General features: G+C 44.8%; 85 protein-coding genes and 1 tRNA gene (1 of these 86 cut by a window edge). 65 read left to right on the forward strand and 21 right to left on the reverse strand.

Annotated elements, in window-relative coordinates; genetic code table 11:
- The 10 genes from B3N34_RS06605 to B3N34_RS06650 form a co-directional block, all read left to right on the forward strand.
- Window positions 1-1,594: the 3' portion of an acetate--CoA ligase family protein gene (locus tag B3N34_RS06605; RefSeq protein WP_286976029.1), read on the forward strand. The gene continues 509 nt to the left of window position 1, outside the view; only the last 1,594 of its 2,103 coding nucleotides appear in the window; its start codon lies off the left edge, out of view; it ends in the stop codon at window positions 1,592-1,594.
- 6 nt (window positions 1,595-1,600) lie between these two features.
- The gene (gene plsY, locus B3N34_RS06610; RefSeq protein WP_286976034.1) at window positions 1,601-2,194 is read left to right on the forward strand and encodes a glycerol-3-phosphate 1-O-acyltransferase PlsY; all 594 of its coding nucleotides are present in this window, start codon (window positions 1,601-1,603) and stop codon (window positions 2,192-2,194) included.
- Between the two features lie 95 nt (window positions 2,195-2,289).
- Window positions 2,290-2,835, forward strand: a complete 546-nt coding sequence (locus tag B3N34_RS06615; protein ID WP_286976036.1) for a manganese efflux pump MntP family protein — start codon at window positions 2,290-2,292, stop codon at window positions 2,833-2,835.
- Window positions 2,836-2,971: 136 nt separating this feature from the next.
- Window positions 2,972-3,451: a CtsR family transcriptional regulator gene (locus tag B3N34_RS06620; protein ID WP_091460406.1), complete on the forward strand. Its 480-nt coding sequence runs from the start codon at window positions 2,972-2,974 to the stop codon at window positions 3,449-3,451.
- A gap of 12 nt (window positions 3,452-3,463) precedes the next feature.
- Entirely contained in the window at window positions 3,464-4,006 is a 543-nt protein-coding gene (locus B3N34_RS06625; RefSeq protein WP_009200431.1) for a UvrB/UvrC motif-containing protein, read from the forward strand.
- Entirely contained in the window at window positions 3,993-5,051 is a 1,059-nt protein-coding gene (locus B3N34_RS06630; protein WP_286976041.1) for a protein arginine kinase, read from the forward strand. Before B3N34_RS06625 ends, B3N34_RS06630 begins: the two co-directional genes overlap by 14 nt.
- Window positions 5,052-5,072: 21 nt before the next feature.
- Window positions 5,073-7,571, forward strand: a complete 2,499-nt coding sequence (locus B3N34_RS06635) for an ATP-dependent Clp protease ATP-binding subunit (protein WP_286976044.1) — start codon at window positions 5,073-5,075, stop codon at window positions 7,569-7,571.
- A gap of 137 nt (window positions 7,572-7,708) precedes the next feature.
- A complete protein-coding gene (locus B3N34_RS06640) occupies window positions 7,709-8,548 on the forward strand; it encodes an SDH family Clp fold serine proteinase (protein WP_349679699.1) in 840 nt (279 codons plus the stop codon).
- Between the two features lie 262 nt (window positions 8,549-8,810).
- Window positions 8,811-10,322: a Na+/H+ antiporter NhaC gene (gene nhaC, locus B3N34_RS06645; RefSeq protein WP_286976048.1), complete on the forward strand. Its 1,512-nt coding sequence runs from the start codon at window positions 8,811-8,813 to the stop codon at window positions 10,320-10,322.
- A gap of 26 nt (window positions 10,323-10,348) precedes the next feature.
- The gene (locus tag B3N34_RS06650) at window positions 10,349-10,792 is read left to right on the forward strand and encodes a hypothetical protein (protein ID WP_286976053.1); all 444 of its coding nucleotides are present in this window, start codon (window positions 10,349-10,351) and stop codon (window positions 10,790-10,792) included.
- A 60-nt stretch (window positions 10,793-10,852) separates the two neighbouring features.
- Here B3N34_RS06650 and B3N34_RS06655 read toward each other — a convergent pair whose 3' ends face one another.
- Window positions 10,853-11,155, reverse strand: coding sequence for an MTH1187 family thiamine-binding protein (locus tag B3N34_RS06655; RefSeq protein ID WP_286976057.1), 303 nt, complete (start codon window positions 11,153-11,155; stop codon window positions 10,853-10,855).
- 220 nt (window positions 11,156-11,375) lie between these two features.
- Here B3N34_RS06655 and B3N34_RS06660 point away from each other — a divergent pair, with 220 nt between their 5' ends.
- The gene (locus B3N34_RS06660; protein ID WP_286976059.1) at window positions 11,376-11,753 is read left to right on the forward strand and encodes a RidA family protein; all 378 of its coding nucleotides are present in this window, start codon (window positions 11,376-11,378) and stop codon (window positions 11,751-11,753) included.
- A gap of 307 nt (window positions 11,754-12,060) precedes the next feature.
- A complete protein-coding gene (locus tag B3N34_RS06665; protein ID WP_286976062.1) occupies window positions 12,061-12,504 on the forward strand; it encodes a hypothetical protein in 444 nt (147 codons plus the stop codon).
- Between the two features lie 100 nt (window positions 12,505-12,604).
- On the opposite strand, the gene B3N34_RS06670 is transcribed toward B3N34_RS06665, so the two are convergent.
- Both B3N34_RS06670 and B3N34_RS06675 read right to left on the reverse strand, forming a co-directional pair.
- Window positions 12,605-13,636, reverse strand: a complete 1,032-nt coding sequence (locus tag B3N34_RS06670) for an L-serine ammonia-lyase, iron-sulfur-dependent, subunit alpha (protein WP_349679700.1) — start codon at window positions 13,634-13,636, stop codon at window positions 12,605-12,607.
- Window positions 13,540-13,905, reverse strand: coding sequence for a hypothetical protein (locus B3N34_RS06675; protein ID WP_286976065.1), 366 nt, complete (start codon window positions 13,903-13,905; stop codon window positions 13,540-13,542). Before B3N34_RS06675 ends, B3N34_RS06670 begins: the two co-directional genes overlap by 97 nt.
- A gap of 141 nt (window positions 13,906-14,046) precedes the next feature.
- Here B3N34_RS06675 and B3N34_RS06680 point away from each other — a divergent pair, with 141 nt between their 5' ends.
- Window positions 14,047-14,292, forward strand: coding sequence for a thioredoxin family protein (locus B3N34_RS06680; RefSeq protein ID WP_091460387.1), 246 nt, complete (start codon window positions 14,047-14,049; stop codon window positions 14,290-14,292).
- Window positions 14,293-14,393: 101 nt separating this feature from the next.
- On the opposite strand, the gene B3N34_RS06685 is transcribed toward B3N34_RS06680, so the two are convergent.
- From B3N34_RS06685 to B3N34_RS06700, 4 genes are all read right to left on the reverse strand, one after another.
- On the reverse strand, window positions 14,394-15,638 hold the full coding sequence (locus tag B3N34_RS06685) for a Glu/Leu/Phe/Val family dehydrogenase (RefSeq protein WP_286976069.1): 1,245 nt from the start codon (window positions 15,636-15,638) through the stop codon (window positions 14,394-14,396).
- Window positions 15,639-16,014: 376 nt separating this feature from the next.
- Complete coding sequence (locus B3N34_RS06690; RefSeq protein WP_286976071.1) at window positions 16,015-17,577, reverse strand: amidohydrolase; 1,563 nt, start codon at window positions 17,575-17,577, stop codon at window positions 16,015-16,017.
- Window positions 17,578-17,623: 46 nt separating this feature from the next.
- Complete coding sequence (locus B3N34_RS06695; protein ID WP_286976074.1) at window positions 17,624-18,784, reverse strand: permease; 1,161 nt, start codon at window positions 18,782-18,784, stop codon at window positions 17,624-17,626.
- A 39-nt stretch (window positions 18,785-18,823) separates the two neighbouring features.
- Complete coding sequence (locus tag B3N34_RS06700) at window positions 18,824-19,165, reverse strand: ArsR/SmtB family transcription factor (RefSeq protein WP_286976077.1); 342 nt, start codon at window positions 19,163-19,165, stop codon at window positions 18,824-18,826.
- A 190-nt stretch (window positions 19,166-19,355) separates the two neighbouring features.
- Here B3N34_RS06700 and B3N34_RS06705 point away from each other — a divergent pair, with 190 nt between their 5' ends.
- Window positions 19,356-19,847, forward strand: coding sequence for an ECF transporter S component (locus B3N34_RS06705; RefSeq protein ID WP_286976080.1), 492 nt, complete (start codon window positions 19,356-19,358; stop codon window positions 19,845-19,847).
- A gap of 130 nt (window positions 19,848-19,977) precedes the next feature.
- Here the strand turns inward: B3N34_RS06705 and B3N34_RS06710 are convergent, their stop codons facing one another.
- Entirely contained in the window at window positions 19,978-20,538 is a 561-nt protein-coding gene (locus B3N34_RS06710; RefSeq protein ID WP_286976082.1) for a flavodoxin family protein, read from the reverse strand.
- A 156-nt stretch (window positions 20,539-20,694) separates the two neighbouring features.
- Between B3N34_RS06710 and B3N34_RS06715 the strand changes: the two genes are divergently transcribed.
- The 17 genes from B3N34_RS06715 to B3N34_RS06795 all read left to right on the forward strand — a co-directional run bounded on the left by B3N34_RS06715 (window position 20,695) and on the right by B3N34_RS06795 (window position 37,473).
- Entirely contained in the window at window positions 20,695-21,483 is a 789-nt protein-coding gene (locus B3N34_RS06715; protein WP_286976085.1) for a DUF4198 domain-containing protein, read from the forward strand.
- The gene (gene cbiM, locus B3N34_RS06720) at window positions 21,483-22,085 is read left to right on the forward strand and encodes a cobalt transporter CbiM (protein WP_091460375.1); all 603 of its coding nucleotides are present in this window, start codon (window positions 21,483-21,485) and stop codon (window positions 22,083-22,085) included. The genes B3N34_RS06715 and cbiM overlap by 1 nt, the downstream gene beginning before the upstream one ends.
- A complete protein-coding gene (locus tag B3N34_RS06725) occupies window positions 22,082-22,714 on the forward strand; it encodes a hypothetical protein (RefSeq protein WP_286976088.1) in 633 nt (210 codons plus the stop codon). Before cbiM ends, B3N34_RS06725 begins: the two co-directional genes overlap by 4 nt.
- Window positions 22,701-23,417: a cobalt ECF transporter T component CbiQ gene (gene cbiQ / locus B3N34_RS06730; protein ID WP_213698734.1), complete on the forward strand. Its 717-nt coding sequence runs from the start codon at window positions 22,701-22,703 to the stop codon at window positions 23,415-23,417. Before B3N34_RS06725 ends, cbiQ begins: the two co-directional genes overlap by 14 nt.
- Window positions 23,414-24,091, forward strand: coding sequence for an energy-coupling factor ABC transporter ATP-binding protein (locus B3N34_RS06735; RefSeq protein ID WP_286976091.1), 678 nt, complete (start codon window positions 23,414-23,416; stop codon window positions 24,089-24,091). Before cbiQ ends, B3N34_RS06735 begins: the two co-directional genes overlap by 4 nt.
- 312 nt (window positions 24,092-24,403) lie before the next feature.
- Window positions 24,404-24,862: a hypothetical protein gene (locus B3N34_RS06740; RefSeq protein WP_213698736.1), complete on the forward strand. Its 459-nt coding sequence runs from the start codon at window positions 24,404-24,406 to the stop codon at window positions 24,860-24,862.
- Complete coding sequence (gene fsa, locus B3N34_RS06745; RefSeq protein ID WP_286976094.1) at window positions 24,846-25,505, forward strand: fructose-6-phosphate aldolase; 660 nt, start codon at window positions 24,846-24,848, stop codon at window positions 25,503-25,505. Before B3N34_RS06740 ends, fsa begins: the two co-directional genes overlap by 17 nt.
- Window positions 25,495-26,838: a transcription termination factor Rho gene (rho, locus tag B3N34_RS06750; protein WP_286976095.1), complete on the forward strand. Its 1,344-nt coding sequence runs from the start codon at window positions 25,495-25,497 to the stop codon at window positions 26,836-26,838. Before fsa ends, rho begins: the two co-directional genes overlap by 11 nt.
- Before the next feature lie 94 nt (window positions 26,839-26,932).
- The gene (locus B3N34_RS06755) at window positions 26,933-28,357 is read left to right on the forward strand and encodes a peptidoglycan DD-metalloendopeptidase family protein (RefSeq protein WP_286976098.1); all 1,425 of its coding nucleotides are present in this window, start codon (window positions 26,933-26,935) and stop codon (window positions 28,355-28,357) included.
- A 5-nt stretch (window positions 28,358-28,362) separates the two neighbouring features.
- The gene (locus B3N34_RS06760) at window positions 28,363-29,745 is read left to right on the forward strand and encodes a phosphoglucomutase (protein WP_286976100.1); all 1,383 of its coding nucleotides are present in this window, start codon (window positions 28,363-28,365) and stop codon (window positions 29,743-29,745) included.
- Window positions 29,746-29,876: 131 nt separating this feature from the next.
- Window positions 29,877-31,481: a CTP synthase gene (locus B3N34_RS06765; protein ID WP_286976102.1), complete on the forward strand. Its 1,605-nt coding sequence runs from the start codon at window positions 29,877-29,879 to the stop codon at window positions 31,479-31,481.
- A 14-nt stretch (window positions 31,482-31,495) separates the two neighbouring features.
- A complete protein-coding gene (locus B3N34_RS06770; RefSeq protein WP_286976105.1) occupies window positions 31,496-32,536 on the forward strand; it encodes a hypothetical protein in 1,041 nt (346 codons plus the stop codon).
- 67 nt (window positions 32,537-32,603) lie between these two features.
- Complete coding sequence (locus B3N34_RS06775; RefSeq protein WP_213698742.1) at window positions 32,604-33,029, forward strand: hypothetical protein; 426 nt, start codon at window positions 32,604-32,606, stop codon at window positions 33,027-33,029.
- A gap of 30 nt (window positions 33,030-33,059) precedes the next feature.
- Window positions 33,060-34,235 carry a hypothetical protein gene (locus B3N34_RS06780; protein ID WP_286976107.1) on the forward strand — a complete coding sequence of 392 codons (1,176 nt, stop codon included), beginning with the start codon at window positions 33,060-33,062 and terminating at the stop codon, window positions 34,233-34,235.
- Window positions 34,225-34,779, forward strand: coding sequence for a hypothetical protein (locus B3N34_RS06785; RefSeq protein WP_286976109.1), 555 nt, complete (start codon window positions 34,225-34,227; stop codon window positions 34,777-34,779). The genes B3N34_RS06780 and B3N34_RS06785 overlap by 11 nt, the downstream gene beginning before the upstream one ends.
- A 34-nt stretch (window positions 34,780-34,813) precedes the next feature.
- Window positions 34,814-36,526 carry an OstA-like protein gene (locus tag B3N34_RS06790; protein WP_286976111.1) on the forward strand — a complete coding sequence of 571 codons (1,713 nt, stop codon included), beginning with the start codon at window positions 34,814-34,816 and terminating at the stop codon, window positions 36,524-36,526.
- A complete protein-coding gene (locus tag B3N34_RS06795; protein WP_286976113.1) occupies window positions 36,523-37,473 on the forward strand; it encodes a D-alanine--D-alanine ligase family protein in 951 nt (316 codons plus the stop codon). The genes B3N34_RS06790 and B3N34_RS06795 overlap by 4 nt, the downstream gene beginning before the upstream one ends.
- A 62-nt stretch (window positions 37,474-37,535) precedes the next feature.
- Here B3N34_RS06795 and greA read toward each other — a convergent pair whose 3' ends face one another.
- A complete protein-coding gene (gene greA, locus B3N34_RS06800; protein WP_009200465.1) occupies window positions 37,536-38,030 on the reverse strand; it encodes a transcription elongation factor GreA in 495 nt (164 codons plus the stop codon).
- A gap of 772 nt (window positions 38,031-38,802) precedes the next feature.
- Here greA and B3N34_RS06805 point away from each other — a divergent pair.
- Genes B3N34_RS06805 through fusA form a run of 12 tightly spaced genes read left to right on the forward strand, consistent with a single transcriptional unit; the run spans window position 38,803 to window position 53,745 of the window.
- The gene (locus tag B3N34_RS06805; protein ID WP_273001844.1) at window positions 38,803-39,546 is read left to right on the forward strand and encodes a sulfite exporter TauE/SafE family protein; all 744 of its coding nucleotides are present in this window, start codon (window positions 38,803-38,805) and stop codon (window positions 39,544-39,546) included.
- Between the two features lie 57 nt (window positions 39,547-39,603).
- Complete coding sequence (gene miaB, locus B3N34_RS06810; protein ID WP_286976116.1) at window positions 39,604-40,965, forward strand: tRNA (N6-isopentenyl adenosine(37)-C2)-methylthiotransferase MiaB; 1,362 nt, start codon at window positions 39,604-39,606, stop codon at window positions 40,963-40,965.
- The gene (locus B3N34_RS06815; protein ID WP_286976118.1) at window positions 40,943-41,710 is read left to right on the forward strand and encodes a helix-hairpin-helix domain-containing protein; all 768 of its coding nucleotides are present in this window, start codon (window positions 40,943-40,945) and stop codon (window positions 41,708-41,710) included. Before miaB ends, B3N34_RS06815 begins: the two co-directional genes overlap by 23 nt.
- 29 nt (window positions 41,711-41,739) lie before the next feature.
- A complete protein-coding gene (locus tag B3N34_RS06820; protein ID WP_286976119.1) occupies window positions 41,740-43,116 on the forward strand; it encodes a ComEC/Rec2 family competence protein in 1,377 nt (458 codons plus the stop codon).
- 20 nt (window positions 43,117-43,136) lie between these two features.
- Window positions 43,137-43,901, forward strand: coding sequence for a type III pantothenate kinase (locus tag B3N34_RS06825; protein WP_286976121.1), 765 nt, complete (start codon window positions 43,137-43,139; stop codon window positions 43,899-43,901).
- The gene (locus tag B3N34_RS06830) at window positions 43,882-44,871 is read left to right on the forward strand and encodes a tRNA dihydrouridine synthase (RefSeq protein ID WP_286976123.1); all 990 of its coding nucleotides are present in this window, start codon (window positions 43,882-43,884) and stop codon (window positions 44,869-44,871) included. Before B3N34_RS06825 ends, B3N34_RS06830 begins: the two co-directional genes overlap by 20 nt.
- Window positions 44,852-46,363 (forward strand): lysine--tRNA ligase, encoded by a 1,512-nt coding sequence (lysS, locus tag B3N34_RS06835; protein ID WP_286976125.1) that lies wholly within the window; start codon window positions 44,852-44,854, stop codon window positions 46,361-46,363. Before B3N34_RS06830 ends, lysS begins: the two co-directional genes overlap by 20 nt.
- Complete coding sequence (ligA, locus tag B3N34_RS06840; RefSeq protein ID WP_286976126.1) at window positions 46,363-48,387, forward strand: NAD-dependent DNA ligase LigA; 2,025 nt, start codon at window positions 46,363-46,365, stop codon at window positions 48,385-48,387. The genes lysS and ligA overlap by 1 nt, the downstream gene beginning before the upstream one ends.
- A gap of 13 nt (window positions 48,388-48,400) precedes the next feature.
- On the forward strand, window positions 48,401-48,718 hold the full coding sequence (gene gatC, locus B3N34_RS06845; protein WP_286976127.1) for an Asp-tRNA(Asn)/Glu-tRNA(Gln) amidotransferase subunit GatC: 318 nt from the start codon (window positions 48,401-48,403) through the stop codon (window positions 48,716-48,718).
- Window positions 48,708-50,189 carry an Asp-tRNA(Asn)/Glu-tRNA(Gln) amidotransferase subunit GatA gene (gene gatA / locus B3N34_RS06850; RefSeq protein WP_286976128.1) on the forward strand — a complete coding sequence of 494 codons (1,482 nt, stop codon included), beginning with the start codon at window positions 48,708-48,710 and terminating at the stop codon, window positions 50,187-50,189. Before gatC ends, gatA begins: the two co-directional genes overlap by 11 nt.
- Complete coding sequence (gene gatB / locus B3N34_RS06855) at window positions 50,186-51,643, forward strand: Asp-tRNA(Asn)/Glu-tRNA(Gln) amidotransferase subunit GatB (RefSeq protein ID WP_286976130.1); 1,458 nt, start codon at window positions 50,186-50,188, stop codon at window positions 51,641-51,643. The genes gatA and gatB overlap by 4 nt, the downstream gene beginning before the upstream one ends.
- Window positions 51,644-51,660: 17 nt before the next feature.
- A complete protein-coding gene (gene fusA, locus B3N34_RS06860; protein ID WP_286976132.1) occupies window positions 51,661-53,745 on the forward strand; it encodes an elongation factor G in 2,085 nt (694 codons plus the stop codon).
- An 82-nt stretch (window positions 53,746-53,827) separates the two neighbouring features.
- On the opposite strand, the gene B3N34_RS06865 is transcribed toward fusA, so the two are convergent.
- From B3N34_RS06865 to nuoE, 3 genes are read right to left on the reverse strand one after another with little or no spacing between them, the layout of a single operon-like run.
- Entirely contained in the window at window positions 53,828-57,061 is a 3,234-nt protein-coding gene (locus B3N34_RS06865) for an FAD-dependent oxidoreductase (RefSeq protein ID WP_286976134.1), read from the reverse strand.
- A 14-nt stretch (window positions 57,062-57,075) separates the two neighbouring features.
- Window positions 57,076-58,848 carry an NADH-quinone oxidoreductase subunit NuoF gene (gene nuoF / locus B3N34_RS06870; protein ID WP_286976136.1) on the reverse strand — a complete coding sequence of 591 codons (1,773 nt, stop codon included), beginning with the start codon at window positions 58,846-58,848 and terminating at the stop codon, window positions 57,076-57,078.
- Window positions 58,841-59,341, reverse strand: a complete 501-nt coding sequence (nuoE, locus tag B3N34_RS06875; protein WP_286976138.1) for an NADH-quinone oxidoreductase subunit NuoE — start codon at window positions 59,339-59,341, stop codon at window positions 58,841-58,843. The genes nuoF and nuoE overlap by 8 nt, the downstream gene beginning before the upstream one ends.
- A 189-nt stretch (window positions 59,342-59,530) precedes the next feature.
- Here nuoE and B3N34_RS06880 point away from each other — a divergent pair, with 189 nt between their 5' ends.
- Genes B3N34_RS06880 through cdd form a run of 5 tightly spaced genes read left to right on the forward strand, consistent with a single transcriptional unit; the run spans window position 59,531 to window position 63,283 of the window.
- Window positions 59,531-59,776 carry a glutaredoxin family protein gene (locus B3N34_RS06880; protein WP_213698760.1) on the forward strand — a complete coding sequence of 82 codons (246 nt, stop codon included), beginning with the start codon at window positions 59,531-59,533 and terminating at the stop codon, window positions 59,774-59,776.
- A 25-nt stretch (window positions 59,777-59,801) separates the two neighbouring features.
- Complete coding sequence (locus tag B3N34_RS06885) at window positions 59,802-61,178, forward strand: glucose-6-phosphate isomerase (protein WP_286976140.1); 1,377 nt, start codon at window positions 59,802-59,804, stop codon at window positions 61,176-61,178.
- A gap of 36 nt (window positions 61,179-61,214) precedes the next feature.
- Window positions 61,215-61,967, forward strand: coding sequence for an ATP-binding cassette domain-containing protein (locus tag B3N34_RS06890; RefSeq protein WP_213698762.1), 753 nt, complete (start codon window positions 61,215-61,217; stop codon window positions 61,965-61,967).
- Window positions 61,954-62,889 (forward strand): SufB/SufD family protein, encoded by a 936-nt coding sequence (locus tag B3N34_RS06895; RefSeq protein ID WP_286976142.1) that lies wholly within the window; start codon window positions 61,954-61,956, stop codon window positions 62,887-62,889. The genes B3N34_RS06890 and B3N34_RS06895 overlap by 14 nt, the downstream gene beginning before the upstream one ends.
- Before the next feature lie 13 nt (window positions 62,890-62,902).
- Window positions 62,903-63,283 (forward strand): cytidine deaminase, encoded by a 381-nt coding sequence (cdd, locus tag B3N34_RS06900; RefSeq protein WP_286976143.1) that lies wholly within the window; start codon window positions 62,903-62,905, stop codon window positions 63,281-63,283.
- On the opposite strand, the gene B3N34_RS06905 is transcribed toward cdd, so the two are convergent.
- Complete coding sequence (locus tag B3N34_RS06905) at window positions 63,276-63,986, reverse strand: tRNA 2-thiocytidine biosynthesis TtcA family protein (RefSeq protein WP_286976144.1); 711 nt, start codon at window positions 63,984-63,986, stop codon at window positions 63,276-63,278. The two genes, cdd and B3N34_RS06905, sit on opposite strands and share 8 nt — an antisense overlap.
- Before the next feature lie 207 nt (window positions 63,987-64,193).
- Between B3N34_RS06905 and B3N34_RS06910 the strand changes: the two genes are divergently transcribed.
- The 3 genes from B3N34_RS06910 (at window position 64,194) to B3N34_RS06920 (ending at window position 66,544) form a co-directional block, all read left to right on the forward strand.
- Window positions 64,194-64,517, forward strand: a complete 324-nt coding sequence (locus tag B3N34_RS06910) for a LysO family transporter (RefSeq protein ID WP_213698765.1) — start codon at window positions 64,194-64,196, stop codon at window positions 64,515-64,517.
- Entirely contained in the window at window positions 64,514-65,107 is a 594-nt protein-coding gene (locus B3N34_RS06915) for a lysine exporter LysO family protein (RefSeq protein ID WP_286976147.1), read from the forward strand. Before B3N34_RS06910 ends, B3N34_RS06915 begins: the two co-directional genes overlap by 4 nt.
- A gap of 63 nt (window positions 65,108-65,170) precedes the next feature.
- Complete coding sequence (locus tag B3N34_RS06920) at window positions 65,171-66,544, forward strand: sodium:solute symporter family protein (RefSeq protein ID WP_286976149.1); 1,374 nt, start codon at window positions 65,171-65,173, stop codon at window positions 66,542-66,544.
- Between the two features lie 35 nt (window positions 66,545-66,579).
- Here the strand turns inward: B3N34_RS06920 and fliD are convergent, their stop codons facing one another.
- Entirely contained in the window at window positions 66,580-68,049 is a 1,470-nt protein-coding gene (fliD, locus tag B3N34_RS06925; protein WP_286976151.1) for a flagellar filament capping protein FliD, read from the reverse strand.
- Between the two features lie 219 nt (window positions 68,050-68,268).
- On the opposite strand from fliD, the gene B3N34_RS06930 reads away from it, so the two are divergent.
- The 9 genes from B3N34_RS06930 to B3N34_RS06970 all read left to right on the forward strand — a co-directional run bounded on the left by B3N34_RS06930 (window position 68,269) and on the right by B3N34_RS06970 (window position 74,768).
- Window positions 68,269-69,261 (forward strand): glycosyltransferase family 9 protein, encoded by a 993-nt coding sequence (locus tag B3N34_RS06930; RefSeq protein ID WP_273702246.1) that lies wholly within the window; start codon window positions 68,269-68,271, stop codon window positions 69,259-69,261.
- A 14-nt stretch (window positions 69,262-69,275) separates the two neighbouring features.
- Window positions 69,276-69,857 carry a D-sedoheptulose 7-phosphate isomerase gene (gene gmhA, locus B3N34_RS06935; RefSeq protein WP_286976155.1) on the forward strand — a complete coding sequence of 194 codons (582 nt, stop codon included), beginning with the start codon at window positions 69,276-69,278 and terminating at the stop codon, window positions 69,855-69,857.
- Window positions 69,844-70,575: a nucleotidyltransferase family protein gene (locus B3N34_RS06940; RefSeq protein WP_286976156.1), complete on the forward strand. Its 732-nt coding sequence runs from the start codon at window positions 69,844-69,846 to the stop codon at window positions 70,573-70,575. Before gmhA ends, B3N34_RS06940 begins: the two co-directional genes overlap by 14 nt.
- A gap of 12 nt (window positions 70,576-70,587) precedes the next feature.
- Window positions 70,588-71,544 (forward strand): GDP-mannose 4,6-dehydratase, encoded by a 957-nt coding sequence (locus B3N34_RS06945; RefSeq protein ID WP_286976157.1) that lies wholly within the window; start codon window positions 70,588-70,590, stop codon window positions 71,542-71,544.
- A 17-nt stretch (window positions 71,545-71,561) separates the two neighbouring features.
- Window positions 71,562-71,990 (forward strand): hypothetical protein, encoded by a 429-nt coding sequence (locus tag B3N34_RS06950; protein WP_091460302.1) that lies wholly within the window; start codon window positions 71,562-71,564, stop codon window positions 71,988-71,990.
- Between the two features lie 4 nt (window positions 71,991-71,994).
- The gene (locus B3N34_RS06955; protein ID WP_286976160.1) at window positions 71,995-72,579 is read left to right on the forward strand and encodes a D-glycero-alpha-D-manno-heptose-1,7-bisphosphate 7-phosphatase; all 585 of its coding nucleotides are present in this window, start codon (window positions 71,995-71,997) and stop codon (window positions 72,577-72,579) included.
- An 83-nt stretch (window positions 72,580-72,662) separates the two neighbouring features.
- Window positions 72,663-73,727 carry a lysylphosphatidylglycerol synthase transmembrane domain-containing protein gene (locus B3N34_RS06960; RefSeq protein ID WP_286976162.1) on the forward strand — a complete coding sequence of 355 codons (1,065 nt, stop codon included), beginning with the start codon at window positions 72,663-72,665 and terminating at the stop codon, window positions 73,725-73,727.
- On the forward strand, window positions 73,693-74,259 hold the full coding sequence (locus B3N34_RS06965) for a methyltransferase family protein (RefSeq protein WP_286976164.1): 567 nt from the start codon (window positions 73,693-73,695) through the stop codon (window positions 74,257-74,259). The genes B3N34_RS06960 and B3N34_RS06965 overlap by 35 nt, the downstream gene beginning before the upstream one ends.
- A gap of 2 nt (window positions 74,260-74,261) precedes the next feature.
- Window positions 74,262-74,768 (forward strand): methylated-DNA--[protein]-cysteine S-methyltransferase, encoded by a 507-nt coding sequence (locus B3N34_RS06970; RefSeq protein ID WP_286976167.1) that lies wholly within the window; start codon window positions 74,262-74,264, stop codon window positions 74,766-74,768.
- On the opposite strand, the gene B3N34_RS06975 is transcribed toward B3N34_RS06970, so the two are convergent.
- Genes B3N34_RS06975 through B3N34_RS06985 form a run of 3 tightly spaced genes read right to left on the reverse strand, consistent with a single transcriptional unit; the run spans window position 74,745 to window position 77,375 of the window.
- A complete protein-coding gene (locus B3N34_RS06975) occupies window positions 74,745-75,989 on the reverse strand; it encodes an NAD(P)-dependent malic enzyme (protein ID WP_286976169.1) in 1,245 nt (414 codons plus the stop codon). The two genes, B3N34_RS06970 and B3N34_RS06975, sit on opposite strands and share 24 nt — an antisense overlap.
- Complete coding sequence (locus tag B3N34_RS06980) at window positions 75,989-76,813, reverse strand: MBL fold metallo-hydrolase (RefSeq protein WP_286976171.1); 825 nt, start codon at window positions 76,811-76,813, stop codon at window positions 75,989-75,991. The genes B3N34_RS06975 and B3N34_RS06980 overlap by 1 nt, the downstream gene beginning before the upstream one ends.
- Window positions 76,814-76,820: 7 nt before the next feature.
- Window positions 76,821-77,375, reverse strand: coding sequence for a hydrolase (locus tag B3N34_RS06985; RefSeq protein WP_286976174.1), 555 nt, complete (start codon window positions 77,373-77,375; stop codon window positions 76,821-76,823).
- A 139-nt stretch (window positions 77,376-77,514) separates the two neighbouring features.
- Here B3N34_RS06985 and B3N34_RS06990 point away from each other — a divergent pair, with 139 nt between their 5' ends.
- Entirely contained in the window at window positions 77,515-78,150 is a 636-nt protein-coding gene (locus B3N34_RS06990) for a hypothetical protein (RefSeq protein ID WP_286976176.1), read from the forward strand.
- A 53-nt stretch (window positions 78,151-78,203) separates the two neighbouring features.
- On the opposite strand, the gene B3N34_RS06995 is transcribed toward B3N34_RS06990, so the two are convergent.
- The 4 genes from B3N34_RS06995 to B3N34_RS07010 form a co-directional block, all read right to left on the reverse strand.
- The gene (locus B3N34_RS06995; RefSeq protein ID WP_349679701.1) at window positions 78,204-78,782 is read right to left on the reverse strand and encodes a Na+/H+ antiporter NhaC family protein; all 579 of its coding nucleotides are present in this window, start codon (window positions 78,780-78,782) and stop codon (window positions 78,204-78,206) included.
- A gap of 149 nt (window positions 78,783-78,931) precedes the next feature.
- The gene (gene thiS, locus B3N34_RS07000; RefSeq protein ID WP_091460286.1) at window positions 78,932-79,129 is read right to left on the reverse strand and encodes a sulfur carrier protein ThiS; all 198 of its coding nucleotides are present in this window, start codon (window positions 79,127-79,129) and stop codon (window positions 78,932-78,934) included.
- A 4-nt stretch (window positions 79,130-79,133) separates the two neighbouring features.
- Window positions 79,134-81,302 carry an aldehyde ferredoxin oxidoreductase family protein gene (locus tag B3N34_RS07005; protein WP_286976179.1) on the reverse strand — a complete coding sequence of 723 codons (2,169 nt, stop codon included), beginning with the start codon at window positions 81,300-81,302 and terminating at the stop codon, window positions 79,134-79,136.
- Window positions 81,303-81,319: 17 nt separating this feature from the next.
- Window positions 81,320-81,703 (reverse strand): 4Fe-4S binding protein, encoded by a 384-nt coding sequence (locus B3N34_RS07010; protein WP_213698780.1) that lies wholly within the window; start codon window positions 81,701-81,703, stop codon window positions 81,320-81,322.
- A gap of 177 nt (window positions 81,704-81,880) precedes the next feature.
- On the opposite strand from B3N34_RS07010, the gene B3N34_RS07015 reads away from it, so the two are divergent.
- From B3N34_RS07015 to B3N34_RS09850, 4 genes are all read left to right on the forward strand, one after another.
- A complete protein-coding gene (locus tag B3N34_RS07015) occupies window positions 81,881-83,206 on the forward strand; it encodes a pyrimidine-nucleoside phosphorylase (protein ID WP_286976183.1) in 1,326 nt (441 codons plus the stop codon).
- Window positions 83,207-83,294: 88 nt separating this feature from the next.
- Window positions 83,295-83,372, forward strand: a tRNA-Pro gene (locus tag B3N34_RS07020).
- Between the two features lie 449 nt (window positions 83,373-83,821).
- Complete coding sequence (locus B3N34_RS09845) at window positions 83,822-84,505, forward strand: MGH1-like glycoside hydrolase domain-containing protein (protein ID WP_422652828.1); 684 nt, start codon at window positions 83,822-83,824, stop codon at window positions 84,503-84,505.
- A gap of 19 nt (window positions 84,506-84,524) precedes the next feature.
- On the forward strand, window positions 84,525-84,624 hold a 100-nt coding region (locus tag B3N34_RS09850), incomplete at its 3' end, for a hypothetical protein (RefSeq protein WP_414632104.1).

Raw genomic sequence — 84,624 nt, forward strand, 5'->3', positions numbered from 1 at the left:
CGGATTTGCCTCTTTTGCTCTAGGTGCCGACAGTGGTGTAAAGTTTCGCTATGTAGTAACTACTGGCAATCAAGTAGATTTAGATGTAGTTGATTTTGGGCGGTTCATCATTGAAGACAGAGAAGTGAAACTTCTTATCATTTACATGGAAGGTTTGAAAGACGGCTCAAAGTTCCTGGATTTAGTGCAACAAGCCAAAAAGAGGGAAATTCCAATTGCAGTACTGAAAGTTGGCAAGAGCGAGGTGGCTAAAGAGGCAGCGAAAAGTCACACGGCTGCTCTTACGGGTGATAGGGAAGTTTGGGATGCCGTATTTAAGCAATATGGTGTTATAAGCATTTCTGACGTAGAAGATATCATCGATCTGGGAACCATATTTTCATCTCCCAAAAGGGCTACAGGCAAAAAGGTAGCGGTGTTAACTACTTCCGGAGGAGCAGGTATAATCATGACGGATTTGTTGGACGACTATGGCCTGAATGTGCCGGTTTTGGATGAAAACACGCAGGAGAAGATAAAACCCTATATACCCCCCTTCGGCTCCAGCTCAAACCCTATAGACATGACTGCGCAGGTGATAAACGACCCCAAAGGTTTCCCTGGCTGTTTAGATGCGGTGCTCGAATGTCCTGACATAGACATGGTCACCGTCATTATATCCATGATTACCGGTAAATCGGGCGAACAGATGGTCCAGGACCTCATAGCTGCGAGTCAAGGGACCAAAAAACCTATAAATTGTACCTGGCTGATTGATCGTAAACATGGGGAAGTTTTTTTGAAACAGCTTAAAGCTGCAGGTGTACCGTTATTTCAAAGTTTGCGCAGAAGTGCTTTTGCACTGAGCGCACTTGCCAACTGGCATGAAGTTATGTTGAAACCTACGAAGGATATAGAGGTCAGGGGAGAACCATTTTTGTCCAAACTTCCATTAATGATGACGGAATATGACTCAAAGAAATTGTTGGAGCATTGGGGCGTTCCGGTGACAAATGAGAGGCTTTGCTTGTCCTTGGAAGAGGCCATAGAAGCAAGCGAAGAGATTGGGTATCCCGTGGCTTTAAAGGTTATGTCTCCTCAAATTCTTCACAAAACGGAGGCCGGAGTAATTGCCCTAAACTTGCAAAACGAAGAACAAATACGCAATGCCTACGGCAGAATATTGGAAAAGGCCAGGAAATTTAACGCTGAAGCCAACATTGAGGGAGTATTAGTTCAAGAAATGGTCGGTAGCGGTTTGGAATGTATGATAGGTGTCAAAAGAGACCCGATTTTTGGTCCGATTGTCGCCGTCGGTTTGGGAGGAATATATGTCGAAGTGCTGAGAGATGTTTCGTTGCGACGTGCCCCCATCGATGAGAATACCGCTATGGAAATGATAGAGGAACTTAAAGGTTATCCCCTGCTTGCAGGAGCACGTGGTCAAAAACGAAAGGACATAAACGCTTTGGCAAAAGCAGTGAGTTTAATATCGAGAATGGCATGTATAGAAAGTGAGCTAAAAGAATTGGATGCAAATCCGGTTTTTGTACTAGACGAAGGAAAAGGAGTGTTGGTTGCGGATGCTCTAATATTGCGCAAAGAGAAGGAGTGATGTCAGGTGTCGGTGTTTCTGATACTATTGGCCTATTTGCTGGGATCAGCTCCTATGGGATATTTAGTTGTCAAACTAGTAAAGGGCGATGACATCAGGAAGTATGGTTCAGGCAATATAGGAGCTACAAATGTCGGAAGAGTTATGGGTAAAAAGTGGGCAATCGCTGTGGGTATCTTCGACATAACAAAAGGCGGATTAGCCTTACTAATTGCAAGGGTCTTGGGGGTATCTTCTCCGCAATTGCTGTCTCTTTTAGGAGTAGTAGCTGTTTTGGGACACAATTTTCCTGTGTGGTTGAAATTTAAAGGCGGAAAGGGAGTGGCAACTTCCTTCGGCGTTATATTTATGTTTTACCCTCTCGCTTCGATCCTTGGGGGGGTTGTGTGGTATTGCGTGATGAAGGTGAGTCGTTACGTTTCTTTAGCATCTATGATATCCCTTGCTTCAACGCCGATATGGTTGAAGTTGTTTGACGCCGATATTTTTTATATCGTGGCCTCATCCTTTTTGGCGTTCCTTACGATAGTTAGACATCATGCAAATATCAGAAGATTATTGGCAGGGACCGAGCATAAAGTTGGCGAAAGAGCAACTTAAGGTTTTGGAGCGCATGGTTATATAATTCGAAAGGAGTATAATGACCATCTGCTGTTGAAGGGCATTTAAAAGATTGAGAAGGGAGTTTCGCACATTTGCCTATTGTTTACATTATACTAATTGGCCTATCTTTATCGATGGATGCATTTTCGGTATGCTTGAGCGTTGGAGCTTGCCGAAAGGATTGTTATCTTACGGTTGCCCTACGAATGGGGAGTGTGTTCGGTTTTTTTCAGTTTATTATGCCCATCTTTGGATATTTTCTGGGTTACTATATTTTGCGCAAGTTTTCACCCTATGACGAATGGATAGCTTCGGTTGTTCTTATTTGTATCGGTCTTAAAATGCTGAGGGATTCAAAAAGGGAAGAACAATGCAGTCCAAGAGATATTACTAAAGGGCTTGCATTGTTATTTCTTGCGATTGCCACTTCGATCGATGCATTGTCCGTTGGAATTGGTATTGCAGTGGCGAATATTTCTATCATGTTCTTTTCCTCTGTTGTTGGTTTTGTTACTCTATGCATGTGTTTATTGGGAGTATACTTCGGCAGAGCTCTTGGCTTTCTTTTGGGCCGATGGGCTTGTGTTTTTGGCGGTCTTGTAATTTGTCTTGTAGGACTTAAGATGCTATTCTTGTAACGATCGAGATTTCCTCTCTTTAATTCCCCTAAAAAATGTTTGGTATCCCTAAAAATATTCTTGACATATTTTGACCTTCATGCATATAATGAGCATGGTCGCACTAATGCCATAGGCAGGATGGGGGTGCATGGATATGGAAAGCCTCACTGAAAAGATAGAAAAATACATACGAAGCCTGCTTGAGGCTAATTCGGCGGATGAGATTATATTGCGACGCAAGGAGTTGGCAAATGTTTTTGGTTGTGTGCCTAGCCAAATAAACTATGTCTTGCAAAGCAGATTTACGCCTGAAAGAGGTTTTATCGTAGAGAGTCAAAGGGGAGGAAATGGTTACATTAGAATTATACGGGTATGCCTTTCCGGCGTGGAGGACAGGCTCAATCACATTGAAGAGATAGTTGATGGAGTAATGACACCGCAGGAAACAAGGCGTCTTTTGAAAAATTTGGAAGAACGTGAACTGTTGACGCTGAGGGAACGCACCATGTTAGAAGTTATCTTGAGATTTGTCGATGAAGTGTTGGTATCCTTTTTCGATCTACCCGCCTATCGCAGAGATGAAATTAATACTGAACTTGTTAGGCGGGTGCTCAAAAGCCTGGCCATTATATAGGGGGAATTTACAATGATGTGCGAACGATGTCAGGAACGGGAAGCAGAGGTGCATATCAAACAAATAATAAACGGTGAGGTAAAGGAATATCATCTATGCAGAGAATGCGCAGAGACTATGGGCCTGGAGGGTATTGACCTATTCCCTCATTTTAATTTTGATTTGTCATGGGAAAATCTCTTAGGTTCCCTCTTCGAACCCTTCGCTGCCAAAGAATTGCGCAGGCCCGTGAGAACTGAGATTAAATGCCAAGGCTGCGGGTTGGATTATTCGACTTTTCAAAAAACCGGCAAGTTCGGATGTCCAAAATGCTACGAGTCTTTCCGAGATTATATTAAGCCCTTGCTTCGAAAAATCCATGGAGCTGATCGTCATAGGGGGAGTAAGCCTGAGTTGAGTTACATAGAAAAAGATGCTACAGGAGACGAACTGGAACAATTAAAAAAGGAGCTTAAAGAAGCGGTAGAAAAAGAGGAGTACGAACGTGCGGCGAAAATTCGCGATCGTATCCGCGAATTAACATCGAAAGGTGATGGTAGCGATGGCAAAGCGTGACTTGTTAGCACATCCAATTGAGTGGGTAAAGGGGAAAGGAAGCAATTCTAATATAGCTGTTTCCAGCAGAATAAGATTAGCGCGAAATTTAAGTGATTTTCCTTTTACCCATCGATGTGATCATGAAAAATTATATGCCATTGTTGATAAAGTTAAACAAGTGATATTAGATTCAGACCTTTTAAAAGATAGCGATGTTGTAGAAATGGACGCCCTGGATTCCTTATCTAGGTGGGTGTTGGTAGAGAAACACCTTATTAGTCCGCCCTTCGCAGGCGACGGACCTGGCAGGGTGGTAATAGTGGATTCAAAAGGTGTCATATCGATAATGGTCAATGAGGAAGATCATCTTAGGATTCAAGTTATTTTGTCAGGTCTTGAGCTTAACGAGGTGTGGAGAATAGCAAAAAAGGTCGAAATGACGTTCGAAAAGTTGGATTATGCATTCGATTCTGATTTCGGCTATCTGACGGCATGTCCGACGAACGTCGGAACGGGAATGCGTGCCTCGGTAATGGTTCATATACCGGCGCTTGAGATGTCAAAGCAAATCGCTACTTTGATAAATGAATGTAATCGCATTGGCCTTACAGTAAGGGGAACTTATGGGGAAGGAAGCGATGTGCTGGGCTCGTTATATCAGATCTCAAATCAAATTACCTTGGGCCTCGGCGAGGAAGAGCTGATTGATAAGGTAGCTTCTGCTGTACGACAAATTGTTACGGAGGAAGAACGCGCCAGAGCGGTGATGAAGCGTAAATTAGACAGTTCCTTAGATGACAGGCTTTGGAGGGCATTTGGCGTAATGAGATATTGCAGAAACATCAGCACGAGAGAAGCTCTTGAACTGATTTCGCTAATCAAAATGGGCAGTGACATGGAAATAACTCCTAAACTTTCCGTGGAGGATTGGAATAATCTTGTTCTTGGCGTACAACCGAACCATGTTCAGTTGTACGCGGGCAAGGAACTGACGCCGGATGAGAGGGATGTGTACAGGGCAGCCTTTTTGCGGGAACGTCTTAAATGCATAGAACCTAAGTAAGGATAAGAGGGGTGATGTAGAATGTGGCAATTTTTTACGGAGCGAGCAAGAAGGGTGGTCCAATTAGCTCATAGAGAAGCACTGAGGTTGGGTCACGATGTAATAGGTACGGAACATATATTGCTGGGCTTATTGGCCGAAGGCGATGGAGTAGCAGCACATGTGCTGATGTCCTTAGGTATAGATTTAGATGAAGTTCGCAAGAGGGTTGAACAATTGGTTGGCAAAGGACAAGCAAAGGACAAACCGATAGATCTGCCTTTAAGTCCCAGGGCAAAGCGAGTTCTGGACTTGGCTATGAGGGAAGCTCGAAATATGGGTGTCAACTACGTTGGAACAGAACATATCCTCCTGGGATTGTTGGCCGAGGGGGAGGGAATTGCAGCTCAGGTTCTTACCAGCATGGGGTTGGATATGCAAAAGGTGTATCAGGAAGTTGTTCGATATCTCTCCGGAGGGGAGGTAGACCAAATGAGCCAAAGCCAAGGTTTGTCAAGGAAGAAATCTCATACCAAGACTCCGACACTCGACCAATTAGGCATCGATTTAGTTGAGATGGCTCGTCAAGGCGAACTCGATCCCGTTATCGGTCGTGAGCGCGAGATACAGCGGGTAATTCAAATTTTGTCGCGCAGGACTAAAAACAATCCCTGCCTCATTGGTGATCCAGGCGTAGGGAAGACTGCAATTGTCGAAGGATTGGCTCAGAGAATAGCTACAGGTGAGGTCCCGGAAGTTCTTAAAAACAAAAGAATAGTCCAACTCAATATTGGCAATTTGGTAGCGGGAACCAAATACAGAGGTGAATTCGAGGAGCGCATGAGAAAACTGGTCAAGGAGGTTCGCGACTCCAAAGACGTGATCGTCTTCATCGATGAAATTCACACCCTAGTTGGTGCAGGTGGAGCAGAAGGAGCCGTCGACGCTGCCAATATCTTAAAGCCAAGCCTTGCCAAAGGAGAATTTCAAGTAATTGGGGCTACGACTTTGGACGAATACAGAAAATACATCGAAAAAGATGCTGCTTTAGAGAGGAGATTTCAACCTGTTTTTGTGGGTGAGCCCACTATAGAAGACACCATAGAGATCTTAAAGGGTTTGAGAGATAAATATGAGGCGCACCATCGGGTCAAAATAACGGATAAAGCTTTGGAAGCAGCAGCAAGGCTTTCTGCTCGTTACATAAGCGACAGATATTTGCCTGACAAGGCTATCGATCTTATCGACGAAGCTGGTGCGAGGGTGCGACTTTCTACTATGAATCCGCCGGAGTTTATAAAGGAGCTGGAAAAGAAGCTCGAGACGGTGAGAAAGGAGAAGGAAGCAGCAGTAGCGTCTCAAGAATTTGAAAAAGCCGCCGCCTTAAGGGACGAAGAAAGAAAGTTATCAGAGGAACTGGAAGAAAAACGGAAGGAATGGCAGGCTAAGAAGTCTCAAGAAGAACCAATAGTCGACGAGGAAGACATAGCATTGGTGGTTTCAGAATGGACAGGCATTCCCGTAACGCAAATGACGGAAGAAGAAAGCCAACGGCTGCTTCGTATGGAAGAAGAGATTCATAAACGCATTATTGATCAAGAGGAAGCTGTATCCATAGTGGCCAAAGCGATCAGGAGGGCCAGAAGCGGCTTGAAGGATCCCCGGCGACCCATAGGGAGTTTCCTGTTTTTAGGCCCTACTGGCGTTGGCAAAACTGAGCTGAGCAAAGCTTTGGCGGAATTTATGTTCGGAGACGAAAATTCCATGATCCGTCTCGACATGAGCGAATTTATGGAACGCCATGAGGTTTCCAAACTCATAGGTGCACCTCCCGGCTATGTGGGATATGAAGAAGGAGGCAAATTGACCGAGGCTGTCAGAAGGCGTCCCTATGCTGTGGTTCTTTTCGACGAGATAGAAAAGGCTCATCCCGATGTGTTTAATATACTTTTGCAAATTCTGGAGGATGGAAGGTTAACCGATGGACAGGGTCGTGTTGTCGATTTCAAAAACACGGTGATCATTATGACGAGTAATCTCGGAGCGCAGGATTTGATGAAAGGTCCGGCCATTGGGTTTGCTGCCGAATCGGAATATCAGATCGATTTCGAGGCCGCAAAGAAAAATATATTGGATGCGGTAAGAAGGACCTTTAGACCGGAGTTTATAAACAGAATAGACGAAATAGTGGTCTTTAAGCCTTTAGGCGAAAAGGAACTTCTTCAGATTGTAGATATAATGATCGATGACGTAGCTGAAAGACTGGCCGAAAAGGGTATATTCATCGAAGTTAGCGAGGCTGCAAAGGGGTTTTTGTTGAAAAAGGGGTACGAGCCCAAATTTGGCGCGCGACCCCTGCGAAGGACTATACAGCGATATATCGAAGACAGGCTGGCTGACATCTTGCTTGAAGGAAAAATAAAACCGGAAAGCGTAATCAAAGTCGACGTCTCAGAAGACAATATTACTTTTATTCCTGTGGCAAAAGGGAAAAACAACAATAAAAAGAAAGCTGTCTCCAAAGAATCTGCACAATCTTGATACGCGCTAAAAGTGTGAAATATAATTTAAGGCCGCGGATAGTTACTTTTCCGTGGCCTTTTGCTATTATAACCATGAAAGCTGAAAGTTCTTTCAGTTCATCCGATAATAATATTTTATGTTAAGGTGGTGTAATTATGATGTACGGTTTCGATATTTTTTTGTTGCTATTTCTTTTTTTGTTAGTGCTTCCCTCCTTCAGGCAATGGAACCTCGAACGGCTACGACAAGGACAGATCAAGAAAATAGAGCATAAACGCAGAAGTCGAGTCATTACACTAATCCACAGACAGGAATCCATCGGTTTTTTGGGAATGTTCGCAAGAAATTTCATTAGCATCGAGGATTCCGAGGAAGTGCTTAGGGCAATAAAATTAACTCCTAAAGATATGCCGATAGACTTAATAATTCACACGCCCGGAGGCGTTCTCTTGGCAGCCGAACAAATTGCAAAAGCATTGTCTAAACATGATGCCAAGGTTACCGTGTTCGTTCCCCATTATGCTATGTCTGGTGGAACGCTAATTGCCCTTGCTGCGGACGAAATAGTGATGGATGAAAATGCAGTTTTGGGCCCGGTAGATCCTCAAATTGGCCAATACGCAGCTGTTTCCATTCTAAAGGTCCTTGAACAGAAACCAATTTCAGAAGTAGATGACAATACTATCATATTGGCTGATATGTCAAAAAAGGCCATTACACAAACGCGGCGCTTTGTATATGACCTCTTGATAAGCAACGACGTTCCTGAGGAAAAGGCAGAAGAACTCTCCACTGTATTAACCGATGGCAGGTGGACCCATGATTATCCCATTATGTATGAGGAAGCAAAACGATTGGGCCTCAATGTAACGAGTGGAATTCCCGAGGATGTAGCATCTTTGATGCATCTATATCCTCAAGCCGGACAGAGACGCCCCTCCGTTCAATATGTTCCCATGCCTTATCAACGTCCGACATCTAATGGGAAAGAATAATTTTAATATCTGCTGATACTTGGCGAAGTTTCAGAAAACGCGTTAAGTAGTCCTGATATAGAAAGTTTAAGTGGTTATATAATATATGTCGTTCCTATGTCTGCATGATAAAATATATTATAAATGAGACGCACAGCTGTATGTGCGTTCGATAATTATGCAAGCAGTGCAGTCGATAGAAGAGGAGGTGAAGAGGACATATTACCGATGCAATATCATTTTCATGGCAATAATTAAAATATGAGAGGAGGTAGAAATGAGAATGAGCGAAAATGGAAGTTCGACGAGAAAGCCCACTCTTTTTGAAGCTGTTCTGGCTGTTAGCGTAGCTGCTGTCTGCATTGGAACCGGTGTTTTGGTTTTGGGCGTAGATGTGCATATTCCACTGGTGTTCTCTGCTGCCTTTGTGTGTTTGATGGGCCGTTATTTGTTGCATTTTCAATGGAAAGATATGGAAGAGGGCATGTTTCGCGGTATCCTTGCCGGGCTTCAGGCTGTTTTGATATTAATGATAGTGGGAATGATAATTGGCTCATGGATACAGGGCGGCATCGTGCCGACGCTCATATATTATGGTTTGAGCATCCTTTCACCCAGCATATTTTTGCTTGCAACTTTGTTAATCTGTTCTATTGTTTCATTGGCGACGGGCACCTCGTGGGGTACCTCAGGCACTGTAGGTTTGGCCTTGATAGGTATTGCCGCGGGGTTGGGGGTTCCAATGCCGCTGGCGGCCGGCGTAGTTATTTCCGGGGCATACTTTGGCGATAAGATGTCGCCTCTTTCTGACACTACAAATCTGGCTCCCGCAGTTTCGGGGACGACCCTTTTTAGTCACATAAGGGCGATGGTCTCCACAACTTTGCCCACCTACGTAATAGTTGCCATTATTACCGTAGTATTGGGCCTCAGGTTTGCAGGTGGGACTTTGGATGTGACGAGGATAGTTGCTTTTCAAAAGCTACTCGCTGCAGAATTTAACATAAGCATCGTGGGTCTTATTCCCCCTATAGTGGTAGTTTTGCTGGCAGCTTTAAGGTTTCCTGCAATACCAAGTTTATTTGCAGGTGTAGTACTGGGCGGCATAATGATACTTCTTCAAGGCAGCGGACTGGGAACTATGGTCACTGCGATTCATTACGGTTACAGCCCTGCTTTTAGCGCGGAAGTTGCAGGAGCGGAGAGTCTCGATGCCGTAGCGGGCATCCTCGCTGCGCAGGGAGTCAGCGATGTCGCTCCCGAACTTGCTCAAGAAGTGGGAGGGATGCTCAGCGATTTGCTCGAACGCGGCGGACTCGATTCCATGATGTGGACTGTTTCCTTGATATTGTGCGCACTTTCCTTCGGTGGTGTCATGGAGCGTTGCGGAATATTAGAAGTATTGCTGCAGGCCCTCTTGCGCCATGTGAAAAGCGTTACAGGACTGGTTACATCGGTAATAATTTCTTGTATAGTTTCCAACATTTTCTTGGGGGATCAGTATGTTGCAATAGTGCTCCCTGGCAGAATGTTTAAGCCTGCCTTCGATGAAAAAGGGCTTCACCCTAGAATGCTTTCCAGAAGTTTGGAAGATAGCGGCACATTGACATCGGTTTTAGTTCCATGGAATACATGCGGAGCTTATCATACAAGCGTCTTAGGAGTGCCCACGATTCAGTATTTGCCCTACGCTTTTTTTAATTACCTTAACCCGATCGTGGCCATTGCTTTAACAGCTATGGGCAAATCGATATTCTGGCGCAAGGATACGGATGAGGATATCGTAAACGTATAGTAGAATTGTCGACGGAGGTATGACCGATGGAGACCATCATCGAATCACGATCAAGCTATTCGACTCCCATTTGGATGAAATTCATTTTATTTGTTTTTGGGTGTTATTGCATTTTTTCGGCAGTATTAGATTTTTCTTTTTATAAGATAATATTAATCATCGTTTCCTTTTACGGTATTATGTATAAAAAGAAAATCTACATTTCATCTGATGGAATAACAAAAGAAGTATATGGAATACTGGGAATATCCAAAGAATTTCTTCCATGGGAAGATGTAAAAGCAGCTACTTTTGCCTACAAGGGCGATATGGTGATGGTCTTTTTTGAAAGAGGAATCACGGGATGGAAGTTATTGTTTAAGCGTTCCGATGAACCTTTGCTTGAAGAATTAATCAAAAAATATGCTCCGCAGGCGGAAGTTGATTTTTTAGGCAATTATACCAAGGACTCTAAAAAGCAAAAGTTATAAGTTAGGCATATTTCAAATGCCCCGCCAGCTTGGGGGGCATTTGAAATATTTAGTGGGAAGCTAAAGCTTTTCCTCGACGGCTTTAACTTTGCCGTCCATTGTTAATTCTTTACCTCTTCTTTCATCAATTTTAAGACTAGTTGAAACTCTTGACACTCCTTTTTCGAATAAACAATTGTGGGCTGCTTTAGCGGCATTGAGCACCTCATCTAGTTCACCTTCCAAGACAGTGCTCATCGGCGTCAACCTGACTTTCAGATTGAATTTTCTCAAGGTTCTTTCCACCTCGGCTACATAAGAGCTTACACTAGGACTGTTTGTGCCTAAGGGAACCACAATTATCTCGGCGATAACTCTTCCCACCTTTGACACCTCCTTCAGATTGTTTTATTTTCTAAATCCGCTGGATTTTTATTGCTAATGTCTTGGGTCTCTTAAAATATATCATTTTTATCATTTTTGGTAAAAACTTTCAAAAATAGGTGGTCGTAGACGCTGGCGAAATAAGTACTTTAAAGGGGTTTATGAGTTGTGGTAATATGATTTAATCATACGGACTATCTGTCTTAGGGAGGCGATGTAAATGCAATATATTCATAGTGATAAAGCACCTAAAGCAGTTGGGCCCTATTCGCTTGCGGTAAAAGCAAACGGATTTGTCTTCGTTTCGGGGCAACTGCCTCTAGACCCGGAAAGCGGCTTAATTGTAGAAGGTTCTGCAGAGGAGCAGACAGTCAGGGTGTTGCAAAACATTGAGGCAATTCTGGAAAGTGCCGGGTCAGATATATCAAAAGTCGTAAAAACCACAGTTTTTGTAACCGATATTGCCAATTTTCAGGCCATTAACAAGGTGTATTCAGAATTTTTTGGCGATAATAGACCTGCCAGATCTCTCGTCGAAGTGAGCAAACTGCCAAAGGAAAAGGCTCTACTTGAGATAGAAGTGATTGCCTTAGCATAAAAATACCGTATTATCTCAAAAATTATTCTGAAAATTATAAATAATGGAAAAATATAGAATATAATTTTCAAGTTGACAAAACAGCTATAGGTGATTAAACTCTCATTTGCTGGGTGCGGCAATGGAAGACAAAGCCAAATACCGTATCCAAACCCTATCTCCTCCTCAAAAAAAGGGACCCGTTGAGGTCCCTTTTTTATTAAACTTCCATTTATAATTCATTCTGTTTCTGTTAAAATACACGTGCTTGACGCGTAGGCAAGAAGGGAAATATTAGAAATTAATCTACCACAGGGGGGAATATATAATGCAACCCAGAGCAATGCAAATGACATTGGAAGATATGCTTTCTTTGATGATGGCTCGTATAGACAGCGTGGCCATGTCCGAAGAGAGCATGAAGACCAAGTTCGATGTATTGGGTCGAGCCCTTTATAAAAAGGGTATTATAACCGATGACGATATCGTAGATGCGGTCAGAGAGCAGGGAAAGCTCATGAAGGCAATTGGCGCTACTCAAAATGATCTGACCGATGAAGAGGTAAAGGCCATAGCGGAAAATATCCTTCTATGGCTCAAGGGAGACGCCGGTACGATTAAAAAGAGCATGGAGGAATACGAGCAAAAACTTCGTGAGCTAGCTTCTCAGGAAAACAAGAAACCGCGCCTAGATGTGGCATCTCCGGCAATATTATCCGAACTGGATAAAATAACCAAAGGAGGCAAGCCGGGCAACAAATTGATTCTATAAAATAACAAGTATAAACACGAGTTCATGTAAGCTGTCACGCCTATTGGACTCGTGTTTATATTTTATTTTGTTCGGTATGAAGTTATCAAATAAGGAATTGCTATAAAATGTTATTCTGAAGTAGGCTGATTATTATAGTGTCCACATTCTTCATTCCCTTATTGCTCAATTCGGCCATATTGTCTACAGTTTCTTCGAGAGTCTCTCCTATGATGCCCCTCGGGATATCGTGTCCGTTTTTTTCTAAGGCAATCATCGCTGCATTATAGGCTTCATAGGCACCGGTACCTACCTTAAGGGCACAGGTGTCTTTGGCACCGTCACATATCATGCCAATCAAGTTGCTGACGTGAATTTCAATTGCATCCTCCACTTTAGTCATATCTTGAGAAAGAAGGTATGTAATTCCGGCTGCGGCTCCGGCGCCTGCGGCAACGGTGCATCCGCAGATCGGACTTAGCCGCCCAGTTCTGCTTTTTAAGAAACTTGTAGTGAGATGGCTCAAGGTCACGGCTTTGGCAGTTTCTTCCATTGTTTTTTTATAAAAATCTGCCACCAGGTAAACCGGAAGAATCGCTGTTATACCGTGATTTCCGCTTCCGGCGCTGCTCATTACCGGTTTAGAAATTCCTGCCATTCTTGCGTCTGCGGCAGCTGCGGCGTAAGCTTTTATTTTTAGCGGAAGGGCGGAAAGATCGTCGGATTTGATCATCTTGAAAATAGTTTTTCCTACTCCAAGACCATAATCGTTGTCAGGGTCTAGCCCTATATGCGCGACAGCCATATTCATTTTTATTCCTTCGTAAATATACTTTATATCTTCATCATCTATGTCGTTTAATAGAGAAGTCAATTCATTGAATGTCATATTTTTAATAGCATCAAATATGCTTGCTTTTTCCGAATTTTGGATTACGGGGAGTCTTTTGCGTTTTGAAAGTATAAGTTTACCATCCATCATAATCTTTGTAATGTTATCATGCCTATCCTCAATAAAACAAGAACATGTACGTTTGTTGGTTATTATCGTAACTTTTACATATACCCCCTTTTTGCAAAATTTGGAGATACGGTAACAAGGCCTGCTTTGACAAGTTGCATAGCTTTTTCGATGTCGCTTATATCGCAACATTTTAACGCTTCCAGGCCATACTCCGATTTGCCGCAAATAGCCCCTAGCGCTGCTGCCACAGCATTTCCCTTTAAATCCTTGACACCCGGAATGCCTACTGCATAGCCATTCTTGTAAATATTAGGGCTTACATCGACTTCTATTCTTTTGATTTCCTCGGAACCTATTTCTTTTCTTGCCCGGGCTGCGGCCAGCGCTACAGCGCCGGGCTCGGTACAACCAAGCGCAGGCACCACTTCCGTTCGCAAAAAGTCCTTTATTGCAAACAATTCTGTCCCTCCTTTAATAATTGTTATTGCATTCTATCAAATTATCCCTCGAAAATTGTCTTGAAACAAGAATGTTTCTGAAAAGCCATTATGTGTGATATAATTGCCACATACCTCATGAACAAAGGAGTTGATCTTGAATTGAAAATACAAGTTCTTGGCACGGGGTGCCCTAAGTGTAAGAAACTTGCGGATATGGCTGAAAAAGTTGCGCGAGAACTCGGTCTAGATTATGAAGTCGAAAAGGTTACAGATATTAATAAAATAATATCTTTTGGAGTAATGGCTACCCCTGCCTTAGCTGTTGACGGGAAGGTTGTCATTGCAGGTAAAGTTCCGTCGGAAGGGGCGCTGAAGGATACATTTAGAAACTTATCGGGTAATTAGATAACCTCTGAGCATAACTTTAACGAGCCTGCCTAATGATGGAATTTAACGCAGCAGAGGCAGGCTCGTAGAGGCATAGTTGCTATGCATGTAATTATAATTTATGGCCAAATTCCGCGTATGCGCATTGCTTGCGATATTCTTCCAATTGCTGTTACGTATGCAGCTTCGCGCATTTTTATTTTTTTTCTGCCTTTAATTTCCCATATCTCCCGGAATGCCTCGGTTATCCTGTTGTAAAGTTTTTTATCCACGGTCGATTCGTCCCAATATTCCCCCGATCTTCCCTGGACCCACTCGAAGTAGCTAACGATCACTCCGCCGGAATTTGCCAAAACATCGGGAATTATTAAGACTCCATTGTCGGAAAGCATTTTCTCCGCCTGCGGAGTGACAGGGCCGTTTGCCAATTCTAAAATAATCTTGGCCTTTATATCGCTGACGTTTGTCTCGTTTATCATCCCTTCCAAGGCGGCGGGTATTAGGATATCCGCATTACTCGACAATAATTCTTTGTCTGTTATATTCTCGCCCTCCGGAAAATTAGCAACTGTCCTGTTTTTCATTTTATGTTCCTTTAGCTCGCTGGCAGGCAAGCCCTTTGGATTATAAATTCCACCTCTGGTATCCGATACAGCGATAACTTTTATTCCCATCTTTTCTAATAAAAGATGCATATGACTTCCGGCGTTTCCATATCCTTCGATGGCGCAGGAGAGATCTTTATTATTGAAATTTAGTGCTTTTAACGCTTCAGTGAGAACGTATACTCCGCCCTGTGCAGTTGCTTTGCTTCGACCCAAAGAACCGCCCACTTCGACTGGTTTGCCCGTAATGACGGAGGGCTGACTGAAGCCCTTGATCTTTTCGTAGGTATCGGCTATCCATGCCATGATTTGAGGATTGGTATTTACATCGGGAGCGGGGACATCGTAATCTGTGCCTATGAAGCGCGATATTCCCAAGGCATATGCCCTGGTCAACTTTTCCAGCTCGTCAATCGATAGATCTGCAGGTGAGCAATTTATGCCTCCCTTTCCGCCTCCGAAGGGCAGTTGGGCTACAGCGCATTTTATAGTCATCCATCCGGCTAGAGCAATTACCTCATCCCTGTTTACCTGAACATGATAGCGTATTCCGCCTTTATAGGGTCCAAGGGCATTATTGTAGTGACAGCGCCATCCCTTGAAAATCTTTATTGAGCCATCGCTTAAACGAACCGGAAGAGATACCTCTAAAATTTCTCTTGGTTCTTTTAGAATATCGAAATACTCCGGATCAATGTCAATGTATCTTGCGGCATCATCGATTTGTTTTTTTAGCATTTCATATGGATTAAGCTGCATATAAAGATCACTCCTTCATAATGTTATTAAAACAAATAGACATTCCTGCTGCATGATGCGCACATGCATATGTATAACATAAGTGTGACCCATGGGCTGAATTTAATAATCCATGTTTATATAGCACTTTTAATAAAAAGTCAAATATTAAACTAAACGACTATATGAGTTTATGCATTATAAAGCAGAAGATATCTCTTATTAACGATATATGACGCAAAAACAAAAAGAGGTTATTGGAATTTAAATAAGCTTGAAATAGCTCTTTGAGATTATTCCAACAACCTCTTTTTAACTGAGTGGGAGAGGCAATTTTTACTGAGGTTAACATGAGGCAAATATTTTATTATTTATAGGTACCAATTATAAATCGAATCTATCGAACCTCCTTGCCCCCAATGTATGTTTTTTGGACCCTTATATCTTTAATATATCTAGGGTCAGTTTCAAAGGGGTTTTTGTCTAACACTATAAAATCGGCCGGCTTGCCTATTCCCAAATTTCCTATATCGGGGTCTAGCATGATATTGCCTCCTCCTGCAGTATAGCAATAAATGGCGTCTGTTATGTCCAGCGCTTCGTTTGGTGTCGCTGCTGCGAGAGGAATATCCTCATACTTGCCCCTTGTAACTGCAGCATAGACGGTCTCCCAGGGATTAAGTTCTTCAACAGGCGAATCTGTTCCAAATGCAGTCGGTATTCCGTAAGAGAAAATACTTTTAAAGGGGTGTATGAACTCTGCCCTATCTGAGCCTAATCGGTCAATAGCCCACCAGTCCGTGATCACGAAATGCGGTTGGATTGAGGCATACAAGCCTATATCCTTCATGCGTTTAATATGGTCTGGTCTTAAAACGGAAAGGTGCTCGATTCGGTGTCCTCGATCATAAATTTTAGCTTCCTGAAATGTGTCAAGTATCATGTCTATTGTGGCATCGCCTATTCCGTGAACAGCGATCTGTAAATCAGCAGCTTCAGCTGATTTGACCAACTGTAAAAGTTCTTCTTTGCCTATGTTTGGGAATCCCTGCAGGTCAGCCATATCAGAATAGGGCTTGGTAAGCCATGCTGTGCGGGCACCGAGCGACCCGTCGGCGAGTATTTTAATTCCCTGTATCCTTAACATGTCGTCGCCGAAGCACCTCTTTATGCCTAGTTTGTCTAGGGCGGATAAGATATCGGTATTTTCGTACATTTTTTCCCCGGTTTGACATCTTTTTCCTGGCTCTAGATATACCCTGACTCTTGTGGTAATTTCTCCATCATGCCATAGTGACATTAAAGCAGACAGCATCTTTGCGTCACAGCTTACAAACCCAAGACAGGTCAACCCCAGTTTGGAAGCATAAAGAAGGGCATCTTTAAGGATTTTTTTGCACTCGGAAATAGAAAGGCTATCTTTAAATATTTCCCTGACTCGTTGAAATTCACTCTCCACCACTATGCCCGTGGAGGAAGTTATGCCCGTCATCTCTAAGGCTTTTGAATTTAGGACCGCGGCATGAAGACATACCCTTGAGAGAATAACAGGTCTTTCTTTCTCAACGGCATCTAAGTCGTCTTTTGTAGGCCATCTTTTTTCTCTGAAAAGCTCTTGGTCCCAACCATGTCCTAAGATCCACGAAGTTGAAGCCTTTGAAGCGAAATTATTTAGTTTATCTCGAAGATCTTCGATGCTTGCCGTGTTTCTTAAATTCAAAGAGTTAATGTACATTCCAAGTTCATCGATGTGCAAATGAGAATCAATGAAACCGGGTAGGACAATTTTCCCTCCCAAGTCTGCTGTTTCACCTTTCAAAGATTTGGTTTGCTCCGAAATCTCTATGTTTGATCCTGTGGAGGCGATTTTACCATTAACGACCAAAAAGGCTTCAAAATGCCGGCTATTCACGATGTCCCCGTAGGCCTTGCAGTTAACGAATCCAGTAACGTAATTCATGTCTTTAGCTTCCTCCTGTTAATAATAAAGAAGTTATTATCCAAAGCTAAAGATTACCATAAATTATTCCAGCCAGCGTAGAAAGCAGCACTACGAGGATAACGTATGTGACAGTTTTCTTTGTTCCCAGTACTGTTCGTATCACCAGCATATTTGGCAATGATAAAGCCGGGCCTGCCAAAAGAAGGGCAAGTGCCGGTCCCTTACCCATTCCTGCGCCCAAAAGACCCTGCAATATCGGCACTTCCGTTAGCGTGGCAAAATACATGAAGGCTCCAACGATAGACGCGAAAAAGTTAGAAAAGATTGAGTTGCCGCCCACTAGATAAGATACGTATGCACCTGGGATGATACCCTCGTGCCCGGGGCGACCGAGGAGAAAGCCGGCAATCAGGACGCCAGCGAAAAGCAATGGCAATACTTGAAGCGCATATCCCCAAGTGGCGCTATACCATTCGGATCTTTCCTCTGCTGAAAACCATTTTTTAATCACTAGGGCAGTAAAGGAAATGCTGATCATTGCTACTATCCATTTAACGTTATAAAGCTGTGCCCAAAAACCGATATCCGCCTTTGGAGCTGCAAGGTTTGCGAATATCAAAAAGCAAATCATGCCTGCCATAACTGATGCCGATTGCCATAGAGGATGAGATGTACCATCTTCGGCTGGGAAGGCAAAAGCTTCCTGCCTTTTCTCTTCGTCTTTTCTAAATATAATTGACATTGCTAATCCGATGACTACGCTGAAAAGAATGGCTCCAACCGCTCTGGCCAGGCTCATCTCAAAACCCAGTACTCTCGCCGTTAAAATTATGGCCAACACATTGATAGCCGGTCCAGAGTAAAGAAATGTGGAAGCAGGGCCTATTCCAGCTCCTCGGGTATAAATTCCGGCAAATAAGGGAAGAACGGTGCAGGAGCATACGGCTAAAATTGTGCCAGAAACCGCTGCAACGGCATAAGATATGAACTTCTTTGCATGGCTTCCGAGATATTTCATGACGGACTGTTGACTGATGAAAACGGAAATGGCACCCGCTATGAAAAAAGCAGGAACCAGGCAAAGCAGGACGTGTTGTCTGGCATATTCATGAAGCATTGCAAAGGCTTCCGAAGCAGCGACTGTTACTCTGGGCGAATCGGCCGGTATAAAGTAAAAAAAGAGAAATGTAAGAAGAATTAAAGCTAATTTCTTGTTGTCGCTCATAAAAATGCCTCCTAACTAACTAAATATAATATATTTATGTTAAATTTCGCAGTTATCTTGGGAGCACGAACATTTACAGTCAAATTGAATTTTCACCGGATCGTCAAAAATGGCATGCTCTATACACTGAAGCATGGGAACTAAGCAATGCAATTTAAGGCTGTAGTAAATATATAAACCCTCTCGTCTTTGCTCGATAATTTCCAAATCTTTCAGGATGGCCAAATGTTTGCTCACAGTAGTCCTGTCGCAGTTAAATAAACTTGCAATGTCACAGGCACACATCTCCTTTTTTCCCAACAGTTCGATGATTTCGATACGGACTGGATGCCCCATGGCCTTTAACAGCGTCGCCTTTTTGCATTGAGTTTCCATATCCATTATTAACCCTCCTTGATAGATATGTGGCAATATTATCACATATGATGCAAATGCGCAATTTATGTTTAAGCCAGATTAGAATGGTTGGGATCTTTTACTGGTATCACCAGTTACGTCTAAAATGTGGTATAAAATAAATCAGTTGGAAATGATCTTTTTATTTTTCAAATATAGAGGAGGGTGGTAAGAAATGACTTCTTCACAGGGAAGCGCCAAGGAAGTGGCATTGGGTGCTCTTTTTGCGGCAATTGTAGCGGTAGCAACAATAATTCATATTCCCATGCCTGGATATAGGATTTATTTCAATTTTGGCGAAGGCGTTATATATTGTGTTGCTATGTTGATGGGGGCAAAATATGGAGCTATTTGCGGGGGTATCGGAGGAGCTCTTGCCGATATTGTTCTTGGCTATCCCCTATGGGCACCTTTTACTTTCGTGATCAAGGGAATCGAGGGTTTTGTGGTTGGGAGAATGCGGGAGAATCGAAAAAAGGCAGTGATAGCGGGCGCATGCGTAATGATTGCAGGATATACATTGGTTGCAGGTATTTTATATGGATGGAAGGTTGCTCCCATTGAGTTTCTCACCGATTTGGCCCAAACTGGCGTAGGTGCGATAATAGCTCTGGTCATTCTGCCCTATATCGAAGGGCCTATTAGAAAGCTTCTTGGAAGACAGTAGGAGATATTCCCTAAAATCTGGGCTGTTCCGTAGAAAATTCTTGTGGATTAATGTTTCTTTCGAATAACAAGATAACTGCGTACGTTAGCGTTTGCGTACGCAGTTATCTTGTTTGAATCAGCAGATTATACTAACTAGCTTTGCCGACGGATGCTCCCAATTCTTTGGCTTGATCTAACCAATTTCCTTCTTCTATATCTCCAATATCGTAAACATTGTGGGCACATATTTTACCTGCCAACTTGAGTCCTAAAAGGGATGCGGATCTGTCGAAGGATTCCAAAACTGCGTCAAAAACGTCTTCGCGTTCGTCTCCGGCCGTGACTAATAATACGCTTTGCTTGCCCTTAACGGTGGTTTTTGCCTTGTCCGACATATAGGGCAACATTCTATCCCAAACCGCTTTGATTTGTGCGCTCCAGCTATACCAGTAAAGGGGTGTTGCGAAAACAACGACGTCGGCATTATCGATGGACTCGTACAATTGAGACATATCGTCTGCTACTATACAATGTTTGCCGTTGGACCAGCACTGCCTGCAATCCGAACAACCTTTTATATTCATATTGTGGAGTCTAAAAAATCTGGCCTGGGCACCTTGAGATTCAGCGCCTGTGGCAAAGGATTTGGCCAACCTCTCGCTGTTTCCGTTTTTTCTGGGACTCCCGAGCAAAATAACAATCTTTTTCATGATATTTTCGGCACTTGAATGCCGATAGCTCATCTCCCTTCCTGATATTTTTACTATACATAATATTAGCACTTTTTTAGCAGTCCCTTGACAAACGGACTTTCATGAGTAATACTAAACTAAAGAAACGTAACACTTAAGGAGGGTTCTCTTCTTATGAACAAAGTATTAAACAGAATATTCTTTGCGGTATTTGTAGCTTTTTGTGTCTGTCTCTCGACTTCTCCTTCGTGGGCTCATTTCCAGGTAATTTTGCCTGATAAAAACGTAATTTCTCAAAACGAAAATTCTGAGTTAAACCTAAGGCTTCTTTTTACCCATCCTTTTGAACAGGAAATGATGGATATGGAAAAGCCCGAAAAGTTTGGCGTTCTAATTCGTTCTGAGAATATTGATCTTATGAAACATTTAAAGGTTCGCAAAAACGATTCGGGTTTAAGATACTGGGAAGCTGTCTTCGATGTAAAGCGGCCGGGAGACCACATTTTTTATGTAGAACCCTCACCTTATTGGGAAGAGGCTGAAAACAAATATATCATCCACTATGCGAAAACCGTCGTCAATGCTTTCGGCATGGAAGAAAGTTGGCAGAAACCGCTCGGGCTCAGGGCTGAGATAGTGCCGTTGACGAGGCCTTACGGATTGTGGCCCGGCAATGTTTTTCAAGGTAAGGTTATTATGGAGGGGAAGCCCTTGGCAGGTGCCGTAGTAGAAGTGGAGTATTACAATGAAGGAAAAAAAGTTAAGGCTCCCTCAGATGTTTATGTTACACAGGTAGTGCGGACCGATGATCAGGGTGTATTTACCTATGCCATGCCCTGGGATGGTTGGTGGGGTTTTGCTGCACTGGTTGATGCTCCCGAAAAAATGAAGTCTCCTGGCGGAAAAGATGCTGATATAGAGCTTGGGGCAGTTATTTGGATAAAGGCGGAGAGGGGGAACTAATGCATATCTCAGAGGGTGTACTGTCCTTATACCCTTTGACAATCGGAGCAGTTGGGGCAGTTGTCGGCATAGCGGCTGGACTGAAGAAAATGGAAATAGATGAAGTTCCTCGAGTGGGGATTGTATCTGCAGCTTTGTTCGTTTCGTCTTTAATTCATATTAATATCGGGCCAGCCAGCGTGCATCTCCTGCTTAACGGCATAGGTGGCCTTTTGTTGGGAATGAAGTTGTTTCCCGCATATCTTGTTGCGCTTTTTTTGCAGGTATTGTTGTTTCAATTCGGCGGTTTGGCGGTTCTCGGGGTTAACATCTGCACAATGGCTATTTCCGGACTTGTAGGCGGTCGTTTGGGGAGATGCGTTATAATCTCAGGAAAACCGTCCTGGCTTGGCGGGGCCGTGGCTGGAGGGATAGGGGTTGTTTTAGCCACTCTTTTTACTGCGCTTGCCTTGGCTTTTAGCGGAGAGGTTTTTTTGATAACGGCTAAATTGGTGTTGATTGCCCATATTCCTGTTGTGATTCTTGAATCCTTGATAGGTGCTTTTATCGCGTCATTTATCTACAAAATGATGCCTTCATTGTTAGGGGTGGACGAAAAATGAGAGTAAACAGGGCACCTTTATTCTTCGCGGTTATTCTAGCATTGTTCGTTATCGTTTATCCGGCGACCATTGCTATGGCTCATAAACTTAACGTATTTGCCTACTCAGAGGACAGCTCGATCCTTGGGGAGGCTTACTTCAACGATGGGGCACCGGCCAGAAATTGCGAGGTATTGGTCAAGGCAGAAGGGGACGGCTCTGTTGTAGGAAGAGGATGGACGGATGAAGATGGCAAGTTTTCGGTGGATATTGACCCGTCAAATAGGAAAATTGTAACTGTAGTAGTCGATGGAGGTATGGGGCATCTTGGAAGAGTAAACATAAATTTATCTTCATTTGATAATAGTACCATCATGTCTGATTCTAATTCTACAGATAAAGTTCCTATGGAGGAAGAGCAAATAGAAAACCTGGTTGCCACTTTAGACGAAAAGGAGATTGCGTCTATTGTAAAATCTGTACTTCGTAGCGAGATAGAACCGTTGCATGCAGAAATTATACAACTCCGTAAGGAGCTCTCAAAACCGGGATTTAATCAAATCATAGGCGGCGTAGGGTACATTTTTGGCTTGGTAGGCATTGCCCTTTGGTTTAAAAAGGGAAGCGGTGACGGGCATGATAAACGTTAGTTACATCAATTATCATAGTAAGCCAAAGGGGAGTTTTTTAGAGCGTATTCCGCCTTATGTAAAGTTGCTTTTAACTTTTTCCGTAGCCGTGTGTGTGGCTCTTTTAGATTCCCTTATGGCTCAGATTTTTTTGTTGATGTATTCTATTGTCTTAGTCGGGCTTTCGGGAGTACCGGTTAAAAGGCTTTTAAAACGTTTGATGGCTGTAGATGGGTTCGTTTTAATGCTATGGTTGACTCTTCCTTTTTCTTCAGAAGAAGGAGTCACAACAGCCACACTCATAACAATTCGCATCCATGCAGCTGTATTGGCATTTATGGCACTTCTCCAGACGACTTCCATGCCTGAGATATTGCAGGCTTTATGTCAACTGCGTTTTCCGTCAAAATTGGTAGCTTTGCTTCATTTTACCTACAGATATATTCATGTATTGGCTGAGGAGGCTTCAAGGATACACCGCAGCATGGCATTGAGGGGTTTTGAGCCTTCTTTGAATTTGCGAACCTTTAGAGCCTACGGATATTTAATTGGCATGTTACTATTGCGAAGTTTTGTTAGATCGCAAAGAGTTTATAATGCTATGCTGCTTAGGGGTTTTAATGGAACCTATACCTTTCTGACCTTTAAATCCAGGCTTTCACGGCCCGACTTTTTAAAGCTAGCTGTTCTTTACGCCCTTCTTGTGGGGTGTTTAATGGTATGAAGCCGTTGTTAGTTGTAAAAGATCTTACCTTTGCTTATCCGGGCAAACCTCCGATTTTTAGTGGACTTAACTTCGAAATTTATGAAAAGGAAAAAGTGTGTATTATTGGCAAAAATGGGGTCGGCAAGACGACATTTTTTTATGCGATCATGGGTTTGCTCGGACAACTCCAGGGAGAAATTATTTTTGATGGCAAAAGCATTCGGACTAAGGAAGATCTGCGATATTTACGCCAAAAAGTCGGTTTTCTCTTTCAAGATCCCGAGGACCAACTTTTTTGCCCCACTTTGCTCGATGATGTGCTCTTTGGCCCATTGAATATGGGGCTTAGCAGGGAAGAGGCTACGGATAGGGCATGGAGCGTTTTGAAGGAACTTAAAATAGAGGATCTTGCCCATAATCCCCCGTACACGCTTTCGGGAGGGCAAAAAAGGCTAGGTGCTCTGGCGGCGATTCTTGCTATGGATCCGCAACTTCTTTTACTCGATGAACCTTCAAGCGGTCTCGACGAAGAGGCTGCTAACAATCTATCGGGAATTTTAACTCATCTTGATAAAACCATTATTATGGCTTCCCACGATACGGATTTTGCGGAGGAAGTTGCAGGCCCCTGGTATGAATTGTCATCGGGAAATTTAAGACTATTACACGGAAAGACCCGTGTAGGTATCTGAGAGATCGCTTCTCAAGTTTTCGACAATAAAATCTAACGTTGTTTTTTTGAAAAAGAGTCAAATTCACTCCAAAAATTTCACAAATAAATTACGTACAATTTATATATACTGAAAAATTTTTCCTGTTGTAGTATCATTAAACAGCACCCTCGAGTAGTAGGCAACAGTTCATTTAGCTATTGGACCACTAAAAACCGTATGAACTGTATATAAAGCCGATGTTTTTAGTTGACATCATGGAAATGCCGGGAAGAATAACGCAAATAGAGCCAATAACTACTTGCCATAACTTGGAAGGTGTGGTATTTATTAATGGACGATGCGACTAAAAAGCCTTTAATATTTATTCTTGCAGTCGCTATATTGTTAGTCCCCTCCTTTGTCGTTACGGTTCGTAGCGACATGATTTCTGGTGCAATAGAGATTACTAATATCATAGTATGTGAGGATTTAACCAGTGATCTCGTGCCCGTTAATGTAGTTTCGAGTTCTTCCGGTTTTTCCTATGGTATAACGCAAGTGTGTGTCGCCTTTACCTACCGGGGCAGCAGTTACTTCGATTCTTGTGTTGAATGGTATTACGAGGGTGATTTGATTCATAACGAGAGTGTTTATTTAGATGGAGAAGGGGTGAAGGTTTTTTATTTACTGCGCGACGATGGTACTCCCTTAAAAAAAGGATTGTATGAATTTTATATAACTTGCAAAGGCGTGCGATTAGCTGATATTTCCTTTTCGATAGGAGGTTCTGAGAGTGAAATTATTTCTTGACACTGCAAATATCAACGAGATTGAAAAAGGTCTTGAATGGGGGGTCATCAGAGGTGTTACCACAAATCCCTCTTTAGTTGCGAAAGAGGGTTCAATTTCCTTTCGTCAACATGTGAAGAAGATAGCGGAGATTGTTAAAGGTCCCGTTAGTGCCGAGGTAATATCGATGGATACCGAAGAAATGATTGCAGAGGCAAGATCGTTGAGTTCTTTGGATCCAAATATCGTGGTTAAGATCCCTATGATACAAAACGGGATAGCAGCTACTAAAAAGCTATCTTCAGAGGGAATTCCAGTAAACGTCACGTTGGTTTTTTCGCCTCAACAGGCTTTGCTTGCAGCCTTGGCGGGAGCTGCCTATGTTAGCCCCTTTGTCGGTCGGCTTGATGATATTGGTGAGGATGGAATCGGGTTGGTTCGAGATATAGCGCAGATTTTTTCGATCCATAACATAAAAACTGAAATTATTGCAGCGAGCATCAGACATTCGAGACATGTTTTTGATGCAGTCGTTGCGGGAGCACATGTTGTTACGCTCCCCTTTAACGTTTTGGAGCAAATGTTTAATCATCCTTTGACGGATAAGGGTTTAAAAAAGTTTTTAGCTGATTGGGAGGTATACGTTAAGCATCATGGGTACTAATGCCATTGAAGATCAAGCAACGGAAAGCACCAAAAAAATAGCGGTTGAGGAAGAACAGGAAGTGGCAACCGTAGTTCCGCGCCCCAGATACACCTTCAGGGAATTGATTAAGGCCACAATCCAGGATCTACGCCAGATAGCCAGAGAAATTTCCGTTCCTTCTGTTACAACTTTAAGGCGTAAGGATGATTTGGTTGTTGCTATTTTAGCTAGGCAGGCTGATAAACTTGGATTGCGTTTTAGCGGGGGAACGTTGGAAATTCTGCCCGAGGGATACGGTTTCTTGAGACCTTCAGGGCTGCTGCCCAGTGATCACGATATATACGTTTCTGTGTCTCAAATCAGGCGATTCGATCTGCGTAATGGCGATGTGGTTTGGGGAATGGTTAGGCCCCCGAAGGATCAGGAGCATTACGATGCTTTGCTGCGGGTCGAGATGGTAAATTTCTCCGATCCCGAGATGGCTAGGCAGAGGCCCCATTTCGAACGTCTCACGCCGATATTTCCGAATGAAAAGCTTAAATTAGAAACAAGATCGGACATATTGTCAACTCGTTTAATCGACCTCTTTGCCCCTATGGGGAAGGGGCAAAGGGCTTTGATAGTATCTCCCCCAAAAGCCGGCAAGACTACACTTCTGAAGGAGATCGCCAATGCCGTTACTGCAAATAACCCCGAAGCCATACTGATGGTGCTGCTTATAGATGAAAGACCTGAGGAAGTCACAGATATGCAACGCTCCGTTGATGGGGAGATTATCGCATCTACCTTTGACAGGCCGGCCGAAGAACACATAAGAGTGGCTAATTTGGCCATCGAAAAGGCTAAGCGTCTGGTCGAAGTTCATAGGGATGTTGTTTTATTGCTTGATTCCATTACTCGTCTTGCTCGAGCGTCTAATTTGATCGTTCCGCCATCGGGCAGGACTCTGTCCGGAGGTATGGACCCCGTCGCGTTATATTTTCCAAAGAAGTTCTTTGGTGCTGCCAGAAACATCGAAGAAGGCGGAAGCCTTACTATAGTGGGTACGGCTTTAGTGGACACCGGAAGCAGGATGGATGACGTGATATACGAGGAGTTCAAGGGCACTGGAAATATGGAAATTCATCTGTCTCGAAAGTTGGCCGAGCAAAGGATCTTCCCTGCTATGGACCTTCTCAGATCTGGCACCAGAAGGGAAGAGTTGCTCTTAAGTCAAGAGGAAATGACTAAGATATGGACTCTGAGGAGGAGAATAGCGAACCTCGACGAAGCTGAGGTCTTGAATTTGATACTGGAAAAACTAAGGCAAACATCCTCAAATAAGGAATTTTTGATGACTATCAAGGTTTAATATCAAAATTACGGTTGCATCCTTTTCGTTTTTCAGGTAATTTTAACCCTGGAGTTAAATCAATACCGTAGCCTAGGTTTTAGGAGGGGGAGAGATGTCCGGGCACGATCCTGTTAATGGTAAGTCCTTTAAGAAAAGGTTGGATTTTCTCGTATTTGTTGCGTTAATGATTTCCGCTACGGTATTTATAGCCGCAGCTGCCCTTCAAAGGTCAAAAGTAGAAGCACTGGAAAGCTTAGGTTTTTTGGAAGTAAAAGAATTTGGCTTGCCTGGGTACTTGATCGTTGATGTAACGGACCTCCTTATCCCCGATGGAGATATGGGTGCCATAGGTCCTTTGCCAGACGGTTCCGGGGCAATAATGTTTAAGGAACTAACTTTGAACAACGCAGACTCGCAAGAAAAAGAGCCGGGAAATGATGTCCAGGAAAAACTAAACAAGTTGCAAGAAGAGTACTTTAACGGGCAGGATACTGCTCTCCAAGCTGGAAACGATAAGAGTAGCGGTGAGATAATTCTCGAAGAGGTAACGCCCGATTATCGGGTACATGAAGTTCAACAGGGCGAAACCTTGGCCGGTATAGTCAAAATATACACGGAGTACGGAATTTCGATTGAAGATATCGCCAAGGCCAATCAAATTAGCAACATACACAAGTTGAATGTCGGCGATATTCTCTTAATCCCAACATCTAAGGACAATGTCGACGTCGTTTTGAAAGAGCTGTTAAAAAGGCGCGCTAAAGCCGAAGAAGAAGCAAAGTCCGCCCCAAAGGTAGAAACCCGTACTTATACAGTCCAAGAAGGGGACAGCCTCTGGACGATAGCAAATAAAGTGAATTTGGATATCAATACTTTATTTGGTTGTAATGATCTGAAGAATCCTGACTTACTGAAACCAGGCAGCAAATTAAGGATCCCCAACCAGGACGGTATATTTTACAAGGTAAACAAGGGAGATACTATAAGCTCTATTGCAAAAAAATACGGAATTTACATTGAGGCAATTGCGGCTGCGAATTCAATTGATACTGATGCAGTCTTGATAGCCGGAAGCGAAATCTTCTTGCCGGGAGCAAAGGATCTGAGCAGTTTTACAAGCGGGACTTCTAGGGCCGATGGAAACAGCGGTTCTATAGGATTTAGATGGCCCGTAAGAGGACGACTTACGAGCCGATTCGGATATAGGCGAGATCCCTTTTCGGGTCGTAAAGATCTTCATACGGGTTTGGATATTGCCGCCCCTAGGGGTACTCGCATAGCTGCTGCAGCGGCGGGTCGTGTTGTTCACGCCGGATGGATGGGGGGATATGGCCGCACAGTCGTAATAGATCATGGTCGAGGATATAGGACATTATACGGCCACTGCAACAGCATTTCGGTAAAGAGAGGTCAGAGGGTTAGCGCAGGTCAGGTAATTGCGACTGTGGGAGCGACTGGCAGGGCTACGGGATCACATCTACATTTTGAAGTCAGAAAAAATAATTCTCCCGTCAATCCTTTGAAGTACTTGAGGTGATAATTGTGATTAAATTTGGGACCGATGGATGGCGTGGAATAATAGCAGACGATTTTACCGTCGATAATGTAAAAAGGGTTAGTTGGGCGATAGGTAAATATATACTTGAAGAATACGGTGATAAGACAAGCGTGCTGGTGGCTCGTGATGGCCGTTTTCTGGGCGAAAAATTTGCAGCCATAGCTGCCGGGGTTCTGGCAGCTATGGGGCTTAAGCCGACGATATTGGAAGGACCGACAGCTACTCCAACGTGCGCTTATGCTGTAAAGGAATATGGTGCAAGAGGAGCAATAATGTTCACTGCAAGCCATAATCCTCCTGAGTATCAGGGGCTCAAATATATTCCCTATTTTGCGGGTCCGGCCACACCCGATATCACCGGCAAAATTGAGTCTTACATAACGATGGCGCCGCCTTCTGTAGACACTTCCAACGAAAACATAGAATATGCCGACCCCACCGAATCATATATAACCCACATCAAGGGTATCGTTCAATTGGAAGGCAATGCCCAAAAGATCGTTGTCGATACATTACACGGTGTTGGCGGCAGATATTTGCCTCGAATATTGCGAGAGTGTGGGTTTGAAGCAATTTCTATAAATGAAGATATAAGGCCTGACTTCGCAGGATTAAGTCCGGAGCCCAAAAAAGAGACTTTGGAGTCTCTCATAGGTAAGGTAAATGAATTGAATGTAATTGGACTTTCTACGGATGGCGATGCCGATAGATTTGGAGTTGTCGACGAAAAAGGTGAATTTTACCCGGCAAACTATATATTAGCCATACTATATTCATATTTGCTGGAAACCGGTCGCACCGGTGGAGTGGCAAGAACTGTGGCTACGACACATATGTTGGACGAAATAGCTAAACTTACAGGCCAACGGGTTTGGGAAACCCCTGTGGGATTTAAATATTTAGGCCAATTGCTCTTGAAGGAAAAGGTTTTGTTGGCGGGGGAAGAGTCCGGGGGAGCTTCCATAGCAGGACATATCCCTGAAAAAGATGGCATCCTCATCTGCCTTCTGGTATTAAAGGCTGTCGTTGAAACGGGGCGCAGCTTAAAGGAATTGCTTGAAGCAGTATACGATAAAATTGGTGCAAAATATGTCTCCACAAGGCTCGACTTCAAAGTTGTCCATGAGCAGAAGGAAAAAGTAATTTCCTTAATCGACAGTTGGCATGATCGTTCCTTTTGCGGCGATGCTGTTATATCTGTAAAAAGAGACGATGGATTGAAAATTATCTGCGAGAGGGCGTGGATTTTATTGAGACCATCGGGAACTGAAGACGTAGTTCGCCTTTATGTCGAGGCAAAGGGAGAAGATATCTTGCAAAAATTTAAAGAGAGTGCAGTGAATGTATTCGGACTTGATGTAAAATAAGCAGTTTTTACCATGTCAAATTAATTTATATTTGCTACCTTTGGCCGAGAGAAGAGCCTCCTCGGCCTTTTTAGATGATATGATATTTACTATCTTAAAATAAATTTAAGGCTCGTTACGGAGGTATACATATGAGTAAGTACGTTTTTGTTACCGGAGGCGTGGTTTCATCTCTTGGAAAAGGCATTACGGCAGCATCGCTGGGGCTGTTGCTTAAACGAAGAGGCTATAAGGTGACGGCTATTAAATTGGATCCATACATCAATGTGGATGCCGGCACGATGAACCCCTATCAGCATGGTGAAGTTTTTGTGACCGACGATGGTGCAGAAACGGATTTGGATCTTGGGCATTACGAAAGGTTTATTGACGAATCTTTAATGGCTAAAAATAATGTAACTACAGGTCAGGTGTATTCCTCTGTAATAAAAAAAGAACGGGAGGGCAAGTATCTGGGAGCCACCGTTCAGGTCATACCGCACATCACGAATGAAATACAGGAGAGGATTCAAAAAGCTGGAGAAGGCTTTGATGTAGTATTGGTAGAGATAGGTGGAACTGTAGGGGATATTGAGGGTCAGCCTTTTTTGGAAGCCATCAGGCAGTTTGGTTACAGAGTCGGCAGGGAAAACGTAGTATATTGTCATGTCACTCTGGTTCCCTTTATACCCACGGCAGGAGAATTAAAGACCAAACCAACCCAACATAGCGTAAACGAGTTACGGCGTATTGGAATTCAACCTGACGTAGTTGTATGCAGGACAAGCCTTCCTTTGCAAGAAGAACTGAGAGATAAAATAGCTCTATTTTGCAATGTAAAGAAAAAGAACGTTGTAGAAGCCATTGATTGTGATAATATTTACAAAATACCCATGCTACTGCGCGATCAGGGATTCGATACCATGGTTATGGAGATGCTGAACCTTGAAAACAGCGAAGAGCCAGATTTGAAAGAATGGGAAAATTACTTACGACGGAGCGAAAATTCTTCAAAAAATGTCGAAATAGCCCTAGTGGGAAAATATGTAGGACACAAAGACGCCTATCTCTCCGTCAAGGAAGCACTGGAACACGCGTCGGTTAACAACGGTGCTCATGTAAACATTCGTTACGTAGAGGCGGAGGAGCTCGAACGGCAGGGAGTCAACATTCTAAAAGGGGTGAATGGCATATTGGTGCCCGGCGGATTTGGTAGAAGAGGAATTGAAGGAAAGATCATGGCTGCGCGATATGCTCGCGAAAATAGGATACCTTACCTCGGCCTGTGTCTGGGAATGCAAATTGCTGTAGTAGAATTTGCCAGAAACGTTTGTTCCATTGTTTCTGCCCATAGCTCCGAATTTGATCCGGGAACGCCCAACCCTGTCATTCATTTATTGGAAGAACAAAAAAACATATCCGATGTGGGCGGCAGTATGAGGCTTGGGTCCTACCCCTGCGAAATAAAACAGGGTACTCTGGCCTATGAGGCATACGGAGAAGCTATGGTCTACGAAAGACATCGTCATAGGTGGGAATTTAATAACGATTACAGGAGTCGCTTGGAGAAAGAAGGTTTACTTGTTTCAGGAGTGTGCCCCGACAGAAATTTGGTTGAAATTGTCGAATTGAGGGATCACCCGTGGTTTGTCGGTGTTCAGTTCCATCCCGAATTTAAATCTCGCCCTACGAGACCGCATCCCCTCTTTTCGTCTTTTGTAGGGGCAGCTTTGAAGAATGGCTCTATTATAAACTGAAGGGAGCGACTGTCATGAGAGGGAAACTGAAAAGCCTGCTTATAGTAATGGCAATAGCGATGATTATCTCTAGTAACATGGCTGCATACGGGGAAGAAGCCCTTGATAAACCCCCTTTTGAGATTCTATCCCACATCGAAGAGTTGACCTATGGGCAGCCTAAAAGCGGAGGATTAATGTCTCGTTTGTCCGAAATAGAGAAAGCATATTTCGGGAGAGAGTTGCCGGGAAGCCTTTCGGAACGTCAACAAGCTTTCTTGAATTTTCTGGAGAATGGATTGCCGGATCAACCGTCCTTCATTTTTAAGTTAGGGGTATGCGAGTGGATCGTAACACAGAAGATTGGCGACGGCAATTTGAAGGAACGCCTAGAAGCTCTTGAGAAGTTGCTGGAGGGTGAACCTAAAATAGACGGCCCCTTTGCGATGAGGCTTGAGCGAATAGTAGGCTTAATACTTCCTGAGGGCATAACATGGGAGGAAGTTGAAGTTCCCGACAAAAAGGTTTTTAAAGTGGCCTTGAAGAACACTCTATCGCCTCAGGACGTAAAGGTGGGAGATTCCGTTGAGCTTGTAATGCAGGGTGATTTTGTCGTAAATACATCCTTGATCGCCCCTTCAGGAAGCTACGTTCTCGGTAGAATTGACAGCATAAAACCTCCCAGGAGTTTTGGTAGACCTGCAGAGGTTAAAATCGCCTTCGATCATATCATACCTTTAGACCTTGTAAATAAAATCCCGGTAATGATGGGCGAAGAAGCAGAAAAAGCCAGCAAGGCCGACGATAGCGTAATTGCAGCGGCCGGAGCCAGTTTTGTCGGTGCTATTCTGCTCGGTCCTCTCGGTTTTGCAGGTGGAATGCTCGTGAAGGGCGATGTCAAAGACATACCGGCAGGTACCCCTTTTTATCTGGAAACTGCTAAAGCTACGACTGTAAGGGCCTATCCCGTGCCCGAGATGTTGCAAAGTATAATTAACCCGTCGCAGACACCTCCTCCTGCGGAAGAGGTCGAGCAAACGGAAAATACATCTACGACTAACAATAAAACCAAATAGGGATAAAGATAATTACATTATGCCTAGTCGTTAACGACTAATGCATATGTTATTGGAGGGGTAAAGCATGAAGAAAATTATCTTAATTTTGTCTTTGGCTGCAATGATTTCTACAGGAGGAGGCATTGCATATGCCTTCGATGTATCGGATATAATAGGCGTTATTGGGGGAGGTTTTTTGGTAGAGACTATAGCTGATCCCCTTAACGATTTCATAAACACTGTCACGTTAAATAGAGGTGTGGCTTCTGAAGAATCTACCAAAGTTGTGCCAATAGTATCCGTAGGCCAAGGAACGCGCATAGGTGCTGCCCAGGTTTCGGGCCCAAAATCGGCCATAGATAATACGAAAGCTGTAGCAAGGATCGATGCCAAGTTTCAGGATCGCTTCAGGATAGAAATTTTAATACCCATTGATTCTCTAAACCCTTTGGAGCGATTTAGAAGAGTTCAAGGAGTGGGCGTTTCTGCTGTTATAGATTACAAGTTATAATCGCAAATGTACAAAGAAGGGGTTCATCTTTTGAGGAAGATAAGCTGGATAGCTTTGATTTCGATATTCTTCTGCCTATGTCGTCTTATTGCGGGGTCGGCGTGGGCAGAAGATGTTGCCATAGAACTGGTGGAAAAGCTTCAAGGCAACACGGCCTTTTGCTGGGGTACGGATTGCCTGGTATGGCTGGTACATTATCCCGAAGATATTGTAGACCCTTGGGTTTCCATTGAAGCTAAAAGACAAGGGTTCGGCGAACAAGATAAAGAAAAGTATCGCCGGGCCTTTGTCAAGGATTTAAGGCTCGACGAAAGCGAGCCTTTTCTCCTTACGATATATAATTTCGGCATAAAGCCTCTGTCTTTGAATCCTTTATCAGAGCGCCTGTTTTTGAAAAAAGACGGAGAGAAATTGTGCCTGTTGGCTTATGACAGCAGCTTCGATGAACCCATATACGGTTTATTGCAGGGTTTGGTATATTTTCCAAAAATCGACGTCGAAGAATTTACCGTCCTTTTAGGCGGTCTTGAGCCGAGAGAAATGCTTTTCCCCTTTGGGTCGAAAACATTACAAGCTGAGGCCGATATTCAAAAACACACAAAGACTGAGGAAACCTGGCATGAAAGTGAAAATGCTGGGGAAAAACCGAAATTTGAGAAGATCGTGGTAGAGCTTCCCGCTACACACACGGTAGAAAGTGACGATAAAGAAACAGGGATGAAGGAGAAGAAAGCTCCTGATGAAACAACTTCTTCTGAAAAAGAGGATGTCGCCGGTGAAAGCGACAAGATTGTTGTGCCCAGGATAGCCCCCGGGCCCGATCCGTTGCTTGGGGCACAAGAACCGCAAGAGACAGATACGGACGTACTTTTGAAGAACATGTTGAAAGACATCGAAAAAGAAACTTCCATGACCAAAGAGGAGGTTGTAAGGCTTTTTGTAGAAAGCTGGATAGCCGGAGATACTGAAACGATGTATAAGCTTCTATCGACTGAAAGCCAAAATGCCTATTCATTTGAAGATTTCAAGAAAGCAGCGATGGAGTCCAACATCAGATGGGCTTTTAGCGATGGATATGATCTCGCGTGGATCAACGACAACAGAGTAAAAATTAGCGGGATTCAGAAAATGTTCCTTTTAAAAGTTGAACGAAGTAAGGTGTTAGGTGTTGTCGAAGAAAGGAGAAGGTGGCGAATTGTTTGGTAAAAAGAGGTTGTGGCTTATAATTCTTTTTATCGTTTTTGCCGGCTTCTTCGCCGCTTTTTTGGTGAGGGATTTGTATTTGACTGTCGAAAGTGATGACGGTGATAAAAATGTCTTTGCAGTAGAAAATATCCATTATCAAAATATAATTGACGATAGTCTGTACATATTGGATGCTAAAAAAGGATGGAAGACGAAAGATATGTATGTGCTTGAAGATATTAGTATTTCCATTAAAGGAAGCAGCGACAGCGAATGGAAGGTGCAGGCTAAGAAGGGGAGCGTTCCAGAATTGTCCGGGGGTGTTGTCAGTTTAAAGGATGCCAACGGCATTACACAGGTAAATTCGGATAAGTATCATTGGGAATCCCCTGAGATACACTGGAAACCTGACGAAAAACTTTTTTTCTTTGATAACGGCATTCGTGCCTTTGGCGATTTAATAGAAATAGAGTCCCGGAGAGGAGTGGTGCGCCTTTCCGGTGAAATGCAATTGTCTGAAAGGGTTAAAGTAGTATATAAAGCGCAAGACTTGGCAAACAAATGACATCACTTTCGTTCCAATAGAAGGGGAATTAAATATGATGAGACGCGACCATTCGAGTCTACGCAAAAACGGTATTTATATTTTTTTATTGATATTTTTTGTATCTTTCGCAAGCACTTGTGCCGTTGCTCAAGATGCTTCCTTGCCAATCACGCTGGAAGCGGATAGAGTGGTTTTTTTTGAGGCTGAGAACCGTGCCGAGGCCGAAGGGAGTGTTGTCATAAAACGAGCCGATATGACGCTTACTGCTCCTTACGTTGAGTATTACGTAAATAACTCAATGGTATTTGCCCAGAGCAAGGATAACGAGCCTGTCGTTTTAGAATGGGGCGAAAGGATTTTAAGGGGAGATAAGTTAGAATACAACTTAATGACTCAGGAGGGTGTAATGCAAAACGGATCGGGCCAAGAAGGCCCTGTCTACGTATATGGCGGGGATGTCATGGTAGCACCCGCAGAGGCGGCATTAGAGAAAGGTTGGTTGGGCAAGGAGGATTTAAAAAAGACCGACAGAGAGGCCCACGTTGCCGTCTGGGAAAGGGCGAACTATACGACTTGCGATGCGCCTCAACCTCATTATCACCTTTATACTACGAAAATGACTGTAATACCGGGAAATAAAGTGGTTCTAAAGCGTCCCAAGGTCTATATGGACGGTAAATTGCTCTTCACATATATTTTTAACTATGAAGTCAGTTTAAAAGAAAGAAAGCCGGGCGGTCCTTTCGTTTATCAATTCAAGGACGACTCGGACAAGGGAACGGGAATCATAGGATACGGCCCTATCGTCACGGACGACAGGCTGTCCGTAAATGCCCATCTGGCTTATTGGTCTGATATGAATGAAGAGTGGATATTATCGGGCAATTACGTTCTTACCGATCAGTGGAATTTATTTGCCTCGGCAGCCTATTTATATAATTCGGATGAGGACGAAAAGAGATATCGTCCCAGCTGGGGTGCAGGCTACCATAATGCAGGATTTTCCGGAAGGGTTCATTGGACTCAGGCAGAAAGCGTTTCTATAAAAAAAGAATCGGGAAGAACTTACAATGGCGTACTTTGGCGGTCTCCCGAAGTCGAGTTGTTCACTCCCTGGGTCGATCTGACCTCAAAGACTAAATCGCGGCTCGCCCTTTATTGGGGGCATTATGAAGCTATGGGAGTTAGAGGTGAAGATGAGGCATCGGTCGATAGATGGGGTTACGGTTTCGACTTTTCTACTTCTTTTTTGCCCTTGGATAAAAAGAACAATAACTTCACTCCCTTCATTTGGTCTAGTTATCAGTGGTTTAAATACGATGACCCAAGTCAACGTCAGGAAATTATCGATGTAATATGGGGTTTGCGTTACCGCATCGGCGAATTCCCCATGGTGACAAGCTATGCTCAGCGTTGGACTACGGGCGAATCGCCGATGAGTTGGGACGATTACGACGATAGGCGAGAGATCTTTCAGACTGTTGGGATTCCTTTGGGCAGTCGCTGGAGGGTTGCCGTAAGGACGGCTTACGATTTCAGGGACGAACATTTGGATGAGGTTGTGGGAAGCCTGGTATACGATGAGCATTGTTATGCCTGGGAGATAATATATAAAGATGAGAGACCGTTATATTCCGATGAAGATGAAGACGACTGGATCGGCTTGAGGTTGGTTATAAAAGCTTTCCCTGAGAGCAATATTACCTTTGGCGGAGAGGTCGAAGAGATAAGAAGTCCGGCCCAGGAGGTTGGTTTCATAAAATGAGAGTTTTAGTGTTGTATGGAGGCGATAGCCCGGAACGTGAGGTCTCTTTGGCGAGTGGGAAGGCTGTATTGGAAGCAGCTTCAAGGTGTGGGTTCGATGTATTGGATGGCTATGTTGAAACGGTCAAAGACGTAGTTAGGCTGATGAATGAGCGTGATTGCGATGTAATATTTATAGCCTTACACGGAAGCTGGGGAGAAGACGGCAGGTTGCAGGCCTTTCTTGATTTTTACGACATCCCCTACACAGGGTCGGGATCTGAGGCATGTATGCTTGCCATGAATAAAGTATTGAGTAAATATAGGTTTCAAAGAGACGGAATTCCCACCCCCGATGGTGTTGAGGCCAACTTATTTCAAGAGGGGATCAATGGCGCTTGCAAAAAAATCTTGGAATACTACGATTATTTTTTGAATGGCGGTAAAATGGTCATCAAACCGGCGAGGTGTGGCAGTACATTGGGTGTTTCCGTCATCACATCCTCCAGCGACGTATATGAAGCTGTTCAGCTGGCTTCAAGCTATGATAGCCTTATCATTGCGGAGCGTTATATCTCTGGAAAAGAGATAACCGTTGCTGTTTGGGATGACGGCAAGCCACAAGCATTTCCCGTAATCGAAATAGTCCCCAAAAATTCGCTTTATAGCTATAAAGCGAAATATACACCCGGCAACAGCGCATATTTCGTGCCGGCGCAATTAGAGGATTCGATCGCCAAAAGGACTCAAGAGGCCGCGCTAATGGCCCATGTCAGCTTGGGGTGTGAGCTGTACAGCAGGGTAGATATGCGCCTCGATACCCAAGGGAATCCCTATGTATTGGAAGTCAATACAGTTCCAGGACTAACGAGTACCAGTTTGGTCCCTAAAGCTGCAAAGGCGATCGGATGGGATTTCGACAGATTTGTGAAGGCACTTATCCAAAATACACTGAATAAAAAGCTCTAATTAAAATTAGATATAAAGAGAAAAGAAAAGACGCTTATAAGCTTTCTTTAAATATTTTGTCTTTACACTTCTATATTAAGAATTTTAAGCCGTCTAACTCCGCGGGGCGCCCTTGCTATAACCTCATCTCCCACGCTCTTTCCTATTATCGCTTGCCCAACGGGACTAGAGACAGAAATTTTATGATTGTTGGGATCGGTTTCTTCCGAATTAACGATTACATAGGTGAATTCTCTATTCAAGTCCAAATCTTTCAATGTTACCTTGGTCCCTAAAGTCACCTGGCTGGTATCTATTTGGTCGTTCTCTATCACCTTAGCTTTGGATAACTGTGTTTCCAACTGTTGAATTCTGGCCTCTAGTTTTGCCTGGGCCTCTTTAGCTGCATGATATTCTGCGTTTTCGCTCAAATCGCCAAAGGATCTGGCCTCTTCGAGTTGCTGAGATATTTCCGATCGGCCTTCGCTTCTTAGTTTAATCAATTCAGCCCTCAACTTCTGATATCCTTCACGTGTCATAAGGATGACATCGTCTTGTTGGGTTCTCTGTGTCGACATATACCTTACCTCCTTGAGGAAAGAGCTTTATGGATCGCTTAGGCTTTAAGAATTTTACAACATTTATCGGCTATGTCAATCGACACATCGTAATTGCCAGTGAAATGACGAGGTTGAGGGTCCTCCTTTGCTGGATGTGGCGATTTAATTTTCATATAAGTCGTGCATTCTAATTTTTTGTCGTAATTTCCATCGATCGATTTCGTTTTGGAGAGATAATATCGATTCGTGAAGACGATATATCCTAAATCTGTTTGCCGGATCTGTATACAATGTTAATCGTAAGTTAAATCGATGTTGTTGCATGTGACGGATGTTCTGGCCTATGTAAGTGGGGATTTTGACTTTATATGGCACGGCAGCAGAATAATATCTGTATCCTGCAATATGATTTGTCGCATGTCCGTGATTCCATTCTTTTATCGTATTAGGGATATAAATATTGTACTGTGTATAACCTAAATGTTTTCCATTGAATCCATAACTTCCTTGAGCCAAAGCTGAGCCAAAAAAGCATATCAGTATTGTTACCGCTAACACCGCTATTGCTGATTTTTTCATGGTATGTCACCTCTAATTTAGGTTTACCTAAATTGTATCCCAAAATGAAGAGAATTTCAATGGTTTCACAGCGATTTCCGATGGTGAAGTCGATAAAAAAGTGCAATGTCAGGATATTAAAGCAAAACAATACTTGACAAAGTCATATGGCTTGGTTTAATTATCATGCACATTTCGTTAAAATTTTTTTGAAAATATCGGAGGAACTTTAATGTCAATATTGTCTGTTGCATTGATAATTGCCGTTGGTTTTTGCTCAGGTTTTTTGAACGTGTTAGCCGGAGGGGGAAGCCTGCTTACCATACCTCTTTTAGTTTTTATGGGTTTAGATGTATCGGTGGCTAACGCAACCAATCGCGTTGGTGTTTTGTTTCAAAACGTCTTTGCTGCCCAACACTTTCATAAAAAATCACTTTTTCGACTCAAAGATTGTTTGTTTTTTGGGTTGCCCTCTCTTTTAGGTGCTGCCTTGGGCACATTTGGAGCGGTTAGTTTGGATGAGAGATATTTGAGGATTGCAGTAGCAGTGTTGATATGTTGCATGGCCGTACTTTTGGTATTGAAGCCGGATATGTGGGAGCGCGAACGCGAGATTTCCTTGCCCAGATGGGTTTTGATCCTTGCCATGTTTCTAATAGGTGTTTACGGAGGATTTATACAGGCGGGTGTAGGTTTTTTCCTTTTATGGGCACTTGTCGGGTTGGGAGGTAAGGATCTTCTTCACGCCAATGCGCTAAAAGTCGTAGTCATAGCAATGTTCACCACATTAAGCTTAGCGATTTTCCTCCTTAACGGAATGGTTAACTTTCCATTAGGTGTCGTTTTGGCAATAGGCAATTTCATTGGGGGTATAGCAGGGGCGCATTTTGCCATTTTAAAAGGAAATAGGTGGCTAAGGTTGATACTGTCTGTTGTGGTGACGATAAGCGCCATAAGGATGTTGTTAAGTCTGTGATGTTAGACCATGGATAAGTGCCTATAATATCTTTGTAAGATAAGATCAGCAAAGGGAATGATGTCAATGGCTTTTAGTTTCGCTATCGATATATACGGTTGTCAAATGAATCAATACGATGGAGATCGGTTGAGAACATCCTTAATACGAAGAGGCTGGATTGAGACCGATAGAAACAAAGCTGATGCAGTGGTAATTGTAACCTGTAGCATTAGAGAAAAGGCCGAGCAAAAGGTGTTGAGCGAGATTGGGCGTTACGGGAAACTCTACAAGACAAAGGGTAAGCCTGTTTTGGCAGTTATCGGATGTATGGCCCAAAACATGGGAGCTGATTTGCTTCGGAGGTTTCCACAAGTGAAGGTCGTAGCAGGGCCGAGACATATAGGATGGGTTCCCGATGCTTTGGAGAATGCAATGAGGCATAAAACTGTCTTATATCTCGACGAAGACCCCAGGGAACTGATAGATCTACATGATGCTCCAATGATCAGAAGCAATTCCTATAAGGCATTTGTAACCATTGCCCATGGATGCGACAATTTCTGTACTTATTGTATTGTGCCCTATGTACGGGGAAGGTTTGTGTCGAGGCGACCTGGCGAGATATTAAAGGAAGTATCCGAGCTCGTAGATGATGGCGTCCTCGAGGTCACTCTTTTAGGCCAGAACGTCGACTCCTACGGCAAGGATCTTAAAGAGGGTTATCTATTTTCTAATCTCCTGCGAGATGTGGCTAAGGTTCCCGGACTATTGAGAGTTCGTTTTACCACTTCTCACCCACGCGACTTCACCGAAGACGTAATAGTAGCAATGGCAGAGGAATCGAAAATTTGTCCGGCCGTTAACCTCCCGATTCAGTCGGGGAGCAACAGGATTTTGAAGAAAATGAACAGGGGTTACACAGTTGAGGACTACGGAAGAATAATAAAGCGCCTGCGAGAGGCTCTGCCCGAAGTTTCTATAACCAGCGACATAATCGTTGGTTTCCCCGGTGAGACGGAGGAAGACTTTCAATGCACATTGGAGATGTTGAAAACGATGGAATTCGACTTAGTTCATACCGCTTCCTATTCTCCGAGAGAGGGTACTCCGGCAGCCAGTATGCCCGATCAAATCCCTGAAGAAGAAAAAAAGAGAAGGCTTTCAATCGTAAACGAATTGCAAGACGCGATTTCATTTAAAAAAAACAAAATCTTAGAGGGTAAGGTTTTTGAAGTATTGCTCGACGACTTTGCCCCTAGGGGCAAAGGTATGTTGCAGGGCAGGACGCCTACGGATAAGGTGGTGCTTGTGCCGGGAGATGAAAGCATGCTTGGTAAATTGTGCGAAGTGCGCATAACTGGTGCGTCTAATTGGTATTTATATGGCGAAATAGTATCTTTTAGAGATTTTAGCGATGTCCTCGAAGTCAGAATTTAAAATACAGGAAGCGAAAAGAAAAATTGAAAAATACAGCAAAGGGAAAAGATTCAAAGGGATAGCTGCAGCTTTTCTATGCTTAATCTTGGCAATCGGTGTTTCGACAGCCTATTCGTTAGGCAAATCGAAAGTCCATGAAACAGATGAAAAATATTACGGCCTCGATGAGCTTACAAACACCAAATTCGAAGGAGCAAAAAGAGAAAACGACGCAAATGGTGCAGGAACGTCCATTCCCGAGAAGGTGTGGGTTTTGTATATCACGGGAGCAGTTAAAAGTCCCGGCGTATACAAACTGCCGGAAGGATCCAGGGTATACGAATTGGTGGCAGAAGCAGGAGGGCTTACCGAGAAAGCCGATTCAGTTGCCGTCAATTTAGCGGCGAACTTGAAAGATGGGTGTCACGTCCATGTACCAGAAAAAGGAGAACATATCCCTCTAACGTTGAGTGAGCAAAAGGAAGCGGTCTTTATAGACCAAAAGGGTAAATTGAAGCCCCCGAAAATCGATGGAGCTGCCTTTGAGGACTATCATGGTAGTTCCGATTTAATAGATCTGAACAGTGCAACTGCCGAGATGTTGCAGTCGCTGCCCGGAATAGGGCCCAAGACAGCTCAAGCGATATTATCCTATCGGGAGGACAAGGGAGGTTTTCGTTCTGTCGAGGAGTTGCTTGAAGTAAAGGGAATAGGTCCCAAGAAGATGGAAAAAATCAGGCCTCTGATTACCGTTGGCTATCGATGAAGTTATTCAGGGAAGCTCCTTGTTTATCCTTGTTATTATCCCTAGTGATTTCCATCCTTTTGACGGGAAAGGGTTTCCCTTTTTGGCTGTCGGGCATTGTCTCAGGGTTTATTTTTTTAGGCTTAGGATTTTGTGCCTACGATGGAACACCGAATTCTTCGTATATTTTTATCCTCTGCTTTGTCGTTAGCATGTTTGGTAGCCTGTGGTCGAGCTATAGAGTAGAGACCGATCTCTTTTTAAGCGGCAGGCTAGCGGAAAAGGCCGTTGTTGCTTTCGAAAGGCCCTGGGGCGGCAAAAGGGCAGTCGTATTCAAGACACCCAAGGGAAAATTTGTCGGTTTTACATCTCCTTCTTTAGCTTTAAAGGAAGGAGACTCTGTCGGTATAAAGGCGTCGGTATTGCCGATAGAGCGCAGGAACATCGGATTTAATCCCTATACTTATTGGAGGTCCAGGGGTGTAGTGGGTCGTCTGGTAGGCCTTCAAGTGAAAAAGTCCCGCAAGAGCTCTCCTTTGAGCGTTTTTCGTTGGCGATCATCGTTGAAAGAATGGATACTGCTGAATTATCCTCCAAGAATTCGGGGATATCTTTTGGCAATGCTTTTGGGCGTGAGGGACCCGGAATTGGTGAAACTTCATTCAAGCTGGGGCACCTCTCACTTGTTGGCTGTCTCCGGCTTCCACGTCGCCCTTCTTGTGGGGGTAATCTTTTCGACTTTAAGAGGATCTAGGCTCAAGGTACAAATATCCATTCTTTTTTTATTTGTATACTTGATCTTTACAGGTTTTGCAGCGAGCGCTACCCGTGCCGGATTGATGGTTACCTTCGCTTTGATCGGTAAGTTGATCGGAAGACCGATAAAGCTTCTTCAGGCCGTCAGCTTAGCGGCCATATCCTTAATATTGTGGAGACCGTGGTTTGTGTGGGATATCGGATGGAAATTATCCGTGATGTCTGCTCTGACAATCGGTTGCATGGACATTTTTCCCAAAAAGTTTTTGCCCTTTATACTGAGTTCTCTCCTTTGGGTTGTTAACGCCGGTTGTGTCCTTGCAACATTTGGAACGCTGCCATTGGCAGGGCTTGTAATTAATCCCATTGCCATTCCGATGTTCGGCATTTTGTTTTTGACAGTAATTCTTTTTGCTCCATTTGCTTTCTTGCCCTTCGAAATTGGCAGGCCTTTTCTTCTCTTGATAGAGGGAGTGTTGGTAGCCGTTGAAAGGGCGCTTAATCTGATTTCATCTTTGATGCCTGCAACCCTTACGGAAGTTTGGCCCTGGCCCTTTATTTCCCTTGGAATATTTTTTATTATATTGGCCAAAAGATTAAGTTTTAACAATTTTAGGAATTTTTGTCTTTCAAGTTGTGGGTTGTTCGTTTATATAATGTTATTATCTTGATTTGATGGGAGGTTTTTGCAATGCTTCTTGTGCTAGATATAGGAAATACCCACACTTGCGTTGGTATCTTCGATGGCGCTTGCCTGATCGCTGATTGGAGACTCACCTCTGAGAGGCGTACCGAAGACGAGCTGGGGATATACCTTACGGGATTGCTTAATATGACTAAAATAAGTCAAGATCTCATCTCAGGGTCAATAATATCGAGTGTGGTTCCGCCATTGGAAGCTGCCTGGAGCCGTGGCATATACAAATACTTGGGCATCGAACCTATGGTTGTAAGTTCAGAGCTTGATCTTGGGATCAAAGTAGGGTACGAAACACCGGCCGAAGTCGGAGCGGACAGGCTTGTAAATGCAGTGGCGGCTGTTCATCATTACGGATGTCCTGTAATAATTGTCGATTTTGGCACGGCAGTTACCCTTGATTACGTGACGTCAAACTGCGTTTACCTCGGTGGTGCAATAGCACCTGGCTTGCTTGCCAGCATAGAGGCGCTATTCGGAAAGACGGCAAAACTTCCCCTCGTCACTCTCGAGCCTCCAAAGAGGGTCGTTGGCAGATCTACGTCAGAATCGATGAGGTCAGGTATACTTATAGGATATGCGGGTTTGATAGACGGTTTAGTTGATCGAATGTCGCAAGAGCAGAAGGAAACGCCAAAGGTCATTGCTACTGGAGGGCATGCCGAGGTAGTCGCTAGATGGTCGAGCAGAATAAATACAGTTGATTCCAATTTAACGTTGGAGGGCTTGAGGCTTATATATGAACGAAATGCCAAATAACCCTGTATGGCTTGCCCCAATGGCAGATATAACATCCTGGCCCGTCAGGAAGATGTTTTTTCGGGTAGGTGTCGGTTTGGCCCATACAGAGATGGTTGCTACCAGAGCATTGATGGAAAGACATTCCTCTGTATTTTATTCTTTGCAACGGCATCATGACGAGGGTCCGTTGGTGTTGCAGCTTTTTTCTGGAGATGTGGCTTCCCTTTTGGAAGCTGCTCAGGAAGCCTACCGAATTAGCTACTTTGAGGCCTTAAGCATTAACATGGCCTGTCCTTCGAAAAAAGTTATGGCATCCGGTGGCGGCGCGTCATTAATAAATCGCCCCAATGTGGCTGCCGAGATGATTAGACAGGCCAAAAAATTAGGATTTCCGATCTGGGTTAAAACCAGAATTCCCAGTCACAATTTGAAGGATGTAGCAAGTTGGTGTGATCTATTGATCTCTGCTGGCGCCAAGAACGTAGCTTTGCATGGAAGAACGGTTTCGCAGGGGTATAAGGGAAGTTCCGACAGAAATATTGTCGGCGAGGCAGCCAGAGCTTTCCCGGGTAAAATAACGGGTACAGGAGACGTTTTTACCTCCGATGACGTACTCGATTATTTGGAAAAGGGCTGCATAGGGGTTTTAGTTGCGCGAGGTGCCCTGAAAGATCCTTTTATCGTTCCCGATGCCCTGGCTAAGTTGGGCTTTCGAAATGGCAGAAAAGCTACCTTTGAATTTCAGAGGGAGATATTTCATTCTTTTATATCCGATTTGTGTCAAGTTAAGGATAATTTAGCCATGCTCTTGCTTCGTCGCTTCTTATCATGTATTTTTAAAGGAATGCCTGGGGCTTCACAATTGCGATCTTCGATGGCAAGAGCCCATGGCATTACACAAGCCTTTGAATTATTTAATTCTTTTGCCAATAATTTTAGTGACTTTTGCGCTAAGGAGGAAGCAATGAATGAGCACCGAAAACACTAATATGGAAGAACGATCTACTCCGGAAAGGGAAATAATAAAACAACGGATGGAAAAATTAGAAAGGCTTCGCAAGGATGCCGGATTTAATCCCTTTGTGATCGATAAGTGGGATAAGGAGCATAAATTATCCTTCGTTCGTTCTAATTTTTCCCATTTAGGACCGGACCAGATGGACGAAGATGCCCTCATTAAAACTGCCGGTCGCGTAATGGCAATCAGAAAACACGGTAAGGCATCATTTGTTCATCTCGAAGACGATACCGACAGGCTTCAACTTTATTTTAGGTTTGATACCCTCAATGAGGAATACGAATGGTTCAAGAAGTGGGTAGATACCGGAGATTATCTTGGAATCGTCGGACATCCCTTCAGAACAAAGAGGGGCGAGCTATCGCTTTTGGTGACTGAATTCAAGTTATTGAGCAAGGCCTTAAGGCCATTGCCCGAAAAATGGCACGGCCTGAAAGACACAGAGGTTCGTTATAGACAGCGTTACTTAGATCTTATAGCCAATCCTGAGGTTAGGGAAGTTTTTCGGAAGCGAGCAAAGATCATAAAAACCTTCAGAGAAGTATTGGAGTCCCACGGGACGCTCGAGGTCGAGACGCCAATTCTGTCTCCCATGGCAGGAGGGGCGACGGCCAGGCCTTTCATTGCGTTTCACAATGCTTTGGGCATAAACCTATATCTTAGGATAGCCACGGAGCTTTACCTGAAGCGACTGATCGTCGGCATGTATGAACGCGTGTATGAAATAGGTAAGAATTTCAGAAACGAAGGCATAGATTCCATGCATAATCCAGAATTTACGGCAATGGAAGTTTACTGGGCCTATGCCAACTACGATGATATGATGAACCTGACCGAGGAAATTATAGTGGCCTGTGCTGATGCCATGGGAAGCAGGCAATTGCCCTACGGAGAACATATGATAAATTACGAGCCCCCTTTTAGGAGGGCAACTATGGTGGACTTGGTCAAAGAACATTGTGGTGTTGATTTTTTAAATATTACCGACGAGGAAGCCAGAAGGATAGCAAAGGAAAGGGGTCTCGAAATAAAGGGAAACGAGAGCAGGCTTTTGATCATGACAGAATTTTTTGATAATTTTGTGGAGGACAAACTTATACAACCTACTTTCGTATTGGGTTATCCCGTGGAAATATCGCCACTTGCCAAACGTGATCCCGATAACCCCGACTTTACCCGAAGGTTTGAGCTTTTTATATGCGGAGCTGAGGTTGCAAATGCTTTTAGCGAGCTTAACGATCCGCTGGATCAGAGAGAACGTTTCCAGGATCAACTTAAAAAGAGAGAAGCAGGAGATGAGGAAGCCCATGTGTTCGATGAGGACTTTGTAACAGCCCTGGAGCACGGTTTACCGCCAACGGGCGGATTGGGCATCGGAATAGATCGATTGACGATGTTTTTGACCAATTCAAGTTCAATCAGGGATGTCATTCTGTTTCCTACGATGCGTCCCAAGGAGTGATGTTGGTGGATTTGGGGGAAGCTAAAAAAAGGGCAGAAGAGCTGAGAAAAGAGATAGAAAAACACAACTATTACTATTATGTCCTCGATTCTCCGGTTATTACAGATGAGGAATATGATGCCCTTTACAGAGAGCTGGTAGAGCTTGAAAGGCGTTTCCCGGAAATTATAACTCCCGATTCTCCTACTCAAAGAGTGGGCGGGAAACCGAAAGAGGAATTCAGGAAAGTAGTTCACGAGATTCCCATGCTTTCCATGGACAACGTTTTTACTCAAGAAGAGCTTCAAAGTTTCGTCTCCAGGGTATATCGAATTCTGGAAAGAGAAGTAGATTTTACTACAGAACTGAAAGTAGACGGCATTGCCGTGTCTCTCGTTTATGAAGATGGACGCTTTGTTTTGGGAGCCACGAGGGGAGATGGAAGGGTCGGCGAGGACGTTACAGAGAATTTGCGGACCATAAAGAGCCTTCCCTTACGGCTTATGGAACCTTTGCCTGGAAGACTTGAGGTCAGAGGCGAAGTTTACATGACCAAGGAAGACTTCGCCTCGCTCAACAGATCTCGCGAAGAAGATGGGGAGCCCCTTTTTGCCAACCCGAGGAATGCTGCTGCTGGCAGTTTAAGACAGCTTGATCCTAACGTGACCGCCAAACGCAGGCTTCGCATTTTCGTCTATCAAGTAGTCCATCCGGAAGAGTACGGCCTGTTTTCTCAATTTCAAGTCCTTTCCTGGCTGCGAAACAAGGGCTTTCCCACCCAGGGAAATGAGAGGCTCTGTAAAAACTTTGAAGGGTTGTGGAACTACATAGAGGAATGGAAAGAAAAAAGACACTCCTTGGCCTATGCTACCGATGGAGTGGTGGTTAAAGTAGACGATCTGACAGCCTACGAACAGCTGGGAACTACCGCTAAAGCTCCAAGATGGCAGATAGCGTTTAAATATCCGGCGGAAGAGCAAAGGACGCGCCTTTTAAGGATAGAAGTTTCAGTCGGCAGAACGGGTGCCCTCACCCCCGTTGCAATACTAGAACCGGTTAGGCTTGCCGGTACCGTGGTCCAGCGTGCAAGCCTTCACAATGAAGACGAAATAAAGCGCCTGGATGTGCGGGTTGGAGATTACGTATACGTGCGCAAGGCGGGCGAAATTATACCGGAAGTAGTTCGAGTGGACTACTCTGCAAGGACGGGCCAAGAGAGACCTTTTGCCATACCGGAGAATTGTCCTGTTTGTGGAGCAACAGTGGTCAGGTTGGTAGGCGAAGTTGCTTATCGATGTCCGAACAAGTCATGCCCGGCTCAAATTAAGGAAAGTATAAAGCATTTTGCTTCCCGTGACGCCATGGATATAAAGGGTTTGGGCGAAAAGATAATAGAGCAGTTGGTGGATAAAAAGATGGTCGGCGGATTTGCGGATCTGTATAAGCTGAAAAAGGAAGATCTAATTTCCCTCGACAGAATGGGTCCAAAATCTGCTGAAAAATTAATAAATGCCATTAACAGCTCAAAGAACAGGCCCCTTTCGAGGCTTATATATGCCCTTGGCATTAGATATGTCGGTTCCAGGACGGCCGAAATATTAGCCGAAAGATTTAAAAGTATGGATAACCTGGCTAAGGCGGACATCCAGGATCTATCGGACATTCCGAGTATTGGCCCCCAGATCGCTTCATCCATCGTGGCATTCTTCAGAGATGAAAAAAACCTTGCTACCATAAAGGAATTGGCCAGATGTGGCATTAAGATGGCGGAGGAAAAGTCCGAAAGGCAAGAGGGACCTTGGGAAGGGTGGAAAATAGTTTTTACAGGCGAACTTGAAAAGGCTACCAGGAACGAGGCAGAAAATATAGTTAAGGATCTTGGGGCAATTCCATCTAGTTCCGTGAGCAGGAATGTAGCTTTCGTCGTAATTGGTCGTAACCCGGGAAGCAAGTTAGCAAAAGCCCAGGAACTTGGTGTTAAAATTGTTGATGAGCAAACTTTTTGGAAATTGGTCGACGAAGCAATGTCGAAAAAAGGAAATTGAGGAGGTTTGTGCTATGAGTGGGACATCGGATGGACTAGTCGAAGAAATAAGACGCGTAGCCAAGTTGGCCATGCTGGAGCTCAATGAAGATGAAATTAAACATATCGGGACGCAGTTTAAAAATATTCTGGATCAGCTTCAGACGTTAAGCGAACTTGATACAAAGGATATAAATCCCTTTAGTTTAGAGGATATGGAACCCATGCCCTGGCGTAAAGACGAAGTTGTGGCGTGGAACAGATACAGCGAGGTGCTTTCCCAGGCTCCGGTCTCCGAAGAGGGCTACTTCAAGGTGCCGCGAATTGTGGAGGGCGATCACGATGAAAAATAGCGAGTTTTTGAAGTTATCGGCTTTAGAGCTTGTGGAAGGTTACAAAAAAGGTGATTTCACGGTTTCAGATGTAATAGAGACGGCCCTGGAACACATAGAGGTTAACGAAAGAAATTTGAACGCCCTTATAACGCCTCTCTACGAAGAGGCCCGTTCCAGATCGTGGATGTTGGATGCTGCTTTAGCGAGGGGCGAAGAGTTGGGGTCCCTTTTCGGAGTCCCCGTTGTAGTGAAGGATAACATTACAGTCGATGGAGTAAGGACTACCTGTGGAAGCAGGATGCTGGAAAATTGGATTTCTCCCTACAGTGCACATGTAGTTGAGTGCTTAGAGCGCGCCGGAGCGGTGATAATTGGCAAAGCCAACATGGATGAATTTGCTATGGGAAGCTCGACGGAGTTTTCTGCCTTTGGCCCGGCCTTGAACCCATGGGATTTGTCCAGAGTGCCTGGGGGAAGCTCGGGAGGTAGCGCTGCATCCGTTGTTGCAGGTTATGCTCCCATTGCTTTGGGAAGTGACACCGGTGGCTCCATTAGGCAACCTGCTGCCTTTTGTGGGGTGTACGGATTAAAGCCGACATACGGCCTAGTCAGCAGGTTCGGCTTAATTGCCTTTGCTTCTTCGTTGGATCAAATTGGCCCTTTTGCCAGAAGTTTGAAGGATGTAGCGGCAATTTTACAGGTCATATCTGAACCTGACGCCAGAGATGCTACATGTGCCAGAAAAGAAAGGCCGAATTACGCTGAATTTTTAAACGTAACTTCCCTTGAAGGTTTTAAGGTTGGATATTTGGCGGGTTATGAATCCCTAGAAATTGATGATGAGATAAAAAGAGCAATTTCCCAAACCATAGAAATATGCAAGGAGGCTGGTGCTGAAATAGTGGAGGTCGATTTGCCGATATCGACACGATACGGCCTTCCTTGTTACTACACTATAGCGCCAGCCGAAGCAAGCTCCAATTTGGCCCGTTTCGACGGAGTGCAATACGGTTTTTCCGTGGCTGCCGATGATTTGAAGGAACTGTACCTCAAAAGCCGCGGCTCAGGTTTCGGCCCCGAAGTGAAAAGGAGAATACTGATCGGGACTTTCGTCCTAGGTTCCAGCAGATACGATGCCTATTACTTGCAGGCACAGAAGGTGAGACAGCTCATAATCAGAGAATTCAATGCAGCCTTTTCAAAAGCCGATGTCTTGCTAACTCCTGCAACGCCGACGTTGCCCTTTAAACGGGGCGAGAAGCTGACTGACCCCGTCAAAGCCTACATGGCAGACCTTTTTACTATACCCGTTAATTTGGCGGGCTTGCCAGCTTTGTCGATGAGAGCATCGATGAGCCAGTCCGGGCTACCCGTGGGCGTTCAATTGATAGGAAAGAAGTTTGGAGAAGGCGATATCTTAAAAGCGGCTTCGGTTATTGAACAGGTCGTAGGACCGGCTGCAACTGCTTTAGGGGGCGATCGAAAGTGAATGAATTTATTCCTGTAATAGGACTGGAAATTCATGTTCAATTATCGACGAAATCCAAGATGTTTTGCTCTTGTTCGACTGATTATATTGGCGCCAGGCCAAACAGCCATGTATGCCCTATATGCCTGGGTTTGCCGGGATCTCTTCCGGTCATTAACGAAAGGGCCATAATGTATGCAGTCAGGATGGCCTTGGCTATGCGGTGCAAGGTCAATACCCATACGGTGTTCCATAGAAAACATTATTTTTATCCCGATCTTCCCAAGGCCTACCAGATAAGCCAATACGATTTGCCCCTTGCCGTTGACGGTCATCTTGAGGTGAATGATGACGAAAAGGCGCACAAGATCAGAATACAAAGACTTCATTTGGAAGAAGATGCCGGAAAACTTGTCCATGCTGCTATCGGCGGAAGGTTGATGGGTGCTGATTATTCTCTTGTAGATTATAACCGGTCGGGAGTTCCTTTGATGGAAATAGTCACCCAACCTGACATAACATCCCCAAAGCAGGCAAGGGAGTTCGTGTCTAGATTGCGCCAATTGGTCAGATATCTCGGGGTTTCCGACGGCGACATGGAGTCGGGATCGTTGAGAGTTGACGCAAACATTTCGATAATGGAACCGGGCGGCAAATGGGGTGAAAAGGTAGAAGTAAAAAATATGAACTCCCTAAAAGCTTTAGAGAGAGCCCTGGAGTACGAATACGAAAGGCAGAAAGAAGTTAAAAGCAAAGGGGAGACGATAGTTCGCGAGACCAGGCATTGGGATGACGATTCGGGTAAGACCGTTTCAAGCCGCAGCAAGGAAGAAGCCGAGGATTACAGATATTTTCCCGACCCCGATCTTCCTTCCCTTGTCGTGGATGAGAGAACCATAGTTCAGTTGTGCAAGGAACTGCCCGAACTTCCGTGGGAAATAAGGGACAGATTTATCAGCGATTACGGTTTATCCCTCGAAGAGGCGGAGGTACTTACGGAGCGGCGCGATGTGGCTCTTCTCATGGATGATCTAGTCAAAGGAGGATCTCCCGTTAAAGTGGCGTCAAACTGGATAAGGACTGAAATAATGAGGGTATTGAACGAAAGGGCAATTTCCGCAGAGGAGATTACGATACCGTCGGATGAGATGGCCCTTCTTTTGTCTCGAATCGATAGAGGGGATCTTTCGACGACAGCTGCGAAAGAGGTTTTCGCCATGATGTTGGAAAAATCATTAAATGTCGATGACGCCATTAAAGCTTTAGGTTTAAGCACAGGCAAATTAACTGGCTCCGATTTGGAAGCAATTGTCGTCAAAGTCCTATCAGAAAACGCTGAGGTTGTAGAAGAGATTAAAGCTGGCAATGATAAAAAAGGTAAAAAAGTTAAATTTTTACAGGGCATTGTCATGAGAGAAACGAAAGGACAGGCAGATCCGAAAGAGGTGCAATCGCTCATCATGAGCAAGATTTAAATTAGGGGGGTAGGACGATGGGAGCGCACAAACCTGAAGATACGAGAACGATTGCGGTAGCAGCTCACGGAGGTGCAGGAAAGACATCGCTGGTTGAGGCAATGTTGTTCGATACGGAAGTTATTGGACGTTTGGGCAAAGTAGAGGTTGGCAATACCGTCAGCGATTATGACGCCGAAGAACAGAAGAGACAGATTTCTATCAATACATCCGTCGCAACCTTCGACTATAATGGCAAAAGGATGTTTGTTCTTGATACCCCTGGTTATGCCGATTTCATTGGAGATCTGCGTTCGGGAATGCGAGTGGCTGACTCGGCGGTTATAGTAGTAAGCGGAGTCGATGGCGTGGAAGTTCAAACTGAAAAGGCCTTCGATTTTGCCGAGGATTTTTCCATACCCGTACTGTTTTTTATAAATAAAGTGGAAAGGGAAAATGCTGATTTTTACAGGACATTGAAAGAAATTCAGGAGGTTTTGACGGATAAAGCACTTCCGTTGTTTTTACCCATCGGTCAGGAAACAAATTTTAAAGGCTTAGTAAATGTGCTGACCGGAAAGGCCTTTATATATAAAGGTGATGGAAGTCGAGAGTATGAGGAGACTGATTGTCCCTCCGAACTCGAGGAAGGACTTTCCTCTGCCCGTGAAGCCTTGGTGGAGAGGGTAGTCGAAGTTGACGATGAGCTGATGATGCGTTACCTCGACGGAGAAGAACTGGAAGAACAAGAGTTGGTAGAGGCATTGAAAAAGGCGGTGTTAAATAGGATAGTGATGCCCGTATTGCCCGGTTCGGCTCTTGCGAATATCGGAATATTCCAGCTTTTAGATACCATAATCGATATTCTGCCCTCCCCAGTAGATATGTTTCCCAGAAAGGCGATAGATGCAGAGGGCAATGAAGTAGAAGTGAAGCCCGATCCCAATGAGAAATTCAGCTCTCTCTGTTTTAAAGTCATGGTCGATCCCTATGTGGGAAAGCTATCATTCGTTAGAGTATTTTCTGGGACCTTGACTTCGGATCAATCTGTATTCATTGTAAATAAAAAGGTCGAGGAAAGGATAAGCTCTTTGAGATTCATGAGGGGCAAGGAAGGGAAGGACGTTAAGGAAGTGACAGTGGGAGACATTGTGGCTATCCCCAAGTTGCAAAACGCCGGTGTCGGGGATACTGTTGCAGTCAAGGGAGTCGATTTTACGTTTCCCGCGATCCAATTTCCGAACCCAGTTTATAGCCTGGCAGTCGTTCCTAAAAGCAGGGCTGACGAAGATAAGCTGTCTAACGCTATTCATCGCATGCTCGAAGAGGATTCCACGTTGCGCTATGAGAAAAACGTTGAAACCGGAGACCACCTCCTTTCAGGCATGGGAGATTTACATCTGGACGTAGTCCTGTCGCGCATTAAAGAAAGATATGGCGTGGAACTCGAAACTCGTTTACCCAAAGTTCCATACAGAGAGACCATCAAAAAGCCCTCTAAAGCGCAAGGCAAATACAAGAAGCAAACCGGTGGCCGAGGGCAATACGGGGACGTGTGGCTTGAGTTGCAGCCTACAGAGCGGGGCAGCGGTGTAGAGTTTGAGGATCGCATTGTCGGTGGGGTCGTTCCTAAGCAATACATTCCTGCCGTCGAAAAAGGACTAAGGGAAGCAGCTCAAAAGGGTGTCCTTGCCGGTTATCCTTCCATAGATTTTAAGGCCGTTCTTTACGACGGCTCTTACCATGAAGTCGATTCTTCAGAAATGGCCTTTAAAATAGCAGCTTCAATGGCATTCAAGAAGTGTTTTATGGAAGGCTCTCCCGTCTTGCTTGAACCGATCATGAACGTAGAAGTGGTAGTGCCCGAGGAGTATCTTGGCGATGTCATGGGCGATTTGAACTCTAGAAGAGGGAGAATTATGGGTATCGAGAGCAGAGGGAGATTCCAGGTGGTTAAGGCCCAAGTGCCTCTCGCGGAAATGTTCAGGTATGCCATCGTCCTTCGTTCCATGACTTCGGGCCGAGGCAGTTTCTCCATGGAATATTCTCACTACGAAGAAGTCCCTCAAGATCTGGCTAAAAAGATAATAGCTCAGGCTCAAACCGAGGCGGTAGAAGAGTAAATATACTTCGTATCCCTAGCTCGAATATAATAATTAAGCGGGAGGATTCTCCCGCTTAATTATTAGCCTTTTCTGACGTTTTTCAGATTTCTATGAGTGCTTTGATTAACGAAGACAGGGTTTTGCTCTTTTTCTGAGGTATTACGGTTATTTCTTGTTTCAAGATCTCTCCCGATACGTTTATTACCTTTCCCCGCCTTTCGTACCAACCCGCAATTGGCATTACCAAATCTGCTTTAATATCCTCGAATGATCTTGATGTCAAGAGGGCGCATTTGGCACGATTGTCCGCATTGACCCCTTGTAGGACTTCAACGGTGGCTTGATCGGGTTCGACCAACACCAGTTTCGTAACCTGGCCCTCCTTGATCATGCTCAGATTATCGATTGTCGGAGTTAAAATATCTCCAAGTACGCGTAAAGCTCCCTCGGTATTAGCTCCCCGATAAAGAGGTATGTAGGAGCATTTGCCCAGGGTCGAACATAATTTTACGAACGCCTTGGCCGAAGAGGCATTTGAGGTGACTTTTGGTCCCGCCAAGAAAATGGGATGTCTGGCCGATTTTAGTGTATTTATTGCCCTGACAAGCGTTGTCTCCTTTATCCCCGAGAGCTCCGATGTCTTTTTGATCAGCCTTTCATCCGTGAAAGATTCGAGTATAGGATATATTTCCGCTACATCGGTCTTCAGTAAAATTGTGGTACCCCTGTCGAGCAATCCAGGATCGCTTCCCAAGTAAATGACCTTTAAGCCATCTTCTCTTACATTTTTCCGTAACATCGTGGTGATCAAAGGTACTTCCTGATCCATGTTTTCGTCAATAACGAAGACGACATCGGATTCGTAGATTTGTCCCAGCGTACATCTCTTCAAGTTTGCCTCCTTGGCAAGGGATGTGAAAGCTTTAAAGTCATCGGCTTCCAAAATTGAGACTGCGATATTTTGCCCTTTACGGTTTAAAAACTCTTTTATGGACTCATATTCTTCGTTGCTCAGCGAGTTCCCTAAAAATAGCGAGACAACTCCTTCGGAACGAAGGAAGTCGACGAGTTCAAGCAAAGTTTCCTTGATATCTTTATTTATTTCCGGCCTTTGTCTTTTTAAATGGAAGGTTCGCGCCTTGAAACAACACAGCCCGAGAGTGGGCGAAGTTGGGGACCCCAACTCTGTAGTAACCCGCACTACGTTACGTTTTCCCTTGTCGGCATTTACATATATCTCGCACCCGAGAGAGCATTCACCGCAGGTAGTCTTTGTGGCCGTCGGGATTTCACTGTGAGGCCAACGCTCCTTTCGTTTCTCGGTAAGAGCGCCGACGGGGCATAGCTGCACGCAAAGGCCGCACCCCGTGCATTCAGATTCGTCCAAGGGCTTCATGTATGCATCGTGTATTGTCGAGACAAATCCTCTGCTTACAAAATCAATGGCATGTAGTCCGACGATCTCATCGCAGGTCCTGACGCATCTTCCACAAAGTATACATTTATCCATGTTTCTGTCGAAGTATTTCAATTTTTCCTCAAGGCGCTTTATCCTTTCTCCGCTAAGCCGTGTAGGCGAAGCCTCGTATTCGATCGAATAAGAGCGCAATTTGCATTCGAAGACGTCGGGACATCCGCACTCCATGCATCGGCTGGCATCTATTTTTACCTGCTCTTCCGTGAGCCCCCTGTTGAATTCTTCGAAGGGTTTTTCAAGTCTTTCCTCTGCCGGGAAGATTTTAGGCATTTCCCTGGGTTGTTTTTTCTTGTCCCTGAAATCTTCGGGCCCTAGGTTTTCTCTCGTGACGTCGCATTCAAAGGGGCGCTTGGGATATCCGCGGGTAATAAAATGATGTATAGATTCAGCAGCAAAATGGCCTTCCCCTATAGCCGCAATTGCTATATCGGGTCCGGTCCTCAAATCTCCGCATAGAAATACCTTTTCGAGAGGGGTAGCGTAGTTGTCATCGCCTAAAATCTTTCGGCCGTCGTGGATTTCAGGCGGCAGAAAGTCGAGTACGGCCCTTTGTCCTATTGCAGCTATCACGGTATCTACAGTCAAGGTAAATGTTTCTCCCGTAGGAATGGGCCTTCTTCTTCCCGATTCGTCGGGCTCGCCAAGGACCATCTTTTCGCACACAAGTTCACGGACCGATTCGTCACCTGATATTTCCTTGGGTGCTGCAAGGAAAATAAAGTTTACCCCTTCTTCCATTGCCTCTTCGATTTCAGCGTCCTCCGCCGGCATTTCCTGTCTTGTGCGTCTGTAAACTACTGTAACTTCTTCAGCCCCAAGCCTTTTGGCGCATCGACAGGCGTCCATTGCGGTATTTCCACCCCCGATGACAGCGACTTTCTTGCCTATCTCTACGGGAAGACGGTTATTCACCTGATACAGGAAATTTATTCCGCCAAATACACCCTTTAGGTCCTCTCCCGGGACGCGTAAAGGTGTGCTTTGCCAGCAGCCAAAGGCGAGCAATATGGCATCAAATTCCCTGCGTAATTGCTCTAAAGTTATATCTCTTCCAAGGGCAGTGTCCGTCTGGACCTTTATGCCCCACGACAGCAACCAGTCTATTTCTTTCTGCATGATGTCTCTAGGCAGCCTGTACTCTGGGATCCCGTATCGCATCATGCCTCCCAGATGCGATTCTTTCTCGAAAATAGTTACGGCATAACCTTTTTTTCTGAGAAAAAAGGCAGCCGATAATCCAGCGGGGCCTCCCCCTACAATAGCTACGTTGTGGCCGTTTTCCTGTATTTCGTCTATGTGGCCCAGCATGCCGTTTTCGATGGCCCAGTCTCCTACGAAGCGCTTGATCTCTCTTATGGAAACAGGTTCTTCGTCGACGAAATTGCGTCTGCACTTTTCCTGGCAGGGTGCAGGACAAATTCGTCCTATGGAAGCAGGAAGGGTTACGTTTTCGTGGAGCAAGTCCAAGGCTTCTTTGTAAAAGCCGGAGGCAGCTAAGTTTACGTAACCTTGAACATCACCTCTGGCAGGGCAGACAAGAGTACAGGGCGGTCTGCAATCTCCAACGTGATCCGATAACAAAAGCTCCAGAGCTGTCCTCCTTGCCGCGACAGTTCTTTCCGTATTGGTGTATATCTCCATGCCCTGGGATATCTTATTGGAGCAGGCTCGCACCAAAGCCTTGGCCCCCTTCACTTCCACCAGGCAAACAGAACATCCTCCGTGTGTCGAAAGATGCGGATCGTAACACAGAAAAGGTATGTCCACACCACAATCCTTGCACAGATCTAATATCGTTTGTCCCGGGTAACCGTAGACTTCACGACCGTTTAGCAATACTCTAATGTTTCGCTCCATACCTAAAAGCCTCCTCAATCAACAAATATAGCAGAGACAGGACAGGTCTGTTTGCATTGGCCGCATCTCACGCATTTGGCGTCGTCTATTTCGTGGGGTTCCTTAACTTTGCCGCTAATTGCGCCAACGGGACATATCCTGGCACATCTAGTACAACCTATGCATAGATCGGTATTTATTGTGTAGCGAATGAGAGAAGGGCACACCTTTGCGGGACATTTCTTGTCCTTAACATGAGTTTCGTATTCCTCTCTGAAGTATTTTAGCGTAGTCAACACAGGGTTTGGGGCCGTCTGTCCAAGACCGCATAGGGAACCTTCCTTTACTTGTAATGCCAGTTCATAAAGCAGATCAAGATCCTCCATCTTTCCCTCTCCGTTGCTGATGCGTTCTAATATCTCTAGCATTCTTTTTGTACCTATTCTGCAAAAGGGACATTTTCCGCAGGATTCGCGTTGTGTGAAGTTCAGAAAAAACTTTGCCACATCGACGACGCAGCTTGTTTCGTCCAAAACAATCATGCCTCCGGAACCCATGATTGCTCCCGTTGCTGTTATGGATTCGTAATCTACAGGTGTATCGAGGAGCCAGGAAGGTATACATCCTCCCGACGGCCCGCCCATTTGCACTGCTTTGATCTCTTTTCCGTCGGCGATTCCGCCGCCAATATCATATATTACTTCTCTGATGGGCATTCCCATTGGAATTTCGATGAGGCCTCCTTTGGCTACCTTGCCGGCGAGGGCAAATACCTTCGTTCCCTTGCTTTTTTCAGTACCAAAACGCGAGAATTCCGATGCTCCATGTCGTATTATCCACGGCACGTTTGCATAGGTTTCCACGTTGTTAATGTTGGTCGGCTTTCCCCAAACGCCGCTTTCGGCTGGAAAGGGAGGTCGGGGTCGCGGCATTCCCCGTTTTCCTTCTATTGAGGCTATCAGGGCTGTCTCTTCGCCGCAAACAAATGCCCCGGCCCCTTCTTTTATCTCTATATCGAAATTAAAGCCGCTGCCAAAAACGTTGTCTCCCAAAAAGCCTCTTTCGCGTGCCTGGTCAAGAGCTATGTTTAGCCTTTTTATGGCCAAAGGATATTCTGCTCGACAATAAATATAACCGTGAGAAGCACCGACGGCGTAAGCACATATAGCCATACCCTCTATGACGGCGTGGGGGTCACCCTCCAATACGGACCTGTCCATAAAGGCGCCCGGATCTCCTTCGTCGGCATTGCAAATCACATATTTGGGTTCTCCCTTGGCTTGTCGCGTAAATTTCCACTTAAGCCCCGTTGGGAATCCTGCGCCACCACGACCCCTAAGGCCTGATCTGTACACTTCATCTATGACTTCATCGGGAGACATTTCCTTCACGGCCTTTGAAAACGCCTCGTAAGCCCCTCGGGAAATGGCCTCGTCTATTTTTTCCGGGTCAATTATCCCGCAGTTTCTGAGAACTATCCTGACCTGCTTTGCCATCCTATTGTTTTCCGGCGCCCGAGTTTCCTCATCGCTGTATATAATCTTTTCTTTTAGGACTGAAGTGGGTTGCAAGGAGGAGCCGACCAATTCCTTGGCTAATTCGGGTGTCATATATCCATAAATGGTTCTCTTGCCCTCGATTTCTACTTCAACTAAAGGTTCATATGAGCACAGGCCAATACATCCGACCTTTTTTAAAATAGTATTTTCGTCTCCGACAAGCACTTTGGAGAGTTCCTCGTAGACGGAGTCTGCCCCCGATGCCAAACCACAGCTTGCCATCCCAACGCGCACTATTGTATTAGCCATTATTGCCTTCACCTCTTTTGTTCGTTCTGTAGCCATCCAGAACCTTTACGGCCCTATCGGGCGTCAGGCGACCGTAAACGTCTTCTCCGACCATCATAACGGGAGCCAGGCTGCAGCACCCGAGACAGGCGACAAGCTCCAACGTGAAAAGCCCGTCGTCCGTCGTCTCTCCTTCCGAAATTCCCAAATGTCTCATTACTTCTTGGGCTATCAGCAAGGATCCCTGTACATGACAAGCCGTTCCTCTGCAGAGTTTTATGGTATATTTGCCTAAAGGTTTAAATCTAAACATGGCATAAAATGTCGCTACACCATAGAGGCTTGCTTCGGGAATATCGAGCTCTTTGGCCACCTTGCTCAATACTTCTTGTGGCAAATAGCCGTAACTTTCTTGTATTTTCGATAAAAGCGAAATTGTGATGCCCTTTTTACCCCGAAAGGTCTCGATAATGTTCTGTAAAGCCTGCTCGTCATCTTGTTTTGTTGAAAGCATGAGCTTCCCTCCTATTTGAAAAGCTGGTCAAAAAAATGAATTTAGGGATAATATAACACTATTGATTTGCACTTAGAAGATCCTTGGGCTTTTTTTATTGCGAGTTGTTGCGCCTTTACGGGTATTATGCTATATTCTTTATATATGTTTGGTAACCCTAATTTTTCAAATCAGAGGAAGGTGTAGAATATGACTGTGAAAGTTTATAGTACTCCCACATGTCCGTGGTGTACAAAGGTAAAAGAATATTTAAAAGACTTGGGTGTCGAGTATGAGGAGGTAGACGTCAGCAAAGACAGGGCTGCTGCTATGGACATGGTGAGGCAAACTGGCCAAATGGGTGTGCCCGTAACCTTCATAGGTGATAAGTTTATTGTCGGTTATGATCCTGAGGCAATTAAAGAGCTTTTAAAGGAAAACAGCATATTAGATTAGCTTAATTTTAAAGGGGGAATACCTTTTGGACGAGCTGTTAAGCGTAAGCGTCGGAGGTGCTTTTGTAGGTGGAGATCGTCCCGTTTTGAGAGAAAATATCGACGGTCTTTTAAGAATGGTCGAAGAAGCCGATGTCCTGTTGCGGGAAAAAGGGAGAGACGACGTTGAGGGCTTTGGTTGGATTAACCTGCCCTATCAGGATTTGTCCGAAACGATTGAAATCGGGCGTTGGCTTTCTGGCTTTGAAGCCATCGTGCAAATAGGCATTGGCGGATCTGCTTTGGGAAACAGAATGCTTGCAAAGGCACTCCTTCCCCCTTTTTACAACGAACTTGATGCTTCCGTCAGAAAGGCCCCCAAGTTTTATCTGCTGGAAAATCCGGATCCCAAGACGGCATTATCTTTACTGGATCGACTTGATTTGTCGAAGATAGCATTTGTAGTCGTCAGCAAATCGGGAAGCACGACGGAAACGGCTGCGCACTTTTTATGGGTATGGCAAAAGGTCAGGGAAAAGATAGGCGAAAGAGCAAGGGACAATTTTTTGATAATTACCGACCCTAGAAAAGGCATCCTGCGCAAATTTGCCAAATCTACAGGTTGTAGGAGTTTGAATATTCCCGAAAGCGTGGGGGGCAGGTATTCTGTTCTTTCCTCGGTAGGGTTGGCAACGGCTTCCGCTTTGGGTATCAACATCGAAAAGCTGGTTCAAGGTGCTAAGGAGATGGATCAAAGACTTGCCTTGCGGTCGCACCTTTGGGAAAATCCCGCATGGCTATTGGCCTGCATTAACCTGTTGCACGCTAAAGCCGGCCGTAATATGGCCGTTATGATGCCCTATGGAGACGATCTTGCCGATTTTGCCGAATGGTTTGCTCAGCTTTGGGGAGAAAGCCTTGGCAAAGAGGGATGCGGCACCACTCCTGTGCGTGCTCTCGGAGCTATAGATCAGCATTCCCAGCTTCAACTTTACGCGGAAGGCCCGGACGATAAGCTAATTACGATTATCGACGTAAAAAATAGGCCGTTATTTCTATTGCCGGACGTTGTAGATATAGAGGCGTTGAAGGATTTGGAGTTTTTATACGGAAAGGCCCTGGGAGATCTGTTGAGTATAGAGGCTCGTTCGACGGCTTCGGCTTTGATAAAAGCTGGAAAGCCGGTTATTTACCTTAACATTCCTGAAGTTTCCGAGAGATATATTGGTGCTTTGGTGTTCTTCTATGAATATGTAACAGCTCTTGTCGGTTTTTTGATGAAAATCAATCCCTTCGATCAACCTGGAGTGGAACAGGGGAAACGATATATATATTCGCTCATGGGCCGCAGGGGATACGAGGAATATGTGAAAGAAGTTGAAGAATATTTTGGTGCATGCCAAAAAACGGAGATTATAATATGATTCCAAGTTTGGAATGCATAACGGAGGAAGTTATAAATGACAGATACCCCCTTGCTTCAAGTAGATGAAGTAACGGTAACCCGAGAAAACGGGAAAAAACTGCTCGATCAAGTCAATTTGCGAGTCGGGCATGGAGAGGTAACTGGAGTGTTGGGCCGAAACGGTGCGGGAAAGACGACGTTGGCCTATACTGTTATGGGCCTTCCTTCCTATAGGCCCAATTCCGGCAGGATCTTCTTTGAAGGAAAGGATATTACCAATCTTTCGATTACCGATAGATCGAGATTAGGGATAACTTTAGCATGGCAATATCCGGCTAGATATGAAGGAATTACCGTTGCCGAATATTTGAGATTGTCGCGTAAGGATGCGACGAGAAGAGAACTAGAAGAGGCTTTGGATTTTATTCAGATGGAACCTTTTTACCTGGATCGTTTTGTTGACAAGGCTCTATCCGGAGGAGAGAGAAAAAGGCTGGAGCTTGCGTCTATCTATTTAATGAGGCCCAAGCTTGCCATCTTAGACGAGCCCGATTCGGGAGTAGATCTTCTGGCTTTGGGCGATGTGATAAAGCTTTTTAAAAAATTAATAGATTTTGGTAGCAGCGTATTGGTAATAACCCATAGAGATGACATAGCTTCGGCTTGCGATAGGGCTTACCTGCTTTGCAACGGCAAGGTCATGCTCGAGGGACAACCAGTTGCCGTAAAGCAATACTTTATGTCGCTGTGCAGCCCCTGTTCAGACCCACTTTTAGCCGGAGGGGTGATTTCCAATGAATCTCAGTAATGAATATATGTCACTGATAGAAATAGCCGAAAAGGCGGGAGAACCCATCAGGACCGACGATGCTCATGTTATAGTTCATGCCAACAATATCATCGCTGCAAAAGACATCCCCGGTCTTGAAATCGACGCCGAAGAGACTGAATTTGGCATTAGGGCATCCTTTACCGTAAAAGCAGGAGCGGTTTTAAAGAAACCCGTGCATCTTTGTTTCGGCCACCTTGGCAAAGAGGGAAAGCAAATCATAGAAAGCAGGATCGTGCTGGAAGAAGGGGCGAAAGCTAAATTTTACTCCCACTGTATTTTTCCGAATGCCGTAAAATTCCTCCATGCGATGGAAGGCGATATAGTAGTGGGCAAAGGTGCTGACATGACATATGAAGAAGTGCACGTCCACGGACCTGAGGGAAAGATTGAAGTCAGGCCACTGACCCGCGTCGTGGTGGATGAAAAGGGCAGGTACGTGAGCAATTTTTCGTTAATCGAGGGAAGGGTAGGGATTCTGTACCTCGACGTGGAAGTGGATGTCGTCGGTTGGCTTGGGAGTGCGGAAATAACCTCTAAAGTTTACGGGAAATACGATGATATCTGCAACGTTAAAGATACGATAAGGCTATCCGGGGAAAAGTCGAGCGGATTGGCCAAAGCTAGAGTTGTATTGAAAGACAACAGCTTCGGCAAGTTTTTCGGAGAAGTGCAAGGAGCTGCTGACGGATCGAAAGGTCATGTCGATTGCACTGAAATAGTGCAAGGAAATGCGAAAGCGGAAGCCGTTCCCGTCGTCTCTGTGGTTCATCCCGGAGCTGAGATAACCCACGAAGCTGCCATAGGCCGTATAGCCAACGAAAAGCTGTGGGGTCTGATGGCCAAGGGTTTGACCGAGAACGAAGCTATTGACGTTATCGTTTCGGGCCTTTTGAGGTAGGTCTTATGTCGCAATGGATATAGTGTCGAAACTTTATGATGTGGCAAAGAGGGGGCGGGAAAATGCTTATGCCCCCTACTCTGGTTTTTCGGTGGGTGCCGCTTTGCTCGCCCAATCGGGCCGTATTTACGCCGGATGTAACGTTGAAAATTCCTCCTACGGACTAACTATTTGTGCCGAAAGGGTTGCTCTGTTTTCTGCAGTCGCTCAGGGAGAGCGGGTCTTCGAGATGATGATTATATGTGCCGACTCTATAGTTCCCCCCTGTGGAGCGTGTCTTCAGGTAATGGCCGAATTTGGTGATATGGAAATAATATCGTTTGATATGGAAGGTAAGTTTCAGCGAAACCGCCTTTCAGAGCTTCTTCCTCAGTCCTTTCGCTTGCTTAAGTAGCCCAAAGCGTCTTACGAAGTGCCCTTAAAGTGCTGTATTCTCCTTGCGGCGCTTCTTCAAGTATATTTTTCAGGATTTCATTTATTCTTTTTCTCTTCGTGTCGTCCCCGTAAGGACATTTTGGTCCCCGTTCCGGCAGATCTATCTCGGAAGCTGCCGATATCAAAGTTTCCTCAGGAAGGAATATCAATGGCCTAATAACCCATGTTTGCGTTCTGCTTTGCCACGTTTTTGGCTGTAGCGTATGAAGTTTTCCGGAGAAAAATACATTCAGCATTAACGTAACGGTGGCATCGGTTAGATGATGTCCTAAAGCTATTTTCCTAAACCCTCTGTCCTTTGCGATCCCGCTCAAAATGCCCCTTCTCATGTTCGCGCAAAAACTGCAGGGAGATTTTTCCCTTCTGATTTTTATAATTTCAAATATAGGATAGGCATAATGCGTAAAGGGTACATCGAGGCTTTCGCAAAAGTCCTTCAGCCCTGCGGGATCAAACTGCCCGCCCGTTGGATCTACAATCATGGCTTCTATATTGAATCTGATGGGGCTTACTCTTTGTAAGTGTTTTAGGGCAATGAGGAGCAACGAACTGTCCTTCCCTCCGGATAAGCCAACTAAAACATTATCGCCTTCTTCGATCATGGAGTAGGCGCACACCGCTTCGCCGACGCCGCGTTTGATCTTCTCGGGTAAATCGAACATTCACATCACCACGCTGAGATATTAATATGTATGTAATATGAATTACAATAACTAAGACAAAGAATAAAAGTTTTTTAAGCCTTGAAGTAAAGTATATTCTGCAATAGGATATTTTCAAATGATGTGTAGGCAAGAAATCTCAAAAAGCTATTTGGTAACATGTCCAGGTTTTCTAAAATATAAAAACACAAAGGTGATCGGGCCGGCATGAAAATCCTTGGTTTTTTGATTGACAACAGCGTTTATTTTTACGTTGCCTTTATGTTGGCAGGAGCGCTAGTAGGATATTTCGGGAGAGTTCCAAACTTTATAAAAAGGCATAACGGGAGAGTTCAGACGTTATGTCTTATTTTATTGCTCCTGGCGATAGGTATTGAGATTGGAAGCAACGAAGAAGTGCTCAAGGCGTTAGGTAACTTGGGCTATAAAGCTGCTGCGGTTTCTTTTTTGTCTGTTTTGGGTACAATATTTTGTATAAATATATTCGTCAGATTTTTGACAAAAGACAAAAAGGGAATGATGAATCATTGATCGTCATCATAGTTGCCTGTTTAGCGGGCGGCATCTTAATTGGAAAGCTCGCGGTATTTTCTTTAAGCAACATAACTAATTTGATTATCACATTAGGATTGTTCGTGCTGCTATTTTCCGTGGGAATTGATCTTGGTTGCAATAAGGAGGCGCTTAGAAATATCAAAGAAGATGGGATAAAGCTTTTTATCGTTCCTGTGGCAACGGTTTTGGGGACAGGGTTTGGTTCTTCTTTGGCCTCGATATTATTGAGAATGCCTTTAAATGAGACCCTGGCAGTTGGTGCCGGTTTCGGATGGTATTCTCTTTCAGGGGTTCTTATCACTCAGATGCATAGCGTAGAACTGGGAACCGTAGCCTTTCTTTCGAACGTGATAAGAGAGGTCATTGCCCTAATATCGATACCGCTGATAAGCAGGTATATCGGATCCTTTGAAGCAGTGGGCGTGGCGGGTGCAACGGCAATGGATACCGCCTTGCCCGTTATCGTAAAGAGCAATTCTCCTGATATTGCAATTTATTCTTTTATATCGGGTTTTTTGCTGACGCTTCTCGTTCCCGTCTTGGTGCCCCTTGCATTGGGATTGTGATGGCATAAAAGTTAATGCATAAAAAATAAATCAATACTATAGCGGTGAAGGGTGGCACGTCATATGTTTTTTCTATCAGTAGTCATTACGTTAATATTCGTTATATCCATAGGCGTTATCGCATCGGGAAAGAAAATAGACGAAGAAGGATATTCATTGGCGGGCAGAAGGGCAAGCCCCTTTGCGGTTTCTGGAATATTGCTAGGCGCCCTCGTGGGAGGAGCATCTACAGTTGGGACTGCGGAGATGGCTTATGTTTATGGTTTATCAGCTTGGTGGTTTACCCTTGGAGGAGGAATAGGATGTCTTCTTTTGGCGCTCTTCATAGCCGAGCCCCTGAGAAAGTCTAAGGTCACTACATTAGCACAGTTTCTGTCTAATCACTACGGCCTCCGGATGAGCAGGTTGGCTGCAGTGGGTTCTGCCCTCGGGACCCTTATGGCCGTAGTAGCCCAGTTTCTTGCGTCGAGCGCATTATTGTCGGCCATAGTGCCTTTGCCATCTTGGGCTTTGAGCTTGCTCGTCGCTTTTCTTATACTATTATTTATCTATTCCGGGGGCACAAAAAGCTATAGCGCTATAGGGCAGACAAAGCTGATTTTATTGTATATCACCCTCATTGCCTGCGGTGTAGTTGCCTACGGTATGGGCCACACCCCCTGGGCCCTGATAAGAGAGCTTCCCAGATTTCCCTATTTCTCTCTCTTTGCAAGGGGTATTTTAAAGGAATCGAACGCCTGTCTTTCACTGATCGTCGGAACCCTGGGAACGCAAATTTATGCCCAGGCCATTTTATCGGCCTCAAACGAGAGCACGGCAAAAAAGGGAGCGCTGCTATCAGCAATTTTAATGCCACCTATAGGTCTCCTTGGAATTTGGATAGGGTTAGCCCTGAGGAGAGAGGGCGTGATTATCGAACCCTCGCAGGCGCTTCCCTATTTTTTGTATAATTATTTTCCCAAAGTGTTCAGCGGGGTAGCTTGGGCAACGCTTTTTATCACTTCGCTGGGCACTGCGGCGGGGCTATCTTTGGGAGTTGCCACAACAGTATCTTACGATCTTTTCGTTTCTTTTAAAAAAATTACTTCAAGCAGAGTCAGTCTTCTGGTAAACCGGCTAAGCCTTTTAGCCGTGATACTCATAGCTTTTATTGCGAGCCTGAAAGCTGCCGGTTCTTTCATACTTCAATGGAGCTATCTCAGCATGGGCCTCAGAGGAGCTGGGGTATTTGTGCCGCTTCTTGCAACGGTCCTTTACGGAAGGCTGTCTCCATCGATGGCCTTTGCTTCGGGTGCGGTGGGGATTGGAACAGCCTGTTTATGGCCCCTTTTGGAGCTTCCCGGAGAGGGAATTCTCATGGGCGTGTTTTTTTCTGCCCTTTTGATGTTATTCGATATATTTCAAAGGGGATGGATAAAAGAAAAAGCCAGCCTTTAACGTAATAAAAGCTGGCTTGTTTCAAATCTCAGCAATTAAGCTCCAGAGCCTATGGACGACAATTGAGTGACAATTCCTGCAAGCCAATTAGCCTGCGATGTAAGCTGAGAGAGGACGGTTTCCATCTGGCTGTATTGTTCTATCAGTCCCTTTTCTTTGATAGCAAGACGTTCTTCGAAATCGGAGATTCTTTTGTCTATTGCCGTAATTCTGTTATTCAGGAAATTTATCTGGCTTGCAACGCGTCCCTTGGTGCCTGTCGTGTTTCCGATTGCTACAGGAACGTTGTCTATCGTATTTCCGATGAATGTATCTATCTTCGACATTACCGTTGTCATCAAAGCTGCGACATCATCGGAATTCGTGGTCATGGCGCTCATAAACTTGTCTACGTCGAACTCCAACATTCCGCTTTTGCCGTAGTCCGTGGCTTCAGTTGTAATGCCGATCTGAGAAAGCATTGCGAAGGCACCGCCCGTGGCTATGGGGTCAGAGATTAAAGATCGCATTCTGGACTTGGTTTGCCACAACAGGGAATCTCCTCTGAGTAACCCTATCTTCTTTTGATATTCCTCCTGAGGGTCTTCGATAGGTTTTTCCGAAACCCTGACGTTTATCCAATCCATGGCCGCATTGTAGGCATCAATAAAGTCAGTGATGGCGTTAACCGCCTTTTCGGCATCCAATACTATATCGGTCACGACATGACCCGTGCCATTGAGCTTTAAAGTGAGGCCCTCTATAAGGTCGGAAATCTCATTATCGGATCTTTGGACTTCCAGTCCGTCAATTTTAATTTTTGCATCCTGTGCCGCCTGCAATTCATTAGTAAAATCGGATCCATCCCAAATTTCGAGGGCGCTCAATATACTATTGTCATCTGTGACCGTTATGGCATTAGCTTCTCCCGTCTCATTGCTGGTAATTATTAACCTGTTATCCATTATCTTCGCCGTTACCCCTATACTCTCTCCCTCGTTGGTCGTGGCCGAATTGATTTTTGATGCCAAAGAGGAAAGGGTGTCGCTGGCCGTGACCTGAATTGTAGTGATCTTGTCGCCCGATCCTATGGTAAAACTTCCCCCGGTAAATTCGTTTATTAGATCTCCTATGGTCTGCGTTGGATCGTCAAGCCTTTTGCTGGTGATGCTGTGGGCTTTGGCCAGGTGCAACACTTCGATATCGTATCTTGCGATTTCCGCATCGGCTGTTGCCGTTATACTCAAAACCGAAGAAGGGTCCAGAGAGCTGCCAACGTTAATTAGTTCGGCCGTTTTGGCCCTGTACGTGGATTCAAGCTTTAGGGGTGTCAACGCCGTTCGCAAACTCTTGAAGTTCGCGCTGAATTCGTTGTAGAGATCTATTTTAAATTCCAGCTTTTCCTTTTCGGCAGTCCAAATGTCGGTAACCTTGCGCTCCTGTTCCATAACTTTATCGATCATCGTGCCCCAATCTATCCCAGAGACCAAGCCTGTTACCTGGAAGAGAGGGTCGGTTGTAGCCATGGAGATAACCTCCTTATTATTGATCGGAGAAATTTTCGTTATTTATGATAACATGATTTAACGCTATAAGTAGTATCGACATATTTTGTATCTGCCTTTAAGGTGCTTTGGCAAGCAGAGTCAGGATATTACACCGCGAGCTTCGCTTTTTCGTTCGTGATGGTAAAATATTCATGCCGGAACAGTGAAAAAAGGTATTTTTGGCAGGAGGCAGTTTCTTTGCGAATAGATCAGAATAAAATTGAAAGGGTGTTGGTAATAGGCCTTTCATGTCTTGGGGATATGGTTATGGCCTCTGCTGCGTTGTGGAACTTGAGGCTTTTTTTGCCGAAGGCCGAATTTACCCTATGGGTGGGTCCAAGGGCATTAGCTGCCCTTTCCGAGGACCCGATGTGGGATAAAATAAGAGTCTACGATAGGGGAGGCGAATTTTCGGGATTCAAGGGGAGATTGAGGGCGATTAAGCTCATGAGGCAGGGGAAATATGACCTGATTGTCGACCTCAGGGCAACTGCAATGCCCCTGTTTTCGGGGGCCCGCTACGCGCCCCTATGGGGTTTGCGGGAGGTATTTTTGCCCAAGACATTACATGAAGCAGAAAGGACTTTGCAGGCCTTAGCGTCTCTTGGCATTCCAATACGGATAAGGCAGTTGAGGTTTTTCGTGCCTTTCGAGATGAAAGAAATGGTTAAAACAAAATATAAAGATGAGCTTAAGGATCGAAAACTGGTGATATTTAACCCCGGAGCCAACTGGCCGCCTAAGAGATGGCCTGTAGAAGGGTTTGTAAGTTTGGGCAGGCGCTTGATCTCGGAATTCGGTGCCGTAATAGGTGTGATAGGATATTCCGAGGAAGAACGTTCCCTGGGCATGGAAGTTCTGAAGGGGCTGCAAGAGATCGACACTCTCGATTTAACTGGAAAGGTCCCGCTGACAGAGCTAGGCGCCCTTCTTGGTATGGCCTCCCTTTTCGTTACCAACGACACGGGCACATTGCATATTGGAAGCGCCGTGGGCGTTCCTGTGGTGGGCCTTTATGGGCCATCAAGTCCAGAAAGATATGGCCCTTGGGGGACGAGACATAGGGTGGTGGCCCCCTCATTGCCCTGCGCGCCCTGTGTCGGAAAAGAGTGCGTATACGGGGATTTTGGATGCATGTCAAAAATAGGTGTTAATGATGTCTTTAGTGCCTGTGCGGAGCTTTTAGCATGAAAGGAGAGTCATGATTGATCAAATTCATAGAGGATCAGATAAATGATTCTATAGAATTAAAGAGGATGCTCTTGAGCGACGATTTGCTTGGTTGCGTGAAGATGGCAGCCGAGTTGATAATTCTTGCCTATAAAGGCGGAGGAAAGGTTTTATTTTGCGGAAACGGCGGTTCAGCTGCTGATGCACAGCATTTGGCAGCAGAGCTGGTGGGGAGATTTAAAAGAGAAAGAAAAGCCCTTCCTGCCATGGCCTTGCATGTCAATACAAGTGCGTTGACGGCGATCGCCAATGACTACGACTACTCCGATGTCTTTGTAAGGCAAATTGAGGCCTTTGGTAGGCCCGAGGATGTGCTCGTAGGGCTTTCCACCAGCGGCAAAAGCGCGAATGTATTAAAGGCCTTGGATTATGCGAAAAAGAATGGTTTAAAGACGATCGGTTTTACCGGTCGAAAGGCGGATACAATGTCTTCCCTGTGTGATGTCCTTTTGAGCGTGCCCTCGGAAGATACCCCCAGAATCCAAGAAGTTCACATTCTTTGGGGGCATATCATCTGCGGTTTGGTGGAGGATGGACTTTTCGATGAAAGAAAATAGAGGCAGACTGGCTGTAATACTTGCCGGCGGTTTGGGAACACGTCTTAGAGGCGTCGTCTCGGACGTTCCCAAGGCCTTGGCGCCTATAGCGGGGAGGCCCTTTTTGGATTGGCTGTTGACCATGTTAAGCTGCAGGGGGATTACAAAAATCCTGCTGCTTCTGGGGTATGGTGCAGATAAGATTATGGCCTTTGTAGAAGACGGAAGCAAATGGAACCTTAAAGCGACTTACAGTCTGGAGAAAGAGCCCTTAGACAAAGGGGGAGCACTGCGAAATGCATTGCCCTATATCGACGAGGGGACTTTTTTCTTCATGAATGGAGATACTTTGCTCGATATGGATCTGGGTGAAATGTTCGATTTCCATGTCAACAAAAGGGCAAAACTGACTATCGCATCCAGGCCATGGAAGGATCTGACCCGGGTAGATCCCTTGAAAGTCGATGACGAATCTAAGGTAGTATCCTTTGGAGAAAAGAACGTCCCGCCAGAGGAAGGCGGTTTTTGGTTTGTCAACGGGGGTTTCTATGTAGTCGATAGAGATATCGTGGAAGAGCTTCCATTGAGACGCCTGTCCTGGGAGAAGGAGGTTGTTCCGCAATTGGTTAGAAGGGGTGTTGTCTACTCATTCCGTTCGGGCGGTTATTTCATAGACATCGGCGTGCCAGAGGACTATTTTAAAGCTCAAAGGGAAATACCTTATATTCTGGGTTCATAGGAGGGTTTGCAGTTGAAGAGAGCATTTATAACTGGAATTGGAGGATTTATTGGGTCTCATCTGGCCAAAAAAATGTCCGAAGTCGGATATGAGGTATACGGATCTTATTTTCGTCCAACTTCTGACGTAGAAATGGTAAAACCCTATGCGGTTAAGACCTACAACATTGATGTAAGATATAAGCCTCATCTTAAAGAGGCTTTAGAGGAAGTCGGCCCCGATGTGGTGTATCACATGGCAGCACAAAGCTATCCCATGGAGTCCTTCAAAGCCCCGTCTTATACAATGGAAACCAACGTCTTGGGAACCTTAAATTTGTTTGAGTCCCTTCTGGAATTGGGTCTGAAATCTACAAGGATCATGCTTGCTTCTTCGACGGCGGCTTACGGATTTATCGATCCTTCCGAAACCCCAGTGAAGGAAAATCAGCCCTTCAGGCCCGCCCACGTATATGGCGTTTCAAAGGCCACACAGGACCTGCTTGGCTTTACCTATTTCAGTTCTTACGGGCTTGATATAATAAGGCTTCGCATTGGAAATTGCGTAGGTCCGGGCAGGAAAGGCGAAGTAGTTTCAGATTTCACATATAGAAGAGCCGCAATCGAGCTTGGAATGACAGAGCCCGTGTTTCGAGTGGGTAACCTCCATACGAAGAGGGCTTTTCTTGATGTAAGAGATGCCGTCGATTGTTTTTTGTCCCTCGAAAAACACGGAAGGAGTGGAGAGGCCTACAATGTTTCGGGAGAGAAGCCATGCTCGATCAAGGAACTTTTGGATATAGTCCTCGAAGGTTGCCCCGTCAAGGTGGAAATTGTCGTGGACAAAGATCTCGTCCGCGAAAAGGATGAACCCATATACTGGAACGACCTGAGCAAAGTGAAAGATGAAGCAGGCTTTGTTCAGAAGTTTTCTTTGAGGCAAACGGTTGAAGATATGGTTAGATGGTGGAGGGAAAATTTAAAAAAATAGGATAGAGGGTGACTGCAATGTATGTGGATATCGACGGTGAAAAGAAGGATGTCAAGGAGTTGGTCATAGAGGCCTTGGAGGAGACGAAAAAATACATTCCTGTTGTAGTGCAGGGAGTAGATCTCGTTGCACAGAAACTTGAAAGCGAAGATACGCAAGAAGCTCTAATGTTGATGTCGAAGCTCATGGAAGGTATCAGCTGGGTAATGAAAGTCATACAAAACAGTATAATGTTGTTGGGCGTAAAGGGCGAGAGCATTGCAGATGGGAATTTGCTCGATGCCAGTCAAGCCTTGACTCATTCCCTTGAAGACGCCATGCCCTGCCTGCAGGAGGGTAAATTTTTCGAGCTGGCCTATCGTTTGCGCGAAGAAATACTTCCCAAATTCAGGGAGATGAAGCCCTATGTGGACGAACTTCACGATATAGCGACAAAGGGAGAATGAGGGTTTGCGCTCAGCGGTTTTCCTCGATCGTGACGGCACTTTAATAGAGGATGTAGGATATCTCTCTTCAATTTCTCAAATTAAAGTCCTTCCGCGCGTTGTTGACGGTTTGAAGTTACTCAAGTCGATGGGATATCTTTTGATTGTGGTGACGAATCAGAGTGGAGTTGCGCGAGGTTTTTTCAGCGAAGGATTTGTGTTAAATGTTCACGATATTTTAGGTAGATTATTCAAGGATAATGGCGTTACTATCGATGCCTTTTATTATTGCCCCCACCATCCTACGGAGGGCTTACCCCCTTACAATGTTAATTGCGATTGCAGGAAGCCCAAAACGGGGATGATAAAAAGGGCTATCTGTGAGTATGATATAGATATATCCAAATCTTGGGTAATAGGCGATTCGCTCGTAGATGTGCAACTTGCAAGAAATGCAGGGTGCAAAGGTATACTTCTCAACAGAGATGATGATCTGCATTCGATCTCAAAGGAGTCCTTTTGCGATACTTCACTATATGAAGCCGTTAAATATGATTTATTTGAGGCGGCTCTGTACATTAAATCCGATGTTTCTTTACGTTCTCTTTGAGGTTTTGGAGGAGAGGGCAAAAAGTACCTTTTGAACATATTATTGTTCTTTAAACGTATTGTCGTGTTGGGAGGAAGCAGCCTTTGTCGCTGAAGAGGGGAATATTATATTTTATCGTGTTAACAATATGCGTTGGCACATTAGCCCTATATTACACCAGTGACGAGGAAACATGGCGATTATTCGCTTCAGCCAAAATGTCGTTGCTGTCTTTGGCCCTTATTTTTTCTATCGCAGCTTGGATATTTGATGCTCTTCGCATTCAGGCAATAGCAGCAATTATTGGCGAGAATGTTTCCCTTAAGTTGGCTCTTTCGCTGGTCTTTTTGAATGCCTTTGGCTCTGCCGTTACCCCCTTTCAAAGCGGCGGAGGCCCCCTTGTAATATATGCTCTTCACAGCAACGGGGTGCCTGTCGGAAAAGGGGTAGCCCTAACCATAGTGAGGACGATAATAACGGTGCTCGTACTTAGCGTTTTTGTGCCTCTGTCAATGCTCCTGGTTCCGGAAGCCTTTATCGACAGCCTTACGATGAAGGGCATGTTTCTTTACGCTGTTGTCTTCGTCATCTTGTTTTGCGCTGTAATTGTCATAAGTGTAGCAAAGTCAGATTCCATCAAACACATTGCTAAAGTAACTACGATACGCATTGGCAAGTTAAATGTCTTCAACTTGCGCGTCTTCTCGGCAGTCCGTTTTTTGAATCGGCAAATTGATCTGTATGTGCATAATATGCAATTATTGACAAATAGCGGATTTTTGAGGTTATCGCTGGTTTGCCTTTTAACTTTGCTTTATATTGTCTTTACCGTATCGGTGTTCCCTCTTCTCGCCTATGCCTTAGGCGTGAGCGTATCCTTTATGAAAGCCACGATACTTCAAGGGCTTTTCTTTTTTGTCCTATATTTCATACCGACTCCCGGAGCAAGCGGTGTAGCCGAGGGGGGCGGTGTGGTGGTGTACAAGACCTTGGTTCCTCTCAATATGGCAGGTCTTTTGTCGCTGGGATGGAGGTTTTTTACACATTATTTAGCCATAGCAATAGGCGTTGCAGTCGCCATTAGAACTATAGGAATGAACATAATAACTAAAATATTGGAGAGGAAAAGCGAAAATGAATCTACAGGAAATCAGGAAGACAGCTTTTAAGTGGAGAGGCGGTCTGTGGACTGCCCTTTATTTGATTATACTATTTTTGGCAAAGCCGACCCATGAAAGCATTATTTGGGGGATTATTTTCGTTGCTGCAGGCCAGGCGATTAGGTTTTGGGCGGCCGGTTCGATCGGGTTATACAGAGGAGTAGAGGTAAAGGCTTCAAAATTAACTACCTGGGGTCCCTATGCATTTGTCAGAAACCCCCTTTATCTGGGAAATGGCCTCATTGGTTTGGGGTGGGCGATTATGGCAGGTTATTTGAGCGTTTGGATTTTTTTGGTGTCCTTTTATATAATCTATTGCCTTTTGATCATACCCTATGAGGAGGGGTTTCTCCAAAACAAATTCGGCAATGAATATCTTAGTTACAAGGATAGAACCGGGACTTTAATTATAAAAAGGTGGCCGAAGATGGAGGAGATTAAAGGGCCGTTCTCACGGGAGGTTCTGGTAAAAAGCGAAAGACACTCTCTGCGGGTAACTATAGTAGGGAGCTTGTTGATCGTAAGTAGATTGTGGTGGTAAAGATGCCAGAGCTTGTGGTAATAAACAAAAAACCGAATATATTAAGCCGTTGCGTATTGCCTTCCCCTGCTTGTTCCTTTGAAATTATATATATCGAGGATATTGTCGTTCGCGTGGTTCCCTCCTATTTGGAGCCTTCCATAGACCCGCCTTTGTGGTTGCTCGAGGCGTGGAACAGATTTTGGAGGGGCGAAAGGCCTAAGGTAAAGTTGGGAACGCCAAGAAGGCCGTCTAGATTTTCTGAAAAGGTATATGAAGTTGTGGAAGGCATCCCCTTTGGGCACAAAAAAACTTACGGGGAGGTCGCTGCATTGGCGGGAAATCCAAAAGGAGCACGGGCTGTAGGCACTATCATGCGCTACAACCCTTGGCCCCCCTTTGTGCCCTGCCATAGGGTAATAGGCAAGGACGGAGATTTATTGGGCTATGGAGGTCCGCAGGGCATAAAAATAAAGGAAGCCCTTTTAGCCTATGAAGCCAAAGTATTAAATAATCCTTCCGCCGAATAGCCTCTCCCAGGTTTGAGCATACACTTTATTTTTCGAAAGAGGGTTAAGGGCGACCCCTTCTTCTATGGCAGCTTGGGCCACGGCCTCCGCTATGCGTGGAGTAACCTCGTCGGAAAAAAGAGGCGGCACTATGTTGTCGGGAGATAGCCGCTTTTCGTCAATTGATTGGGCAAATCCGTCGGCTGCCTTTAAAAGCATATTTGTCGTTATTGTCGCTGCTCGGACATCAAGGGCTCCTCTCATTATCCCAGGATATACCTGAAAACTGGCTATAGGATTGATGGTCGTAGTCCAATATAAACTGCTAGCCACTATAGCAGCTCCCTTTTCTTTTGCTAAAGCGGGATTAATTTCCGGTTCCGGCAGTGCCAAGGCAAATACAATGGGGTCTTGGTTCATGAGCTTAATGTAATCAGGTTCGAAGGCGTCCTTCGTCGATAGCCCTATTAGAACATCGGCTTGAGATATGGCTGCTTTAATATCTTGATAGTCCACGTTTAGGTCCAATCTTTCCGCCAATTCCGCTTGTTCCTTGCTCATGTAGGGATTTGTCTTTGTCAATATGCCATGGCTGTTAACCATTGCTATTCGGTTTGCTCCTGCTGAAAGCAGTAATCTTGCTGTCGATATGCCTGCCTTGCCTGCTCCCCATATAGCTATCTTGATATCAGAAAGATCCTTGCCTACTATGCGTAAGGCGTTTTTCAGAGCCCCGAAAAGCGCTACGGCAATTCCGTAATGATCATCGGAAGATACCGGAATATCCAATGAGCTTTGAAGTTTCCTTAATATTTCAAACGATGTCAGTGACGATATGTTGGACAGGTTTATTCCACCGACAGTGGGAGTTATCAACTTACATGTCTCGATGATCTCTTCGGCGCTTTTGGCTTCAAGGCAGAGGGGGAAGGCGTTTATGTCCCCAAATACTTTGTATATAAGACATTTGCCCTCCAATATCGGCAAAGCTGCAAATGGATCCTGTTCCTTGAGGCCCAAAATTGAAGAACCGTTTGAAACTACAAAGATCGAATTTCCCCTTCCCGTGTATTCAAAGGAAGCATCATTGTTCTTGCTTATCAGATCGGCGGCGGCATAGCTTCCCGGGAAGTATGCACAGGCCAAGTCGTCTTTGGTGCGAAGCCTTAATGATGGGTATGCCTTCACTTTGCCTTTAGTTCTTTTGTGCAGCTCGATTGCACGATGCCATTCCATTAACATTAAGTATCCTCCTCAAAAAAAGATTCGAAAGATTTTAAATCAATCATTTGGCCATCAAAGGGTGCTATAACCTTGCAGCTTTTGGTAGTCAAGGATGAGGCAATTTTTTCAGGACCGGCATCGATTACTCCTCGACCAAAATGGTTTAGCATGATCAGCTCCGGAGCCACCAGGTCTCTGATCAGAGCGACATGATCGACGGCTAAATGGTCAACACCATTTCTGATGTGATTGAAGGTCATGTTGACAACTAAAACCTTGCAACAATGATATCTTTTTACAATTTCTTCATCGTATCGTGTATCGCTTATAAAACCAAAGGGAGCAATCTCAGGATATCTCAATATAAAGCCGTAGCACTCCACTCCGTGATGAATCAACCGGACCGCTTCCAACATTCCCTCGCAGAGCGGTATCAGTCTTTTATCCTCCCAGTAATGAATTTTGCCAATTTTTGTGTTGAAGTGAGAGAGTAATATTTGTCCCTCTCCCATTGCAGCATCTCGGGGGAGGATGAGAGTGCCCCGTCTTTTAAAGCCGCCATGCGTAATTGCCTCAACCATAACATTTATGTCATTGCTATGGTCCAGGTGTTTATGTGTAAGCATGACCGTTTCCAGGATCTCCGGAGTAAAGGGTGTACCTGCTTCGCAAATTTTTACCAGCGAACCCGGACCCGGATCAATTAGGATGTGGTAGCCGAAAAGGCCAAGCCAGATGCCACCCGTGGAGCGGGTTTGGTTTATCATTACAAACCTGGCGCCGCCTGTACCTAAAAACTTAATGAATGCTCCCTTGAAGAATAGATCGGCAATATCGTTCATTTTGGAGTTACTCCTTAAAAAAGGGCAACATTTCCTTGAACTCGAAAGTCCCCGATTTGCTCAACCACTGATAGATAATGCTTTCTGTTGGCAGTAGCATGGCCCCGCATTGTGAAAGGACATTGAGGGCAGCAAGATGATGTTCTTTACGCCTGCTTCCTACCCCCTCTATGGCGATCACCACTTGGTATCCGTCATTTAACAGATCCATTGCCGTGCCCAATATGCATATATGGGTCTCTATGCCTGCTAATATTACCTGTTTCCTTTCCTGTCCTAGAAAATCTTTGAAATTGCCCTCATCGCAACAGGAAAAATGGATTTTTTCAAACCGGGGAGTTTCAGTGGGAAGCAACTCCAATACGTCGGAAACAGTTGGACCCAAACCCTTTGGGTATTGCTCTGTATATTTCGTCGGGATAGAGAGCACTTGGGCTGCCTTCAAAAGCAGCTTGATATTTCTTACAATTGACGTGTTATCGTAGATGGCGGGTAACAAACGTTCCTGTACGTCTATTATCAACAGCTGGGATTTGTCTTTTTTCAGTGTATAAGGCGTCATTCGGCCTGGTCCTCCTTTTGATTAATTGTCATATTTATTTTGCTTCAAATACAGTAATTTTTCCACTGGAAATTTTATTCCCGTTATGTTATTCTCTTTCGGCCATCGGTTGTATATGATGGCGGGAGGTGTAGGTGGCATGACAAACAAGAAGGATAGGCGTAATGCAAACGACGATAATCAACTTTATGTGGAGGATTTGCTTAAAATGATGTCTATGCAAGATTATCCACCATTCATTGAGAGGTTGCTTTCTCAAATTCAGGGTTTCATGTGGGGGTTTGTCTCCAACGGCGACGAGGTTAAAAGAATAGAAGAATTAGCTTCGGAGGGTTACGACCTCGACGATCCGCAATACTTATTGGAGCAGTTGGCATGGCTTAGAGAATACGCTGACGTTGTAGGTCCGGAGATAGACGGATTCGGACATGAGGAAGCCATCGTTCTCTCGTTTACGCCAGTTGATAACGATGAAGCGATGAGATGGGCAATAGATCATGCGGCGCTGTTTGCAAAAGAAACATGCCGAAGGATATGGATTATTGCCGAAAATTGGGAATTGAGCGATGTAATTCAGTACTCAAAGCACATAAAATCATTAACGGAAATGGGCGTTTCCCTTCGCTTCATCCTTTTGACTCCCTGGGGCTGGACGGAAATTCCGTTGTTCAGGGAAATAAGTGGAGACGAAAAGCGCGGCCTCCTTTGGAAAGAAAGATTTCGGAGAAGGAACAATCATCTTCAAAAGGGAAATGATGATGGAAAGACATCTTAGCCAAAAATAGAGGGGGGTTAACCCCCCTCTATTTTTTAAAGGGTCCAGGTAAATCACTCTTCGGTCATTTGGCCAAGTCGTAATCCGGCCATTGCTGGAGCAAGATTGGTCGTGTCCGAAAGAGGCGATATTTTGTCGCCAAAATATGCGCCGCTTATTATTGCGCCTCCCGTTTGTGCAGGAGGTATCCCTAGACCAGCTCCTATACCCATCAGGGCGATGCCCATTGTCCCGATGGTTCCCCATGAAGTACCTGTGGCTAGAGACACTATGGAACAAATTAATAATGTCGCTACGAGGAAAAATTTTGGCGAAATGACCATAAGTCCGTAATAAATCATTGATGGAACTACGCCCGCTTTTATCCACACTCCTATAAGGACTCCGATAATTGCAAGTATCACTATTGCTTGTAAAGCCTGGGTAATTCCCTGCATCATGCCCGTCTCGATGTCTTTCCATTTGTAACCGACCTTGAGTGCGATGATGCTTGCAAAGAGCGATCCCATTAATAGTGGAACGTGAGGATCTGTGTGATATACTGCGAGGCAGATTGCCATTACAAAGATGAGCGCTCCTATTGAGATCAACGAATCGATGATCCTTGGCCTAGGTTCTCCTTTTGCCTTCAATTAAGACGCCCCCTAACCTGTGTAGTTATTTTTCAATAGACACTTCGACAACGACCGTTAACGAACGTTAACGAACGTTATCGAAGTGTCCATTGAAAAGTTATGTTTATGGCGAAAGGTGAATTTTCTTTAACTTAATGGCGGGGCTATTACCCTCCGCTGATCATATGTATTACTTGAACTTCATCGCCGTCGTTGACGGTGGTTGTCTCAAACTTGTCACGAGGAACGGGTTTGTCGTTAATCCAAACGCCGATCATGGGAAAGACAAACCTTTTGGCCTCGAGGATGTCTTTTACAGTAAGCCCCGGACGCCACTCCATCTCCTCGCCGTTTACTCTTATCATATTCTTACTCCTCCCAGTTATCCTCGGGCTTTGAGTGTTTCCTCACCACTTCTACGACATCAGGATAGTCGATTCCTAAACGTTTCAAGGTCTCTACTGTTGGAATGCCGTTTTTGTTCCAGCCCCTGCGCTTGTACACTGCATCTACCAGCTGTTCCCATTGGGATAAGCGATATTCCTGTAATTTCCGAATCTTTTCTTCGGTGGTCAGACCTTTGGAATCTATCCCTGCTGCCTTTAATTCGTTATCGTAATATTCCGTTCTGACCTCCCACTCTTCGGGAAAGACGGGTCCAATTGCCCTCAAAGGTATGTTGTGGTCTCTTCGAGTTCCCTTGCCCAGCCTCAGTTGGAATACTCTTTGGAAGTTGTATACCCTTTCGGACTGGACTATTAGCTCTTCTTTGGTGATGCTCTTCCCGGTTACGGCGTTGAAGAGATCGACGTAGTTTTGTACGTGTTCCGGAACTTTTGCGGCCTCTATGCCTTTATATTTGACCACGTTGTCCGCAGGTTCGATATCGTTCCATGGCAGTTTGCAGAGACCAACCAGGGAGAACCATAGCCTGAAGTTGGGGAAGTAGTGGAGCGCCTCGGCTTTATCCTCGAAGGTTGGAAGTTGTTTGTTTACCCTGTCCATGAAAATAAGCCAGGCTTCGTCGTGTTGAGGGCCTTTAAGGGTGAGGAAATAACCGCCCCATTGAGCTACGGATTCTTTCGGGACATACTCTGATACTTCTATGCCCTGGCCTTCCATCCCTATCTTTTCCATCACTTCGAAGGGAGCTCCGTATTTTTCCGCGAATACCTTTTTCATTTTATGTATGCCAAGCCCTACGATGCTGGCAAACTTATCGTCTCCGCGACCCATTCTGTGTATCAATTCCATAAGATCATCTTTCGAGCCGAACTTCAGCTCGAGCCCGTTGGTGATATCTTTATTTAGAAAACCCAATTCGTAGCATTCGCATACGAAAGCGAGCCCCGTTCCCAAGGATATGGTATCGATGCCGTAATGATCGGCGTAAAAGTTTGCTTCAATGATCCATTCGGGATCGAATATGCCGATGTTCGATCCCAACCCTGCACATGTCTCATATTCAGGGCCGTCGACGGTAACCTTTTTGCCCTTCAAAGGACCTGTCTTTAGTTCGAAACCATCTACTGCTTTCGCACAAGCCATGGAGCAGCCATACCAACATCCGTCAGGTATTCCTTGCGTGAATAGTTTTTCGAATATTTTAGAGTGGATTTTCGAAGCCTCAGGGTGTTGGCCGAACTTGTAGTTGTGAACAGGTAGGAGATGATATTCGTTCATTATTTCGTTTAAATGAGGGGTGCCCACTTTGCGCATTTTGTTCTGTTGGTCGTCCAGGTCTCTGATCTCCTTATGAAGCTTTAGGCCCGTTCTTTGCAGCACCGATATATCTGCAGGGTTATTGCTGGCAGGACCTACGCCCCTTTTTCTAACGACGATGGCAGCCAGTTTTTTATCTCTAAAGACCGTTCCGCCGCCTCCTCTTCCTGCTTGTTTCAGGCGCGGGGTTTTGCGCCTCAAGTCGTAGAAACTCATGTTGAGACATCCCCAGTTAGTGGTTTCTGCCCCTTTTCCGGTTGATGCGACCGATATGTTGCGTTTGTCCTCTTCGCTGTCTGCAAAATACTCGTGCAAAGCTTCTGTAATGGTAACGGCATTTATATCCTCGAAGGGAGATTCGTAAACTTCAACTTTATTGTTGTCTCCATCGATGAAAAGTATTACATCCCTGTCGGATTTGCCCTGAACCTCCAAGGCGTCCCACCCGGAAAATTTAAGCAAAGGACCGAAATAGCCTCCTGCGTTACTGTCGTAGGTCTGCTCTGTCAGTGGTGAGATGAATACGGTATAACATTTTCCGGATCCGGGGTATTGGGTGATTCCGCACAAAGGACCTCCTGAAATCACTAACTCGTTTTCAGGATCGTTCCACTTTGTGGTGTCCTTCACTGCGTCCCAGAGCAGTTTAAGTCCGAATCCCCTTCCGCCAACGAACTTTTCCTTCATATCTTCCGTAACGGGTTTTTCTTTAAAAGAGCGGTCGCCAATGTTGACGTAAAGTGTCCTTCCGGCATATCCTCTTTCGATTTTTTTCGGCTCGTATTTCCATTCCGCAAGAAGCTTCATCTTCTCCACGGATTATCCCCCCTTTGTTAATCTTGCTTGAGTTCGAGCGCTTCCGACGGGCACTCTTTGCTGCAGATGCCGCAGGCTATACATTTGAAAGGCTTTTCTCTTTTTTCGACAACGAACATGCTTTCCGTCGGGCAAAATCCTGCGCACATGAGGCATCCGACGCACTTACTTTCATCAATGCGTACCACTCCGCTGTTATCCCGTTTGATGGCCAAAGTAGGGCAATAATCGATGCACTCGCCGCACTGATTACACACGTTGATAGCATAACCCGATTCGCTGCTGCTTACCTGAATCCTAGATAGTTCTTTGTCCTCTTCTTTGAACCAAGTCTTTGAACAGGTTAACATACAGCTTTCGCATCCCACGCATCTTTCCGGATATGTTGCAAGCCATTTCATTCCTTTCCCCCCTTTGTCGCCTTATAAATTTCCTTTCCCCCTTGGGCGAATCTGAAATGCCTCTGTGTCATAATTATATAGTATAAATTATTATTTAACTATACATAACAATCTAATTTACAAAAAATTTTGTTATGATAGATATGACAAGAATGGCGGGAGGTTGTAAATATAGATATGAGAGCAGTTGATATTATAAAGAAGAAAAGAGACGGGATACACCTGAGGAAGGAAGAAATAAATTTTTTAATAAAGGGTTGTTCATCCGATGTTATTCCTGACTATCAAATAGCAGCCTTTTTGATGGCCACGTATTTTAGGGGCATGAGCTACGAGGAAGTTGCATCTTTTACATTAGCCATGGCCAATTCGGGAAAAATAGCGGACTTATCTTCCATAAAGGGCGTAAAAATCGACAAACACAGCACAGGGGGAGTGGCCGATACGACAACTTTAATCGTTTGTCCCCTTGTAGCTGCTTGTGGAGTCCCGATAGCTAAAATGTCGGGAAGAGGGCTCGGACACACCGGAGGAACCTTGGATAAGCTCGAATCTATACCGGGTATGAGGGTTTCTTTGCCCCTTGAGGAATTCGTCGATATAGCAAACACTATAGGCATCTCTATAATTGGCCAGACGGAAGATCTCGTTCCTGCTGACAAAAAGTTTTACGCACTGAGAGACGTTACCGCCACAGTGGATTCCATTCCGCTCATTGCCAGCTCCATTATGAGTAAAAAGATTGCAGGCGGATCCGACGGCATAGTATTAGATGTAAAAGTAGGAGACGGTGCCTTTATGAAGGATGTCGATGAAGCCGTAAAACTGGCGAAGACCATGGTTAACATAGGCGAAAGTGCAGGCAAAAAAACGGTGGCGGTAATAACGGATATGAATCAGCCTTTAGGACAGGCAATCGGAAACTCCCTGGAGGTGATGGAAGCCTGCGAGGCCTTGAAGGGCAGGGGTAATAGAGATTTAATGGAGGTATGTTTTGCACTTGGAAGTTTAATGTCTATCTTGGCTGGCGTAGCGAAAGACAGAGAGGAAGCCTTGGATCTATTGAGAGATGCGCTTAATTCCGGTAGGGGAATGATTAAGCTAAAGCAAATGGTCATGGCTCAAGGTGGTGACGTGAATGCGCTGGAAGATTATTCTTTACTCCCTCAAGCAAGATTTAAATACGAACTAAAAGCAAAAGCAGATGGCTACGTCTCAAAGATGGCTGCCGAGAGGCTTGGGATATGCGCTATGAAGCTTGGGGCTGGAAGAGAGAAAAAAGAAGACAGGATCGACCTGTCGGCAGGTATATTTCTAAATAAAAAGGTAGGAGAACACGTTAATAAAGGAGAAAATATAGCCACACTCTACGGAAACGACGAAAAACGCCTCCAAGAGGTATTGCCAGAAGCGGAAGCTTCGATAAAGATTTCAGGGCAAAAAGAAAGCAAGAGGAAACTCGTATATGGGATAGTCAGGAAAGATGGCATTGAGATGTTTTAACCCTCAACCGAAGATGTCGTTACGAAGGGGTTCATGGGCAAAAATTGCAGTTGAAAATAGCTTCTTTTGATGATAATATTTCTTAGCTCGGGGCGTAGCGCAGTTTGGTTAGCGCGCTAGTTTTGGGAACTAGAGGTCGCGAGTTCGAATCTCGCCGCCCCGACCAATTATTAAAATAAAACTTTCCTCTATGCGATTTTGCCCTGTCGGGATTCCTTCAGGGTTTTTGTGCGTTTATGAGCATAAAGCAGTGTTATGCTGCTAAGGAACCAAACTCGTCTATAACCGGAGGGCAACAGTTTGGAGCAGAAAAAAGACAAAACTGCAGTTCCAATTAGGCGAGGCCCGCTGGTTAATGCATATTATGACACATACAAGCCTAACAGCTTCGTTGGGCAAAATACATTCCTCACAATGCCGCAAGAAGATGCTGAAGTTCCAACATTTGAAAATTCAAAGCATCTACTGCCTGAGCCAATTTGGGAAGAGCACCAATCTGCTATCGATTGTTACTGGAAAACCTGGCAGTTAGCATTCAAGAATCTGCGCAAATTGAATCCGGAAAGTGGTTTTGTAGCAAACTATATAGACACTGCATTCAATGGCTGCATATTCATGTGGGACACATGTTTCATATTGATGTTTGCCCGCTACGGCAGCAGAGCGTTCAGCTTTTTGAGAACCCTGGACAATTTCTACAGCAAGCAGCACAAAGACGGCTTCATATGTCGTGAAATCGGCCAGCATCTCGGTGACGACAGATTTCAACGCTTCGACCCAACTTCTACCGGCCCCGAGTTGATGCCCTGGACCGAATGGGAATATTACCTGAACATGGGAGACAAAGATAGGCTTGCTCGCGTTTTTCCTGTGCTCGCTGCATATCATCAATGGATGCGGGATTACCGGACTTGGCCGGATGGAACTTATTGGGCATCAGGATGGGCATGCGGCATGGACAATCAGCCAAGAATGGGACACAATCTGCCCGGATACATCGAGTTGTTCTATCACGATCATATGGTTTGGCTCGACACTTGCCTGCAAGGAGTGCTGGCTGCCGGTATTCTCGTCCGGATGGCCGAAGAGCTTGGTAGAGAAGATGATATCCCCAAGATGAAACAAGAGATCGATGATCTGACCAGGATCGTCAACGCCAGGCTGTGGGACAAAAAGACCCATTTCTACTATGATCTCCATAAAGACGGCAAACTGAGTGACTGTAAGAGTATCGCAGCATTTTGGGCGCTGTTGGCCGGNNCGTCTCAAGTCATTCCTCGCTCATCTGGAAAATCCTGATGAATTCAAAAGAGCGCACATGGTTCCCTCATTATCCGCGGATGATCTCCAGTATAATCCAAATGGCGATTATTGGAGAGGCAGCGTCTGGCCTCCGACGAACTACATGATATTGCGTG

It is taken from the genome of Acetomicrobium sp. UBA5826 (assembly GCF_002433005.1).
Lineage (GTDB): Bacteria > Synergistota > Synergistia > Synergistales > Acetomicrobiaceae > Acetomicrobium.

Coding starts and splice junctions, on each gene's coding strand:
- B3N34_RS06825 (WP_286976121.1), top strand. CDS start 43,137: ATGCTTCTTGTGCTAGATATAGGAAATACCCACACTTGCGTTGGTATC.
- B3N34_RS06965 (WP_286976164.1), top strand. CDS start 73,693: ATGAATCTACAGGAAATCAGGAAGACAGCTTTTAAGTGGAGAGGCGGT.
- thiS (WP_091460286.1), bottom strand. CDS start 79,129: ATGATAAGAGTAAACGGCGAGGAGATGGAGTGGCGTCCGGGGCTTACT.
- B3N34_RS06815 (WP_286976118.1), top strand. CDS start 40,943: ATGTCCTCGAAGTCAGAATTTAAAATACAGGAAGCGAAAAGAAAAATT.
- ligA (WP_286976126.1), top strand. CDS start 46,363: ATGTTGGTGGATTTGGGGGAAGCTAAAAAAAGGGCAGAAGAGCTGAGA.
- greA (WP_009200465.1), bottom strand. CDS start 38,030: ATGTCGACACAGAGAACCCAACAAGACGATGTCATCCTTATGACACGT.
- B3N34_RS06980 (WP_286976171.1), bottom strand. CDS start 76,813: ATGAACGATATTGCCGATCTATTCTTCAAGGGAGCATTCATTAAGTTT.
- B3N34_RS06765 (WP_286976102.1), top strand. CDS start 29,877: ATGAGTAAGTACGTTTTTGTTACCGGAGGCGTGGTTTCATCTCTTGGA.
- B3N34_RS06990 (WP_286976176.1), top strand. CDS start 77,515: ATGACAAACAAGAAGGATAGGCGTAATGCAAACGACGATAATCAACTT.
- cdd (WP_286976143.1), top strand. CDS start 62,903: ATGGATATAGTGTCGAAACTTTATGATGTGGCAAAGAGGGGGCGGGAA.
- nhaC (WP_286976048.1), top strand. CDS start 8,811: ATGAGCGAAAATGGAAGTTCGACGAGAAAGCCCACTCTTTTTGAAGCT.
- B3N34_RS06640 (WP_349679699.1), top strand. CDS start 7,709: ATGATGTACGGTTTCGATATTTTTTTGTTGCTATTTCTTTTTTTGTTA.
- B3N34_RS06635 (WP_286976044.1), top strand. CDS start 5,073: ATGTGGCAATTTTTTACGGAGCGAGCAAGAAGGGTGGTCCAATTAGCT.
- B3N34_RS06735 (WP_286976091.1), top strand. CDS start 23,414: ATGAAGCCGTTGTTAGTTGTAAAAGATCTTACCTTTGCTTATCCGGGC.
- B3N34_RS06890 (WP_213698762.1), top strand. CDS start 61,215: ATGACAGATACCCCCTTGCTTCAAGTAGATGAAGTAACGGTAACCCGA.
- B3N34_RS06905 (WP_286976144.1), bottom strand. CDS start 63,986: ATGTTCGATTTACCCGAGAAGATCAAACGCGGCGTCGGCGAAGCGGTG.
- fliD (WP_286976151.1), bottom strand. CDS start 68,049: ATGGCTACAACCGACCCTCTCTTCCAGGTAACAGGCTTGGTCTCTGGG.
- B3N34_RS06670 (WP_349679700.1), bottom strand. CDS start 13,636: ATGTTGCGATATAAGCGACATCGAAAAAGCTATGCAACTTGTCAAAGC.
- gatC (WP_286976127.1), top strand. CDS start 48,401: ATGAGTGGGACATCGGATGGACTAGTCGAAGAAATAAGACGCGTAGCC.
- gatA (WP_286976128.1), top strand. CDS start 48,708: ATGAAAAATAGCGAGTTTTTGAAGTTATCGGCTTTAGAGCTTGTGGAA.
- B3N34_RS06665 (WP_286976062.1), top strand. CDS start 12,061: ATGCAACCCAGAGCAATGCAAATGACATTGGAAGATATGCTTTCTTTG.
- rho (WP_286976095.1), top strand. CDS start 25,495: ATGGGTACTAATGCCATTGAAGATCAAGCAACGGAAAGCACCAAAAAA.
- B3N34_RS06895 (WP_286976142.1), top strand. CDS start 61,954: ATGAATCTCAGTAATGAATATATGTCACTGATAGAAATAGCCGAAAAG.
- B3N34_RS06975 (WP_286976169.1), bottom strand. CDS start 75,989: ATGTTAATGGAATGGCATCGTGCAATCGAGCTGCACAAAAGAACTAAA.
- B3N34_RS06690 (WP_286976071.1), bottom strand. CDS start 17,577: ATGAATTACGTTACTGGATTCGTTAACTGCAAGGCCTACGGGGACATC.
- B3N34_RS06705 (WP_286976080.1), top strand. CDS start 19,356: ATGACTTCTTCACAGGGAAGCGCCAAGGAAGTGGCATTGGGTGCTCTT.
- B3N34_RS06790 (WP_286976111.1), top strand. CDS start 34,814: ATGATGAGACGCGACCATTCGAGTCTACGCAAAAACGGTATTTATATT.
- B3N34_RS06795 (WP_286976113.1), top strand. CDS start 36,523: ATGAGAGTTTTAGTGTTGTATGGAGGCGATAGCCCGGAACGTGAGGTC.
- B3N34_RS06660 (WP_286976059.1), top strand. CDS start 11,376: ATGCAATATATTCATAGTGATAAAGCACCTAAAGCAGTTGGGCCCTAT.
- B3N34_RS06920 (WP_286976149.1), top strand. CDS start 65,171: ATGTTTTTTCTATCAGTAGTCATTACGTTAATATTCGTTATATCCATA.
- B3N34_RS06685 (WP_286976069.1), bottom strand. CDS start 15,638: ATGCAGCTTAATCCATATGAAATGCTAAAAAAACAAATCGATGATGCC.
- miaB (WP_286976116.1), top strand. CDS start 39,604: ATGATGTCAATGGCTTTTAGTTTCGCTATCGATATATACGGTTGTCAA.
- cbiM (WP_091460375.1), top strand. CDS start 21,483: ATGCATATCTCAGAGGGTGTACTGTCCTTATACCCTTTGACAATCGGA.
- lysS (WP_286976125.1), top strand. CDS start 44,852: ATGAGCACCGAAAACACTAATATGGAAGAACGATCTACTCCGGAAAGG.
- B3N34_RS06710 (WP_286976082.1), bottom strand. CDS start 20,538: ATGAAAAAGATTGTTATTTTGCTCGGGAGTCCCAGAAAAAACGGAAAC.
- B3N34_RS07010 (WP_213698780.1), bottom strand. CDS start 81,703: ATGAAATGGCTTGCAACATATCCGGAAAGATGCGTGGGATGCGAAAGC.
- B3N34_RS06695 (WP_286976074.1), bottom strand. CDS start 18,784: ATGAGCGACAACAAGAAATTAGCTTTAATTCTTCTTACATTTCTCTTT.
- B3N34_RS06715 (WP_286976085.1), top strand. CDS start 20,695: ATGAACAAAGTATTAAACAGAATATTCTTTGCGGTATTTGTAGCTTTT.
- B3N34_RS06880 (WP_213698760.1), top strand. CDS start 59,531: ATGACTGTGAAAGTTTATAGTACTCCCACATGTCCGTGGTGTACAAAG.
- B3N34_RS06700 (WP_286976077.1), bottom strand. CDS start 19,165: ATGGATATGGAAACTCAATGCAAAAAGGCGACGCTGTTAAAGGCCATG.
- B3N34_RS06770 (WP_286976105.1), top strand. CDS start 31,496: ATGAGAGGGAAACTGAAAAGCCTGCTTATAGTAATGGCAATAGCGATG.
- B3N34_RS06755 (WP_286976098.1), top strand. CDS start 26,933: ATGTCCGGGCACGATCCTGTTAATGGTAAGTCCTTTAAGAAAAGGTTG.
- B3N34_RS06940 (WP_286976156.1), top strand. CDS start 69,844: ATGAAAGAAAATAGAGGCAGACTGGCTGTAATACTTGCCGGCGGTTTG.
- nuoF (WP_286976136.1), bottom strand. CDS start 58,848: ATGGCTAATACAATAGTGCGCGTTGGGATGGCAAGCTGTGGTTTGGCA.
- B3N34_RS06725 (WP_286976088.1), top strand. CDS start 22,082: ATGAGAGTAAACAGGGCACCTTTATTCTTCGCGGTTATTCTAGCATTG.
- B3N34_RS06865 (WP_286976134.1), bottom strand. CDS start 57,061: ATGGAGCGAAACATTAGAGTATTGCTAAACGGTCGTGAAGTCTACGGT.
- nuoE (WP_286976138.1), bottom strand. CDS start 59,341: ATGCTTTCAACAAAACAAGATGACGAGCAGGCTTTACAGAACATTATC.
- B3N34_RS06910 (WP_213698765.1), top strand. CDS start 64,194: ATGAAAATCCTTGGTTTTTTGATTGACAACAGCGTTTATTTTTACGTT.
- cbiQ (WP_213698734.1), top strand. CDS start 22,701: ATGATAAACGTTAGTTACATCAATTATCATAGTAAGCCAAAGGGGAGT.
- B3N34_RS06775 (WP_213698742.1), top strand. CDS start 32,604: ATGAAGAAAATTATCTTAATTTTGTCTTTGGCTGCAATGATTTCTACA.
- B3N34_RS06625 (WP_009200431.1), top strand. CDS start 3,464: ATGATGTGCGAACGATGTCAGGAACGGGAAGCAGAGGTGCATATCAAA.
- fusA (WP_286976132.1), top strand. CDS start 51,661: ATGGGAGCGCACAAACCTGAAGATACGAGAACGATTGCGGTAGCAGCT.
- B3N34_RS07015 (WP_286976183.1), top strand. CDS start 81,881: ATGAGAGCAGTTGATATTATAAAGAAGAAAAGAGACGGGATACACCTG.
- B3N34_RS06620 (WP_091460406.1), top strand. CDS start 2,972: ATGGAAAGCCTCACTGAAAAGATAGAAAAATACATACGAAGCCTGCTT.
- B3N34_RS06740 (WP_213698736.1), top strand. CDS start 24,404: ATGGACGATGCGACTAAAAAGCCTTTAATATTTATTCTTGCAGTCGCT.
- B3N34_RS06830 (WP_286976123.1), top strand. CDS start 43,882: ATGAACGAAATGCCAAATAACCCTGTATGGCTTGCCCCAATGGCAGAT.
- B3N34_RS06970 (WP_286976167.1), top strand. CDS start 74,262: ATGCCAGAGCTTGTGGTAATAAACAAAAAACCGAATATATTAAGCCGT.
- B3N34_RS06630 (WP_286976041.1), top strand. CDS start 3,993: ATGGCAAAGCGTGACTTGTTAGCACATCCAATTGAGTGGGTAAAGGGG.
- B3N34_RS06650 (WP_286976053.1), top strand. CDS start 10,349: ATGGAGACCATCATCGAATCACGATCAAGCTATTCGACTCCCATTTGG.
- B3N34_RS06805 (WP_273001844.1), top strand. CDS start 38,803: ATGTCAATATTGTCTGTTGCATTGATAATTGCCGTTGGTTTTTGCTCA.
- B3N34_RS06985 (WP_286976174.1), bottom strand. CDS start 77,375: ATGACGCCTTATACACTGAAAAAAGACAAATCCCAGCTGTTGATAATA.
- B3N34_RS06950 (WP_091460302.1), top strand. CDS start 71,562: ATGTATGTGGATATCGACGGTGAAAAGAAGGATGTCAAGGAGTTGGTC.